Source organism: Paenibacillus sp. SJS-P3, from assembly GCF_056711585.1.
The window spans coordinates 1,555,023-1,670,365 of sequence record NZ_CM160043.1; the positions used below are offsets into that span (position 1 = coordinate 1,555,023).

A 115,343-nucleotide genomic window follows, 5' to 3' on the forward strand; every position below is an offset into this window, starting at 1 on the left:
CGGCCATGAACGGCAACGGGTACTTGCGCATCCGGCGAGGACGCCATCCTTTGATCGAGCGGGACAAGGCTGTGCCTCTCGATCTGGAGATGGGAGGAAGCCATACCGGCATCATCGTAACGGGTCCTAATACCGGAGGCAAGACGGTCGCGCTCAAGACGGTCGGCCTGCTCAGCCTGATGGCGATGTCGGGATTGTTCGTTCCGGCTGACGACAGTACGGAGCTTTGCGTCTTCGATGCCATCTATGCCGATATCGGCGACGAGCAGAGCATCGAGCAAAGCCTCAGCACGTTCTCCAGCCACATGACCAACATCATTCGCATTCTCGGACGCATGACATCGAGCAGCCTGGTGCTGCTCGACGAGCTTGGCGCCGGAACGGATCCGGCGGAAGGCTCCGCGCTCGCCATCGCCATTCTCGACCATATCCACCGGTCCGGCGCCCGGATGCTGGCCACGACCCATTACAGCGAGCTGAAGGCCTATGCGTACAACCGCGAAGGACTCATCAATGCGAGCATGGAATTCGATATCGCGACCTTGAGTCCGACCTATCGCCTTCTGGTCGGCGTGCCGGGCCGAAGCAATGCGTTCGCCATTGCCGAGAGGCTTGGTCTCGACAAAGGCATTATCCAGCAGGCCCGGGGTGAAGTCAGCGAGGACGATCTCCGCGTAGAAAGCATGATCGCTTCGCTCGAGCGGGACCGCCAAAGCGCTGAAGCGGAGCGCGGACTGGCCGAAGCGCTTCGCAGAGAGCTGGAAGAGGAGCGCACCCTGTACGATCAGGAGCTTAGGCGCTTCGAGGAGCAGCGGGAACGGATGCTGGCCAAAGCGCAGGAAGAAGCCCGACTTGCCGTGGCCAAGGCGAGGCGCGAAGCGGAAGAGATCATCTCGGAGCTGCGCCAGCTTGCCAAGGAAGAAGGAGCGGCGGTCAAAGACCATAAGCTGACCGAAGCCCGCAAGCGGCTCGAGGAGGCTTCTCCGGAGCTTGTCCGGAAGCAGTCCGCCCGCAAGAAAGCGGAAGCCGGCCGCAGCATCGGTCCTGGGGACGAGGTTATCGTGCACAGCCTGAATCAGAAGGGCTACGTCGTAGACATGTCCGGGGGCGAGGCTACCGTGCAGCTAGGCATCCTCAAGATGAAGGTCAAGGAAGACGATCTGGAGCTCGTGAAGCAGGCTCCGGCTCCGAAGACACAGCCGCCCAAAGCTTCGGCCACGCTCAAGCGCACCCGTGACGACAGCGTGAAGATGGAGCTCGATCTCAGAGGCAGCAATCTGGATGAATCCATCATCGAGGTCGACCGGTTCCTGGACGAGTCGTTCTTGTCGGGGATGGGGCAGGTGTACATTATCCATGGCAAGGGAACGGGAGTGCTCCGGACGGGCATTCAGGACTTCCTGCGCCGCCACAAGCTTGTGAAGAGCTATCGTCTGGGCAACTATGGCGAAGGCGGATCGGGAGTGACCGTCGCGGAGCTGAAGTAAGCCTCGCGGCTGCGGCGGGCCATGGAGAAGCGCCTTATTGAAGCAAAGGCAAGCAGGGAGGAGGTGCAGGAATGGACAAAATTGTGGATGGTCTGCTTCGCAACGAGTACTTTTCCTCCCTGATTTATGTATCCATAGCCATCATGGCTTTGATCCTGTTCTTATCCTTGTTCGAATGGGTCGCGAAGTATAAATGCTGGGATGAAATCAGCAAAGGCAACATGGCGGTCGCGTTCGCGACCGGCGGCAAAATATTCGGCATCTGCAACATTTTCCGTTTTTCCGCCAATGCCGGGGATTCCATCTATGCGGGCTTGCTTTGGGGCGCATACGGGTTTATCATATTGCTTCTCGCCTACTTTCTGTTCGAGTTTCTGACTCCGGTATTCCGGATCGACGAGGAAATCAGGAAGGATAACCGTGCGGTTGGATTCATCGCAATGGTCATATCCGTCTCCATTTCCTTCGTGATTGGAGGAACGATATAGAAGCCGGACTTGCGAGGCATAAGCAGCGGAGGGCTTGGGATGAAATACTTATGGGGTACGCTGGCCGTGCTTGCGGTATTGTTTTTTGTTTTGGGAATCATCTATTTGAATTGACGGAAGGAGACGGAGCCGATGAGCAAGGAAATGCAGGAAACAGGCTTGATCTGCCCCTGGTGCTCGACCGAGATCGTATGGGATGAGGAGATCGGTCCGGAAGAGTACTGCCCTCATTGCGAGAACGAGCTGACCGGATACCGGACGTTGAAGCTTGGCGAGAACGATGCGGACGCACCTGAAGCGGCAGAGGCAGAGGAAGGCGAAGCTGCGGACTGGGATGAAGACGATCAGGCCGGCGACGACACGGGCTGGGCCGGAGGAGGCAGGCCTCGTTCCTGGCTGCAGGCCGACGAGAAAATCCAGCGGATCATGGACGATCAGGAGGAAATGCCGGAATGTCCATCCTGCAGAGAGTACATGCTGTTCGGCGGCACCCAGCAGCTGGCTCCATTCGAGCCGGCCGCGCCTCCGGCGCTGAAGAAGCCGCTCCTCCCGCCGTCGCCGAGCCTGCAGGTCTACGTCTGCCCGGCTTGCCATGAAGTGTCGCTCAAGCTTGACCGCGATGCGAGGGGGTTCTTGACTTCCGCGCTCGGCGCGGAAAGCTGATTCTGCTGTTTTTGCGAATCGACGGCTGAACAAAAGCCGGGGCTGTCCTGCAAGTCATGAAAATGACCAGGGGCAGCCCTTTTCGTTTTTTTTAGCTTTATGTTCCAAAGGAAAAGAAACGAATGTCTTCCCGCTGAACCAAATAAAGGCATGCAGACGAACTGGGCGGCCGGGGAATGCTGTCATGATGGAGGTGGCTGCAGACATGAGCAAACGCAAATATCGCAGGCGGCGGCTGTCTGCTCCGGCAGACTTGCCTGTTCCCGGACAGGGCACGGAACCAGGAAGAGGGGACGTGGAGGCAGCTGCAATGGCGGGAGAAATGCCGATCGGAAGGGGCGGCAGGCAGCAGGTTGCAAGCCGGGGCTCGGCGGCCATCGACGGCCAAGCCGCGATGCTGCTCGTCGTGCTGACCTTGTTCAATGCGGCGAATGCCTTTTCGGGGACGTTCGTACCGGTCTACCTGTTCAAGGCAGGCCATAACTACAGCCTGGTCGGCGTGTATTCCCTGCTCCAATACTTATGCGGAGGAATATGCGTATGGCTCGCCGGGGCATGGGTGAAGCAGAAGGGACTGGTGCTATCGCTGAGAACCGGCGTCGCTTTATCCGGCATCTTTTATTTGAGCGTGCTGCTGCTGGGGGGAGCGGCCCGAAGTTATGCCGCGCCGCTCGGCATGCTGCATGGCATCGCTGGCGGATTTTTTTGGCTCGCTTACAATGTCCTCTATTTTGAAATTACCGAAAGGGACAACCGGGACCGGTTCAACGGCTGGGCCGGCTTGCTCGGTTCGGGGGTCGGCATGTTCGCGCCATGGCTGTCCGGAATCATCATCGCTGCCCGTGGAGGCGATGCCGGATATGCGGTTATTTTCGGCTTGTCGCTTGCTCTGTTCGTATTGGCCGCTGTCTTCAGCGCCAAGCTGAAAAAAAGACCGCCTCAAGGACGATACGAATGGTTCATGGCCATACGGGAGCTGAGGAATCCGTCAAGCCCGTGGCGCCGCTTCGTGCCGGCCATTCTTTTTCAAGGGCTGAGGGACGGCGTCTTCATGTTCCTGATCGGCTTGACGGTATACGCGGCGACCCAGCAGGAAAAGCAGCTCGGCACCTTTTATCTCGTCACCTCGCTTGTCGCCCTGGTGAGCTTCTGGATCTGCGGCAAGCTGCTGACGCCGTCCAGACGGAACGCGGCTATGCTGGCGGGTACGCTGGCCATGACGGCGGTCATCGCTCCTCTTCTGGCCGGAGTGGAATATTCCACGCTGCTTCTGCTTGGGATCGGGACGTCTTTGTTCGCTCCGCTCTATATGATTCCCATGACTTCCGCCGTGTTTGATCTGATCGGAAGAAGCGAGGATTCGGCAAGGAGAAGGGTGGAATATACGGCGCTTAGAGAAGCCTCGCTCACAGTCGGACGCGTGGCGGGAGTGTCGGCGTTCCTCGTCGTGGCTGCCGGAGGAACCCCGAGTCCGGAGCGGCTGGCTTGGCTTCTGCTTATTCTGGGATCTGCTCCGATCGCCGGCTGGTGGTTCATCAGGCGTTCCCTGAGGCCGCAGGAGCAGCAGGCGTCGGCCGCAGCGGGGAGACAGCCATGAATTTGCCGGCCCAGTCTGCGGGTGCCCCGCCAACTGTCGGCTCCAGTCTGCGGAACCGCCCGCCAACTGCCGGCCCAGTCAAAGGAACCGTCAACAGCAGGCTCAGTCCGAGGAACCGCCAGCTGCCGGATCAGTCTGCGGAACCGCCCGCCAACTGCCGGCGAGGCAAGCTTGCGCCATCACCAAGCCAGCGTCTCAGCTCAGCCCTGACAAATCGGCGGCGTTTGCCGATGTAGGCGAGGATGAAGGCTTTCTCTCCGCCGAACGCCTTCAGCGTCGCTGCACGCGCTGGATCGAGCTTGACGGCCGCAGCGATCCTCTCCAGCATGCCGCCCGCGGCGGGACCGATCCTCTCTTCCGTGAACTCCGTCTCCATGACGCGCTCCAGCTCTTCGGCATATCGCCTTCTCCATTCCGGGAACTGGAAGATCCGGCGCGTCAAGCCGTTGTAGCCCTGGATTCGTACGAGATCAGCCGAGCAGGGCTTGCCGTAGCAATTGCGGCCCCATGTGCCTTCATAGTCCCAAGGAAGGATCCCGTAGCGGCCGGAAGCGTCATCCTCGTACAAGGCGTAGTTCTGCTCGAAGCCGTCGTAGTTGCCGGTGAGCACGGCTCCGGCCAGCCATTTGAAATACAGGTCCAAATCAAGCCGCTCCTCGATCGCCTCCTGCAGGCTCGAGTCTTTTAGCCGATGGAGCCGGCCGATGAAGTCGGATAACCGGACAAGCGTGCCCCCGTCTCCCTCGACGAACTCGTATCCGTCAGAGAGAGAGCGCTTGCGGCGCCGGGACTCGGGATCCTTGAGCTCGAAGTTGGCGCTGTCGTTGGCCGCATACAGAAGAGACCGGTAGCGGATTCCGCGCATGGAAAAGAAGCGGGAGTTGACAGCTTCGATTTCCAGATAGATGCCGTCCGGCTTGCCGCTGACCGACAGCCATACCGGGCGCGTTCGCGGGGAAGGGACCCCGATCCGCTCCATGAAATGAAAGCTGAGCGCATTGCGGATCATGGAAGGGTCATCCGATTCCGCATTCCAATGAAGGACCAGCCCGCTGTCCAATTGGATCTCATAGGATTTCTTCGCGTATTCCCGCGTATGTCCGCCTCTGTAGCGGATTCTTGCGCCTGATATCCGTCCGCCGATGCCGAGCTTCGCAGGCACATATCTGCGGCTCCATATATCCCGGTCAAGCTCCGACCTCTGATCCGGTCCCATCAACACCGCCCGCTCCGGAATTCCTGTCCGCATATGCCCATCCTCCTCTTTCCGCCTTCGGCATGCGGCGTATCCGCCCATGCGTTACCCTATTCGGAATACGGCAGGATGGTTCGGCAGCCGGCAGCTTTCCCGCTCCGCCAACCTCCCTGTCGCCGTGAAGACAGGCTGCATATACTGGGGACAGGAAGAGCGGTTATGCGTCCGAGAGCTTCTTCCTTCAAGAGGAGGCGATCCAACAGCATCCATGAAATCCGAACATCCCTGGCAGAGCCGCTTCGTAACCGTCATTCTGGAAGGAGGCGGCAGGCTGGAGGGAATTTTATGCGAGATGGGCGAAGACGTGCTCTCCATGTTCATCCTCCCGTCGCAGCGCCACGGCTACATTCCTCTGGTGCAAGTCAAGGAGCTGTCCGTCTCCACCGTTCCCGTCCCCGAAGGCTCCCCGATCGTCGATGACCATCCTTACCGCACCCCGTCCGAGCGCATGAGCTACCGCAAGATCCTGCTGGCGTCCAAAGGCTCGTTCTCCGAAATCAAGCTTTCCTCCCATCGGCAGCTTCACGGCTACCTGGCGGGAGTCATGAACGATTTCCTGATCTTCTGCGTGCCGATGAACGGGGTCGTGCTTGTCCCGCTCGGCAGACTGCGCTGCCTCTCGCCCTACCCACCAGGCCTGGCGCCGTACCATCTGACGTTGGAACAGTTTCCGCTGCGCCCGCTGTCGCTTGGCCTGGCGCGCAGCTTCTCCCAGCAGCTGGCCAAGCTGCAGGGGGAATTCATTCTTGCCGGAAGAGGCGAATTGCCGGATCTGTCCGGCGTTCTTGCCGCGATCGACGGTCAGCTCGTCACGCTGACGGACGCGTCCGGCAGCAGCGTCTGCCTGCATTTCTCCGCAATCGAAGCGCTGCATCTCTAACCTCGGAATCCCGCCCGCCGCACTTATGCCGCAGTTGGCGCCGAGGGTACATATTGACAGTCCGACGGGGCACCCTACAGCTTGGAAGCAATTCAAAACCAAGGGAGTGGGCACCATGCTGCAACCGATGACCAGCAAGGAAATTCAATACATCTCCGATTCCATGACCAATGAGGACCTGCTGATGAAGCAATGCGCCTGCATGGCTACAAGCGTGGGCAATCCCGGCGTCAGCCAGCTCGCCTCGAGAATGGTCATGAACCACCAGCAAAATTACGCAGCGCTCTTGAACAGCTTGTACCAGCATCAGACGATGGCTCCGTCCTCGCCGCAAAGCTGACAACCATTCCAGCAAGGAGGCCAATATATGTATCAGCAGCAAAATCAAAACGCCATGCAGACTCCGTTCCCGGAAGACGCGTGGGCCAATACGGTCCTGTGCGACCTGAAGCGGGTCGTGCGCGAATACGCGACGGCCGCGACGGAGAGCTCCTGTCCCGAAGTGCGCAAGATGTTCACGTCTCTGACGAACAGCACCCTACAGCTGCAAGGAGAGCTGTTCAACGCCATGCAGCAGGCGAATATGTACACGGTGCCTTCGCCTGCGCTGCGCCAGGACATCCAGAAGAATATCGCTTCGTTCCAGCAGCAGCAGCAGCAAACCCAGCAATTTCTCCACCAGCGGATGAGCGGCCAGGCGGCGCAGCCTTACATGCAGTCTCAGGCGCAATCGCAGCAGCCTTACATGCAGCCGCAGATGCACTCTCCGCAGCAGTATGTGCAGCCGCAGATTCCGCAGCCCGTGCAGGATCATCAGCACCAGCATTTCTATAGTTGAGCAGCCGGAAGAAGGCGGGCGGGGACATGTTCCCTGCCTGTCTTTTTTTGTGCCGGAACTTGCTTCGCGATCAGCCTCCGGCGTACGGCTCTGTCTTCGGCAGGAAGTTTGTCGCGATGGCGGAGTCCGCGGAATCGGGAGTGGGGACGAGGCTGGAGCGCCGGACGAGCGGCATGGGGATGATCTGCATCTGGCGGACAAGCTTGCGATTTCACTTTCCAAATAGCTTGTTAACGGTGTAAAATGTTCTTTATAACGCTTCAGGAAGGGAGTCAAAGACGATGAACGAAATGAAATTCAAGGTGCTCGAGCTGCTCAAGGAAGACGCTCGCAGGAGCCCCGAACTGATCGCCACGATGCTTGGAAAGCCTCAGGAAGAGGTGGAGCAGGCGATCGCGGAAATGGAGCAGGATCACGTCATCGTCAAATATGCGCCCGTAATCAACTGGAGCAAGGTGGACGACCAGAAAGTGACGGCTCTGATCGAGGTTCAGATTACGCCCGAGCGCGGCCGCGGCTTCGAAGGAATCGCGGAGCGGATCTACCTGTACCCGGAAGTGAAGACGGTCTACCTGATGTCTGGAGCGTACGATCTGCTCGTCGAGGTGGAGGGCCGCACGCTGAACGAAGTGGCCTCGTTCGTCTCCAGCAAGCTGTCGACGATCGACTCGGTGCTTTCGACCAAGACTTTCTTCATCTTGAAGAAATACAAGCAGGACGGCATCATTTTCGAAGAAAAAGAAGGGGATCAGCGGCTGCTGGTCACTCCGTGAGGTTGACGGATCATGACCATCTCTAGCAAGACTCCAACTCCGTCCGAACCTTCTGTCCGCCGTTCCATGTCCGACTACCTGTCTCCGAGCGCAAGGGCGATCAAGCCATCCGGAATCCGCCGGTTCTTCGATCTGGCGAACAGCCGCAAGGATGTGATCACGCTTGGCGTAGGCGAACCGGACTTCGTCACCCCGTGGCATGTCCGCGACGCCTGCGTGGCCTCGCTGGAAGCGGGCAAGACGCAGTATACGTCCAACGCCGGCACGCCTGAGCTCAGAGGAGCGATCGGCCAATACCTGAACGACTCGTTCAGTGTCGCGTACGACCCGGCCAAGGAAATTCTCGTAACGGTCGGAGGAAGCGAAGCGATCGACCTCGCTCTGCGGGCTCTGATCAGTCCCGGGGACGAGATTCTCGTGCCGGAGCCGAGCTACATCTCGTATTCGCCGATTACGACGCTCTCCGGCGGGGTGGCCGTCGGCGTGGAGACATTCGCGGAGCATGCCTTCAAGCTGCAGGCCGACACGCTGCGGGCTGCCATCACGCCCCGCTCCAAGATTCTGATCCTCAGCTATCCGAGCAATCCGACCGGCGGCATCATGACCTACGAGGACTGGCTCCCCATCGCCAAGGTAGTGGAGGAGCATGATCTGGTCGTCATATCCGACGAGATCTATGCCGAGCTGACCTATGGAAGCAAGCATGTCAGCTTCGCCGCCATGCCGGGAATGAAGGACCGCACGATTCTGGTCAGCGGCTTCTCCAAGGCGTTCGCCATGACGGGCTGGAGGATCGGCTACGCTTGCGGCCATCCCGAGCTGATCGGCACGATGCTCAAGATCCACCAGTACACGGTCATGTGCGCCTCCAATATGGCGCAGGTCGCCGCGCTGGAGGCGCTGACGAACGGCATGGAAGAGATGTACCGCATGATGGAGTCGTACAACCAGCGCCGCCGCCTCGTCGTCAAAGGGCTGCGCGACATCGGCCTGCACTGCCACGAGCCGCAGGGAGCTTTCTATGCCTTCCCGTCGATCGCATCGACAGGGCTGAGCTCGGAGGAATTCGCGGAACGGCTCGTTCAGGAGCATGGCGTAGCGGCTGTTCCGGGCAGCGTATTCGGACTTGGCGGAGAGGGACATCTGAGATGCTCCTACGCGACTTCCGTATCGCAGCTGAATGAAGCGTTGGATCGAATGGGAGCGTTCGTCCACAAAATCAGGTAGGCATCAGGAAGATGTTTTGCTATAATCAGGACTGATAAAAATTCAATTTTTTTACATCCTGTCGAGCGAACGGCATTCCGGATTGAAAAAGATTGCAATTGCAAGCGGGGAGGGATGTCAGAATGGCGGCAGGCATGGATTGTCTATCAGCGGCAGAAGCGAAGCCAAGATTACGAAATGTTCCCGACTGGTCCCCGCTTTTGAGAAGTCTCTCGGAAGAAATCGACGCGCTTCGCAAAGAGATGGAAACCATCTATGAGGATAGATCGGGCTTTCAGTCCGAGGAGCTTTTGGCGGCAAGCCAGAGGCTGGATTTGAAGATCAACGAGTTTCTCCATTTCCAGCTGAGCTGATCCCATCGATCCACCCGCTCCGGCGCTGCCGGAGCGGGTTTTTTGCATGCATCCGTCTCTTCTTTTGTCGATGAGAGCTTCAAGGGAGACTCGGATTGAAGATTCAAGGCCGCCGTTCGACCTTAAGCTGGAAGCAGCCGGAGAATGAGAGGAAGCTGCCCGGTATGGTATAATGGAACCTAACCTATTGAGTGCAGGAGGCTGGCGATGAAGCTCTATACAAGAACCGGCGATTCCGGTCAGACCTCGTTAATCGGGGGCAGGGCCGACAAGCATGACGCCCGGGTAGAAGCGTACGGGACGATTGACGAGCTTAATGCCTTCACGGGGGCAGCCCGGGCGGAAACGGCTCGCGATCCGCGGCTGGACGACCTGACGGAGCAGCTCGAGGAGATCCAGCACGAGCTGTTCGACTGCGGCTCCGATCTCAGCTATGCCGCCCCCAAGCCGGAGCAGCTCAAGGTGTCGGAGACGATGTCGCTGAAGCTGGAGGGCTGGATCGACGCGCTTAGCTCCGAGACGCCTCCGCTGAGAAGGTTCATCCTGCCGGGCGGGACAGCAGCTGCATCTGCGCTTCATGTATGCCGGACTGTAAGCCGCAGGGCGGAGAGGCGGACGGCGGCGCTGGCTGCGGCAAAGGAAATCAATCCGGGCGTCCTGCAGTACTTGAACAGGCTTTCGGATTACTTCTTCGCGGCTTCGCGGGCGGCGAACTTCCGGACGGGAACGGCCGATGCCGAATATGTGCGGGGAGCGGATGTATTTCGTGGTGACCGCTAGAACTTCGGAACGGTATTCGCAAGGAATCGCCCCCCCATTCGGTTATTATGAGCCGATCCGGATCGAGGCCGGAGAGCAGGAGGACGGCTGGAGGCTGAGCAAGCTGCTTGAGCGGCGGCTCGGCGTCTCCCGCAAGCTGCTCTCCCGGCTCAAGCTGACCGAGCAGGGGCTTATGATCAACGGCGTCCGCGCCTATTCCGGCGACCCGGTGCGATCCGGGGACATCGCGGAAATCCGCATGGAGCAGGAGCGTTCGGAGGATATCCTCCCGCAGGATCTGCCCCTGGAGATCGTGTTCGAGGACAAATGGGTGCTGCTCGTCAGCAAGCCGGCAGGCATGGTCGTGCATCCGACCCACGGCCATTATACGAATACGCTGGCCAACGCGGCCGTGCACCACTGGCAGCAAGCGGGCGAGAACGTAAGGTTCAGGCCGGTGCATCGCCTCGACGAGGATACGTCGGGTCTCGTGCTGCTCGCCAAAAACCCTTATGTGCATCAGCAGCTGTCCGAGCAGCACGGGGACGGGCGCATCCGCAAGCAATATGCGGCCTATACGTACGGAGTGCCGGAGATTCCGGCCGCCCGCATCGACGCGCCGATCGACCGGGATCCGGACTCTCCTCACCATCGGATCGTGACCCCGTCCGGTTATGCTTCCGCTACCCGTTACGAGACGCTGGCCGGCTACGGCGGACGAGCGGCCAAAGTCCGGCTGCGGCTGGAGACGGGAAGGACGCATCAGATCCGGGTCCATATGGGCTGGATCGGCTGTCCGCTGATCGGAGACCTCATGTACGGCCCGGCCGCGGCAGGAGCGGGCATCGGCAGCTGGGAGGAAGCAGCCGGACGGCAGGCGCTGCATGCGGAGATGCTCTCCTTCGAGCATCCCATGACAGGGGAAGAGATGACATTCACGGCGCCGCTGCCGCCTGATCTGGAGCGGCTGGAGCGGCTGCTGCGGCAGGACGGCGGGCAAAGACATGATGAAGGAGAAGGACGGACAAGATGAGCGACAAAAAGGAAATGATCCTGTACGAATACAGCAAATGCGGCACCTGCCGCTCTGCCTTCAAGGACTTGGAGGCTGCCGGCCGCAGCGTGAGGCGGATTCCCGTCTTCGAGACGCCGCCCTCGAAGGAGGAGCTTCGCTCCCTGGTCAAGAAGAGCGGGCTTGAGTTGAAGAAGTTTTTCAACACCTCCGGCGAAGTCTACAAGGAGCTTGGGCTCAAGGACAAGCTTGGGGCCATGAGCGAGGAGGAGCAGCTGGAGCTGCTGTCCTCGAACGGAAGGCTGATCAAGCGGCCGATCGCCACGGACGGAGAGAAGGTCACCGTAGGCTACAAGCCGGAGTCGTACAAGGCTGCCTGGCATGAGTAGCGGCTGGCGCTCGGACAAGCTGGACCGGCTCGGCTCGTCGATCTTCAGCGAAGTGGCCCGGTGGAGGCAGGAAGCCTCCGAAGCCGGGCTGGACGTGATCGACCTCAGCATCGGCAGCCCGGATCTGCCTCCGAGCGCTGCGGTCCGCCAAGCTCTCAGCGAAGCGGCACTGCGGCCGGGGGCGTACCGGTATCCGTCGTCCGAGGGGAGCATCGAATTCCGCCGGACGGCGGCTGAGTGGCTGCGCCATCGGTTCGGGACGGAGGTGGATCCGGAGACGGAGATCGTGACGCTGATGGGTTCCCAGGACGGGCTGGCGCATCTGGCGACGGCGATCTGCAATCCCGGCGACACGGCGATCGTGCCGGATCCCGGCTATCCTATCTACGCCGCTTCGCTTGCGGTGGCGGGAGTGGAGGCTGCCTTCCTGCCGCTGAGAGCAGAGGGAGGGTTCTTGCCTGATCCCGATCTGCTCTCTGACGAGATTTGGGACCAGGCGCGCTTCGTGCTTGTCGGCCTGCCAGGCAACCCGATCGGGACCGCGGCGGGGCTGGACGTGCTGGAGCGGCTCGTGGACAAGGCGCGCAGGCATCGGACGCTGCTCGTCCTCGATCTGGCCTATTCGGAAATGGGATACGGCGATTACCGTCCCTTCAGCGTTCTGACGATTCCAGGCGCGAAGGAAATCGCCGTCGAATTCCACTCGATGTCCAAGAGCTTCCATATGGCAGGCTGCCGCATCGGCTTCATGGCGGGCAACGCCGCTGCCGTGGGAGCTCTCAAGGAGCTCAAGGCGAACATCGACTACGGCGTATTTCCCGCCGTTCAGGAGGCGGCTTCGGCAGCTCTGCGCGAGGCGATGGACGACCCCGGTTATGCCGGATTCCGCGACGTCTACGAGGAGCGCCGCGACCGGTTCGCCGAGGCGCTGTCAAGGGCGGGCTGGAGCGTCCCGAAGCCGGATGCGACGATGTTCCTGTGGGCGGCCGTGCCTCAGCCGGCAGCAGGCGCTGCGGCTTGGAGCAGCCGCCGGTTTGCCCGGCAGCTGCTGCAGGATGCGGGCGTAGCCGTCGTGCCCGGCGACGCGTTCGGCCGCGAGGGAGAGGGTTATGTCCGGATCGCGCTCGTCGAGAGCGCAGACCGTCTGGGAGAGGCGGCGGAGAGAATCGGAGCCTGGCTGAAAAAGCAGGGCTTGGGAGAGGGGAGATAAGGAATGGATTTATTCACATGGAATGAGGAACCGCCCGTTATGCAGGAGGAGGCGGGTTCGCGGCTGCTGCTCGTCGACGGGATGGCGATTTTATTCCGGGCTTACTTTGCCACCGCTTACGGCGGCAGCGTCCGGCGCACGAGCTCCGGCCTGCCGGTCAACGCGGTGCATGGCTTCGTCCGATATTTCATGGATGCCGTGCGCAAGTTCCAGCCCACCCATGTCGCTTGCTGCTGGGATCTTGGGAGCACCACGTTCCGCACGGGTGAGTTCGCGCTGTACAAGGCCAACCGGCCGGATGCGCCGGATGACCTGATTCCGCAGTTCGATCTCGTCAAGGAGGTCGTGGCGAGCTTCGGCGTGCCGAACATCGGCGCTCCCGGCTTCGAGGCGGATGATTGCATCGGCACGCTGGCCAAGCTGCACGGCCGGGAGCACGAGGTGTTCGTGCTGACCGGGGACCACGACATGCTGCAGCTGGTGGACGAGAAGGTGTCGGTCGTCATCATGAAGAAGGGCCACGGCAATTATATGGTCTATACGCCTCAGACGCTGCTGGAGGAGCGCGGGCTGACGCCGGCGCAAATCATCGACGTGAAGGGCCTCATGGGCGATGCAAGCGACAATTATCCCGGGGTGAAGGGCATCGGCGAGAAGACCGCCCACAAGCTCGTTCAGGAGCATGGTTCGGTAGACGGCATTCTGGCGAGCCTGGAGCTGCTGTCCAAGACGGTCCGGGCCAAGATCGAGGCCGACCTGGACATGCTTCATCTATCCCGGCGGCTCGCGACGATCCACTGCGAGGCTCCCGTCGCCCTGGCGATGGACGACTGCTGCTGGTCCGTCAATCGCGCGCTCGTGGAGAAGAAGTTCGAAGAGCTGGAATTCAGAAGCCTGATCAGCCTGATCAGTTGATCGATCGCTAGCGGACGCCTGAGGGCGTCCTTTTTTATTTTTACGCAAAGAAGATAACGGAATCATATTGACATATTATTCCAATCTTTATATTCTTATACGATAGAATCGACCTCATCAGATGAAAGGATGGTCAAATGAAGACGGCAGCCTCACTATTCGCAGAACTCGAAACCCCAAGGCTTGCACTTCGCCGGCTGCGTTCGTCGGATGCAGAGGATATGTACGCTTATTTCTCGCTGGATGAAGTGACGAAGTTTTACAATCTGGAATCGTTCACGGAGCTGAGCCAGGCGGAGGCGCTGATCAGCCGCTTCAATGAGCGGATCGACAGCGGCGCCGCCCTCCGCTGGGCTGTCACCCTCAAAGGCGAAGACCGGCTCATGGGAACATGCGGATACCATAACTGGAGGCGGGATCACTGCCGCGCCGAGATCGGCTATGAGCTGCATCCCCGCTGCTGGCAGCAGGGTTATATGACAGAGGCTGTGTCCGCCATTCTGGAGTTCGGCTTCGGCGCGATGGGCTTGAACCGCGCGGAGGCGTTCATTGATCCGGATAATGCCGGCTCCCGCAGGCTGCTGGAGAAATGCGGCCTCAAGGAAGAAGGCTTGCTCAGGGATTATTTCTTCGAAAAAGGAATGTTCGTCGACGCGGCCGTCTTCTCCATTCTGAAGCGGGAACGCGCTTGAACGGCGCCTGGCGGCATGCATGAGCTGAGCCGGCAAGGAGAAGTCTGAACAGGACAGGAACTAACCGGCAGATCGGACAAGATCGGATAGGAATATGGAGGGAGGTGTCTCTAAGCGGGAGGACAGTCCGGTCCCAATCCGACTTTCTCTTTTATGGACTCGTTCGGCCTGTATTTATCGTCATCGTTTTGTCATCTTAATCGGAAGCCTTCGAATTCGTAGACGGCGGCCGTGTGGAGCTGAGAATGCCTGCGGACGAGTTCGGATTGGCCGTCGTCGGAGACGTCGGAGAGCTGACTTACCAAGGAACGAGGTACAAAGGCTGTGAACGGCATGTCCAGGCTCCCGGCACGGGAACTGATTTGCGGACCCAGGCTGGAAGGGAGCATCCGGTCGACACGCACGCAGCCTGAAGAGAGCCGCCGGAAGTCCGGCGGCTCTCTTTTCTCTGACCTGGGCTGCGCTTGTTCTCTTAACGACTGCCGTCCCACTCCCCGTAGAACTGCTCCAGGTAATCCAGCATGAAGGCATGGCGCTCCGCGGCCAAACGGCGGCCTGCCGCCGTGTTCATGCCGTCCTTCAGCTTCAGCAGCTTCTCATAAAAATGCGCGATCGCCGTTCCGTCGCGGCCGCGGTATTCCTCGGGCGTCAAGGCAGCCCGCGGAGAGAAGCTGGGATCATGGACGGGCCTGCCTACTGCGCCGGAATAGGCGAACACGCGGGCGATGCCGATGGCTCCGATCGCGTCCAGCCTGTCCGCATCCTGGACAACCTGCCCCTCGAGGGTCGCCATGGGCGGCCTTCCGCCCCCCTTGTAGGAAATCGTCGAAATGATTTCCAGCGTGGCGGCGATCGTGCCATCGTCGGCTTGAAGGCGTTCAAGCCATTCTCTGACCTCCCGAAGTCCGGCTTCCTCTCCATCCCGCAGCTTGTCGTCCGCCAGGTCATGCAGCAGCGCTGCCAGCCTGCAGACGAAGCGGTTGGCGTTCTCCTCCTCTCCGATGACATCGGCCGTCCTGGCGACCCGGCTGATATGGAACCAGTCGTGGCCGCTGAAGTCGTGCTTCAGCTGTTCCCGCACATACTCCTCGGTCTTCTCCACCATTTTCTGCTTCTCAAGGCTTCCTTCAAGACCCCAATCCATCCCTGCCTCGACAATCGCCTGCAGCTCCTCGTCGCCTGCATCCGCCAGCTCCAGCAGCCGGGCATAAGGATCGCCGCTGAGACGGAAGCGGCAAGCAAATGCCGGCTCTGTTTTCATGCCCTGCTCCTTCAGCCTCCGGATGGCCGAGCGGGCTTCGGCTCCGGACAGCTCCAGAAGCCTGCCTTCCGCAACCATATGGCGGAAAGCGTTTTGCCGGACAGCCTCGCGAGGCTGCGCGAACAGCTCGACCGCCCAATCCTTCCAGCGGAAGGAAACGGCGACGGACGGCAGCCCTTGAGAGAGATGCCTTTGTGAAGAGTATCCATCCAAATGAGCGAAATTCGCTTCCGTCTCTCGCAGAAACCGTTCCAGGTCGCCTGCTTCGCATATGACATCGAGATCGCTCGAGGGGATGTCCACGTCGATAGGAACCGTGCCGGCAAGCACGGGAGTATATTCCTCCAGAATGGCGAAGAGATCCAGCTCGCGCAGCGCGGCAGCCGCCGAGCGCTGTCTCGGCGTTCCTGACGCCAGCCTGTCCAGACTGTAATCGCTGATGTTCATTGTCGCTCCCCTCTCCTGGCCTGCTTTAGAAGATTGTTCGAATGACGAGACCATCTCATATAGCGGCAACATTCCATTCTATCACGGACACAGCGCTTCGGACAGGCTTGCAAGGCCGGCAGCCGGCATCTTATGCTATAATGCACAGTACAATCCCATTACCGGAGGTTTCACATGTTATCGTTCCAAGAAAAGCTAGACATCCTATCCTCGTTCCCCGAGCTGACGCGCAATGACGTGTCGATGGGACGGGTGAACTTCCATTTTGAAGGAAGCCAGCATGAGAAGAAAACCGTCGGATACCGGCTGCATCCGAACGGAAGCGGATATATCTACGCCGGTCTGCTGAAGGGATACGAAACCGATGACAAAGGGTATGCAAGCATCCGCGACCTGAACGAAGAGCAGCTGCGGGAGCTTGCGGCCGCGTCGATCGAATCCTTGTCCGCGCCGCCGTCCGGACCTGCGCGCGAGCCCGGCCAAAGCAGGGCCGCCCGCAAGCGCCGCATGGCGAGGACGGCCTGGGTAAGCCCTGACGGCGATGAGCTGGAGCTGAGGAGCGAGGACGATCTCTGGTATTTGTATGCCGGCATGAGCCTGGAGATGGCATTCGAGACGTTCGAGGAAGCGGAGGAATATTTGCAGGAAGAGGGCTTCCAGCCGAAGGCGTAAGGCAATCAAAAGTCCAAATTCTTGTCGCCTTCCTCCATGGGCTGTGCGTGCTCAGTCGCCTTATAGTAGGGAAAAGGCTTCTGGAGGCGGAACCAAGATGAATAGGAAAATGTATTCCATTATTGTCAGCCGATGCGATGCAGCCGAGGCCGACGCCATCGCTCCGTTGTTCGACCAGTACCGGATCTTTTACGGCCAGTCTTCCGATGAGGAAGGGGCGCGCCTGTTCCTGCAGGAAAGGCTCGTCCGCGGAGAATCGGTCCTGTTCGCCGCAGCGGCAGAAGGCGCTCCGATCGGGTTCGCTCAGCTGTATCCGGTGTTTTCTTCGGTATCCATGAGGAGAGCATGGATCCTGAACGACTTGTACGTGCGTGCCGAATGGCGCGGGCGAGGGGCGGCCAAGCTGCTGCTGCAGGCGGCCAGAGACTACGCGGCCGCGGGAGAGGCCAAGTCGGTCCAGCTCTCGACCGCTGCAAGCAATGCGGCGGCAAGGTCTCTTTACGAACAGGCAGGGTATGAGCTCGACACGGTTTTTTTGACGTACGAGCTGTCGCTGGACAAGGCTTAGCTTGATTCCAGATGCGAAATGAACACTCCGAGCGGCGGCTGGATTGCGGCAGCGCGGAGTCCAAAAAGGAATTCGGGAAACCCCGGATTCCTTTTTTTGTTCTTTATTGCAGGGCTAACCGCGAAAAGCTGGCTCCACCGGTTGGATCAGATGGGAAATGGACTCGATTCGCCTGCAGCCATCCGCATAAAGGCATGCTGATCCTCCTTTTCATGAGGAGCCGCAATGCTCGGGGAAGAGCCGGATAATTGCCGCAGCCTGCCTTTTTTTTGCGAACAGCTGTCCCATATGGAGTCAAAAGCCCAAGCATTCTGCATATAGTAGCGATAATGAAGCCGGGCAACAAGGAGTGGACAGAGGTTATGGCGAACAGCAGAAAAGGGAAAAGGCCGAAGGCCAGAAAAGTGTTCTTCGTTGAAGATTCCTCGATATCGGAAATCAACTGGCTCAATGAGGGGGAGGAAGGCAAGGGCGGGAAAACGGCGCAGGCCAGCGGGCATAGCGCGCTCATTCAGGAAGAAAAGGATCTGAATACAGAGCCTCTTCACTCGAATGGGCTGGAGAAGTCGGAGACGGATCTGCCGGAGAAGAGCGAGCTGTCGGGGAAGGCAGCCATGCCGGTGATCCCGGAGAAGGCCGAACAATCGGAGAGCGTGCGCAAGCCCGGTGACTCGGAGGAGACGGAACAGCCGGAGGCTCGGGCACAGTCGAAGGAAGCAGCGCCTGCTCCTGCCACCAGCGAGGAAACGGCCGCCCCTGCGGACCAGCGGCTGGCCGAGCGGCGGAGAAGCGGAAGCTCAGCCCCGATCGTTTATGCCTCCGATTTGGCCGACGGTTCCGTGAACGAAGCCAAGCTGGCGCCGGCGTCGGTGTCCCGCAGCAAGCTGCAGCGGGGATCGGTAAGCTCGGAGGCTATCGCGGATGCCGCCGTAGACAACGCCAAGCTCCGGGACGGAGCCGTCACATCGGACAAAATCGCCAATAAAACGGTGCTGCGCGAGCATCTGGCTGATGGAGCCGTCTCCGGAGCGATCATAGCGGACGGAGGCATCTCGGGAGCCAAGCTCCGCTCCGGCAGCATCGGTTCCGACAAGCTGGCGAACCGCTCCATCGTCGGCGACAAGATCGCCGAAGGAAGCCTGGAGGCGCGGCATTTAAAGGCGGGAGCCTTCTCCGGAGAGCTGCTGGCGGAATCATCGATCCAATCGATCCATTTTGCCGTGGAGTCCGTCGATACGCCTGCGCTGGCGAATGAAGCCGTGGACAACGCCAAGCTTGCGGCCGAATCCGTCACGGAATCGAAGCTTCGAGACGGCGCGGTTACTTCATCCAAGCTGGCAGAGGAAGCGGTGAACGCCTCCCATGTCGCCCCTTCTTCCATCGGGGGCAGCCATCTGGCTCCACAGAGCGTGGAGGGTACTCATGTCGCCGATGCATCCCTGGAAGGAAGGCATCTGGCTGCGGGAGCCGTCGGTTCCAGGGAATTGGCGGATCAAGCGGTCGGCTCCGACGCGCTGGAGCCGAATGCGGTCGGTCCCGAGCATATCCAGCCCTTCGCCGTTGCCGGAGACCATATCTCGCCGGGAGCGGTGTCGTCCGTCCATTTGGCGGATGCTGGCGTCGGCTCCGTGAACTTGCAGCCGGACTCGGTCACGACGATCAAGCTTGCCGATCATGCCGTCACGTCGTCCAAACTGGCTGACCAAAGCGTAAGCAAGTCCAAGATCGCGGATCAGGCGGTATCCAGGAAGCATCTGGCATCCGATGCGGTGGACGGCTCCAAGCTGGCTTCCGGAAGCGTGTCGGAACGCCATCTGACCGCTGAATCAATCGCTTCTTTCCATGTGAAAGACGGCTCGATCCTCGGAGAGCATCTGGCTGACGATGCGGTGACGGAAGAGAAGATCGCCGGAAACAGCGTCGGAACCGGGCATCTGAAGGACGACTCCGTGACGGCGAAGCAGCTCGGGAATGCTTCCGTCATCCGGTCCAAGCTGGCCGAGGATTCCGTCGGACCGGAGCATCTGACCGCCGAAAGCGTGCGAAGCCGCCATGTCTCCGACGACAGCATCGGATTCAGCCATCTTGCGCCCGGTTCCGTCCGCGCCCGCCAGATCGGGCCGTCCGCGGTGACGTCGGAGGCGGTTGGCGAAGCCCAGATCGCGGGAAGACATCTGGCGGACCGAAGCATCGACGCCAGGCACATTGCCGAAGGCTCGATCCGGACAGCGTCCCTTGCGGACGGCTCCGTGAGCCAGGAGAAGCTGGCCGACAGCTCGGTGAGTGGCCGGGCGCTGGCCGAAGGAGCCGTGACCGCAAGGCATTTGGCCGATTATATGGTGAACTCGCTCAAGCTGTCTCCGGAGTCGGTAACATCCGATAAGCTGACGGAGTTTTCCGTAACCGAATCCAAACTCGCGCCGGGAAGCGTGACCGAGTCGAAGCTGGCCGACAGCTCCGTTGGAAGCAGCCATTTGAAGACATCCTCCGTCGGAGCCGATCATATCCAGGATGCATCCGTCGGCAGCTCGCAGCTTCGTGCCGGGGCGGTAACATCCATTCATCTCGCAGGCGGCCTTATCGATTCGGATGCCCTGGCCGACCAGGCCGTGAAGGAAAGGCATTTGGAAGCGAACAGCATCAACGCCGCAGCGATCGCCCCGGAAGCGGTGCAGAGCGTCCACATCGCTCAGGAAAGCATCCTTGGGCTGCACTTGACGCCGCAGCTCATCCGTTCTATCCATCTGGCGCCGGAATCCATCCGTCAGGAGCATCTGGCTGCAGGAACGGTAGGGCAGGAGCAGCTTCAGGCAGGAGCTGTCAGCTCCAGGGAACTCAGGGAGCTGGCGGTCGAGTCGGCCCATATCTCCCCTGGCGCTGTCGCCTCCGAGCATTTGGAGCTGAGCAGCGTCAGACAGGAGCATCTTGCCCGACATTCGGTAGGAGAGGAGCAGATCGCTCCGGCAAGCATCGATGCTTCTCATGTGAAGGAGGGCGCAATTCAGTCCGAACATATCGAAGGCGGCGCCGTGAGCGGCTTCCATGTCGGGCTGGAGACGCTGGCGGGCAAACATTTCAAGCCGGCTTCGCTGCTCGGCTACCATATTTCGGCGGGAGCGATCGGAGCGGAGCAGCTGCATGAAGGCAGCGTGGAAGCCCGGCATGTTCGAGCCCGTTCCATCGGCTCCGCGCATTTGGCGGCAAGCAGCGTCGGCGGCGAGCATATCGCGCCTTCGAGCATCGGCAGCGGCCATCTGGCCATCGGCAGCGTGGGAAGCGGGCATATCGCGCCTTCGAGCATCGGCAGCGGCCAGCTGGCCGAAGACAGCGTGGGAAGCGAGCATATCGCGCCTTCAAGCGTAGGCAGCGGGCAGTTGGCAGCAGGCAGCGTGAATGGCGGGCATATCGCGGCTTCGGCCGTCGGGAGCAGGCATTTGGTCGCGGGCAGCGTGGAGAGCAGGCATATCGCCCGAGCCAGCGTAGACGGCGAGCATGTGGTCCAGGAGAGCATTACGGGGAACCTGATTGCGCGGCAAAGCATCACCGGCCTCAACTTGGCGCCGGGCAGCGTGGATTCGCTGCAGCTGGCGGAAGACAGCGTGACCGGCTTGCATTTGGCTTCCGGGAGCGTAAGCAGCGAGCATATCGCGCTGTCAAGCGTCGGAAGCGGGCAGCTCGCTGCCGGCAGCGTGGCAGGAGAGCATATCGCGCCGTCAAGCATTGGAAGCGAGCATATCGCGCCACTCAGCATTACAGGCAGCCAGCTTGCACATCATAGCGTCGCCGGCCGCCATTTGCTGCCGGGCAGCGTGAGCTCGGTTCAGCTGGCGCAGGAAAGCGTGAAGAGCCCGCACTTGGCAGCCAGCAGTGTCGGCAGCGAGCAGCTGGCCGCAGAGAGCGTGAAAGGCGAGCATATTGCAGCGGCGAGCGTGGGGAGCGGGCAGCTGGCCACTGGAAGCGTGACGTCGGAGCATATCGCGGCGGCGAGCGTGGGGAGCGGGCAGCTGGCCACTGGAAGCGTGACGTCGGAACATATCGCGCCGTCGAGCGTGGGGAGCGGGCAGCTGGCCACTGGAAGCGTGACGTCGGAGCATATCGCGGCGGCGAGCGTGGGGAGCGGGCAGCTGGCCACTGGAAGCGTGACGTCGGAGCATATCGCGCCGTCGAGCGTGGGGAGCGGGCAGCTGGCAGCAGGCAGCGTGACGTCGGAGCATATCGCGGCGGCGAGCGTGGGGAGCGGGCAGCTGGCCACTGGAAGCGTGACGTCGGAGCATATCGCGCCGTCGAGCGTGGGGAGTGGGCAGCTGGCCACTGGAAGCGTGACGTCGGAGCATATCGCGCCGGCGAGCGTGGGAAGCGGCCAACTGGCCACTGGAAGCGTGACGTCGGAGCATATCGCGCCGTCGAGCGTGGGAAGCGGGCAGCTGGCCACTGGAAGCGTGACGTCGGAGCATATCGCGGCGTCGAGCGTGGGAAGCGGGCAACTGGCCACTGGAAGCGTGACGTCCGAGCATATCGCGCCTGCGAGCGTGGGGAGCGGGCAGCTGGCCACTGGAAGCGTGACGTCGGAGCATATCGCGCCGACCAGTGTGGGAAGTCAGCAGCTGGCCGCAGGCAGCGTGACGTCGGAGCATATCGCGGCGTCGAGCGTGGGAAGCGGGCAGCTGGCAGCAGGCAGCGTGACGTCGGAGCATATCGCGCCGACCAGTGTGGGAAGTCAGCAGCTTGCCGCAGGCAGCGTGAAAGGCGAGCATATTGCGGCGTCGAGCATAACGGGCAGCATGCTCTTGGAACAAAGCGTTACCGGCCGCCACTTGGCTCCGAGCAGCGTGAACTCGGTCCAGCTTGCGGAAGAGAGCGTGACCAGCGCGCATTTGGCTGCCGGCAGCGTGAGTGGAGATCATATTTTGCCGTCGAGCGTAGGAAGCGAGCATTTGGCGTCAGGAAGTGTGGGCGGCGAGCACTTGGCGGCAGGAAGTGTGTCCAGCAAGCATTTTGCCTTTTCGAGCATAAATGGAAATCTAGTCCAGGAGCAAAGCATAACCGGCCGTCAATTGGCGCCTGGCAGCGTGAATTCCGTCCAATTGGCTGAGGAGAGCGTGACCAGCTTGCATTTGGCCGCCTGCAGCGTAAGCGGCGAGCATATCGCGCCGTCGAGCGTAGGCGGCGAGCAATTGGCCGCAAGCAGCGTGACGTCAGAGCATATCGCGCCGTCGAGCATAGGCGGCGAGCAATTGGCCGCAAGCAGCGTGACGTCAGAGCATATCGCGCCGTCGAGCATAGGAAGCGGGCAGCTGGCCGAAGGCAGCGTGACGATAGCGCATCTTGCCGCAGAAGTGCTCCGTCAGCTGACGCATCCGGCTGTACCGATTCCGGAGCCGACTCAATCACGTAAAAGCAGCAATCTCAACCAGCAGTTCGGGCTGACGGTATTCGCTTTCGACGACCGGGACGATCAGCTTGAACTTGAAGTGGCCTTCAGCGAGCCGTTCGAGGATGCCTCCTATGCCCTTACCGCGAATGCGGACCATCCGTATTGCTATGCGGCAATCAAGGCCAAGGAGAGGGAACGTGCCGTCCTTACGATCGTCCGTACCCGCATAGGTCCGGTGCCGGCCGGCAGCATCAACTGGATCGCGATCGGAAAAGGCCGAGAAAGCAACGAGTAACCTGCAAATGAAGAGGCTGCCGCCAGGCGGCCTTTTCTTTTGCCCTGAAATAGGCAAGATTTTGATTACAGCCCGAATTGTTTATAATCAAGGAGAACGTTTATTGTCGATCGGAGGAACAGGCATGAAAACGAAGTATGCCGCCGGCACGTCCCTCGCCGTCATGGCGGGCGGCTTTATATTGACGACGATCTTCACCAGCGAGCAGCACAACGCGCTGTCGCTGCTTCAAGGCGGCTTTGAAGCGGGGCTTGTCGGGGGAATCGCGGACTGGTTCGCAGTGACGGCGCTGTTCCGACATCCTCTCGGGCTGCGGATTCCGCATACGAACCTCATCATCCGCAACAAGGACAAAATGGTCAACGCTCTCGTGTCGGCGCTGGAAAACGAGCTGCTCAACAAGGAAAGCATCAGCGCGCGGCTTCGCCGGCTCAATCTCATCGGGGGAGCGGGCCGGTTCATCGTGAAGCAGCTGGCCAAGCGGTCCAACCGGGAAGCGGTGATCGGCGCCGCGATGGCGGTTGTGGAGCGGCTGCCGCTTGAACGGCTGTCAGCGTCTGTGCGCAGCGGGCTCGCCGGTTATGCGAGAGGCGTGGACCTTCGCCCGGCGGTGGAAGGAGCGGCATCGGCGATCATCCGCGACGGTCTTGACGAGAAGGCGCTGGACTATGCGCTCGATCAGGCCGTCGACTGGGTAGCCAAGCCGTCTACCGGCAAAATGCTGGGGGAGATCGCTCAGAAGAAGCTGCAGGAGCTGCAGGTGGGCGGTTTCATGGGCTTTGCCGTCCAAGCGTTCGCCGGCTTCATGAACGAGGAGAAAATGGGTGCGATGCTTCAGCACATGCTGCTGTCCGGCATCAAGGATCTCGGCACCCCGGGAAGCAGGCAGCGCGACAACCTGCTGCTGGAATTCCGCTCGCGAGTGATCGGAATTGCCGAGGATGAAGAGAAGCTCGCCGCAGTCAAGGGCTGGCTCGAGGGCAAGGTCGATTCGGAAGAAGCGGAGGCGTTTTTTGTCGCCCGCCTGTCAGAGCTGAAGGCTTTCGTGCTGCAATGGCTGCAAAGGGACAAGGAAGAAGGCGGACGAAGCCTCGTCCGCATCGCCCATGCAGCCAACGAGCGGCTGAAACGCGAGGAGGAGCTGGTCCGCAACTGGGAGGAGCGCTTGTCGGCCGTCCTGGTGAGCACGATCGAGGCCAACCATTACCGGCTCGGATTGCTTGTCCGCGAAAACCTGAACAGCTTGGACAACAAGGCTCTGGTCGAGCTTCTGGAATCCAAGGTGGGAAGCGACTTGCAGTGGATTCGGGTAAACGGGGCGGTCTGCGGTTTCCTGGTGGGCATTCTGCTGACTTTGCTCGGCTGGGCAGTCTAGGCGCGCGAACAAGCGGAAGCTTGCGGGCACTGCTGTTGCATGGAGTACGCTTGATCTGATCAAGGAAAGCAAGAAGTCACGAAAAAAAGAAGCCGCCTTCCTTGAACAGGGGGCGGCTTCTTGCGCGCTCTATCACCGAAGCCGCGCTGCGATTCGGAAGATGCTTCCAAGCTTCCACAGTCTTCCGGCAGCCGCCTGCAAGGCTTCGCCTAGCGGAGAAAGATCGAGCGGATATGGAACATGCAGACAGGCGAGGATCACCGACCTTCATCAATAAGTTCGGCTATCGGCTACTTGTCCTCTTGGACAGCCCGGCTGTCGGCTCCGCTGCGGTCGTCGCCGGGATATTCACGTTCCTTGCTGCCGTGCAAGGCGTGATTCTCATAGCCGAAACGGTTCGGCTGCCTCTGCTCCGGCCGCCAAGGGGTGCTTTTAACCGGCTCCTCTTCATGGAGGACAGCTCCGTAAGGGCCTTCCGGAAATTCCTCGAACGTAAGATCGTTGCGCTGCGACTCGACCGTGGACAGATCGGTGTATTTCTCCTGACGCGATTCTTCTGTCGCGAAGTCGGTGTCGCCGCGCCGAATGTCGTTGTCCATCCTTCGTACAGCCCCTCTCTGCTGCCGGGGGGTCATGCTCCCCTGCGTGAAGGCAGCTGTACTAGCTTTTCCCAATCAGTCGGTGAAATTCACTTCGCCGACGACAAGCGACAGGAAGCCGCCAAGTTCGGACGCTTCTTCCTCGTCCAGCTTGAACGTATGCTCCAGGTAGCCTTCCTCCTCCAGGTCGTCCTGGCCGATGATGGCTGTCTTGCCGCTCTGCAGATCGGTGACGAGCTTTTTGCCGTAGAAGCGGTTGGTCGTCGTGACGGCCAGATCGAAGCGCTTGAGGCCCGGCGTGATGAAGGTGACGAAACGAGTCGAGGTCTGCTCGGTCGAATCGGACATGAAATCATAATCTTTCAGCTGCAAGTGGATCCGTACCTCCTTCTCATCCGATGTAAGACGGGTCCGATCCAGTATAGCATGGATGTTATGCGGCCGCCGCTTCAAGGAGGATAAATAAGGCATTGCATATGTGCCGAGCCGTATGATAGGATGAATTTACCAGAACAAGAACCGAACGACCGGGAGGAAGCACCTCTCTTGCCTGCATTTGCAGGCGGGAGAGGTGCTTTTTGCGTTTCCAGCCTGATAATCGTCTTGATCTGGACCACAATCGGAGGTGCGCGAAAAATGCAGATCGTCTTTTTGAATTCATTCGAGAAACCGCTTGGTGACGGGAGAATCGACAACGCCCAGCTGTCCATCTGCGAGCAGCAGGGAACATGGTCCGTCGTATGGAACGGAGCCCGGCACGGCAGTGCGGAGCCCTCTTCCATATGGTATGAGGGAAGCTCCTGGGAGGAGATGATCACCGCTTTCCGGCATGGGGTCGCGGTACGGATGGGCGAAGGATTCACGCCGCTCATCGACGGCATGCTGGACGAGCGGCCGGCCGGCAAGGGAGGGATCATTTCCATGCAGCAATGCTACGGAGAGCTTCATGCGGATCACGAGCTGTTCGAAGCGCTTCGAGACTGGAGGCGGATCAAGGCTTCCTCCGAGAAGAAATCGGCCTATCTGGTGGCGACGAACCGCACCTTGCTCATGATCAGCTCCTATGTCCCGCATACCCTCGAAGAGCTTGCCCAGATTCCGGGGTGGGGACCGGGCAAAAGCCGCGAGTATGGAAAGGAGGTGCTGGAGCTTACGGGAGCGCGCACTCAAGCAAGGGCGTTCCCTCTAAGCTGGGTGAGCGAGGCTCTTGAGCCCAAAGCCTATATCCAGTGGCTCTACAAGCAGAAGGAGACCAAATTCAAGAACAAGATGGACAGGCAGCAGTGCAGCCGCCTCATTCTGGAAGGGATCAATCAGGAACGGACATTGGAGCAGCTGCTGGCGGATACCGGCCTGCAGAGAAGGGAGCTCATGGAAAGGATCGAGCAGCTGGAGCAGGAAGGCTATGATTTGGAGCCCTTGATCGCCAAGGAGCTGGAAGGAATATCGCAGGAGGAGCAGCAGCGCATTTGGGAGGCGTTGAAGGAGGAAGGGGACAAGTATCTGAAGCCGATCCTTCAAAGGGTTTACGGCACGGAGCCTGCACCCTCTGCCAAGGTCGACCTGATCTATGACCGGCTTCGCCTGGTACGGATGCGGTTTCGCCGCAGCGCCGCCGGCGGAAGCAGCAGCCTCGAAGCGATGTAGCACGAGCACATGAAACCTGAAACCGGGCGGATTCTTGCAAGGCAAGAAAAGGAGGCCAGTAGCCGACAAGGGCCGATTCATCGAGGGCCAGGCGGGTCCCGGAACCATTCCTCCATGCGGCGCACGAGCGCGGCGCGCAACTCCGCCTCGTGCCGGCCGAAATCCTCCGCGGCGGCGGCCGATTGTTTGGCCGCAAGGGACAGTGTCGCCTCGTTGCGGATGACGGAAGCTTTCAGCCAGCGGACGATGATTGCAAGCAGGCTTGCGGCTGGATCCACAAGGTCATGATAAGCTTCCCATGCATGTTCCGGCTCTACGACGGAATGCAGAGTCGATGAACCGACTGAATGCAAGGAGTCCAGCCCGTCTCTCCGGACTCGAGAATAGGCTTCCGGGGCGATGAAGCGCGAGGCGATCATGCTTTTGAGACCCCGGGGATCCTGCACATGCCTCAAGACAGCCAGCATGCCGCGCATGCTCTTGTTCCAGTCTTCCTTTTTGACGTAAGGAGCAAGATCCGCATGATGGACGGCGATCATGCATTCATAATTTTCGATCACGGTTTCCGGCAGAGGATCGGCGGCGGCCTGAAGCATCCATGCGTCGGGCCTGGTATCGGCCTCTAGGCGTGCATGCATAGCCAGTGCCTGGTCAAGGTTCATGCTGCGGCTGATGGCAATATCCCCGTCAGGAGAGACGCTGCCGTCCAGCTCCATGCCGGCATCAAGCAGCAGATGGATGATGAAACCGAGCGTGTAGACGACAGCTTCGTCAGACTCCGAATCATCGAGATGACGTCCGGAGACTCCGTCGAGCAGATCCAGCAGCACGGGCAGGGGATCCTGCCGGTGAAGCCGGTCGGCCAGCACGTTCATGAGAGATCGTTTCGGCCATGGCACCAGCCGATGGCAATAAAGAAAATCCGGGCCCAGGCACCCAAGGAGGAAGCATCTTTCCAGCTCCGGCGAAGACAGCAGGCGCCGCTCCCCTGAGTGCTCGAGCACCAGCCGGCCGAATCGGATATGGGTCCATATACCAGGCATGAGCGATCCTCCCCCTCTCCAAAATTAGAACCATGCTCACCTTGACCTTATAGGTCTTTAGTAGCGTTAATGGTTATATTGGTATACTTGCACTAGTTATTTTAGTATAATTGCTACCAATATAAGGTTGACGTGAAACTTGGTCTAAAAGGAGCATAAGTGCCGATGAGAGCTGAATTTATCAATCCGTTCCTGGAGTCCGCAGTCATGGTATTGGAACAGGTCGTCCAGATCAAACCCATGCCTGGGCCCATTGGCCTGAAGGTGCTGAGCGGCGCCAACGATTTTATATGGATTAGAATTCAATTGATCGGTCAAGTGAGCGGAGATATCATGTTCGGCATGAGCGAGGTGGATGCCTTGAATATCGTTTCGGCGATGATGGGCGGATTCCAGGTCGACGCGCTGGACGAGATCGGCCGCAGCGCCATATCGGAACTGAGCAATATGATCAGCGGCAATGCCAGCACGAGGCTGTCCAGCCAGGGAGTGCATGTAGATATTACGCCTCCGGCGCTGCTGCAGGGAGCGGAGCTTGATTTCCTGGAAACGCGCCAGGCGCTGTCCGTGCCTCTGATGCTGGAAGGAATCGGCCAAATGGACATCCAGGTATTACTTGCATCGTAACATAAGCCTGCCGGTTATGGCGTCTTTTTTTGGATGCCGGCACGGACAGAGAAATTAAGGCCGGTAGTGCAGCAACAGCATTTTTCCATGACGAAATGAAGCTAAGCTCCCCAGGGAGCTTTTTTTTGTGGCTTCGGCGGTGAGGGATGAGGCTGGCTTTCCCGAGCGGCCTGATGCCTTCTTCGAGATGGGGAGCATGCCGGCCAGCTTTGCTATCATATCGCTTATAAAGTACACTTGTAGCAGGTGATAACAATGATTCGCGACAAAGTAATCGTGGTTACAGGAGCGACCAGCGGCATCGGGGAGCTGATCGCCCGCAGGCTTGCCGACAAAGGCGCCATTCCGGTGCTTTGCGGTCGCAACGAACAAAGGCTTGCTGTGGCGGCTGCATCCATTGCGGGCCGATGCGGGAGCAGGCGGCTTGATGTGACGGACAACGAGGCGGTCCAGGCCGCGATGGACAGCGTGCTCAGAGAGTTCGGACGAATCGACGTGCTGATCAACAATGCCGGCTTCGGTCTTTTCAAGACTTTTGCCGACAGTTCCGTTCAGGAATTTGAATCCATGATGGATACGAATTATATGGGCATCGTGAGATGCACCAAGGCCGTTCTGCCCTCCATGCTGGACAATCGAAGCGGACATATCATCAATATCGCTTCGCTGGCCGGCAAGCTCGCTACGCCGAAATCAAGCGGTTATTCGGCCAGCAAGCACGCGGTCGTCGGCTTGACGGATGCTTTGCGGCAGGAGGTAAGAGGTCAAGGCATTGCCGTATCCGCCGTCAATCCGGGTCCCATCGATACGCCTTTCTTCGATCAGGCCGATCCTGACGGTTCCTACGTCAAGAACGTAGGCTGGCTCATGCTGAAGCCGGAGAAGGTTGCGGATCGCATCGTGCATCTGGTCGAAAAGCCTCGTGCAGAGCTTGATCTGCCTTGGATTGCTGCCGCCGGAGCGAGGCTGTACCGGTTGTTCCCAAGACTGGCTGACCGTATCGCCGGACCGATGCTGAACAAGAAATAAAGAATCCGCCTTCGCCCGAGCGAGGGGAGGCGGAGCGAACAAGGAGAACTAGACAAGATGTCATTAGATACTTGGAAGCAGCTTGGAATTGAAGAAGCCGCAGCAGGCAAGCTGGCGGAGAACGGCATCGGGGAGCCTACCCCTATACAGGCGCAGGCCATCCCTCTCCTGCTGGAAGGCAGGGATGTGTCAGCTGGATCGCAGACGGGAACGGGCAAAACTCTCGCCTACATGCTGCCGCTGCTGCAGCGGATCGATTCGACGAGCAAGTCGGTGCAGGCCGTCATCCTTTCCCCTACCCAGGAGCTTGCGATGCAGATCGTGCGTGTGGCGGAGCTGTACGGCGAGGCCTATGGAGTCCGTGTGCAGCAGCTGATCGGGGGAGCCGCGGTCAAAAGGCAGATCGAGAAGCTGAAGCTGAATCCGCAGCTTGTCATCGGAACGCCTGGGCGCATCCACGAGCTGCTGAAGCTGAGAAAGCTCAAGATGTCCGAAACCCGGACGATCATCGTCGACGAGGCGGACCAGGTTTTCGGGCTCGGTTCGACGAGCGAGGTGGAGACCATTTTGTGGGCGGCGCCCAAAGACAAGCAAGTCGCTTTCTTCTCCGCCACCTATCCGCAGGTTCTGAAGACGCTGGAGAAACGTTGGATGAAAAATCCGGAGCGCGTCGACATCGAGCCTGCCCAGCGCGTATCCGGCACGATCGAGCATGCGTTCATCGGCTGCGAATGGCGCGACCGCCTGGATACGGCACGCAAGCTCATCCGCCTGCTCAACCCCGCCTCGGCGCTGTTGTTCATCAACGATACGGACCAGATCGCCAACTATGAGGCCAAGCTGTCCTATGAAGGCTTCAATGTCGAGACGCTGTACGGGGATGCCAACAAGCAGCGCCGTGCCGCTACGCTGGCGAGATTCCGCGAAGGGCGCTGCCAGCTGCTGCTTGCCACGGATGTGGCGGCGAGGGGGCTTGATATTCCCGGACTTCCGCTCGTCATCAACCTCGAGCCTCCGGCAGACGCGGACCAGTATGTCCATCGCTCCGGCCGTACGGGCCGGATGGGCCGGGAAGGCCAGGTGTTCACCATCGCAGCGCCGGGCGAGCGTTATCTGATCGACAAGTACAAGCGCAAGCTGGATGTCGACATTCCGGAGCTGGCCATGTACAAAGGCAAGCTGGTCGATCCGGCGGATGTCCACCGCAAGCCGTCCCCTGCGAGAGGAGCTGCGGCTCCATCGCAGAAGGCCCGCACGACGCCGTCGCGGACGCCGCTGCTGGATCAGCTGTCGGGATCCGGTTCCGGCCAGAAGCCGCGTACTCCGCTTGAGTCCCGTCCCGCTCAGGAGCGGCATTCCCCGCTGGAGTCCCGTCCCGTACAAGAGCCGAGATCACAACGAGGCCTCGCGGCAGGGCAAAAACCAGCCGCCAAGGCTGATGTCTCCGGATTCCGGACATCAGCAGCGGGCAGCCGAAGCAAGGCGGCGGATTCTGCCGGCGGACGGCCGGAAGAAGCGGACCGCAGGCTCGAAGCGCAGCCTGCGGCGGGAATCGCCAAGCCGAAGGCTGCGGCAACGGCATCTTCCGGGCAAGGAGCCAAGGCGCGGAAAGCCAAGGCAGACAAGAACAAAGGGGCCCCGAAATGGCTGAAAGCCAAGCGGGATCAGCCCGATCAATAACCGCTCCGGCGCAGCAAGCCGGAATTTCTTGCCTTCAGGCAGACAGGCTTCCGCAGTGAATGAAGCGGAAGCCTGTTCCTGTACATTCTGCAGGCACGGGAGGGAACGATAGTGGCAGAAGCATTCGCAGAGGAAGATGTGCTGCAGGTCAGTCATCTTGTAGGAGGATACAGTCCGCGCAGGCCGGTATTGCATGATCTGGATTTTACGGTCAGGCGCGGGGAGATGATGGGGCTGATCGGCCTCAACGGAGCCGGCAAAAGCACGGCAGTCAAGCATATTCTGGGCTTGATGACGCCGCAGCGGGGAGAGGTCCGGATCCGCGGCGTCAAGCTGGAGGAGCAGCCGGAACGCTATCGGGGAGCATTCGCCTATGTACCGGAATCGCCGGTGCTGTTCGAAGAGCTCACTGTCGAAGAGCATCTGAGGATGACGGCGATGGCTTACGGCTTGCCGGAGGAGGATTTCCGGGAAAGATCGGAGAAGCTGATCGCGGAATTCCGAATGGGTCCCAAGCGCGGCTCGCGTGCGGCGCATCTGTCGAAAGGGATGAAGCAGAAGGTCATGCTCATGAACGCTCTGCTGGCCCGGCCGGATCTGTACATCATCGACGAGCCGTTTCTCGGCCTCGATCCGCTCGGGATCCGCTCGCTGCTGGACCGGCTTGTGGAAGAGAGGGAACGCGGGGCGGCCATCCTCATGAGCACGCATATCCTCTCGACGGTCGAGGCTTACTGCGACCGCTTCATGATTCTGCACCAAGGGCGGGTCAAGGAGCTCGGGACGCTGGCTCAGGTCAGAAGCTCGCGCGGAGCCGAAGGGCAATCGCTGGAGAGCATCTTCTACGGCATCGTGGAGGAGAGTGACGCCGATGGGCGAGACGCTTGAAGCGATCTGGAAAAAGAGGGCTTCGGCCTTTTACCGCGACTCCATGCCCTATGTCGGCTATATGCTCCGGAGCGGCGTTCCGCTTGTCCTTTTTCTTGTCATCATCGTAAGCGCCGTTTACTATACGGAATTCATTAAGCAGGTGCCGGCCGACTTTCCCGTCATCTCCGCAGGCGCTGTCCTGCTGACGCCGGTTGTTTCCTGGAGCCCTTTGCGGACTTGGCTGCAGCCTGCCGACCTCGTCTTTCTCATGCCGAGGGAAGCGCATATGGGCGCTTACATCCGGAGATCCTTCCGCCATAATCTTCCGGGAGGGCTTGCGCTTGCCGGCATTGTCCTGCTGCTGTTCTGGCCGATACTCGCTGGCGCGGCCGAATCGGCTGACGCCTGGAAGCCCGATCTCTGGATCACGCTTGCTGCCGTTCTGATCATGAAGGCAGCCAACAGCCTGGCTGCTTGGCGGGAAAGGCAGGCGGCTTGGCCGTCGGCCCGCTGGACGCTGCGGCTGCTGCGCTGGTTCCTGACCGCTTGGGCGGCCGCGGCCTGGCTGGCCTTCCTTCCTTGGAAGGCCGCTGCCTTCACCGCTCTTTCCGGAGCTCTCTGGTGGGCGGCTTCACGGCCGGCAGCCCGCCAGAGCCTCCCATGGGAAACGTTGATCCGCGAGGAAGGCCGGACGCAGATCCGCTATTACCGGTTTTTCGGCTGGTTCACGGATGTGCCCGGGCTCGGCTCGGCAGTCAGCTCCCGTCCTTATCTGAGCTGGCTGTCCAAGCTCGTGCCGCTGCGCAGACAGAGCACCTATACGTACTTGTACAGTCTCAGCATGGCCCGCACGGAGCTTGGGGGCATGCTGCTGCGCCTGACGCTGCTCGGCATGCTGTCCTGCTACTGGCTTGGCGAAGCCGCCTGGCTCGGAGGCTGGGGAACGGCCGCCGCGCAGCTGCTGTTCCTGCTGATCGCCGGCCTCCAGACTTCTTCTCTCGGTTCCTGGCATCAATACACGGTATGGCGACATGTGTATCCTCTGCCGGAGAAGGAGCGGCTGCACTCGCTTATCCAAGTGGACAGGCTCGCGCTGCTGATCATCCTGCTGCTGCTCTGGCTCGCCGGCAGCCTGCCTCTGCTGCTGCAGGGCAAGCCGCTGGCCGCTGCAGCGGCCGCCGCTGCCGGAGCGGGATACATCCTGCTCCTGCGTCCCCGCCGGCTGACGAAGCGGGTGCTCGCGGACGAAGACGAGGATTGAGCTCCAGCCGCATTCCGTTGTTCGGAATGCGGCTTTTTCGTTTCGCGGACCGTTTGCCGTCAATTGCTCCCCAGACAAAAAAACAGGCAGGCCGGACCATCCTGCGATGGCCCGGCCTGCCTGTTCCTTATCGGGATCCGTTCGTCTTCAAGTCTCGTACCGCCTGATGCACCAGGTTGAACAGCTCCTCGAGGTTGGACTCCTCGGTGCAGCTGAACGCGACCCGGAGATCACTTTCGCCGAGAGCGATCGTGCCGACTCCGTATTCGTTCAGCAGCCGCTGGCGCACATCCTCCGCGCTGACGCCGATGAGGCGCAGGCACATGAAGTAACCGGAGTTGAACGGGTAGTACGTCCAATCGCCGTCGTAGCGGCTGCTGTCCAGCAGCTGCTTGACCCGGTTGGCGCGTCCCTTCATGATGGCGTATTTCTCGGCTCTCTGGGCTTCGAAATCAGGCGAGCGCAAAGCGCGGAGCACGAAGGTCTGGGATGGATGCGGACCGCTGGAGATCGTCGCGCGGATGATGCCCATCGTCTTCTGCTCCAGAGCGGCCAGAACCTCGGGTGAATCCGAGGCGTAGGTGATGAAGCCGACCCGGAACCCCCATACATATTCTTCTTTGGTGGCGCCGTCCACCTTGATGGGGAGGATGCGCTCATGGATTCCGGCGAGGCTGCCGAACAGCGATTCATGGACGGAATCCTCGAAGAACAGGCCGAAGTAGGCGTCGTCCGTGACGGCAACGACGAGAATGCCTTCATCGGCGGCCGCCTTGAGGGCGGCGACGATTTCCCGGCATTCATCCGGGCCGGGGGTGTAGCCGGTCGGATTGTTCGGGAAGTTCAGGATGACGATAGCTTTGCCTTTGTCCCGCTGGGCGAGCAGCGCCTCGCGCAGGCCGTCGGCATTGAAGCGGCCTTCGGCGGTGTAGAGAGGGTATTCCACGATTTCGGCCCCGCGGCGGATGCCGAAGGTGAGCTCGTAGTTCTCCCAGTTTTTATCCGGTATGATGACCGCGTCCCCGGCATCGGCGAACAGATCGGCTACGATGCTCAGGCCATGCGTGAGAGCGTTGGTCGCGACGGGATTGCCGAACGACTTGGCGGCAAGGGACGGATTGTCCTTGATCATCTTCTCGCGCCATGCGGCCCGCAGCTCCGGCTTGCCGGCAGGAGGAGCGTATTCGTACAGATCCTTCGGCTCATAGGCCGACAGCGTTTCCTGGATAGCCTTCAAGTGCATCGGGGCTCCGCCTTCAGTGGCGATTCCGATCGTAGCGTTGAACTTCGTGGCTTTGGCCTTGGCCTCGGCGGACTGGCTGAGAATGCCTTCCTTCGGAAAATAAAGCTTGCGTCCCAGGCCTGACAACATGGCGTACACATGGGCATTGCCTTTTTCCAGCGCGGTATTCAACTGCTGGGCAAGTGGGTTCATGATTCCGATTCCGTCCTTCCGGGGGTCGATGTGTCCGGGCCGCTTGAGGGTCCCGGCGGGCTGATGCATCAACTGCTCGCTGCCTGCATGACCGTCCCCGTTGCCGTCCTGAAGGGCCGCGAGTGGAATGCCGGTCATGCGCATGCTTTCTTCGGGTGCTATTATATCATTATTTGCGCATCGGAGGGAGGGTTCGGACATTTTTTATGAAGCTTGCGCGTCCCCTCGATGCTGGGGTATGATGGCGAAAAACAAGGCTGATTAGGTTGATCTTCGCCATGGCGGCTGTCTTTCCTTCAATCTAATCTCGCCCAAGAGGAGCATCGGAGGCCGAATGCTGCAAGTACCGCCCTCATCGTTCAAGCTGTTGCCGTCATTCGCCAAGATCGTCTGCGAGCCGGGCTGGAAGTGGCCGCGCCGGGAGAAGCCGATGGCTAATTTCGACCTTTTTTATGTCTGGAGCGGAGAAGGGGAGCTTACGCTTAACGGAGAGCCTTATCCCGTCGGACCGGGAAGCTGCTTTCTGTTCCGCCCCGGAGACTATACGAGCGCCGTCCACAATCCGCAGCGTCCGCTTGTGCTGTCTTATATCCATTTTGCCATAGAAGGAGAACCGCTCGATATACCGGAACGCTACCGCGTGCTGGAGGAGACGGTGGAATTCGAGAATATGCTCTCCCGCTATGTCCGCCTCTTCCTGGTGAGGACCTTTGCCGCCGAGGAGGAAGCGCAGCTCATCCTGAAGCAGATGATGATCCACCTGCTTCGTGCGGACAGGCAGCCGGTCCTGGAGCGCAAGGCGAGCAACCAGCTGACGGAAGCGATCCAGGAAATCGCCAACTTCATCCGCCAGAATCCGGGCATCTCCCATCGGGTGGAGGATCTGGCCGGCCGAGCCGGCTTGTCTCCGCGGTATTTTTCGATCAAGTTCAAGGAGATCATCGGAACCCCGGTCCAGACGTACATGATCCGGACGCGCATCGAGCGGGCCCAGCATCTGCTCATGCACGGAGGGCTCAATGTGACGGAGGTCGCAGACGCGCTCGGTTACCGGGACATCTTTTTCTTCAGCAGGCAGTTCAAGCAGTATACGGGCAGGAGCCCGTCCGAGATCCGGTAGCCGCCGGATCTTTTTTTATTGGGCTGCAGCGGCTCGGGAAGAAGGCAGCGCAGGGGAATCGGAGGAGAAGGTCATAAAATACGGACCCTTTGGGAATATTTAGTTGAGGTGGATAAGCGCATAGCGGAGCGTGCTCCGGCGCGGACAGACTAAGCTAAGCGACCCAGGGGGACTCATGACGACTATGGAATCCTATATACAGGCAGCTAGACAGCTCGCCCTGACTCACGATACGGCTAGAGGAAGAAAGGCGTCCCGGCAGAGGAGGGCGCTTGCTGCCCAGCTCAGGCAGCTGCAGGAATTCGCCGAGGAGCTGCGCTCGGACGAATGCGGCTGCTCGCAGCCTGCCGCCGAATGGCTGCTGGACCATTCGGAATTCATCGAGGAGCAGGGCTATCATGCTTCGATGGAGCTGAGGCACGGAGGGCTTGGCGGCCTTCCTTATTTGAGGCGCTCGGGCCATGCCCGGGTGGAAGCCGTCTGCGACGGGTATTTGGATGTCTCGGGCGGAAGCTACGACCGCAATACGTTTGTCGCCTTCATCCAGGCTTACCAGGAGGTTGCCGTGCTTACGATCGCGGAGACGTGGTCGCTGCCGCTCGCTCTGAAGACATGCCTTTTCAGGCGTCTTGCGGAAGTGTTCAGGGAGGTGCGCCAGCGGCATGATGCCTGCATGGCCGCGGAGCGCATCCTGAAGCAGGCGCTGGCCGGCGGCAGAGGGCCGCAAGCGTCGCCTCTGGCGGAGGCGCTCGACAGAGCCGGAAGGGACATCATGCTCTCGGGGGCGGTCGTGGCCCATCTGACATCGCGCCTGCGGGAATGGGCGGACGATTCCGAGGATGTGCGGCGCTGGCTGCTGCTGCGCCTGGACAACGGAACGGAAAGCCTGTCCAGGCTGAACGCTTATGAAGCGAGGCTTCAAGCCCGGTATCAAAGCGAGGCAGGCCGTCTGATCGGCAGCCTGAGGGCTGCCGAGCGGACTTCCTGGGAGAAAGAGCTGGAAGATCTCAGCATAGCCGATGTGATGCTCAAGAGCGAAGCGGCAGGAACTTATCCTCTTATGGATGCGCAGAGCAGAGCGACGCTGCGGACAAGCACGGCGCGGCTGGCAGCGAGGCTGGGGCTGCCGGAGAGCCTGGTCGCGTCCTGCGCGGTCCGGCTCGCGAACGCGGAGGCCGGGAAAGCCGGATGGCTTGCGGCGGATGGCGATGGACTGCCTGGAAAAGGCGGCCTGGAAGGCAGCTTTGCTCCTTTATCGGGGAAGGATGCTCCGGGTCCCCGCAGTCTTGAGAAACTCCACAAGAAGGCTGAGGAGCATGCACATCAGGAGCTTCCATTGCTCCCCCGGAGCGCGTATGCGGCTTACTATCTGCTCGAGCCTCAAGGAAGGCAGCTGCTGCGCCGGGAGGCGCTGCGGACAGCGAAAGCCCGGAGATTGCCTGAAAGCGGCTTGCTCCGGCATCGGACAAGCACATACCTCTCGCTGCTGGCGGTCCTGTTCGCGGCTGCTGCCGCCGTCCTCACGATCTGGGCGGGGGCGGCCGGCGGACTTCGAGCCGGCGGCTGGGTTCTGGCCGCCTTGCTGCTTGCGATTCCGGCATCGGAATGGGCTGTCGCCCTGCTGCATGGGCTGATCGGGAAAGTCATGCCGACCAGGCCGCTGCTCCGATACGATTTCTCGACTGGAATTCCCCCTGGAGCGGACACGATGATTGTCGTTCCGGTCATCTGGTCGAGCATTGCCGAGGTGAAGGAGCTCGTCCATCGGCTGGAGCTTCATTATCTGGCCAACCGGGATGCGCGCTTTCACTTTGCCTTGCTAGGCGACTATCCCGATGCGGGGACTCAGCATACAGAGCGGGACGAGGAGCTTGCGGAAGCCGGAGCGGAAGGAATCCGAAGGCTCAACCGGCAATATGGCGCGGACGGAAGCACGTTTCACATGCTCCAGCGGAAGCGGACCTGGAACGAGCGGGAAGGCGTCTGGATGGGCTGGGAACGCAAGCGCGGCAAGGTCGTCGAGTTCGCGAGGCTGCTGGAGGGCGAAGAGCAGACCGGTTTCTCGCTGAGCGAATCCGATGCTTCCGTGTTTCCGCGGATCGCTTATGTCATTACGCTGGATGCCGACACGCAGCTTCCCATCGGAAGCGCGCAGCGGATGGTCGGCACGATGCATCTTCCGTACAATCGGCCGCGCCTCAACGAGAAAGGCACGAGGGTGGCGGAAGGCTACGCGGTGCTGCAGCCGCGAATCGCGGTCAGCAGGGAATCCGCCGCCAGCTCCCGCCTGGCCGCGCTCTGGGCAGGCAACCCAGGCATCGATCCGTATGCGTTCGCGGTGTCGGATCCATACCAGGACGGTGTCGGCCAAGGTATTTTTACGGGAAAAGGGATATTCGATGCGCGTCTGTTCCGCCGGCTGCTGGCGGACCGGATTCCGGACAATGCCGTTCTCAGCCATGATCTGCTGGAGGGAGGATTCCTGCGGAGCGGCCTGCTTTCCGACATCGAGCTTGTCGACGGGCATCCGAAGACGTTCCGCTCCTGGCAGCTGCGGCTGCACCGCTGGGTCCGGGGAGACTGGCAGCTGCTGTGCTGGCTGAAGCCCAAGGTGCGCGACTGCTCCGGCACGCCGCAGCCAGTCGATCTCAGCGCGATCACCCGCTGGCAGATCGTGGACAACCTCAGGCGGAGCCTGCTTCCCCCTGTGCTCTACCTGCTGCTCGTCATCGGGCTGCTGCTGCCTCCCGGAGCCAGATGGACGCTGCTGGCAGTAGCTTTTCTAACGGCCTGCCTGCCGCTGCTTCAAGCTCTCGCAGCTCCACGCTACCTGGCGCGCCATCCTGGACAGCTGAAAGCCGCCGTCCTGCAAGCCTGCCTGTCGGTGCTGCTGCTGCCCTATCAGGCCGCCATGATGGCCGATGCCGTCTTGCGGACTCTTTATCGGCTGAACGTATCCCGCAAGAGGCTTCTGGAATGGACCAGCGCGGCAGAGACGGACAGGAACAGCGGCGGGAAGCTGATCGCGTTCCGGGTTGCGGGAACGGTGCTGGCCTTGCTGTTGCCCGTTGCCGGCTGGCTGTCCGGCGTTGCGGCCGGGTGGCAGGCTGCCGCCATTCTAGCCGCAGCGGCCTGGCTGGCTGCTCCGCTGCTCGTCATCTGGCTGAACGGCGCTCCGACGGTACGGGGGGAGAGGCTGTCGGATGCGGACCGAGGCAAGCTGCGCAATCTGGCCGCGAACATCTGGGCTTACTACGCCGATCATGTCAAGGCGGAAGACAACTGGCTGCCGCCCGACAACGTTCAGCTCGATCCGGACAAAGGAGCGGCAAGGCGGACCTCGCCGACGAACATCGGCCTGCTGCTCGCCTGCACCGTCACAGCCCGGGATTTCGGATTCATTTCCTTCGATCAGATGGTGGAGCGAATCTCGCTTACGGTCGACACGCTGGAGAAGATGGACCGGTGGCATGGGCATTTCTTCAACTGGTACGACACCGGCACGCTGCAGCCGCTCTATCCCCGGTATGTATCGACGGTCGATTCCGGCAATCTCGTCGCCTACCTGATCGCTGTCAGGCAAGGAGTGCTGGAATGGGCGCAGAGGGAGAGCGGAGCTTGGCCGGACGAACGGGCTAGGTTCAATTCGAATATTCCGGCTGCGTCCGAGACTGATCCTCCCTCTGACTCGACCACTAAGTCTATGCTGGAGCTGGAGTCTGAGTCGGGGACTGGATCGGAATCGGGAGCCGAGCCCGAATCGGGGTCCGAGTCCGGAACATCCTCCTCGGTCGAGAAGGCTGTCCGGCTGGCTGAACGGCTCGAGAAAATGGCTGCCGAGACTGATTTCCGGCCGCTCTACGACAGCGAGGCCCAGCTGCTGTCGCTCGGCTACAACGCCGACCAGGACAGACGGGACGACATCCTCTACGATCTGCTGGCATCGGAAGCGAGACAGGCCAGCTTCCTCGCGATCGCGAGCGGCCAGCTTCCCGTATCGCATTGGTTCAGGCTGGGCCGCGGGCTGACCCGGATCGGACGGAATCCGGCTCTGCTGAGCTGGTCCGGCACGATGTTCGAATATTTGATGCCGGCCTTGCTGATGAAAACCTATCGCGGGTCGATATGGGACAGCACGTTCAGGGCTGTAGTCGCCAGGCAGAAGGAATATGCGCGGGAGCGCGGAGTGCCTTACGGCATTTCGGAATCGGGCTACTACGCCTTCGATTACGACATGAACTATCAATACAAAGCATTCGGAGTGCCGGGGCTCGGATTCCAGAGAGGACTTGAAAAGGAACTCGTTCTGGCGCCGTATGCGGCTGTGATGGCGCTGCCTTGGGACATCAAGGACGGAATGGACAATCTTCGGCATTATGAGGAGATCGGAGCTGTCGGTCCATACGGATTCTGCGAAGCGGTGGACATGACTCCGTCCCGATTGCCGGAAGGCGACAAGTACCGCGTCGTCCGCAGCTTCATGGCCCATCATCAGGGGATGAGCCTGCTCACGCTCGGCAATCTGCTGCTGGAGCGTCCCATGACCGAACGATTCCATGCCGATCCGCGCGTAGAGGCGGCTGAGCTTATCCTGCAGGAACGCATCCCGGAAAAGGCGGCTGTCATCGCGCCTCAGGCGCTCAGGCCGGGATCGGCGCGCAGCGCGCCGGCTGAAGACGGCCGTTACATCCGCGAATTCCGCCATCCGGTCACGGACGTGCCGGAGGTGAACGTGCTGTCCAACGGCTCCTTCACGACGATCGTGACGGCGGCAGGCAGCGGCGTCATCCGCAGCGGCGGCGTGAACATGACCCGATGGCGGGAAGATGCCCTCACGGAATCGTACGGACCGGCCGTGTATATCCGGGATCTTACAGGCGGTCTGTTCTGGTCGCCCAGTTTCTATCCCGTCGGTTCGGAAGGGGAGGGAGCCTCCGCCAGCTTCGGCTTGGAGAAGGCGGAGTTTTCCCGCAAGGAAGGCGGTGTCGCCGCCGTCATGGAGGTGTTCGCCGCTCCCGAGCACCCGGCTGAGATCCGGCTGCTGCGGCTGGTGAATGAAAGCCGGGAGCCGCGCCTGCTTGAAATCACGACCTACCTGGAGCTGGCGCTTGCTCCTCCAGCCGTCGACGACGCTCATCCGGCATTCAGCAAGCTGTTCGTCCAGACATCTTATGACGCGGATACCGGCGCGCTGCTCGCCTGCCGGCGGCCTCGCTCGCCCGAAGAGAAGCAGGTATGGGGAGTCCATGCCTTGATCGCCGATGGAGAACAGTCGGCTCCGCTTGAATATGAAACGGACCGGGCGAAGTTCATCGGCCGCGGCCATTCTCTCGCCGCTCCGCAAAGCGCCGGAGAACGGCTGAGCGGAACGACAGGAGCTGTGCTCGATCCCGCCTTCGTGCTGCGCCGCAAGCTGACGCTCCAGCCTGGAGAGCAGGCTGTGCTTCAGGCTGTGAGCGGCATGTCCGGCTCGCGCGGCGAGGCGCTGCAGATGGTGCGCGAGCTGCGCGGCATCCAGCGCATGGACAAGGCGGCCGATCTGGCCTGGACGCTCGCGGGAATCTCGCTGCGGCAGCACAGGCTGCAGCCTGCGGATGCCGCGGCGATGCAGACTGTGGCGGCCAGGCTGCTCTATGTTCCGCCTCTTGGACGCGAGCGGGCGGAAGCCATCCGACGCAACAAGTCCGGCCAGCCGGGATTATGGAGCATGGGCATATCCGGCGATCTCCCGATCATGCTGCTCCGCATCGGCGATCCATCGCAGCTTGGATTCGCGAATCGCATCATTGACGGTCACGGATACTTGCGGCGTCTGGGCATCGCATTCGATCTGGTGCTGCTGAACGAGAGCAGCGAAGGCTATCAGCAGGAGCTTCACCATGCCCTCTCGGCATCCGTGCAGTCCGCGGTGTCCTATCCTCCTTATTCCGTAGGGGGCGGCTTGTATCCGCTGGATGCGGCCAAGCTCTCGGAGGACAGCCTCGACCTGCTGGTCGCGTCCGCTCGGGTCGCCCTTGATGCGGCGGGACCGAGCATCGGAGCCCAGCTTCGCAGCCGTCCGCTGCGGACCGCCGGCGATGATGCGGAGCAAGCTGCCGAGGCAGGGAATGAGGTGAAGGCGGCTGGAACGGGAGGCTGGGACGAGGCTTCGCTGCAGACGCGTAGAAAGGCCTGCGTCGCGGCGATTCCGCTGGCTCCGGAACCCGGAGAGCTTCAGTTTTTCAACGGATGGGGCGGTTTTTCCGCGGATGGCAGCGAGTACGTGATCCGGCTCAAGCCGGGCGAGCCGCTGGCCGTGCCGTGGAGCAACGTCATCGCAGGCCCTTGTTTCGGAACGCTCGTGACCGAACGGGGAACGGGCTATACCTGGTGGAGCAACAGCCGCGAATTCAAGCTTTCCCCCTGGTCGAACGATCCTGTTCTTGATCCTCCGGGCGAGCTTGCCTACGTCCGCGACGAGGAGTCGGGCTGTTTTTGGACGGCATTTCCCTCCCCGTCGGATACGCGGGAATTCCGCGTCGCTCACGGACGCGGATACAGCCGTTTCGAGACGGCGATGGAGGGACTGAAACAGTCCATATCCGTCTCGGTCCATCCTTCCGACTCCGTCAAGCTGACCGCAGTCAGCTTGACCAATGAGAGTGATCGGAGCCGCCGGCTGTCCGTGACCGGCATGTGCAGCTGGGTGCTTGGAGTGAGCCGGGATTCTTCGGCCTCCTATATCGTTACGGAATGGGACGAGGAATCCGAATCGCTGCTTGCGCGAAATGCGTATCAGGATACGTTCCGGGAGGCTTCGGCTTTCCTGAGGATCAGCTCCGACCGGACGGGGAACCGCGATGAAGACATCAGCTTCACGGCCAACCGCAAGGAGTTCGTCGGAAGCGGCCATACGGTATACTGCCCGGCAGGAATGGGAACCGCGGCCCTGAGCCGGGAAACCGGCGTTTTCGCCGACAGCTGCGGAGCCGTCCGGCTTGCTTTGACGCTGGCGCCGGGAGAGACGAGGACCGTCTATCTCTCCTTGGGGGCAGGCGCAAGCAGGCAGGAAGCGCTGGAGCTGGCGCAGCGCTACCGCAGCCCGGACAGCTGCACGGCCGTGGAGCCGGCTTCAGCCGCCTTCTGGAAGGAGAAGCTGGAGCAGACGGTCGTGGAGACGCCGGACAAGGAGATGAACCTGCTGATGAACGGCTGGCTGCTGTACCAGGCGCTCAGCTGCCGCGTCTGGGCGCGGACGGCGTTCTTCCAGGCGGGAGGCGCATACGGCTTCCGCGACCAGCTCCAGGATTCGATGTCGCTGCTCCATGCCATGCCGGAATTGACGCGCCGGCAGCTGCTGCTGAACGCCTCCCACCAGTATGAGGAGGGCGATGTCCAGCATTGGTGGCATGAAGAAACGCACAAGGGAATCCGGACGCGCTATACCGACGACCTGCTCTGGCTCCCATATGCATCGGCGCGTTATGCCGTTCATACGGGGGACTGGGATGTTTTCGACGACAAAGCTCCTTTCATCGCAAGCGCCCCGCTCGGTCCCGAGGAGCATGAGCGGTACGAAGCGACCGTTCTCTCCGGCCAGGAGGGAACGCTGTACGAGCACTGCGTCCGGGCCATCGACAAAGGCCTCACTTCAGGCCGTCACGGCATTCCGCTGATGGGAATCGGCGACTGGAACGACGGCATGAACTCGGTCGGCGACGAGGGCCGCGGCGAAAGCGTATGGCTCGGCTGGTTCCTATGCGTCGTGCTGGAGAAATTCGGCGCCGTCTGCGAGCGCCGCGGGGACGAGCTGCGGGCCGCCCACTACCGCAAGGAACGGATTCGGATCGCCGCTGCCATCAATGAGCATGCCTGGGACGGCGAGTGGTTCCGGAGGGCATGCACCGACGAGGGCGCCTGGCTGGGCTCCAGCCGCAGCGCCGAATGCCGCATCGACGCGATCGCGCAGTCCTGGTCGGTCATTTCCGGCGGAGCTCCGCGCGAGCGGGCCTCCATGGCTATGCGGTCGTTCGACCGCGAGCTTGTCGACCGCCATCTGATGCTTGCGCGCCTGCTCGCTCCCGCGTTCGACAAGACGCATCCAAGCCCCGGCTATATTCAAGGCTATCCGCCGGGGCTCAGGGAGAACGGCGCCCAGTATACGCATGGCGTCATCTGGAGCATCGTGGCATGGGCCAAGCTGGGGGAAGGCGACAAAGCGGCGGACTTGTTCCGGCTCTTGAATCCGGTCAACCATGCCAAGTCGCCGGGCGATGTCAGGAGATATGGAGGAGAGCCCTACGTCATGGCCGCGGATGTCTATACGACGGACATTTACGGAGGCAAGGCGGGATGGACCTGGTACACAGGCGCCTCCGGCTGGATGTATCAGGCTGGCCTGGAATGGATTCTCGGTCTGAAGCGCGAGGGAGATGAGCTGATCATCGAGCCATGCCTTCCGGCGGATTGGCCTTCCGTAAGCCTCATATACCGCCATGGCGGATCGTGGACGGAGATCACCGTGCTGAACCCGCATCGCCTGCCCGCCTCGAAGAGCCGGGCGAGAGTCAACGGAGCGTCTCCCGGACCGGATGACGGTCGCGGAGCGCGTATCCAACTGCTCGAGAATTCGGGGGTGCAAAGCGTTACCATTATAATGGAACAAAGCGAGAGCGGAGAGGGGGCCGTTTCGGGTCTGAAATGATCTTCAGCTCGCCATAAGCGCGACGGCAGTACGTCGCGCGGCTGCAGCTTTTTGTCGTTTCGAGCGGCTCTCTGCCGCATGAAGCTCTCTATGCGCGCCAGCGACTTCGTGGAGATCGCGCGATTTTGCGCATTCCGACGTCCCGAGGACGGCAGCACCGCATTGAACCTTGCAACGTCCTTTGGACGCTGCAAGGTTTTTTGCGCATAGCCGGCACTTGTTTTTCGACCAGTGATAACGGAATTGTTCCGTTTGAATTTACAAACTGGTTCATGCATGTTTATGCGCTTTCACCTTTCCAAGTGCCCTCATGATATTTTTTCTTTACATAACCTTTAGGAATAATTTATGCTTTTTATGATTTTCGTTTTTCTTCGACTGCTATAATGTCGAAGTACGAAACAATAAGGGAGGACTCATATTTCTATGAATTGGAAGCCGAAATGGAACAAGCCGGCCGCTTCCGTGCTGGCAGCCGCCGTGCTGTCCGCGCAGGTACTCGGTGCAGGCGTCCTGACGACGGGCAAGGCTCATGCCGCAGAGGCAGCTGCAGCTCCAGCCGCAGCCGCACCGGTCGATCTCACACTGCTGAGCACGACGGATGTACACACCAACGTGTACGGCTACGACTACTTCAAAAACGCGCCTTCCCTCACGGTAGGTCTTGACCGTACAGCAACACTCGTCAAGAATGCCCGTGCCGAATTCCCTAACAATCTGCTGCTCGACAACGGAGACCTGATTCAAGGAACTCCACTGGGCACCTACGTAGCGCAGCATTCCGATTTCAAGCCTGAAAATACGACTGATATTCATCCGATGATGGCCGCCCTGAACGCCATGGGTTATGATGCCGCTACCTTCGGCAACCATGAGTTCAACTATGGCCTTGATTTCCTCGAGCGTACGATCGGCCAGTACAACCCAAGCTACGACACCCTCCCGGGTGCAGACTTCCCATACGTAAACGCCAATATCTATATCGACGATCACGACAGCGACGACAGCAACGACCAGAACGCGTTCAAGCCATATGTCGTGCTGGACAAGCAAGTCAAGGACGCGAACGGTCAGGACCAGACGATCCGCGTCGCTCTGATCGGCCTCGTGACTCCACAGATCATGGAGTGGGACAAGGTCAGTCTGGAAGGAAAAGTAAAAACGAAGGATATTTCCCAAACGGCTGCGAAGTTCGCCAAGGAAATCCGGGACAACAACGAGGCTGACGTTGTCGTCGCCATGGCCCATACGGGCTTCGATGCGACTTCGACCGAAGGCCAAATGGAGGAGAATGCGGTCAACGCCCTGACGAAAGTCGCGGGCATCGATGCAGTCACGTTCTCCCACACCCATAAGGTCTTCCCGACGACAGGCGCGCTGGATGCGAGCTTCATCGATCCCGATACGAAGCTGCCTTACAACAACTCCAAAGCCGTCGTCGACAACGTCAACGGCCGCATCAACGGCACTCCGGCCGTGGAAGCCGGCTACGGCGGCGCGTACCTTGGCCTGATCAACCTCAAGGTCCTGCCTGCGGGCGACGGCAAATGGGCGGTCGACAAAGCGGCTTCCAAAGCCCAGACCCGCTCCATCTACAAAACCGAGAAGGATGCCGCCGGCAAAACGGTGAACGTTCCTATGGTCGAGCCAGACAAAGCGGTTCAGGACGCCGTCGGAGTCGCTCACCAAGCGACGATCGAATACACCGGCAAGAAGCTCGGAACGACTTCCGCTCCGATGAACAGCTTCTTCGCCATGGTGCAGGATGATCCGACCGTCCAAATCGTGACGAACGCCCAGAAGTGGTTCGTCGAAAATGAGCTGGCCAGCAACGCCGACATTTCGGCGGATGTGAAGAATCTGCCGATTCTGAGCGTTGGAGCGCCGTTCAAAGCCGGCCGCAACGGCCCATCCGAATATACGGATATCAGCCAGGGAGACCTGACGATCCGCAGCGCGAGCGACCTGTACCTGTACGACAACACGCTCAAGGCGATCAAGGTCAAAGGCTCCGTCATCAAGGACTGGCTGGACATGAGCGCAGGCGCGTTCAACACGATCAGCCCTCGCAAATCGGCTGCCCAGCCGATCTTGAACTCCAAATTCGCCGTCTACAACTTCGATGTGATCGATGGCGTCAACTACAAATACGACGTGACGAAGCCGGCGAAATACAACCCGGACGGCTCGATCGCCAACGCGAACTCCAGCCGCGTCGTCGACCTGACGTTCGAAGGCAAGCCGGTTGACCCGAACCAGGAATTCATCGTCGTGACGAACAACTACCGCGCAAGCGGCGGCGGCAACTTCCCAGGCGTCAAGGCAGCCGACATGATTCTCGACACCCAAAAAGAGAACCGCGAAGTTCTGATGGAATACATCGAGAAGCAAGGCACGGTGAATCCTTCCGCCGACGGCAACTGGTCCATCCTGCCGATCAAAGGCAACGTGAAGGTTACGTTCACGTCGGCTCCTAAAGCATCCGATGTGCTTCCGCAAGGCGTTTCTTACACGAACACGATGGACGCTTCCAGCTTCGGCATCTTCACGCTGGATCGTCTGAAAGCGGCAGTACCGGCTCCGACAAAAGATGTTGAAGTCCATCTTCTCGGCATCAACGACCTGCACGGACAGCTGGACACCGTCTCCACCGTGAGCAACAAAGCGGCAGGTACGGCGCCGATCCTGGCCACCTACCTGAAGAATGCCCGCGCTAAGTACGAGAACTCCATCCTCTTCCACAACGGCGACTCCGTGGGCGCATCCGCTCCGGTATCCGCTCTCGAGCGCGACAAGCCGACCCTGGAATGGCTCAACATGATGCAGTTCGACGTCGGTTCCCTCGGCAACCACGAGTTCGACCAAGGCATCGATGCGCTGAAAGCCCAGCTGTACGGCGGCAAAGATCCTAAAAACGACAAAATCGTGCACAGCGGCGTCGACTTCGACTACGTGAACGCGAACGTCATCGACAACACGACCAAAAAACCGCTGATCACTCCTTATGTAATCAAAGAAGTAGGCGGCGTGAAAATCGGCTTCATCGGTACGGTAACGAAGGCAACGCCTAGCAAGGTATCCCCATCGGGTACGGCTGGAGTATCCTTCCTTTCCGCTTCCGAAGAAGTTGAAGCTTTGAACAAATATGCTGATGAGCTCAAGACTCAAGGCGTAGAAACCATCATCGTCCTGGCTCATGACCCGGCCAAAACGACGACGACGGCAGGCACGACGACTACAGTCGGCGAAGCCGTGGATCTGGCGAACGCGCTTCCTGCGAACTCCCCGATCGACGTCATCGTAGCCGGCGACGATCACGCTTATGCCAACCAAGTCATCAACGGCAAGCTGGTCGTACAAGCCTACTCGTATGGTTCCGCATACGAAGACATCAAGCTCGTTATCGACTACAAAACGGGCGACGTCAAAGAAAAATCCGCTGTCGTAACGACAACCTTCCAAGAAGGCGTTACTCCGGATGCCGAGTCGGCCGCTCTGATCAAGAAGTATGTCGACTTGCATCCTGAACTGACGGAATCCGTAGGCACGACGGACGGTACCATCACGAGAACGGATGCCTACAACAGCGAATCCTCGCTGGGCAACCTGATTGCAGACGCTATGCGTAACGCTAAATTCGAAGGATCCAATGGTCCTGCGGACTTCGCGTTCATGAACCCAGGCGGCATCCGCGCCGACCTTCCGAAAGGCTCGATCACTTACGGCGACCTGGCGAAGGTACAGCCTTTCGGAAACATGCTCGTGAAGCTGTCTCTGACTGGAGCCCAAGTCAAAACCCTGCTTCAACAACAATGGGCTTTGAACGCTGATGGAACACCGAACACGAAGACGCTGCAGATTTCCGGCCTGAAATATATCGCCGACTTCGGCCAGCCTGTCGAAAACCGTGTAACCAGCCTGCTTCTGGCAGATGGAACGCAGCTGGATCCGAACAAAACGTATACTGCTGTAGTCAACGACTTCATGGCTGCCGGCGGGGACAACTACAAAGTCCTGACGCAGGCATCGAACAAAGTTGTAGGCGACAGCGACTTGAAAGGCTTCTACGATTACATTCTCAATAAGTTCAAAAAAGGATCGGTAACGGCTTCCATCGAAGGTCGGATTACGAACATCAAGAGTTCGGGAACAACGACCCCTCCGGTAGTTGTACCAACGCCGGCACCATCCGCAACGCCAGCACCATCCGCAACACCTGCACCATCCGCAACGCCGGCACCATCCGCAACGCCAGCACCGAGCGCGACTCCGATTCCGGTTCCTGCATTCACCGACCTCGGCAACGTCGCTTGGGCTAAATCCGCCATCGAAGAACTCGTGGCTAAAGGCATTCTGAAGGGCGTAGACGCAAATAAATTCGCTCCTCTGAAAAACCTGACCCGCGCTGAGTTCATCACGATGCTCGTTCGCGCTTACGGCCTGAACGATGCGGGAACGGTAACGTTCACCGACGTCAAGAAAGACGCTTGGTATACCGAAGCGATCGCAGCGGCTGTCAAAGCCGGCATCGTGAAGGGAACCGGCAACAACAAGTTCGAGCCAAGCCGCGTCATTACGCGTGAAGAAATGGCGATCATGGCTGCAAATGCTCTGAAGCTTCAGCATGAGCTTGCCAAGGTCGACAAAAACGCCGCTCTGTCCAAATTCAAGGACAAAGGAAAAATCGCTTCCTACGCTCAGGAATCGGTTGCCCAGCTTACCGATGCGGGCATTCTGACCGGCGTTGACGCCAGCCAGTTCGCGCCGAAAGGCATCGCCAACCGTGCGCAAGCGGCTGTCATCATCTCCCGCCTGCTGCAAGCTTCCTAAGCTCCATCATTAAAAAAAGTGCGCCTCTGTCATCTCGCGATGGCAGAGGCGCATTTTTTTGTTCTTGGACAAGAACTCTAGTCCTGAAGCTCGTCATTATTTCCCGGGGCATAATGCCGCATCAGCGACGCCGTTTCATGATCGAACGGACAGCCGCGCCGCTCCAGCTGGCCGGCAATATCCTCCCGTTCCTCATTGGCAAGGTTTTGTCCGAATTTGAATTTGGCGGACAGGGAAGAGACGGTCAGCTTGACGACGGCAACTCCCTTGAGGCGAGGGATGTAATCAGGATCTTCGGCTGCGATCGTTTTGTAGCCGCCTTCCGGCTGCAGCTTGGCCATCATCGCTTCAAGCGCCTCGGCTTTCTCCTCCAGATCATCCAGCGGAGCCGCCGTCCCGCGTATGAGGACCGATTTGAAATAAGCGGTAGCCGGACAAGCGAGGAGCGGATCCGAGAAATAGGAAGGGATCAGAGCGTACTCCCTGGCCACGCAGAAGCTGACTTCCCCGGAAGCCGCGATGCTCTTCATTTTTTCCCCTGCCCTGCTACCGTGGAAGTACAGATTTCCTTTGTGGTACACGAAATTAAGCGGCGTTATTCCCGGAGTTCCGTCCGGACGGATGCTGGCCATGAAGCCGAATGTCATCTCTTTCAAGAAAGCCTCCAGCTCGATCACATCGCGGCTTTGATCGAATTCTTTCCTTCTCATTCTCTATTCCCCCTCGTTAAGTCTGTCCCTACCGTTTTGTCGCAGCCATGGACCACCGGCTCCAATTCCAAGTGCTTTCGGAAGCAGGGGGCAAAAAAGCCTTTGTGCTTGCTCTAGCTGAACATTACAACTAAAGTGGATACAAGATAAGATCCAATTAGAGGACATTCTAATAGACCACTTGGCAAGGAGAAGGAAGAGGCATGGAGATTCGATTGGCTTTTGAACGCTATTTCCTTCAATCCGGAAGCAAAAGAGCGGCTCTCTACGATTCGCTGCGCGATGCCGTCCGGAGCGGGCAGCTGACGGAAGGGGAGCGCCTTCCGTCCTCCCGCTCTCTTGCCGATCTGTACGGAATATCGAGAGGGACGGTTACTCAGGTCTATGACATGCTGTACGCGGAAGGCTACATTCAGGGAGAGCGGGGCAGCGGCACGTATGTCGCGCAGCGGATCCCTTATCATTCGGCAAAGCTGGAGCGCGTGGAGCAGCCCTCCGAGCAGATGTCGGCATGGTTCAACAGGCTGGAAGAACTGAAAGCGGACAAAGAAGGCTACCCTCCTGCTGCTCCTGAATCGCGGCAAGCAGTCCGTTCGTTCGGGCAGCAGCTGTTCCAGTCCGGACAGACGGATTTCCGCTTGTTTCCCGTAAAGGAATGGAAGATCGCGCTTCATGCCGCCGTTCGGGAATGCATGCAGGAGAATCTCCCTGACGGTTATAGGGAAATACCCGGCTCCGGTCTATTCCGGCTCAGGGAAGCGGTGTCCGCCATGCTCTATATGGAGAGGGGAATCGCCGCTTCTCCGGAGGAGATTGTCATGACGAGCGGCTCCAAGCAGGGGCTGGCCCTGCTGTTTCAAATTCTGGCCGAGCCGGGTCGGCGCATCGTGCTGGAATATCCATGTTATGGCGGCATCCGGGAAGCGGTCTCCGTGACAGGGGCGGAGCTGATCCAGGCGGCAGTGGATGAATACGGAGCGATTCCAGGCGATTGGGATGCCGCGATAGCGGCTTTGACGCCGAACCGCCAGTTCCCGACCGGGACGGTTCTGTCCGCCGAGAGAAGGAAGCAATGGCTGGCTTGGGCGGAGCGCCGCGGCGCGATCATCATTGAGGACGATTACGACAGCGAGTTCCGCTATTCGGGAAGGCTGGGCGAGCCTCTCAAGGCGATGGATCGCAACGGACGGGTCATCTATCTGGGAAGCTTCTCCCGCACGATGTACAGCGGGCTGAGGATCGGCTACGCTGTCGTTCCGTCTTGGATGGCTCCTCGGCTCGCCCAGGCCAAAGCGTTTTATGAACCCTACGCTTCCGGGCAGCTGGAGCAGATGGCGCTGGCCAATTTCATCGCGGAAGGCTCCTACGCCAAGCATCTGAGGAGGATGAAACGCCAGTACAAACGCAGGCTGGCAGCTCTCCACCGGGGACTCGACGAGCTTGAAGGGAATCCATTCCGCTTCCGTCCGTCCGATGCAGGCCTGCATCAATATGCGGAATGGACGGGCAGCAGAGACGATTACGACCGGCTGCTGCAGGGCTGCCGAAAAAGGGGAGTCGCCTGGCATGACGGGAGCGGCTATTTTGCGGGCGAGCCCGGAGGAAACAAGGACGAACGCTTCGCTCTTTTCGGGTTTGCGCACCTGGAGGAGGAAGAGATCGGCCGCGGCATGCAGGCCATCGCCGAACAGTGGAGCGAGCTTGGCGGGAATGCGGGAGGCAGCCGTCAAGCCTGACCTCGCTTCCGTCCGTACTTGTGTTGATCGGAAGGAAGAAGAGATTGTAACCGACCTCTATCTTTGGTAAAGTATTGAGTAAACATTTACTAAAAATTTTACTAAAAGCGATGTGCGTTTATGGCCACTCTAAAAGAAATTGCCGACGAAGCAAAGGTATCCGCCGCCACCGTATCCCGAGTGCTGAACTACGACGCTAAGCTTTCCGTAAGCGAAGAGACACGGCAGCGCATCTTTGCCGCCGCCGAAAAGCTGCGCTACAAGCCGCGCCAGATGAAGAAGATCCGGGAGGAGTCGACAGCGTCCAAGAAGCGGCTGGGACTGCTGCTGACATTATCTGCGGATGACGAGCAGCAGGATTCCTATTTCTCGCTCATCCGCAAAGGAATGGAGCTGCGCACGGAGGAGCTGGGCTTGCCGCAGCCTGTCGTCCAGCGTTATACCGGCGGAGAAGAGCCGGATCTATCCGGAGTCGACGGCTGGATCGCGGCAGGCAGCTTCATGCCGGAGGATCTGGAACGCCTCCTTCCTCCAGGAGTTCCGCTGGTCCTCGTCAACAATCACTTCGACGACGGCAGGCATGACAGCGTCCGGCTGAATTTTGAAGGAGCCGTCAATGGCGTGCTGGAGCATCTTCTGGGGCTTGGCCGCGACAGGATCGGCCTGCTGGCGGGAGAAGAGTACCCGGTCCGCATGAGCGCATGCCCGGAGCCGCGTGTTCTCCATGACTTCCGGAGAGTCCAGTTCGAACGGACGATGAAGGAAAAGGGGCTGCTGCGCCAGGAGTGGATTCGGACGGCAGCATGGAGCCCGGCCGGCGGTTATGCGGCGATGCAAAGCCTGCTGGATTCGGGGGAGCGGCCCACAGCCTGCTTTGCGAGCAGCGATCCGATCGCAGTGGGAGCACTGAAGGCTCTGCAGGAACGCGGAATCCGGGTGCCGGAGGAGATGGCGCTCGTCGGCTTCAACGACATGGACATATCGGGGTATCTCCAGCCCCCTCTGACGACCGTCCAGGCCTTCCCGGAAGAGATCGGCCGCTCCGCTGTCCATCTGCTTCTCGATCGTCTCGGAGGCAGGGAGGCTTCCTTGCAGCTTATGGTCAATACCCGCCTCATCATCCGCGAAAGCTGCGGAGCAGCGGCCAAATCAATTCAATAGGGGATGTTCTCATGCCGGCAATCTACCATGAAAAGGAACAAGTCTTTCATTTATACTCCAGCAAAATGAGCTATGTCATTCAAATAGTGAACGGCTATCCTCTCCATCTGTATTGGGGCCGCCGTCTGCGGGACGAAGCGGGATTCGAGAGCATGCTGAGCAGGGTCGAGAGAGCTTCCTTCTCCCCGACTCCGTTCCCGGAGGACCGGACGATTTCCCTGGACGCGCTGCCTCAGGAATATCCCCAGTACGGAACGGGCGACTTCCGCGCTCCGGCCTACCAGGTGCAGCTAGAAGACGGGACCCGGATCACGGAGCTGCGCTACGATTCGTACACGATCTCCAAGGGCAAGCCTGGTTTGGAGGGGCTGCCTGCCGTCTATGCCGAATCGGACGATGAAGCCGATACGCTGGAGCTGGTCTTGCGCGATGACTATTCCGGGCTCAGCGTCATTCTCTCCTACACCGTATTCAAGGATGCCGGCATTCTGGCCCGCTCATCCCGGCTCCAGCTGGATCCGTCCGCCCGTCCCCTCAAGATTCTCCGGGCGCTCAGCGCCAGCGTCGATTTCCATGAGCAGGACTATGAGCTGGTTTACTTGTCCGGCGCGTGGACAAGGGAGCGGCATGTCGTCCGCAGGCCCGTCGCGGCCGGGGCTACGTCCCTGGAAAGCCGCCGCGGGTCGAGCTCCCATCAGCAGAACCCGTTCGCCGCTCTTGTCCGGGCGGATACGGGGGAAGAGCAGGGAGAAGCCTATGGCTTCAGCCTCGTCTACAGCGGCAGCTTCCTGGCGGGAGCGGAAGTGGATCAATTCGGCATGACCCGGGTAAGCATCGGCATCAATCCGTTTGATTTCTCCTGGCGGCTGGAGCCCGGCGAGAGCTTCCAGACGCCTGAGGCGATCATGGTCTATTCCTCCGAAGGACTCGGCGGGATGTCCCGGGCCTACCACCGCCTGTACCGCACCCGTCTCTGCCGCGGCAAGTTCCGCGATCAGCCGCGCCCGATTCTCGTCAACAATTGGGAGGCGACCTACTTCAACTTCAATGCGGAAAAGATCGAGGCGATCGCGAAAGCGGGGAGCGAGCTTGGCATCGAGCTGTTCGTGCTCGACGACGGCTGGTTCGGCAAGCGGGACAGCGACAACAGCTCGCTGGGCGATTGGGTCGTGGACCGCGCCAAGCTCCCGGACGGCCTGGAGGATCTCGTCCGCCGCGTCAACGGCAACGGCATGCAGTTCGGCCTTTGGTTCGAGCCGGAGATGGTATCCCCGGCCAGCGAGCTGTATAAGGCTCATCCGGACTGGTGCCTTCATGCCGAGGGCCGCAGACGCACGGAAGGTCGCTCTCAGCTCATTCTCGACCTGTCCCGCCAGGATGTGAGGGATTACCTGTTCGATGCCATCAGCGGCATTCTGGGAAGCTGTCCGATCACCTATGTCAAATGGGACATGAACCGCAACATGACGGAGATCGGCTCCGCGCTCATGGAAGCGGAAGGGCAGATGGAAGTCGCCCACCGCTATATGCTCGGCTTGTATGAGCTGCTGGAGCGGATCGTAGCCGCCTTCCCGGACGTTCTGTTCGAGAGCTGCTCCGGAGGAGGAGGCCGCTTCGACCCCGGCATGCTCTATTACATGCCGCAGACGTGGACGAGCGACGATACGGATGCGGTCGAGCGCCTCAAAATCCAGTACGGCACGAGCATTGTCTATCCGGTCAGCTCGATCGGCGCGCATGTATCGGATGTGCCCAACCATCAGGTCGGAAGGATGGCTTCGCTGGAAATGCGCGGCGACGTGGCGATGTCGGGCAACTTCGGCTATGAGCTCGATCTGACCAAATTCGGCGAGCAGGAAAAAGAGATCGTGAAGAGACAGGTTGCCGCTTACAAGGAGCTGCGGAGCCTGATTCAGTCTGGCGACCTTTACCGGCTGAAGAGTCCGTTCCAAGGCAACGAGACGGCCTGGATGATGGTGTCGGAGGACCGGCGCGAAGCGGCCGTATTCTGGTTCCGGACGCTGGCGGAGCCGAATGCTCCGCTGCGCAGGCTGCGGCTGGCCGGACTCGATCCGGAGGCCTCCTACCGGATGGAGGAGCTGAAGACGGCGGGCGCCGAGCCGCCCGCTGCCAAGCTGCCGGGCACGGAGAAGGCATGGGCCGGAGACCGGCTCATGCATTACGGCATTCCGCTTCCCCAGCTGCATGGCGATTTCAAGAGCATGGTCGTGAAGCTCAAGGCCGAATAGAGTCAAAGCAAAACAAGCCCTGAGCCGGTTTTCCGGATCAGGGCTTGTTTTGGCGATCAGGCCGTATGACTCCAGACAAGAGCCGTCTGCTTCGAGATCGGTTCGTCATTTCTCCGGCTAAAAAAGCCGCCCCCACGGATAAATTCCGTCTCGGGGCGGCTTGGTGCCGTTCGTTCAGGTTGAAACCAGCTTGCCGAGCTGTTCGCCCATCTTGACCTTGAGGCCGACGGCCAGGTCTGTACGGGGCTCGAACGTGCCGTCCTCGAACAACAGGACGACGGTGGAGCCGAACTCGAAGTAGGCCAGCTCGTCGCCGCGCCGGACATCGGCTGTCTGGGGCTCGGTGTACCGGATGCTGCTGACGTTGAGCGCGCCGACCTTGACGATGGCGATCTCGCCGCCATTGTGGGTCATGTACGTCACGAGCCGCTCGTTGCGGCTCAGCACGCGGCGCATCCTCGTTAGGCCGAATTCGTTCACCGGATACACGCGTCCAGGCAGATGCTCCCGCTCCACGATGACGCCGTCGGCCGGCACATGGATGCGGTGATAATCGGTCGGGCTCAAATAAAGAACCGTATAATAGCCGTTGCGATAATTCTGGATGCGGGGCGAGCCGTTGAGCAGCTCCTCGACCGTATAGTCCTGCCCCTTGATGCCCAGCATCGTGCCGTCCTGGATCGGACCGGCTCCCGTCACGAGGGCGTCGACCGGGCTTACCGCCATGTCGGCGGTATCGTTCACAGGGCGCATGCCGGGCTTCAGCCTGCGGGTGAAAAACTCATTCAATGTCGCATAGTCTTGGATTGCTCGCTCCGCTTCTTCGGTACGGATGCCGTACGTGCGGGCAAAACGGGGGATAAATCCCCGGCTGGCTCTGGATTTCGCAAAGCTTCCCGTCAGGCGGGAAATCCATTTGCGGGATCCGAGCTCCGTCATATGGCGGAATAACCAGGTCCACATGCCTCCGCTCTTCACGTCCTTTCGCTGTCAGCCATGCGGCGGTCTCAGTCCGCTGCTCTTGCGGACCTATGCCGGCATAGGCCGTCCCGACTAGTGTGCCACATCCGCATGGACAAAGCAATGAAATCGGGCGTATGAGGGAGTTATTTCAACGAATGGAAGCGATATCGGCGGACGGCTTGAAGGACGGCCCACGCCGCGAGGAGAGCGGCAAGAGCCCAGGCCGCCGACGAGACCGCGGCAGGCTGGACGTCCTTCCCGGCGATGCCGATGAAGGCCCATACGAGCACAAGCTCATAATAGGGATCCCGGAAAATCCAGCCGACGGCCAAGCCGAGCGAGGCGGCTGCCCCAAGTCCGATCAGAGCCCAAGCCGCATCTCCCCAGCCGAAGCCGTTCCAATCCAGGCTGTACAGCCAGGTAGAGACGTTGACGATCGTCGCGACGCTGATCCACCCCATGTAGATGCTGAACGGAAGCTGGACCAGCAGCTGTTCGCCTGCCGTCGCACTCGAAGAAGGGCGCTGTGTTTTGGCATAGAGGACGATCAAGGACGCGAGCAGAATCAGCATGATGAGGACGCTGAGCCCGACATGCTCGAAATGCCAGGCGACGATCCAGGCCGAGTTGGCCAGCCCGTTCAGCACGAACCAGAAGCCGATGGACCGGACACTGCTGCGCGAGCTGCCCTGCGGAGTCCATTGGTAGACGATGAACCCGGCCAAGAGCAGGTAGATCAGGCTCCAGATGCTGAACACATATCCCGGCGGCGTGAGCAGAAGCGGGTATTGGTCGGACAGCTCCTTGGTCGTTTTTCCTCCCAGAGGGAGCAGGACGGCGAGAGCGTTCATGACGATCACTAGGGCGAAGGAGAATGTGTTGAGAGCCTTCCATGCTCTGCCCGTTCGGGGCAAGGATGTAGGGGATGCGCTCATGGACTTTCCTCCTTGGCTCAGTTTGATAAACTACAATCTGAATCTGGATTAGGATGACAATATTATACCCGCGGGTATATATTCACCGCATTGAGAACTGCCCAACCATCCCTTGAAAACGATATCAGTCATCCGGTACAGCAGGAAAGCGTTCGGTCTAGGCATTGTAGAGATTTCGTGATGAAGCCTAAAACGGCACGGCTTCTGCCATTGCAGGACGCGTGACCCTTTCGGGTTCGCCATTCGGAGAATATGCTGGAGCAGCAAGCTTTCATGCAGGAAGGGGAGAAGCAAGTTGCAGAAGCTGAAGGTCGCTTTCGTCACTCCGGGTTCCTTCCCCATTCCTTCAGCCGGCAGCAGCTCCGTGGAACGCGTCATCGAGAAGATGGCGCCTCTAGTGGCGGAGCAAGCTGAAGCCCGGATATACGGCCGCTCGGGGGCTGGGCTCGGTGCTGTCGGACAGATCGACGGGGTCCGCTGCGAACGGTTTCCCGCAGGCGACAAATCCGCTTATCTTCGCAGTGTAAGCGGGGCCATCCATAACTTCCGTCCGGATCTCATCGAAGTGGCGAATCGTCCCGGCTATGCGCTCAAGATGAAGCGGAGCCATCCCGATGCGAGAATATGGATCAACCTGCATTCCTCCTCCTTCATTGCACCGAAAGTCATCAGCAGGGATAGGCTGAAGAGGAGCTTTGCGGCTGCGGAAAAAATTATCGTCAACAGCGAATTCCTGCGGGATACGGTGGCAGGCCGGGTTCCCGAGGCCGCGCACAAGCTGAGAGTCGTTCATCTCGGCGTGGACACGGAGCGTTTTCCTTCCCGCTGGGAGCCGGAGGGAGCCGCGCGCAGGGAAGCGCTAAGGCATGAGAGGGGCTGGCAGGACAGGGACGTGCTTCTATTCGTGGGGAGAATTATTCCGCTCAAGGGCGTCCATCATCTGCTGCGCGTCATGCCGAATATCATCGCTCTCCACCCGAATGTGCTGCTCGCTGTCGTCGGAAGCCCTTACTACGGCTCGCATCGGACGACCCGGTACAGCCGTGCGCTGAAGGCGCTCGGCAAGAGGTATCCTCGCCACATCCGGTTCATTCCTTATGTCCCTTATCCGGAAGTGCCGAACTGGTTCCTGGCGGCGGATGCCGCTGTCGTGCCCTCGGGAGCGAGGGAATCGTTCGGACTGGTGAACGTCGAGGCGATGTCCTGCGGCCTGCCGGTCGTGGCGACGAAAGCAGGCGGGATGAAGGAAATCATCGTCGACGGCTGCACCGGATTTCTCGTGGAGCCGGACCGGCTAGAGACGGAGCTGAAGGCCCGGCTGCTTCAGCTGCTGCTGGATCCGGGGCTTCGCGAGGAGATGGGACGCCGGGGGCGCGAGCGGGTCATGGCCGAGTTCACCTGGGAGGCTACGGCTGCCCGGTGGGGAGGGTTGCTGGAGGAATAGATTCACAGCCTTGAACGTTAGTTGGCCAAGGCTGTTTTTTGCTGATTAATTAATCTACCAGATTGGAAAGAAAGTTGATATAATGGTTATTATTGGGAATTTAAATAAGGATGACCGGAGAAAGCAGGAACAGAATGAATTCGTTGTCTTTAAATGGCTTGGACAGACAAGCTACGATATCGTGTCCGCGATGTGGTAAAAATGTGCCCTGCGATCAGCAATTCCAGTCGTGGTGCGAATGCGGCTGGAATATAGAACCGCGCACGCCTGATATGAGAGATCGATTTTCACGGTTATACCGCAAGCTGGGCGTGAGGCAAGGCGAACAGATGCTTGAAGAGGTCAAATACTCGATCAGCAACGGAGACTGGCGGGACAAGCTTAAAGCGAATCTGCTGTTATATTTGGTTGCGACAATAATTCATCTGGTCTCGCTCTCCATGTTCATAAGCGGAGTTTGGCTTATCGTTGCATACCATTCCAATCATTGGTTTCCTACGGCAATAGGCATGTTGATGGTAGCCATACAGATCATTACCGTTCCTCGCTTGGGTAGCGTCGATAAGAAAGGCCTGATCTCCCGCGAAGACTATCCGACTCTATATAGAGTCGTTGATGCAGTCTCGGATTCATTAGGCACTTCGCGCGTATATGGCGTGCAGATCAATGAAGAATTCAATGCATCCTTTACACAGCTCGGCTGGAGAGGTCGTAAAGTCATTACGCTGGGTCTCCCGTTATTCGCTATCTGCAGCCCTCAAGAAAAAATAGCACTAATTGCGCATGAAACGGCTCATGGAGCCAATCATGATGTCACGCGCAATCGGTATGTTTGGAGTGCCTATATCGCTGCGGAGCAATGGTACTACTTTTTCACTCCGGCTCGGGGAGCGACTCAAGAAGGCTATATGGCCATTTTATATCTTTTATCGGATATTCTGATGAAAGCATTGTCGTTCATACCATGGACGATTGCACGTCTGGTGCTCGTATTGCTGCATCTCAACAAGCAGCGCAGCGAATATTATGCCGACTATCTTGGCGTGAAAGTCAGCGGCGAGCAAGCCATGATTGGGCTGCTGGAAAAATTGCATTACGACAGTCCGTTCGAGAGCTGCTTGCATCGTTTTATTTTCTCTCGGCAGGCCGAAGACTTCATCACGGAGTGGAAAGCTTATGCGGAACAAATTCCTGTACGAGAGCTTGAACGCATCCGCCATGTCGTAAGGGCTGAAGGTTCAAGACTTGATTTTACGCATCCGCCAACCCCGTACCGAATTGACTTTTTGCAGCATTTGAAAGGTTCGTATCCGCTGCTAACATTGTCGAAGTCGGAGCATGAACAATTAGTTCGAGAATTAGAGCAGATGCATGGCTCGGTCTATCGGAATCTGGAGGAGAATTTCAACTCGAGGCTTTACTATTAATGAAATATTTGAGTTATCGAGATAAATCGGGATCCTACCTTCTTGTTCTCAGAATCGACGAGGTTGACAACTTCCACCACCCCGGCTTATAGTCATACCAAGATATCCACTAGGGGCGCCCGCACGGGCTGAGATAAAGCGCAAGCTTTGGTCCCTTCGAACCTGATCTGGGTCATGCCAGCGTAGGAAAGTGGTCGAACATGCCTTTTATTTGGCTTGTGCCTCTTTTCGCCGCTTCCAGACCGGAGGCGGCTTTTTGCCGTCCTCCGGCGGGAGGCGGCGGAGGAATAGGCGCACCCAATCTGCTTGCCGCAATCTGCCGATGAAGGCGGAAGCGGCCAGTAGAGTGTCCCGGACAGCCTGCGTTTTTTGGCGCAGACCATCGGGAACTAAAGGCATGACCGGCATTTCCAAGCGTGCAGCCCCCTGGCGGATATCATAATCCGTTAAGGGGGCTTTTGATTTTCCATGGCCATACATACCGAGCCGCTGCCGGGCAGCCGCAAAGTCTACATGCAGGGAAGCCGGGAGGATATCCGGGTTCCGATGAGGGAAATCTCGCTCTCGGACAGCGAGGTGGGCGGAGAGTCCATTCCCAATGCGCCTCTGAGAATCTATGACGCAAGCGGTCCTTACACGGACACCGATTACGAGGCGGATGTCTCGAGAGGCTTGCCGCCCATGCGAAGAGGCTGGATCGCAGAGAGGGCAGACACGGAGGCCTATCAGGGCCGGATCGTCCAGCCCGAGGACAACGGATTCTCCGACGCCGGCAATGCCGCCGAGAGGGGAGCGGATATTTTCCCGCCATCCGGCAGGCTGCCGCTGAGAGCTCTCGCAGGGGGCAACATCACCCAGCTGCATTACGCAAGGCAGGGCATCGTAACCCCCGAGATGGAGTTCATCGCCCTGAGGGAGGGGATGGAAGCGGAATTCGTACGCTCCGAAGTCGCGGCGGGAAGAGCGGTCATTCCGGCCAACGTCAACCATCCCGAGAGCGAGCCGATGATCATCGGGCGGCATTTCCACGTGAAGATCAACGCCAACATCGGCAACTCCGCCGTGACCTCCTCGATCGAGGAGGAGGTGGAGAAGATGACGTGGGCGACCCGCTGGGGAGCCGATACGATCATGGATCTGTCCACCGGCAAGAACATCCATACGACGAGAGAATGGATCATCCGCAACTCTCCGGTTCCGGTCGGGACCGTGCCGATCTATCAGGCGCTGGAAAAGGTGAACGGCAAAGTGGAGGACCTCAGCTGGGAGGTGTTCCGCGATACGCTGATCGAGCAGGCCGAGCAGGGGGTCGATTATTTCACCATCCATGCCGGCGTGCTGCTCCGATATGTGCCGCTGACAGCGAAGCGCGTTACGGGCATCGTCAGCCGGGGAGGGTCCATCATGGCGGCCTGGTGCCTCGCCCATCATAGGGAGAACTTCCTGTATACGCATTTCGAGGATATATGCGAAATCATGAAAGCCTACGACGTGACCTTCTCGCTCGGCGACGGGCTGAGGCCGGGGTCGATCGCGGACGCCAACGACGAGGCGCAGTTCGCGGAGCTGGACACGCTCGGCGAGCTGACGAAAATCGCCTGGAAGCATGACGTGCAGGTCATGATCGAAGGTCCCGGCCATGTTCCGATGCATCTGATCAAGGAAAATATGGACCGCCAGCTCGCCGTCTGCGACGAGGCTCCCTTCTACACGCTCGGTCCGCTCACGACGGACATCGCGCCGGGCTATGACCATATTACGAGCGCGATCGGGGCGGCGATGATCGGCTGGTTCGGCACGGCGATGCTCTGTTATGTGACACCCAAGGAGCATCTGGGACTGCCGAACCGGGAGGACGTGAAGGAAGGCGTCATCACGTACAAGATCGCCGCGCACGCCGCCGATCTCGCCAAGGGCCATCCGCAGGCCCGAAAGCGCGACGACGCTCTGTCCAAGGCCAGATTCGAATTCCGCTGGCGCGATCAGTTCCATCTGTCGCTGGATCCCGAGCGGGCGATGGGCTACCACGACGAGACGCTACCTGCGGAAGGCGCCAAGAGCGCGCATTTCTGCTCCATGTGCGGGCCGAAGTTCTGCAGCATGAGGATCACGCAGGACATTCGGGATTACGCGGAGAGGGAAGGGCTGGATACGGCGGAGGCGATCGAGGCGGGCATGAAGGAGCAGGCGGAGGCGTTCAAGGCCGGAGGCGGCAGCATCTATGCTTGATCCGGCGGCAACAAGCCGATTCGAGGCGCAAGACGCCATTCAGGAACGGTATTCCCGGCAAATCCGCTTCGCTCCCATCGGCTGGAAAGGGCAGCGGCGGATCGGCCAGGCCGTCGTGCTTGTCGCCGGCACCGGCTCGCTCGGAGCTTCGCTGGCGCAGCATATGGCTCGGGCAGGGGTAGGCGAGCTGCGGCTTGCCGACCGCGACTACGTGGAATTCAGCAATCTGCAGCGGCAGATGCTGTTCGACGAAGAGGATGCGCGGCTGGCGCTTCCCAAGGCGGAGGCCGCCGCACGGAAGCTGAGGCGGATCAACGGCATGGTTGAGCTCAAGGCGTTTGCCGCCGATTTCATGGCTCCCGGTCTGCTGGAGAAGATCGCGGGCGGGTGCGATCTGGTGCTTGACGGTACGGACAATGCCGCGGCCAGGCTTGTACTGAGCGATTACTGCTTCCGTGCCGGCATTCCGTTCCTGTACGGCGGCGTCGCCGGGGCGGCCGGGATGAGCGCTCCGCTCATTCCCGGCGCGACCTGCTGCCTGCGCTGCCTCATCGGCGGCGAGGAGGAGCAGGAGAGCGGACAGACCTGCGAGACGGCGGGCATGATCTCGCCGGCCGTGGAGATGGTCGCCGCGCTGCAGGCGGCTGAAGCGCTCAAGTGGCTGGCAGGCGATAGGGAAGGAATGCGCCGCACGCTCGTCTCTGCCTCTGTGTGGCCATACGCGATGCGCGAGACGAAGCTGCCCGGACCGTCAAGGCTCTGCACGATTTGCGGCTGCGCAAGAGCGGTGCAGGAACGGAGCGGGGAAGGGACACGTCCGGGAACGCAGGATGCTTGGCGGGAGGGTGATGAAGCGGATTCTCTATGGGGAACAGGGCGAGAGTTCCTTCCGAAAGCAGCCTCGGAAGCAGCCGGAAGCAGCCGCCGCCAGCACACAGCCGTTCTGTGCGGCCGGGATACGTTCCAGCTGCAGCTGGAGCCTGCCGAACCCGGAAGGTATGAGAAGAGGCTGGAGAGGCTGGGCTGCCGGCTGACGCTCAATCCTTATCTGCTGCGGGCAGTGCTCCCGGACAACGGGAAGCTCGTTGTGTTCCCGGACGGCAGAGTGCTTGCGCAAGGCGCAGCGGACGCTGACACGGCTTGGGAATGGTGTCGTCATTATTTGGGCGCGGAAGCGCCGGAGAGAGAGGCCAAGGATGAAGAAGCTTGAGTTCAGCCTGTACGTCATTACGGGCGAGAGCTGCCATCCCGGAAGAAGGCTGGAGGATGTAATGCGGGAGACGCTTGAAGGAGGAGCGGATATCCTGCAGCTGCGGGACAAAAAAGCTTCGCTGCGGGAGCTGGGAGAAAAAGCGGGGATGCTGCGCAGGCTTACGAGGGAGTACGGAGTGCCGTTCATCGTGAACGACCATCCTCTGCTCGCGCTTGAAGCCGAGGCCGACGGCGTTCATCTCGGGCAGGACGATATGTCCATCGCCGATGCGAGGGAGCTGCTCGGTGCGGAACGGATCGTCGGCATCAGCACCCACAGCCTGGAGCAGGCCATGAAGGCCGAGACGGCTGGCGCCGACTATATCGGAGTCGGGCCGGTGTACCCGACGGCGACCAAGCCGGGCCGGGCGGCGGTCACGCTGGATTACGTCCGCCAGGCGGCCCGTCATGTGCGCATCCCATGGACAGCCATCGGCGGCATCCATCCCGGCAATGCGGGCGAGGTGCTCGCCGCGGGGGCGAGGAGGCTGTGCGCCGTCTCCGCGGTTGTCGGCAGCTCCGATCCCGCAGCTGTCTGCCGCGAGCTGCGGAGCCTGATCGCTGCCGCAAGCGAAGCTGCAGCCGGTCTGACCGACTCATCTGGAGCTGCTTCCCTTCCGGGCAATCCGCTTCGGCTCACATTGAACGGCAAGGAAATCCTAACGCACTCATCGACGCTTCAGGAGCTGGTCGAGTCCCACGGCCTATCCGGCCAGAGGATTGTCGCCGAAGCGGATGGAATCATCCTGGCGCGTGGGGATTGGAGCCGCCATCGGCTGGCGGATGGAATGAAGATCGAGCTGGTCCACTTTGTAGGGGGAGGCTGAATGATGGAAGATGAAATGAGGGCTCAAGCAGCGGCTCAAGCAGGGTCTCGAACAGGGTCTCAAACAGAGGCTCAAACAGAGTCCCGAACCGAGTATCGAACCGAAGCTCAAACCGATTATCCAGCCGCTGTCCAAACAGCTGGCCATGCGAAGCTTCAGCCGGAGCGGGAGCTGGACATGGATACCTGGACAGTGGGAGAGACACAGCTCTCTTCGCGATTTTTCCTCGGAACGGGCCGCTTCCCGAGCCCGGCCGTCATGCAGCAGGCGCTGCGGGCAAGCGGTGCGGAGGTCATTACGTTCGCCGTCCGCCGCGTCAATCTGGAGCAGCCTGAGGACGATTCGATCCTGCAGCATCTGCCCGAAGAAAAGTTGATCTACCTTCCCAATACGTCGGGCGCAGGCAATGCGGACGAGGCGGTGAGGATCGCGCGCCTGGCCAGAGCGGCCGGGCTTGGCAGCTGGATCAAGGTGGAGATCAGCGCGGATCCGCGCACGCTGCTGCCCGATCCTCTGGAGACGCTGAGAGCGACGGATAGGCTTGCGGCCGAAGGCTTCACGGTGCTGCCTTACATTTCGGACGATCCCGTCCTTTGCCGTCGGCTGGCCGAAGCCGGAGCGGCGGCCGTCATGCCGGGGGGAGCCCCGATCGGGACCGGACTCGGCATCCTGAACCCGTACAACCTCGGGCTGATCGCGGAGGAATCGCCGGTCCCCGTCATCGTGGACGCCGGACTCGGCTCGGCGAAGGACGCCGCTCTGGCGATGGAGCTCGGGGCATCCGCCGTGCTGGCCAATACGCCGGTGGCGCGGGCGGCAGATCCCGTGGCGATGGCCGAAGCGATGGCGCTCGCGATCCGCGCCGGCCGGTTGGCCAGGCTCGCCGGCCGCATCCCCGCGCTTCCCTATGCCTCCGCGAGCAGCACAGAAGCCGGCGCCCTGTACCCGCGCCAAGCCGATCGCTCGGGAGCGTGGAGGCAGTGAGGGAAAGGGTGCTCATCCTCGGAGGCGGCATCATCGGGCTGAGCTGCGCTTACGAGGCGGCAAGAGACGGAAACCGCGAGGTGACGATCATCGACAAGGGCGGCTTCGGCGGGCAGGCAACGGGAGCGGCGGCGGGCATGCTGGCACCGTACTCGGAAAATGCCGAGCAGCCGGATGCTTTCTTCCATCTGTGCGCCGACAGCCTGCTCCGTTATCCGGATTGGGCGGCAGACATCGAGGAAGCCAGCGGCATGAAGGTCGGGCTCAAGCGCACCGGCAGCGTCGGCGTCGCTTACCATGAAGCGGATCTGCTCCCGCTGCGCTCGAGGCTGGACTGGCAGCGGGCGGCCGGCAGCGGAGCCGAGCTGCTGAGCGCCGCCGAGCTGGCCCGTCTGGAGCCGCTGCTCGCGCGGGGAGCGGCGGGCGGCATCTACACGCCGTCCGAAGCCCACGTCGAGGCGCCCCGCCTCGCTGCGGCGCTGACGGAGGCTTGCAGGCTGGCCGGAATCAGGATGATAAGCGGAGCCGGCAGCCTGCGGGAGCTTGCCTTGAGGACAACCGGTTCCGGGGAGCGGTCCGTCGCTCTCGCGACAGATTATTCCGGAGAACACGAGGCTGACAAGCTGCTGATCTGCACGGGCGCCTGGTCCGGGGAATTCGAGCGGATGTTGGGCTTGCCGGAGTCCATCCATCCGATTCGCGGTCAGATCTGTGCCTTCGATGTGCCTGACGGAGCGGTCAGGCATATGGTGTTTTCGAGTCAGGCCTACTGGGTCGGCAAGTCGGGGAACGCCCTCGTATGCGGCGCTTCTGAGGATGTCGCCGGATTCGACGCTTCGGTCACGGAGAAGGGAATCGGGCGGCTGGAGCGGTGGAGCAGCCGGATCTTCCCTTTCCTTGAAGGCGCCCGTCCCAAGCTGCGCTGGGCCGGGCTGAGGCCGGCCACCCGCGACGGGCGTCCGCTGATCGGCGCCTTGAGCGGCCATCCTCAGGTCATCGTGGCGACCGGCCATTACCGCAACGGCATTCTGCTTGCTCCTGCGACCGCTGCGGCCGTAACGGAGCTGCTGGATGGAACGAAGCCGGAGCGGATCGCCTCCTTCTCCCCGGAACGGTTCGCCGCTGCGACCAGGGGCGGTGCGGAGGCGGGCCGAAGCATTTCTGTCAGGGAGGAATTCCTTTGCTAGAGACTGCTATCGGGCAAGGCAGCGGGCTGCGGGGAGGCCGAATCCGCAAAGTGCTGACGATAGCAGGCTCGGATTCCGGAGGAGGCGCTGGCATTCAAGCGGATCTGAAGACGTTCCAGGAGCTCGGCACATTCGGCATGAGCGTCATCACCGCGGTGACGGCGCAGAATACGGTCGGCGTGCACGGAGTCTACCCCCTTTCGGTTGAAGCGGTAGAGGCTCAGCTCGACGCCGTCATGGGCGATATCGGAGCCGACGCCGTCAAGACGGGCATGCTGTTCTCGTCGGACATCATCCATGCGGCAGCTTCCAGGCTGGAGAAGGTCGAGGCCCTCAAGCTCGTGGTGGATCCCGTCATGATCTCCAAGCATGGCTCCCGGCTGCTGCGGGAGGATGCGGCTGAGGCGCTTCGTCTGCGGCTGCTGCCTCTGGCGGAGGTCGTTACGCCCAATATTCCGGAAGCCTGCGCCTTGCTCGGTCTGAAGGAGAGGGAGATAGGAAGCCTCGAGGCGATGAAGGACGCTTCCAAGGAAATGCTGAGATTCGGGTGCAGGCATGTCTTTCTAAAAGGAGGCCATCTGGCCGGGGCGGAAGCGGCCGCCGACGTTCTCCTGTCAGCCTCTCTTCCGAATCACCCGGTCGTGCTGACAGCTTCGCGCATTCCGACTATGCATACGCATGGCACCGGCTGCACGATCGCCTCCGCGCTTGCCGCTCTGCTCGCAAGAGGCCTGGACATGGAGGCGGCGGCGAGGGAGGCCAAGGCATTCACGCTTGCGGCGATTGCATCGGGCGGACCGCTCGGAGCGGGCACGGGCGCGCTCTGGCATGCAGCTTGGCGCAGCGGGGACAGCTGAGTTTGCGGACTGCTTGCAACGTCATGGTATCCGCCTGCCGGGCAGCCGCATAGGATAACAGTACTATGCTTTGGTGGAGGAGCTTGACGATGAAGACGAACGGTAGGCCCGCAAAGGGCAGCAAACCTTATGTACCCGGCGGGGCGCCGCTCGCGCCGAAAGCCAGGAGTCAGCAGGGAGGCAAAGGCAAGCAATCTTCGAGGCCTTTATACCACTATGACAATCCGAACATATCGGAAATCGACTGGCTGGACAACATTCCCGCCCCTGTCCGCGTCCCGTTGGAGGCCAAGGAAGGCGGCGTCCCCAAAGTCAAGCTTCACACCGTTGCTCCGGAGAGCGTCTCGAACACTCTGCTCTGGGACGGAAAGGAACCGGAAGCTGAATTCCCATCAGAGGCAGACGCCGCACTGTCGAGTTGCGGGGATCAGCCGGAGGAGCTTGCCGGATATGACGTGAGCGAGATCCGATACAGCTCGGCGCTGTCCGTCCGCGCTCCGGGCACAGCGCGGCTGCTGCCGCGGCAGGCGTTAACCGCAGACGTCGGGCCAGCCTCCCGCGATGACGGAGCAGGGGAGTCCATGAAGGGAGCTGGCGTGCAGCATGGAACGATCCCGTTCGCTTTCCGGGACCGCGCCAGGATCGACCTGATCATTCCGCTGCAGACTCCGTTCATGGACAGCGGGTATTCGTTCGTCTGCTCCCTCGACGTTCCCCATTGCCACGCTGTCGTGCGCGCCAAGCTGACGGCAGAGGCGGTAGTCACCCTCATCCGTACCCAGGAAGAGGGCAATGCCCGGGGCCGAATCGATTGGATCGCCGCCGGCAGGCTGCCGGAAGGGACCTGAACGCGGTCGGACGGAGCCGTCCCAGCTGCCCGCTAATCGGATAGAGAGGCAGAGGCAATCGAGATGGGGCCGGGAACCGTAGGATAGAATGAAGGATAAAATGAAGGATAGAACGAAGGATTAAACCCAAGGAATGGAACGAAGGATTAAACCGAAGGATTAGAACGAAGGATAGAACAAAGAAATTGAAACAAGAGGAATGGATCGAATCGATAGATTTCAAAGGAATATATTGCATGAATCAATGAATCAATGAATCAATGAATCCATGAATCAATGAATCCATGAATCAATGAATCCATGAATCATTGGAACGATGGATTTATGGATCTATGAATGGATAAATGGATAGATGGACGAACTGACGGATGGATAAATGGATGGATCAATCGAACCATAAATCAATAAAAGAATAAGATGGGCTGCTGGCAGAGCTGCGCGGGTGTCATCTCGGGATGACACGGCGCAGCTCTTTTTTTCCATTCCTCCCCGGTGATCCCGCCTGTACAAATGCCGTGCCATCGTTCCTGCTCTCTCATAAGCTGGCAAGTAGTGAGGTGAAAAGATGAGATACGCACGCTCGAGAAGCAAAGGCGGACGTCGGGAGGGGGCAGGAGCCCCGCGAGGGAATGAAGGTGCCGGGAGATCTGGCAGCTTCGTGGCTAAGGTCCGGGCTGCCGGTACGGGCAAGGGCAGAAATGGACGCCGATCGGCAGGCAAGCTTCCAGCTTCCGGCCCGACTTCCGCATTCGAAGCGGAAGCCCGCGATTCAGACGGCGCACCGCCGTTCCTGTCGGTCATTATTCCGGTCATGAATGAACGGCGCACGATCGTCGCCGTGTTGAAGCAGGCTGCGAGAATCCATCCGCACACCGAGTTGATCGTCGTCGCCAACGGTTCCACAGACGGATCCGCGGAAGCAGCCGAACGCTGCGGAGCCAAGGTTATCCGATACCTAAGTCCTCTCGGACATGATGTCGGACGCGCCATAGGCGCCCGTGCCGCCCAAGGGGAGGTCCTCCTTTTCTTGGATGGGGATATGGTATTGTCCGCCGCCAGGCTGCGGCCGTTCGTCGATGTCATTGCCCGCGGCGGAGCGGATGTCGCCTTGAACGATTACTCCGGTCCTGTCGATACATCCCAGGTTCATCCCGTCGTGCTTGCGAAGCATGCCCTCAACGAGATGCTTGGCCGGCCGGATCTTAAAGGAACCTCGCTCACCGCCGTTCCCCACGCGATGTCGAGGCGCGCATTGTCGGTTATCGGATCGAAATCGCTGCTCGTTCCGCCTCTTGCCCACGCCAAGGCGGCAGCGGGGGGACTGAGGATCGTCCTGCCGATCCGGGTCGATGTCGGCCGCCGCAACCGGCGGCGCCGCGAGCGCGAGCGGCTGAGGCCGCTTCACCGTCTTATAATCGGGGATCATCTCGAAGCGATCGCCTGGCTGTCGAGGCAGGCTGCGTCCGAAGAAGCAGCTCCTGTCCTTCCTGAGCCCGACGGTGCGGAGAATACCGAACATGGAGGAGGGACGGAATGATGCAGGGCGGCAGGACCGTCCGCTCAGGGGCGGGAGAACAGGACGGCAGAGGGACCGGACAAGGAAGGACCGGCAGGGCAAAGACAGCCGGCAACGGCAGGAGCAGAAGCCCGAAGGGAAAAGGCTATCGCAGCAGCAGCAAAGCCAATCGAACCAGCTATCGCAGCAGCAGCAAAAGCGCGGTCTTTCCCGGCTGGAAGCCGTTCTCCGCCGCTGCGGTCGTGGCCGGGAGCGACGCCGGGCAGCTGGCTGAAGCTGCGGAGATCATGCGGCAGAGAGGGTTCAGCCCGGTCATCGAGATGCTCTACGGAGCAGGCAGCCGAGTTGGCGGATCCATGGCGGCTGAAGCTTCGGACCGATCCGACGATGCCGTACGCCATCTCCATCCCGATGCCCGTCATGTCCACGAAGCGCTGGCGGCAGGTTCCGTCCATGCTGCCGCCTCGGAGACGGATGCCGTCCTGTATGCGGATGCCGGGCTCGGAGCCGACACGCTTGCCCGGCTTCCGGTGCACGCTCTGGTTGCGAAAGCCGCTTCCTCCCTCCGGCCTTGCGCTGCGGTTCCGTCAAGCACAAGCGGCGCTATCCCGTTCTCGCGCTGGAGCCGGTCCATGGTTCTGAGCGCCTTCATGCACTGGTCGCTCGGAGGAGAGTCGCGCAGCTTCGCGTCGATGGAGCGGGCCGTATTCGCCCTGAACCGCAAAGCCTTGGCGCTGCTTGAAGGAGATGCTCTTGCCGATCCGGCCGAAGCTTTGGCGACGCTGCTGGCGGCCGGGGGGACGGCTGCCTCGGTAACGGCGCCAGCAGCCGCAGCGGGAGGCACGCGCGAATGGACGCCGCTTCCGGACGAGGGCGCCCGCTACGCCCAAGCCGTTCTACGGATTCTGGAAGCGAAAGGCGAGCCAAGATCAGCCTTCCCGGATTACGACCGCCGCCGCGATGTCGCGGAGAGAGAATCTGATTAGCTCATTTGCTTGAAAGAAGAGAAGGAGTGAACGTCTGTTGAAAGCCATTCTGCTTGCAGGGGGAAACGGCACCCGGCTGATGCCGCTGACGGGACTGATGAACAAACACTTGCTCCCGGTATACAACTATCCCATGATCCACTACGCGGTGCAGACGCTCGCGGCGGCGGGAGCGGATGAAATTCTCCTCGTTACGGGACGCAGCTCGGCGGGAATGTTCATCGAGTATTTCGGCAGCGGCCGCGGTCACGGGGCATCGATAACCTATCTCATCCAGGAGGAGGCCGGGGGCATTGCCCAGGCTCTTGAACTGGCGAAGCCTTATGTCGGCAAGGAAGAGAAGTTCCTGATGCTGCTTGGCGACAATCTGGCCGACGACTCCCTCGAGCCTTACGTGGAGGCTTACAGGAATGAGCCTGCCGGAAGCGCGATGGTTCTGCTCAAGGAAGTTCCCGATCCGGAAAGGTACGGGGTGCCGGTATTCGATGAAGGCGGAAAGATACTCCGGATCGAGGAGAAGCCGGCTGCTCCCGCTTGCAGCTACGGCGTGACCGGCATTTATTTCTACGACGGGAGCGTCTTTGATGTCGTCTCCGCGATCGCTCCTTCTGGAAGAGGGGAGCTTGAAATCACCGACGTCAACAATGTCTATGCGGCCGCGGGCAAGCTGACGCATGCGATGCTGCAGGGCTGGTGGGCGGATGCCGGAACGTTCGACTCTCTCCTGGAGGCAGCCCTGCACAAGAAGGATGGAGAGGGACAGGAATGAGGGCCATTTCCCGGAGCGTCTTCCCGAACGGGGCCAAGGAGGCCGCAGCTCCATGAGCGTGCGGCGCCGCGCTTCGAGAGCCGCTCCTTCAGCCGCATCGGATGCGATGAAAATGGTCCCGGCAATAGCGGCAAATGCGGCGGATGCGCCAGAGGCGCCAGAGGCGGCGCCGCAGCCGCGCGCTCCCGGATGGCAGGAAGGCTACGAGCGCGGCTTCGAGGCCGGGAAGGCAGCCTTGGGACAGCCATGGCCGGGCACGAGCATCATCATTCCGACCTACAACAAGCGGGACTACCTGGTCCGCTGCCTGAACAGCATCCTGAGGCATACGCCGGAGTCATACGAAATCATTGTCGTGGACAATGCCTCGGCGGACGGGACGGCTGCCATGCTGGAGAAATATTCGCTGATGCTAGGCGCGGGCAAGCTCCGCTTCCGGGTCATGGACCGCAATCTCGGCTTTGCGGGAGCGGTCAACCGCGGCCTCATGATGGCCAGAGGCGACAGGCTGCTGCTGCTCAACAACGACACGCTTGTGACGGAGCGCTGGCTGGATAACCTGACGGCCTGCCTGGAACGAAGTCCCTCCGCCGGCATCGTCGGTCCCGTCACCAACTTCATCAGCGGCAGCCAGCTCGTGAAGGTTCCCTATCGTTCGATCAGGGGGATGGATGCCTGGGCGCGAGGCCGCAACAAGCCGAATCCGCGGCGCTGGAAAGAGACGGAGAGACTGACCGGATTCTGCATGCTGATGCGCCGCTCATTATTGGAGGCGGTCGGGTACTTCGACGAGGGCTATCAGATCGGGAACTACGAGGACGATGATCTCTGCCTTCGCGCGAGGCTGCTGAACCTGCGGCTGTACATTGCGGGAGACTGCTTCATCCATCATTTCGGCAGTATAACGGTGCGCGAGGAAGCCCGCATGACGGCCCTGACCGACCGCAACCGGCTCTTTTACAAAACCAAATGGGAGGATCCGGCGGGCGTTCTTCCGGCGTCGTCGGCGAAGGACATGGAGCAGGCGAAGCCGGCGGGAGAGGCGTCCTTCTATCCCGGCGGAGTCGCTGCGGAAGGAGCCGACGGAACGGTCTGGTGGCTGGAAAGGGGAGCTCGCTGGAAGATCGAGGGTGGCTGGGAGCTGCCTTCCGTCCGCTTGGGAAGGCCGGTGCTGAGCCGATACCGCCTGGCTGCGGCATCGATCGCTTCCAGCATCGCGGCTTCACGCTGGAGAAACGAGAAGTCTGCTCCGTCTCTGCCGCTGGACGAGGAGGCTGCAAGCAGCGATTTTCCACCCCCTTATGCGGCATTGCTGAATGGCTCGCTTGCTTATGTGGAAGAGGGGCGGTGCAGGACCGTTCTCAACCCGGCGGCCGCGGAGCGCTGGGGGCTTCATCTTAAGCCCCGGCTGCCTGATGCGGACGCCGCTGCGGCGCTGCTTCCTGCCGGGCGGCCTATTATTGCTCCCCCTCTGCTGTACCAACGTCTATGAAATGAGCCAGCCCGGCAAGGACTCGCAAGGATTCAAAGGAGGATATTCCATGAAGTCAAAAAGCAGCGCCGTGAGAAAACGGCTTCCGTCCGCAACACTCGGGCTGCGAAAAAAAGCAGCCGGAGCGAAAAAAGGAAAGTCCGGACCAAGGAAGAAGGCTCGTCCCGTCAGTCGCTCGGCGGCAAAACGGCCTCGCCGCCGGAAGGCGGCAGCGCGGCGCCGAGCCGTCCATTCGTTCGCGGATCCGACGATTATGGAGGGAAGCCCCGCTTTCAAGGCCGGATTCCAGCAGACGTACACAGAGGGGTATCAGGCTGGCTTCGGCATGGGCTATGAAGAGGGATTGCAATTCGCCTATGAAACCCAGCCCAGCTGACCCGAAAGCTTCAAAGCCGCCGTCCGGCGGCTTTTTTTTTCGGCCATCGACTCGCTTCAAGCGGCTCCCGTCCGACAATTCGGGCATTCATCCGTTGAGGCAGCCGATTGAAGGGGATGCAGCCCGCTTTGACTCCGCCGGCATTCATTCTGCTAATCTTAGTCATCCGCCATTTTTGGCGGCGCGAGGACAAGAGACCAAGTAGACAGCGGCCTCCGGACATATAGTAGGAACAGAGCAAGGTCAAGAAGGGGGCATTCGGCATGCCAAGCCATGTACCGCAGACGGTTGAAGCGGGAAGGCAGGAGGGACATCGGATCGGATTGGAAGAAGGCCGCCGGGACGGCGCCTGCCAGGCTGCAGCATCCGCCGCGCGGGTATGGACGCCCGGGGCGAGGAGAACCATGAGCGTCATGTACGTCCCGCAAGGGTTTCCGGCGATCGACCAAGGGGTGCAGGAAGCGCTGGCGATGCACGCCGGCTCGGTTGCTGTAAGCAGTCCCGGCACCATGTTCGTAGACGCCGAGAGGCTCAGGCCGGATCTGGTGCTCGTCATGAACGGCTTGCACGTGTTTCCGGCCGACCAGCCTTCGCAGATCGCCGCGATCCGGAATCTAGGCATACCGGCCGCCATCTGGTTCGCGGACGATCCCTATTTTACGAGGGAAACGAGCAGCCTGGCGTTCTGCTACGACCACGTCTTCACTCACGACCTCGAGGCGGTCGATTTCTATCGCCGTCTGGGACATCCGCAAGTTCATTACGCGCCTCTCGGCGTGAATACGGGAGTGTATCATGCCAAGCCGGTCCCGCGGAATTACCGCAGCGACGTATGCTTCATCGGCCAAGGCTTCTGGAACCGCATCAGGCTGCTGGATCGGGTGCTGCCGCAGCTGCAAGGGCTTAGAGTCGTCATCGCAGGCGGAGAGTGGGAGCGTCTGAGCACAAGAGCGCGCAGAAGCTGCCAGCTGATTCCCGGCTGGATGCCGATCGAGGAGACGGTGAACTACTACAACGGCGCCCGGATCGTCCTGAACATCCACCGGACGACGGAACCGGGGGTCGACAACCACAATGACCACGGTCTGCGCGGCGCCTCCATCAATCCAAGGACGTATGAAATTTCCGCCTGCGGAACGCTGCAGATGACCGATATCCGCGACGACCTCGGCCGTTATTACGTGCCGGGACAGGAGCTGGACACCTTTGGCGACGGAGGCGAGCTGGTCGGCAAAATACGGCATTATCTTCTTCATGAAGACCTGCGCAGAGCCGTCTCCGTGAAAGGGATGCTGCGCACGCTTCAGGAACACACTTTCGCCCGCCGCGTCGGAGATCTTCTGGATCTGCTCCCCCTGGGCTGACGGCCGGAGAGCTGCTATCAAAAGAGGAGGACTAAAGTTGGCAGTTAAATCCCTGCGCAAGGGCAGGCGCGCAGCCAAACATGCGCCTTCCCGCGCAAGCAAGAAGCGCGTCCTGCAACCTATTGCCCCGTTGCTCCCGAATCCGGAGCTGGAAAGGGGCAGGGCAGCAGGCTTCGCGACGGGACAGAAGCATGGCCGCTGGTTCGGCAAATGCGAGGCCGGCCTATCCCTGGTGAGCTACTCACCCCCCATATTCCCGGTTCATATCATGTTCATCGCTACCGCAAAAGGATATCCGTATTCTCCCCTGGACGCCTCCATTGCCAAATCGCTCCGTTCGATGACGTCCAGGCTCAGCATGAGCGATGCGCTTCAAAATTACGTTCAGCAGGCCGAATCGCTGAGGCCCGACGCGGTCATCTTCCTTGACGGCCTGCACGTTCCGGTCGAGAAGGTCGACGCCGTCCGGGCACTTGGCATCCGGACGGCCGTCTGGTTCACGGATGACCCCTATTACTCCGACATCACCCGCAATCTCGCCCTGCATTACGACTTCGTCTTCACGCTGGAGAAAAACTGCGTCGAGTTCTATCGCAGGCTTGGATGCCCCAACGTCCATTACCTTCCTCTGGGCGTCAATCCCGACGAATTCCGTCCCCGCAATCCCGATCTGTCCCTGCGCAGGGAAATCAGCTTCGTCGGTTCCGCTTATCACAATCGCGTCGATTTCTTCGATCAGATCACTCCTTACCTCGCCACTCGCGATACCACCATCTCTGGTCTCTGGTGGGAGCGGCTGCGCGATTATCCGCTTCTCTCCTCCCGCATTCGGGCGGGCCACTGGATGGGGCCGCTGAAGACAGCGGCGACGTACAACGGAGCCAAGATCGTCATCAACATGCACCGTGCCCATGACGACGAAACGTTCAACAGCAACAGCGAGATGATCACCGCGGTTTCCCCCAATCCCCGCACGTTCGAAATATCCGCCTGCGGCACCCTGCAGCTGACGGACGTCCGGGAAGACCTGCCCAGCTTCTATACGCCGGGAGTGGATATCGCCACCTATTCCTCGCCGCAGGAAATGATCGAGAAGATCGATTATTACCTCCAGCATGAGCAAGAGAGGCAGGACATCGCGCTGCGCTCCATGCACCGGACGATGAAGGAGCATACCTACTCGCACCGGCTGAATTACATGCTGTCGACGATGTTTCCATCCTGATGCGCCGGCTTCCGACCGAAGGGGGTGAAGGAATTGATTTCGAACCCGGCCATCCTGGAGGAAGTCTCCGGAGGCGTCCATAGCTCCGGCATGGAGGGCGGCTCTCGGCTGGAGCGCGGACATCTTTTTGGAGCAGTCCTGCGCGGATACGCTGGAGGAGGCGCGCCGCGGGCTGAGGAGATGAAGATCCGACCAGCGAGATTCTCCTTCGCCTGCTGGGAAGCCGAACGAATCAAACGGGATGAAGCCTAGCAGAAATCGGCTTCATCCCGTTTTTTTTTGTTTTTTTCGTCCCGTCGGATCCTGAAATAAAAAAATCGGAATCAGTCGGAGACCAGCTACCGAAAGGAGGGTTGATCCTATATAATCGGAGTTATATGTCCTGTCTTGTCGAAATGTAGATCCGTTATGCCTTATGTCGGAAAGCGAGGGGCCCCATGGATTTTCCCATCAATATCCTGCTCGTAGACGATCACCCGGAAAACCTGATGGCCATCGAGGCGGTTCTCGGCGGAGAGCCCTATCGTCTGGTTCGGGCCTATTCCGGCACGGAAGCTTTGCGATGTCTGCTGGAAGAGGAGTTTGCCGTCATCGTGATGGATGTGCAGATGCCGGGAATGGACGGAGTCGAGACGGCCAGCCTCATCCGGATGCGGGAGAAGACCAAATACGTGCCGATCATCTTCATGACGGCTGCGAGCAACAGGATGGAGCATGTCTTCGCCGGTCATTCCGTAGGTGCGATGGATTTTATGACGAAGCCTTTCATTCCGCAGATCTTCAAGTCCAAAATCGAGGGCTACGTGAGCATGTATGAAGCGAACAAGACCCTGCAGATCCAGAGCGAAACGCTGAAAAATCAGGCTAGGGAGCTGGAGAAAGCCAATCTGGCGCTCAGCCAGGCCAAGGAGACGGCGGAGCTCGCCTCACGCGTGAAATCGGAATTCCTGGCCATGATGAGCCATGAGATCCGGACTCCGCTCAACGGGATCATCGGCATGTCCGATCTGCTTCTCGCCTCCGATTTGCCGGAGGAATACTCCGAGATGGCGGGCATCATCCACACGAGCGGACATGCCTTGCTCTCGGTAATCAACCATATTCTCGAATTCTCAAAAATCGAGTCCGGTAAGATGGAACTGGAGGAAGAGCCGTTTTCCCTCCAGCACTGCTTGATGGAGACGATGGATCTGTTCACGGCCAAGACCAGGGAGCGGAATCTGGAAGTAACGGTCTTCATCGATCCGTCCCTGCCTCCTTATCTGAAGGGGGATGCGAACCGTCTCCGGCAGGTGTTGAACAATCTGGTCGGCAATGCCGTCAAGTTCACGCATGAAGGCAGCGTATGCATACGGGTCGGCAAGCTGGAGGCGACGGTGGATTCCCTCATGCTTGAATTCAGGATCAAGGATACCGGAATCGGAATCCCTCCGGACAAGGTCGACGAGCTGTTTCAACCGTTCTCCCAGCTGGATGCCTCGACGACCCGGAAGTTCGGCGGCACGGGCCTCGGGTTGTCGATCAGCAAATCCCTTGTCGAGCTCATGGGCGGCACGATCCGGGTGGAACCGTCGCACGGACCCGGCGCGACGTTCATTTTTACGATAGCCGCCAAACCGCTCCTGCATGGCGACGATCATCCTCCGGAGAATGCATCCGACGAAATGATGCCACGCAGCAGGTTGGCGGGCATGGATGATCTCATCGTCGAGCCGGACCGATTGGACGTTAGGAAACCGATCATTCAAAACTATGACAGTCAAAAGGGGCTGGGTTGAGGACATGAGCGAGCAAAACTTGAGCAACGGATCCAGTGACGACCGAATTGACGGCGGCGAACTGCTCAATGCCTTGATGGCGATGAAGAAGGGCGACTTCTCCTACCGGATGCCATATGACCGCACCGGCGTAGCCGGCAAGGTGGCGGATACGTTCAATGAGATCATGGATATCCATGAAGGCCTGGTGTCTGAAGTCCAGACTGTAGCCAAGGTGGTCGGAAAGGAAGGAAACCTCTCGAAAAGGTTCGTGCAGAAAAATCTGGGCGGATCCTGGGAAACGATTACCGATTCGCTGAACGGTCTCGTCATCGACTTGATCCAGCCGACGAGCGAGATGGTCCGGGTCATCAACGCCGTTGCCAAAGGCGACCTGTCCCAGAAGGTGGAGCTGGAAATCGAGGGACGGCCGCTTACCGGCGAATTCCAGAGAACGGCGAGCAACATCAATATGATGGTGAATCAGCTCAGCACCTTCGCCTCCGAGGTGACCCGCGTGGCGCGCGAGGTAGGCACGGAAGGAATCCTGGGCGGCCAGGCGGATGTCAAAGGCGTGTCGGGCACCTGGAAAGATCTGACCGACAGCGTGAATTACATGGCGACCAACCTGACGGATCAAGTGCGCAATATCGCGGCGGTCACCACTGCCGTCGCGAACGGGGATCTGTCGAAGCAGATCACGGTCAGCGCGCGGGGAGAGATCCTGGAGCTCAAGAATACGATCAATACGATGGTGGACCAACTCTCCATGTTCTCCTCCGAGGTGACCCGCGTGGCGCGCGAGGTCGGCACGGAGGGCAAGCTCGGAGGGCAGGCGGACGTCAAGGGAGTATCCGGAACCTGGCGGGATCTGACCGAAAGCGTCAACTACATGGCCTCCAACCTGACCAACCAGGTGCGCAATATCGCGGTCGTCACTACGGCGGTAGCAAACGGCGACCTGTCGAAGAAGATCACTGCGGATGTGCAGGGCGAAATCCTGGAATTGAAGAACACGATCAACACGATGGTGGATCAGCTGTCGACGTTCGCTTCCGAGGTGACCCGGATGGCGCGTGAGGTCGGCACGGAAGGGATTCTCGGCGGGCAGGCGGATGTCAAAGGCGTATCCGGAACCTGGCGGGATCTGACCGAAAGCGTCAACTACATGGCTTCGAACTTGACCAACCAGGTGCGCAATATCGCGGAGGTGACGACCGCAGTCGCGAAGGGCGACTTGTCGAAGACGATCACCGTCGATGCGAAAGGCGAGATCCTCCAGCTGAAGAGCACGATCAACATCATGGTGGATCAGCTCAGCAACTTCGCCTCCGAGGTGACGCGCGTGGCGCGAGAGGTATCGACGGAAGGAATCCTCGGCGGGCAGGCGGACGTCAAAGGGGTTTCCGGCACCTGGAAGGATCTGACCGACAGCGTCAACTTCATGGCCGGAACGCTGACCGATCAGGTGCGCAATATCGCCGAGGTGACGACGGCGGTCGCGAAGGGCGATCTATCGAAGCAGATCACAGTCAATGCGAAAGGCGAGATCCTGGAGCTCAAGAATACAATCAACACGATGGTGGAGCAGCTCTCCACCTTCGCTTCCGAAGTGACGCGGGTGGCGCGGGAGGTCGGTACCGAGGGCATGCTGGGCGGACAAGCCCAGGTCAAGGGCGTCGCCGGCACCTGGCGCGATCTGACCGAGAGCGTCAACTATATGGCTTCGAACCTGACCAACCAGGTGCGCAATATCGCAGTCGTGACGACGGCGGTCGCGAACGGCGATCTGTCCAAGAAAATCACGGCGGATGTGCAAGGAGAGATTCTGGAGCTCAAGATCACAATCAACACGATGGTGGACCAGCTCTCGATGTTCTCCTCCGAGGTGACGCGGGTGGCGCGAGAGGTCGGCACGGACGGCAAGCTGGGCGGACAAGCTCAGGTCAAAGGGGTGGGCGGCACCTGGAAGGATCTGACCGAAAGCGTCAACAACATGGCCCGGAATCTGACGGATCAGGTGCGGAACATCGCCGATGTCACGACAGCGGTCGCGAAGGGCGATCTGTCCAAGAAGATCACCGTCGACGTCAAAGGCGAGATTCTGGAGCTGAAGAACACGATCAATACGATGGTGGACCAGCTCTCGACCTTCGCCTCCGAGGTAACGCGCGTCGCGCGCGAGGTCGGCACGGACGGCAAGCTCGGCGCGCAGGCGGAAGTGAAGGATGTGTCCGGCACGTGGAAGGATCTGACCGATACGGTCAACTACATGGCCAGCAACCTGACGGTCCAGATGCGCAATATCGCCGGCGTCACGACAGCCGTCGCGAACGGCGATCTGTCCAAGAAAATCACCGTCGACGTCAAAGGCGAGCTGCTGGAGCTGAAGAACACGATCAACACGATGGTGGACCAGCTCAATTCGTTCGCCTCCGAGGTTACGCGGGTGGCCCGGGAGGTCGGCACGGACGGCAAGCTGGGCGGACAAGCCCAGGTGCGCGGCGTTGGCGGAATCTGGAAGGACCTCACCGACAACGTCAATATCATGGCGACGAACCTGACGGATCAGGTGCGCGGAATCGCCAAGGTCGTGACCGCGGTGGCGAACGGCAACCTGAAGCAGAAGCTGACCGTGGAGGCCAAAGGCGAAATCGCCGAGCTGACGGATACGATCAACAACATGATCGAGACGCTCGCCACCTTCGCCGACCAGGTGACCACCGTGGCGCGTGAAGTAGGCGCCGAAGGAAAGCTGGGCGGCCAGGCGAGCGTGCCGGGCGCTGCAGGAACATGGCGCGATCTCACCGACAACGTCAACTACATGGCGAGCACGCTGACCACTCAGGTGCGCGCCATCACCAACGTCGCGACCGCGGTAACCAACGGCGATCTGTCGCGCGCCATCGACGTGTCCGCATCCGGGGAAGTCGCGACGCTGAAGGACAACATCAATGAAATGATCCGGAACCTGAAGGAGACGACCCGGATCAATACGGAGCAGGACTGGCTCAAGACCAACCTCGCCAAGTTCTCGCGGCTGCTGCAGGGGCAGAGGGATCTGTATGCCGTCAGCCGCATGATCCTATCGGAGCTGGCTCCGCTCGTGTCGATGCAGCATGGAGTCTTCTACATCAACGAACCGATCGGCGGCGAGCCGGTGCTGAAGCTGTTCGCGAGCTACGCTTACCAGACCCGCAAGCATCTGGCGAACGAATTCCGGGAAGGGCAGGGGCTGGTCGGCCAGTGCCTGATCGAGAAGCAGCGGATCCTGCTGACCAATGTGCCTGGAGACTATGTCGTGATCTCGTCCGCTCTGGGAGAGGCTACGCCTCTCAATATCGTCCTGCTGCCGATTATCTTCGAGGATCAGGTGCTCGCGATTCTGGAGCTTGCCTCCTTCCGTCTCTATAGCGATATCGATATCGCCTTCCTGGACCAGCTGACGGAATCCATCGGCATCGTGATCAACACGATGCAGGCGAACCAGCGTACGGAGGAGCTGCTCATCCAGTCGCAGTCCCTCACCGAAGAGCTCCAGAAGCAGCAGATGGAGCTGCGCAATACGAACGACGAGCTCGAGGACAAAGCGAAGCTGCTCGTGCTGCAAAAGGCGGAAGTGGAGAGCAAGAACCATGAGGTTGAAGTGGCCAAGCGGTACCTGGAGGAGAAGGCGGAGCAGCTGGCCCTCACATCCAAGTACAAATCCGAGTTCCTGGCCAACATGTCGCATGAGCTCCGCACCCCTCTGAACTCCCTGCTGCTGCTGGCCGAGCAGCTGGCTGAGAATCCGGATGAGAATCTTCACGATATGCAGGTGAAGTTCGCGAAGACGATCCAGGACTCCGGACTCGAGCTGCTCAATCTCATCAACGACATCCTGGATCTGTCCAAGATCGAATCCGGCACCATTACGCCGGATTACAGCGAAGTGTCCCTGGCGGAGCTGACAGACGGGCTTGACCGCACCTTCCGCCACATGGCGGACGCCAAGAAGCTGGACTACCGGATCAAGATCGATTCCGGCGTGCCGGCGAGCGTCATCACGGACTTCAAGCGGCTTCAGCAGATTTTGAAGAATCTGCTTTCCAACGCGTTTAAATTCACGGAGCAAGGACAGATCATGCTCCAGATCAAGAAAGCGAGCGGGGGCTGGAACCTGGAAAACGACTCGCTGAACCATGCCAAGACGGTCATCTGCTTCTGCGTCAGCGATACCGGAATCGGCATTCCTCCCGAGAAGCAGCAGATCATTTTCGAAGCCTTCCAGCAGGCTGACGGAAGCACGAACCGGGAGTATGGGGGGACGGGACTGGGTCTTGCCATTTCCCGCGAGATTGCCGAGATGCTGGGGGGGGAAATCACCCTGTTCAGCGAAGTGAACCAGGGAAGCGTATTTAATCTGTACCTCCCTACGGAAGCGGAATTCACGGAGCCGGAGCCACGGAAGCTGCATGCTCCCGAGGTGATTGACATCACTCCGCCCAAACGCAGGAGCAGCCTGAACCGGCCGGCGGATGATTCCTTGATGGACGACCGGAACCGCATCGAGCCTGGAGACCGCGTGTTCCTGATTGTCGAGGATGACCAGAAGTTCAACGAGATCATTCTCGATCTCCTCCGCAAGAAAGGAATCAAGGCGGTCATTTCGTCCGGCGGCCTGGACGCCCTGGAGCTCGTTCATAAGTACAAGCCGATCGCGATCACGCTGGACCTGCATCTGAGGGACACAGACGGCTGGCTGGTGCTTGAGCAGCTGAAGAACGATATCCAGGTGCGGCATATTCCGATCTGCGTCATGACCGTCGACGAGGACGAAGTGCTCCTCCTGCAGAGGGGAGTGTTCGATTATCTCCGCAAGCCGGTGACGAACGAAGAGCTGGAGAATGCGCTGGATCGCTTGAGCCAGTTTGCAGACAAGAAGGCCCGCAGCCTGCTGGTGGTCGTTCAAGACGAGCAGGAGCGCAAGGGGATCGTCGAGCTGCTGGCCGGCCACGATATCAAGATCACGGCCGTGGATACGGGACGTAAAGGATTGAACCAGCTGGGCGCCAAAGCTTTTGACGGCGTGGTGCTGGAGAACGGCTTGAAAGATATGAATCTCATCCGGTTCGTCCGCGAGATGCACAAGAACGCCAAGAACAAAAGGGTTCCCATCCTGGCCCGCCTGAGCAAGAAGCTGGAGCCGGCGGAAGAAAGCGAATGGGATGAGCTGGTCAAGCTGGCGGTTCTCAAAGAGGTCAAATCGAATGCCCAGCTGATCGATGAGACGACCCTCTTCCTGCACCGCAAGGAAGTGAACCTGCCGGCCGGCTCCCGGGACAAGCTGGTCAAGCTGCATCATTCGAATGAAATGATCGAGTACAAGAAAGTGCTCGTGGTCGATGACGATATCCGGAACATTTTTGCGCTCACCTCCATTCTGGAGCGTCATCATATGAAAGTCATTCCGGCTGAGACAGGCCAGACGGCCCTCCACATCCTGGAACATACGCCGGATATCGAGATCGTGCTGATGGATATCATGATGCCGGGAATGGACGGATACGAGACCACCCGCGCGATCCGGCAGAAGGCCGAGTTCAAGGATCTTCCCATTCTTGCGCTCACGGCGAAGGCGATGAAGGGAGATCGGGAGCTGTGCCTCGAGGCCGGATGCTCGGATTACATCACGAAACCGGTCAACAGCGCGCATTTGCTGTCCATGATGCGTACATGGCTGGACAAATGATTCCTGTTTTCCATGAGAAAGGGGCTGTCCCAAAAGCCATTCGGCTTTTAGGGGGCAGCCCCTTCATGGTTTCATAAGGCGGCTGCCGCATTCGCAGCCGCGCCGTTCATCTGTGCTTCGAATCGTGGCCCAGGATCTAAGCCGGCTGCCGGGCTTTGCCCCGGCTTCCGCCGCTGTCGCCGCCGCTGCCCGCCTTCGGCTTGGACGCGAACCAGCCAACGACGGCGATCAGGATGAGCACCGTCCAGAAGATGCCCTTCCACAAGCCGCTTTTCGGGAAGCTCGAGCTGATGAGGGCGACATCCGAGTGGCCGACCGTATAGATCGCGAGCTTGATGCCGACCCAGCCGACGATGGCGAAGGCGGCCGTCTCCAATCCGGGCCGATCCACCAGCAGCTTGCCGAAATAAGCAGCCGCGAACCTCATGATGACCAGCCCTACGATGCCTCCCGTCAGGATGAGGATGAATTGGGCGCCGTCGAGGCCGCCGATCCGGGGCAGAGTTGTCGCCGGCAGCGTGATCGCCAGCGCGACAGCCGCGAGAATGGCGTCGACCGCGAAGGCGATGTCGGCCAGCTCGACCTTGAGCACCGTCACCCAGAAGTTTTCGGGCTTTTTCTCCGCTTCCTTCTTGAGCTTGTCCTGCTTGACGAACAGCCGCTTGACCATATGGCTGATCGCAATGTACAGCAGATAAGCGGCCCCGAGCGCCTGCACGTACCAGACATGGGCGAGGAAGGAGATGATGAACAGGGAAGCGAACCGGAAGACGAAAGCTCCTCCGAGCCCGTAGAACAGAGCTTTTTTCCGCTCCTTTTCCGGGAGATGCTTGACCATGATGGATATGACCAGCGCGTTGTCCGCAGCCAGTATTCCTTCCAGGCCGATCAGCACCAGAAGCACCCAAGCGTATTCCAAAAGGACCGAGGTTGTCAGGCTTCATCACTCCTTTGAACTCTTTCGTTGAGGCGTCATGGATAACAGGAGTAGTATGCTCTGCTTTTATTTTCCTTAGTCCAGGCCAAAAAAACATTGAATTCCCATGCCGTTCGTCCCATAATCGGGAATACCGACTTACTCCGGAGGCATGGACGATGAACAATCCCCTTACCAGGCTCAGCGTGAAAATGCAGATGATCCTGCTGTTTTTGATGATGGCCATTCCGATTCTCGGTCTGTTCGTCTACGGCAATATGAAAGCGGAAAGCATTTTGAAGCGGAACATTACGAACGCCTATGCCGAGCTGAACAAGCAGAATCTGGTCATCATCGACAAGGATATGGACAATATCAACCGGATTACGACGACGATCATCCAGAATCCCGCGACGCAGGCCATCGTGCCCGGCAGCCTGGAGCCTGTGCTGGACCGGGTCAAGAAATACGCGGCGATGGACAAGCTGCTGCGGGTTTATTCGACCGGCACGGATGGAGAAAATCCGATCTACTATTCCCTTTATGTGTACGATCCCTCCAGCGAGTTCTATTTCGCCCCCTCCATCCAGATGACGCAGAACGGTGTCTACTTCCTCGATTCCGACAACAAGCCGGCCTGGTACGACAAGGCGGTCGAGAACAAAGGACTCGGCTTCATGCAGGTCATCGACAACAACACCGCCTTCAGCAAGGAGAAGACGCTCGCCTACATCCGCGCGGTCAACAACATCGGCGAAGGAAACGTCATCGGCGTCCTGGTCGCGTACAAGATGGACAGCAAGATCGTCGATTCGCTGCGCTCGGTCAATCTGCCCGACGGCGAGATGTTCCTGACGGACAGCCAGGGCACGATCATGTCCTCCACCGTCCAGGGCAAGCTCGGCACTAAGGTTGAGCTGCCGGAAGAGGTCGTCCGAGCGGCCAGATCCGCCAGAAGCGACATGCCGTACCATGCGGTGAACAGCGACGACATCTATGTCGTCAGCGCAGCCAATGCGCTGAACCTGCGCCTCGTCTACGAGATCCCGGTCCAATCGCTGCTCCAGCAGCAAAAGGAGCTCAAGAATGTCATCCTCTTCATCTCGATCGCTTATACGCTGCTCGGCTGCATCGTCATGATCTACTTCTGGCGCTCGCTCATGACGCCGCTGCAGCGGCTCTCGACGTTCGTACGCCGCTACGAGCCCGGCAAGCGGGTGCCGGAAACGCCCGGTCAATCGCGCAGCGACGAGGTCGGCGTCCTCATCTCCGCCGTATACGGGATGGCGAGAAGGCTCAACAGCCTCATCCATGACCGCTATCAGATGGAGATCCGGCAGAAGGAGGCGCAGCTTCAGATCCTGTACCATCAGATCAATCCGCATCTGCTCTACAACACGCTGGAGAGCATCTATTGGAAAAGCTCGCTCGAGGGCAATTCCGAATCGGCCGAGATGATCAAGGATCTGTCGAAGCTGATGAAGATCAGCCTCAGCCGGGGCCGCGAGATCATCTCGCTGGCGGAGGAGCGCGAGCATGCCGCCGCCTATGTCGCCCTTCAGCGGCGGAGATATGAAGCCGATTTCAAGATGGAATGGGACGTTCCGGAGGAGTTCGGGGGCATCGGCATCCCCAAGATCACTTTGCAGCCGCTGATCGAGAATGCCATCATCCACGGAATCAAGCATATGGGAGAGGACGGGCTCATCCGGGTCGCAGCCGTCCGGGACGAAGAGGGAAGGATCCGCGTGACGGTAGAGGACAACGGCTACAAGGCCGTTGATTACGCCGCGATCGAGCGCTGGCTCGGGGAGCTGGACAGCTCTCCGGCGATCGGATACGGAATTCGCAACATCGACCAGAGGATCCGTCTGCGGTACGGCTATCCGTATGGACTGGCGATCGGGCCGAGGCCTGGCGGAGGCACGACGGTAAGCATCCTGCTGCCGGATCAGCCGGAACAATCAAGCGAGGCAGGCATCGAATCAGACGGGGAGGACAATTGACATGCACCGAATATTGATCGTGGACGACGAGCCGCTTATCTGCAAAGGGCTGGCCAGCCTTCTGGCGGGAGCAGGACTAGGCATCACCGACATCCATACGGCGAGCAACGGCTATGAGGCGCTTGATTATCTGCGCATGGAGGAAGTCGATCTCATGATCACCGACATCCAGATGCCGGGAATGAACGGAATCGACCTCATGCATCAGGCGAAGCTGCTCAAGCCTTGGGTGCAGACGATCGTCGTCTCCGCCCATGAGACGTTCCAGTATGCGCAGATGGCGATCCGGCTGGGAGCGAGGGATTATCTGATCAAGCCGCTGAACAGCAGCCAGCTGCTGGATTCGGTCCGCAACGCGCTGCTCAATACCGAGAAGCCCGTATCCGGGGATCAGGATTATCTGGCGAAGGCCAGCTCGCAGTTCCGCCTGCGCGCGCCCGACAGCGGCCAGAGCGCCGCCCTGCTGAAGCTGCTCGTCGCGCCGCCGGCTGGACCCGCGCAAGGGCTTGCGCTGATGGAGCAGGCCGGCATCGCTTCATCGGGACCTTACTTCGCCATGATCCGGATCCGCGCGGATTTCAGCGGAGGCGATTATACCGCAAGGGACAAGGACCTGCTGACATACGCGATGATGAATATTTCCTGCGAGCTGCTGGAGCAGGAATGGGAGCCGATCCCATGCCTGCTCCCCGGCTGGGAGGTCGGGGCCTTGATCGGCTGGAGCGAGGCCAAGTACGACGACACGACGGTAAGCAAGGTGAACCAGCTCGACATGATCGGCCGCAGCCTGCACCATAATCTCGACAGCTGCCTCCATCTGCCGGTCACGCTCGGCATCAGCCAGATCGCCCGGGGGGCCGAATTCCTGTCGATGCTGAGCGCCCAGGCGGCGCGCGCGCTGGAATGGAGCGGCAAGCATCCGGACCAGAAGGTGTTCTATTACGGCGACTTCAGCTGGAGCGACCCGCAGCAGGAGGCCAGTGACGAGGAGCTGTCCGCGCAGAGCAATCTGATCGTAGAGCGTTCCAAGCGCTATATCGAGGAGCACTACGCGCAGAAAGGCCTGACCTTGCACGAGGTTTCGCAGCGCAACCACGTCAGTCCCAATTACCTCAGCTACCTGTTCAAGAAAATAACCGGGAACAACCTGTGGGAATACGTCATCAAGCTGCGCATGGAAGAGGGGCGCCGGCTGCTGATGACGACCGACCTGAGGCGCTACGAGGTCGCGGAGCGCGTCGGGTACGAATCTCCCGAGCATTTCAGCAAAATATTCAAAAAGTACTATGGGCACAGCCCGAGCGAGTTGAAAAAATAGAAGTAAGATTCGCTACGATATGCATAGATACGCACATGTTCTCCCTTTCTCCTGGAATCTAAAATGAATAGATAAAGATAAGAACAGGAGAAAGCGGGGAAAATCATGAGTCAAGACATCGTTGCGGCCACCGGGCCGCAGGCGCAGGCGGGCAGGGGCAAAGCCCGGACCCTGCTTCGCAAATACGGGTGGGGACTGGCATTCCTATTTCCGGCAGCCGTCATCTTCATCCTCTTTTTGTGGCTGCCGATCATCAAGGGATTCTTCTACAGCTTCTACCATATCGACTTCGTCAAGGGCGACGAATTCATCGGATTGGACAATTATCGGACGGTCTTCAGCGATCCCGACGTCTGGACCGCCGTCAAAAATACGCTCTATTATATGGCGCTATGCCTCGTCATGGGCTTCTGGGTGCCGATCGTGTTCGCCATCGGAATCTCCGAGATCAAGCGGCTCCAGGGAGTGTTCCGCGTCGCGGCCTACCTGCCGAACGTCATCCCGGTCGTCGTCCTGTACGGGCTCTGGAGATGGATGTACGATCCTGTCGGTCCGATCAACGCCGGCATCACGAGCCTGTTCGGAGGAGAGGGCGTCAGCTTCCTGACCGATACGAAGTGGTCGATGATCTCCCTCGTCTTCATGGAGACATGGCAGCAATTCGGCTCCGCCATGCTCCTGTATCTGGCCGCCGTGCTCAGCATACCGCGCGACTGGTACGAAGCGGCGGAGATCGACGGAGCGGGCATCTGGCAGAGGATCTGGCATATTACGCTGCCTTCCCTGCGCAGCCTGATCCTGCTCATGCTCGTGCTGCAGATCATCGGCACTTCCCAGGCTTACCAGTCGCAGCTGGCGCTTCTGGACGGCGGTCCGGTCAAGGCTACGCTGACCTATGCGCTGCTTATCGTCAAGTATGCGACCACGCGTCTCGATATGGGCGTCGCTTCCGCGATGGGCGTACTCATGTTCATCGTCCTGGGCGCTCTGGCGATCGTTCAATACCGCCTGGACCGGAAAGGGGACCGATAGCATGAGCAGCATGGACAGAGGCATCCTCTCGGAATTCGATCTCAAGCGCAAAGGAACCCGCACAGGGTATATCATCATGCTCGTCGTCATATTCCTGATGGCGGCATCCATGGTGTATCCGGTTCTTACAACGGCATTCAACGGACTGAAGGACAACGCGGAGGTCAATTCGTTCCCGCCGCATTTCCTTCCGCAGACATGGGAATGGGGCAACTTCGACGAGGCGTGGAATTATGTCGCGCTTCCGACCTTCCTCCGCAATACGCTGCTCATATTCGGCGGCAACATGATCGTATCGGTGCTGGTGCTCGGAACGGCTTCCTTCAGCCTCTCGCGCCTCAATGTGCCCAAGCGCCGCAGCATCGAGATGTTCTTCATGATCACGCTATTCATTCCGCCGACGACCTATCTGATCCCGAACTTCCTCAACCTGAAGGATCTCGGGCTGCTGGATTCGTTCTTCGCCTTCTGGCTGCCGGCCGGAGCCAACGCGTTCTTCCTGCTGCTGCTCAAAAATTTCTTCGACGGCATCAGCATGGAAATCTTCGAGGCGGCAAGGATCGACGGAGCTTCCGAGCTCAGCTGCTTCATCCGCATCGCCGTGCCGCTGTCGCTGCCGATCTTCGCGACGCTGGCCATCTTCGTCTTCTCGACCGCATGGAACGACTGGTTCTGGCCGTCGCTCATCATGCACAAGGACAGCCATTATCCGCTGTCGACGGCGATCTACAAATACGTCATCCAGGCGAAGATGCTCAACCTCAACATCAAATTCGCCATTCTGACGCTCGTCATGCTGCCGCCGATCGCCGTCTTCCTCGTCTTCCAGCGGTTCATCATCCGCGGCCTGCATCTGGGCGGAGTGAAAGGCTAGCTTCATCGTAACGACACACATAATGACCATAGAATCGCACATCGTACAATGAATGCGCATCCATTATGATGGTTTTGCAAGCTGTTCCAGATGAACGACATTTTATCCATGTTCAAGAAAAGGGGAGTTACACGTGCGCAAATCGACAGCGATCCTGAGCTGCCTGGTGGCGACCAGCGTTCTGCTTGGAGCCTGCGGCAACGGCAACAACAGCAACAGCGGCAGCAGCAACACGAATACCGGGGGAGCATCGAGCCCGTCGCCCGCAGTCAGCGAGCCGGCCAACAACACCGCCTCCAATGACGGAGCTGCCGCGCCGGCCGAAGAAGACATCAAGGACAAGAAAATCACGATCAGCATCTATTATCCGCTTCCCGACCAGGCGGAGAAGCGCAAGTCCGAGGACGACAAGATCGCCCGCTTCCAGAAAGAATACCCGAACGTCACGATCGTCAAATCGGATTGGCATTACAATGTCGACGAGATCGGCGTGAAGATGGCGGCCAACGAAGCTCCGACGTTCTTCAACACGTTCGCGACGGAAGCAGGCTTCCTCGTCCAGCGCGGCTGGGCGGCAGACATTACGGATCTGTGGAACAAATATCAATTCAAGGACGACATCAATCCGACGCTGCAGAACCAGTTCGTCAAGGACGGCAAAGTATTCGGAATCGTCCAGAACGGCTACTCGACCTCTACCGTCGTCAACAAAAAGCTTCTTGAGGCTAAAAGCGTAGCGGCCCCGTCCTACGACTGGACTTGGGACGACATGCTGAACACGGCCAAAGCAGTCGCCGATCCGAAAAAAGGCGTCGCCGGCATCGCTCCGATGGGCAAAGGCAACGAATCGGGATGGAACTGGACCAACTTCCTGTTTGAAGCAGGCGGCCAGATCCAGACGACGGATGGCGGCAAGGTAACGGCTGCCTTCAACTCCGACGCAGCCGTCAAAGCGTTGCAGTTCTACCAGAAGCTGCGCTGGGAAGCCAACGCCATTCCGAAGGACTGGGCGCTCGGCTGGGGAGACGCGGTCGGCGCGTTCGCCCAAGGACGTACGGCCATGGTCATCGCCGGCGCGGAAGGCGTGCTGGATCAAGCGCTCAACCAAGGCGGCATGAAGCCTGAAGACGTGGCCACCTACCCGATGCCTGCGGCTGAAGCCGGCGGCAAGCATTCCGGGATTCTGGGCGGCGACTATCTCGTCATCAACCCGAACGCTTCGAAGGATGAGCAGGAGATGGCGTTCCGCTACATCACGTTCGACTACTTCTCCGACAGCTACCTGAGCGCGGTCGAAAAGGATATCCAATCCCGCCAAGCGGACAAAAAGTACTATATCCCGCCGCAAATGAGCTACTACAAAGAGGATTCGGAATACGGCAAAAAACTTCAAGCGATCTACGACAAGTACACCAACGTGTACAAATACGATGCCGAGTCCAACAAGCTGCTCGACGGCAACCCGGAAGCCCAGTACAACACGCAGGAATACTACGCCGAGATGACCAACATCATCCAGGAAGTATTCTCCAAGAAGGATGTCGACTTCAAAGCGAAGCTGGATGCGGCTGCCAAGACGATGCAATCCAAGTATTACGACGCGATCAAAGTCCAATAACGCGGTCCATTATAATGTAGGAAAAAGCCGGATCTGCCTCGCGCAGATCCGGCTTTTTCCTATCGGACCGGGACGGAGGAGCTGCCGGCCTCGCTCTTTGAAATCAAGGAGACATGCACATGAAATCTTCATTTGCGACTTTCTAAAGATAAACATATACTAAACACAAATCTTTAGAAAATAACGACAAAGGAAGAGGTTTTTGCCATGATTACTCATTATTCGAATGTGCAGCTTCATACGGTGTCTCTGGAGGGCGCCAGGCAATTCTACGGGGAGCTTCTGCAGTTTCCGGTTGTCTACCGGTCGGAGAGCGAGATCTCTTTCCAGATCGCCGATCGAAGCGTCCTTTCCTTTGTGGAGACGTTCGAGCCGATCTCTCCCGCCCATCTTGCTTTCGCGATTCCCTATTCCCGGTTCGAAGAGGTAATCGCTTGGGCAGAGTCCCGTCATCTGACCTTTTTGAAATGGGAGGATGGCCGCGCCATCGATGAATACGAGACGGGCAAGAACATCTACTTCCGTGACGGCGACGGCCATCTGCTGGAAATCATCACCGACAGGGACGGGGATGAAGGCTCTGCCGAGCCTCTTCCCGGGGAGTTTCCGGTTCTTTTCATCCGGGAGGTCGGGTTTCCGGTCGAGTCTGTCCCCGAGTTTCGGCAGAAGCTGGTGCATCTCATGGGTTTCGAGCTCCGGGGTCAGCCCTCCGACACGTTCACCTTTGCGGCAGGCGGTACGGCCTACGCCGTCGTCGTCTCGAAGAAGCGCCGCTGGGTTCCGATCGGCATGATCGCACTTCCTCCGCGTGTGAGCGTGACGCTCGGCTTCAACCGCGCCTCCGACTGGAGCGGGATCACTTCCAGGCTGTATGCCTCCGGCATTCCTTACAAGGAGAACGGAAAGGGCGGCGGAAGCTTCATGCTGGAGGGCTACCGATTCCATCTGGTTTACGAGGGAGCAAGCTAAGCCTGAGAGAGCCTGTCATGCGGGGAGGCTGAGCTGGAGATTGGATTCGTTTCTTTCATAGATTCAAGTCTAGTTGAGAAGAGGCCCTAGCCTCTTCTTTTTGTTTCGCCGATCCAGCAACCGAACGCTGCCGGATATCGTCAGGGATGCAGAGCTTATCCGCTGTCCGCGCGCCTGATCGCCCATATGGAGCAGGCAGGCTCGATTCCCCGCTTGCTGCCGCACCTTCTTCGCCTGCATACTGTGCGAAATATCCGCTATCATCTCGCCTTGCCGCGCTTGTCCATGCTCGCGCCTATCCGAAAAGGGGGCATTCCCTACCGCCTTGTCCTGCTCAACGCGCTTGTCACAGCCATATACACGATCGGCGTGCTCGCCGCGCTGCTGGCTTCCACTTACGCAGCCGTTTATTCGACCTCGGCCTCGCAGGCTTCGGGCCTGATCAACGGCATGGCAACGATTATGCTTGCTCTCCTGATCGATCCCAAGATCGGCTTGCTGACCGACCAAGTGCTTCGGGGAGACCGGCCGAATGGAGAGATGAGCCGGGTTTTCGGCGTGTTGATGCTCTCCCGCCTCGCAGGAACGGTACTGGCGCAGCTGCTTCTCGTTCCGGCTGCCTTGTGGATCGTATGGATCGTATCGGTCCTTTGACTGTGGATTGTCGGCCTCCATGGTTTGTTGGTTCAGGGAGTCAACCTGGATCCCAAGGAGCGGTTTCCCCCGCATGGCTGCCTTAGAAAGGAGCGCAGGACTCTCATGCAAAGCACTCGACTGACAACAAGGAAGATATGGATGTTGCTTTCCATCCTTCCGCTTTTGATCGGTTTGACGACATTGTCGCCGCAAACCGCGATACGGCGGGATCTGATGTTCAGGTTTCAGCCGGCAGCAGCTTTAACCGCGTCCATCTCTGTCATGCCGGCCGGGAATCTCGAAGGCGATCGTTATTTCGCTATAAGCAAAGGCGTCGATTTGGCCACAGGCAGCGCTTTGAACGGATACCGGCTGAGGAAATACGGACCGTTCTGGATCGTCCGCGGCGTCGGCGCTCCGTGAGACCCGGCGAGGCTGCAAGCAGGCGGCTTTAGCTGTCTTTTTTTGGCGTGCCAGCAGAGCCTTATCTATGCTACTCTAAAAACATACCTATGCAGAGCTTGAGAGAGGAAGGTTGGACGATTGAAGCCTACGTACATAAGGCCGATTCTTCTGCTGCTGGCGGCAGCAGTCATTCTGCTTGGAGGCCGCATGACCGCTTATGCGGCGGACGAGCTGCTTGCCAATCCCGGCTTCGAGGCGGGAGCGGACAACATGCCGCAAGGCTGGAGCAAGGATGGCTACAAGCTCGACGACTCGGTGACCTCCTGGTCTCTGCAGCAGGGAGCGGGCGGGGAGCCTGCCCGTTATTTGAGGGTGCAGAACCTTCAGCCGAACGACGCCCGCTGGCTGCAGCGCGTGACGGTGAAGCCGGATACGCTGTACCGGATTTCCGCCAGCGTTAGAGCTGCCGGCGCCGAAGCCGGCAAGACCGGGGCGAATCTATCCGTACTGGGTCCCGTGGATACATCGGTCTCCCTCTACGATACGGCGGGAGCCTGGCAGCCGCTGGAGGTGTACGGGCGCACGGGGCCATCCCAGGACACGATGGACGTGCTGCTCCGTCTCGGCGGCTACGGAAGCGAGAATGTCGGCACCGCCGATTTCTCGGCTGTCTCCGTCACGGAAGCGGCTGAAGCTCCCGCCGGCGCGGCGGTTATTTCCCTGGACCCTTCCTCGGCACCGGCTCCGGCACCCGCGGAACCGGCAGCTGCCGCGCATAAAGCTCCCGGCTATTTGATTCCTCTTGCGTTTCTTGGCGGAGCGGCGTTTCTGTACGCCTTTTCGATCGCTTATCGGGCTCTCTTTTCCCGGAAGGAAGCGACAGCGTCCATCAATTGGCTGCGCCAGGAAGGCCGTGATAGTGCAGGAAGCAGGGCGCTGTGGCTGCTGCTCGGAGGAGGACTGCTGCTGCGCCTGCTGCTCGCGCCGACGATGCAGGGACATCCGATCGACTTCCCCGACTTTTCGATCTGGGCAGACCGGGCTTATTCGGTCGGCCTGAACGGATTTTTCAGCGACGACGTGTTCGCCGACTACCCGCCGGGTTATATCTACGTCCTCTACGTGGTGGGCATGCTCAAGCATCTGTTCGGCTTGAGCGGAGCCAGCGGCGGCGTCATCCTGCTGGTCAAGCTGCCGGCCATCCTGGCGGATCTCGCCGCAGGCCGGCTGCTCTATGGAATTGCCCGCGAGCGGTTCGGCAAGCGCGTTAGCCTGATGGCGGCCGGACTATACATCTTCAATCCGGCCGTGTGGTTCGACTCTGCGCTGTGGGCGCAGGCCGATTCCGTCATGACGCTGCTTGTCCTTCTCGCAGTCCGGGCTCTGTTCCGCAGCCGCCATGCCGCAGGAGCGGCATGGCTCGCGGCGGCGGTTCTCGTCAAGCCGCAAGCGGTCATTTTCCTGCCGCTGCTGCTGTTCGCCTTGATTTCCAGCCGAAGCGGCAAGGAGTGGCTGAAGGCTGCCGGAGCCGGCATCGCCGCTGCCCTCTTGCTGCTGCTTCCGTTTGCCGTCGGCAGGGAGCCGCTCTGGATCGTGGAGCATTACAAAGCGATGTTCGCCTCCTATCCTTACGCGACGCTCAACGCCTTCAACATCTACGGGCTGCTCGGCTTGAACGGAATCGATGCGGCCAAGCATTGGCTCGGGCTGCAGCTGTCGGTCTGGGGCAACGTCGGAGCGGCGCTGGCGCTTGCCGTCATGGGGCTCATCACCTTCAAAAAAGGCCGCAGCGGCCTTTATCTGGCCGCCTTCGCGGGATCGCTCCTCGTGTTCCTGCTGAAGACCGGCATGCATGAGCGGTATCTCTATCCGGCGCTGGCATTCGGCTTGGCCGCATTTCTCGTCTCGGGAAGCCGCCGCCTGCTGCTGCTGTACGGCACGCTAACGGTTGCCGTCCTGGCGAACATCGCTTACGTGCTCCGGGACTCGCTGCAGGAGAACTATTATATCGCCAACGGCAACGGCGTCATGGTGCTCGTGTCGCTCGTCCAGACGGCAGCCGGGGCTTACTTCCTGTATTTGACGGTCCAGGTATGGCAGGGCAAGAGACTCGGTTCTCTCGTTGCGGCGTCCGGAAGCGGCTCCTTCGTCCTCCCGGAACCGGCGCATGACGGCACCGGCACCTCCAGCGTGGAGCGCAAGCCGCAGCCGTATGAGGACAGTACCTCTCTTCCATGGCGCAAGGAATGGTGGCCGGTGCTAGCCATCGTCGCCGTATACGCGGTCATGATGTTCTGGCAGCTGGGAGATGCCAAGGCTCCCAAAACGCCATGGCAGCCGGCATCCGACGTCACGGCGCAAGTGCAGGGCGGCCCGCGGGCCGTCGATCATCTCCTGCTCTATGCCGGCATCGGGGACGGCACCGTCCAGGTATCGGTATCCCCCGACGGCATGACCTGGAACGCTCCCGTGGAGCAGAAGCTAGACGGAGGCACCGTATTCCAGTGGAAGTCGGTGCCGCTGGCGGGGCAGACGGCACAGGCGGTGCGGATCACCGGAACCGGGACCGCCGTCGTATACGAGGCGGGGCTGTTCGGACCGGACGGCACCCGGCTGGCTCTGGCTGCGGATGGCGGCTCGCCGCTGTTCGACGAGCAGGCGCTCGTGCCGGACAAGCCTTCCTACCGCAACAGCATGTACTTCGATGAAATCTATCACTCGCGTACCGCCTATGAGCATCTGCACCGGATCGAGCCGTACGAGACGACTCATCCGCCGCTCGGCAAAGTCATCATCTCCGCCGGCATCGCGCTGTTCGGCATGAATCCCTTCGGCTGGAGGGTCATGGGCGGCATCGCCGGCCTGACCCTGATCCCGGCCATGTACGTCTTCGGACGCGCCTTGTTCCGCTCCCGCAAGGGCGGCCTGCTCGCGGCGGCGCTCATCTTCCTCGATTTCATGCCGCTCGTGCAGTCGAGGATCGGCACCGTCGATACGTATGCGGTCTTGTTCATCATCATGAGCTACCACTTCATGAACCGGTTCTTCCAGCGCAATGAGCCGGGAACGTCGCTCCGCCGCCTGCTCCTGCCGTTTGCCCTGGCCGGCATCTTCTTCGGGCTGGGAGCCTCGGTCAAATGGGTCGGCGTCTATTCGGGAGCAGGCCTTGCGGCCATCTTCTTCTATTCGCTGGTGAGACGGTACTTGGCGGCTTCCCGGGCCGCAGCCGTTCCCGACCGGGAGAGGAAAGCGAAGCAGGCAGGCGGCAAGGGCGATGACACCGCGTCGAGCCGCGCAAGAAGCGAGAAGAGCTTCATCGCCGGCATGATCGGAGCCGGGCTGCTGTTCTTCGTCCTCGTTCCCGGGGTCATCTACATCCTCACGTATATTCCGTTCATGAGGGTTCCAGGACAGGGCCATGGCCTGAAAAACGTCATTGAGTTCCAGAAGTTCATGTACGATTACCATTCCAAGCTGGTGGCGACCCATCCGTTCTCCTCGACCTGGTGGGAATGGCCGATCATCTCCCGGCCGATCTGGTATTATTCCGGATCCGGACTGGAGCCGGGGCAGATCGCGAGCATCGTGTCGCTGGGCAACCCGCTGCTCTGGTGGGCAGGCATTCCTTGTGCCGTCGCCGCCTTCATCGCCGCTTGGAAGAGAAAAGAACGGGCGATGCAGGTCGTCACGATCGGGCTCCTGTCCCAATATCTTCCATGGGTGGGCATTCCGCGCCTGACCTTCATCTATCACTATTACGCGACGGTGCCGTTCATGCTGCTCTGCATCGTCTACGTGCTGCTTCAGCTGCCGCAGCGAATCGGCGCCAAGCAAGCCAAGGCGGCGACGTGGATTTATCTTGGCGCTGCCGCCGTGCTGATGGCGATGTTCTATCCGGTGCTGAGGGGACAGACGATCAGCCGGGATTATGCCGTGCACTTCCTGAAGTGGTTCGGCAGCTGGACGTTCTTTTAAGCGGTCGAGCAGCCGGCAGCCGGCAACATCCTGGCGCGCTGAATCAGCGCTAAGGAGTGCGGCCATGCCTGCGAAGCTTCGCGAACACAAAGTCCCGCCTCAAGACGGCCGTTTTGAGGCGGGACTTTTTCGCAATCAAGCCGGGGCGCTATTTTTCCGACAGGAAATCCAGGATGCGCTGCTTGTATTTCTCTCTTCCTTCATAACCCTTGTAAAGACGGTTCGTCACCGTGGCGGCATTGCCGAAGAAAAACTTCTCATAGACGGCCTGCCTGCCCCCGAATGCGCTGACGCTCAGCTCCCAAGCCAGCCTGGACAGCTGCACATTATCCTTGGCATCCAATCCGACGCCCTTGAGGTAACGCTGCAATTGCTCACCCAGCTTGCCATCGAAGTCCTTTTCCGAGGGAATCATGATGACGCTGCTCGAGCCGATCAGGTGGATGATCTCGATCATGCGGGGGTAAACCTTGGGAAAATAGGCGTTTGCAGCAAGAAGCGGCTTGCGGTCCGGCAGCATGCTTCCCCACTTGTCGCGCTTGGCTCCGATCTCGGCAGCGAGCTGAAGCGACTTGAGCGTCTCCAAAATCACGAGGAGCTCGCTCACCATCTCCACCACATGGACGTTTTGTTCGATGCCCGCCGTCTCCGCCATCGTTTCCGCCACTCCGAGGAAAAATTCTGTTTTGGCAATGTTCTTGCACATGACCTGGGTACCCGCATGGGTGTGAAATCGGCTTTCATCAGAAAGACGATTGGCCATGTTCACGTCGCCGCATAAAAAGACGCGGTCCCACGGTACGAGGACGTCCTCAAAAAGAACGAGGGTATCCATCTCCTCGTATCTAGAACTGAGAGGATAGTCGTAGGCGGATTCCCCTCCTACGAAGCTCTCCCTGCATACGAAGCGGATGCCAGGCAGGCTGCTTGGCACGGCAAAGAAAAAGGAGTAAGGACTTTCTCCTTCATGGAAGGTAGGGAAAGGGGCAGGGTAAACGAGGATTTCATCCGAGGTCGCTCCCTGGGTATCCAGCATGAAAGCTCCCCTGACGATGATGCCGTCCTTGTTTTTTTCCATGACTTTGGCTGCCGGAGCATCTTCCAGTATAGAGAGAAAATCGGACAGCCGGGCGGCTTTGGGCTGGATAAAGACATGCGAAAGGGTAATATCGTTTTCCCGGCAATAGACGTAGTAATTCCTTAGGTTGGCTGCGAACTGAGGATAATTCTTATCCAGAACTCCGGCAGCGGACGAGTAGGCCATCAGGGCGGTGTTCATATAGTCGGGGGCTCTGCCGAGGAAGCCGTTATGGGCATAAGCCCAAGCCTGCATCATTTCCCTGCGGGCGGCGAGATCCTTTTTTGTTTTGGGCTGAAGAAACGAAAGCCCGACACGATCTCCTGTAAGGGGCGAGGTGTAGGTCAATTTGTCTCTCCAGATGTCGTTTACCTGCATATCGTACATCGAGGCTTGGGTCGCAATCAATCCTTTGAAAGCAGCATGCTCGGATACTTTCCCGCTTACCTGCTGTCCACCGATCCGGATATCAGGCAGATTCCGATCCAGGCGTTCCTTATATTGAAGTCCATTTTTAATAGGCATGCAGGCGTGAGCCTCCTTAGCAGTAAATATCTCGTTTCCTTAGCGGATCAAGCTATTATATTCAGACAAGAGGGGCCTAGTTCTGGGGGAACGCTCTGTATCGCAGCTCGGACTGAAGCAGAATTTAAGCTGTTGAATAAAGGAATTTCATGCTGGAAGCGTTTGATAGGCACTCTTCTTCAACAAGTCGGGCCATGCCGTCTGGAACAGTGGACAGGGTGTTTACAATTCTCTCCTGTTTCTGGTAAGATGGCTCAAATGCGATGAAGAGAAGAGTAGGCAGACCCGTTATCTCCGCTAGAAAGCATGCTGCTTTCCATGCGGCCCGGGCGCAAGCGCAGCCGGAAGCGAGAGGCTGGGCAGCCCGGTCAGAGAGCTCCGGCAGCTGGGAAGGAGCAGAAAGCGATTTGCCGAATCAAGCCTCCGAGCATCACATCGGAACCTGCCTAGCGGCGGAGCGATGGTGTGACGGGAGCTCCTGTTACAGAGCTGGAGTATAAGCCTTCCCTAGCCGGATTGCCGTACTCGACGAGGCCTGCATGGCGACATGCAGGCAAAGCTGGGGTGGCACCGCGACGACAAGTCTCGCCCCCAAGACCTAGGTCTTGGGGGTGGGATTTTTTTGTTTGCTTTCGTACGGCGAGAAAAGGAATGAACGAATCAACAACGAGAGGAGAGGCAGCCTTGAAGCTGAAGAGACTTATGGAAACATGGAAGTATCCTTCCATTCTGCTGCTTGGCATCGGCGTCGCGAACATCAGCGGCTGGATTTATTTCATTGCCCTCAATCTGATCGTGCTGGATGCAACGAAGTCCGCCATGGCGGTGTCGATCCTGTACTTGCTTCGCCCTCTCGCCGCCGTGGCGGTCAGCTTCTGGTCCGGCAGCCTCATCGACCGGATGAACAAGCGAAGCCTGATGATCGGCCTTGATGCAGTCCGTGCCATCCTCATCTTCCTGCTGCCGTTGCTCGACTCCATCGCGTACATGTACGGACTCGTGTTCCTCATCCATATGGCGGGCTCTCTGTTCGGACCGGCCTCCGGGACTTACATCGCCAAGCTAATCCCGCCGGAGCAGAGGCCTCGCTTCAATTCGCTGAACGGATTGATCGGATCCGGAGCCTTCCTGATCGGGCCTGCTGTCGCCGGCCTGCTGTTCCTGGCCGGTTCTCCGATGACGGCCATCTACATCAACGCCGCCGCATTGCTGTTCTCCGCAGGGATCACGATGCTGATGCCCGATCTGGAGAAGGGGATGTTCGCGGATCTGCCTGCGCGCGTGGATCGGGACATGATCAGGCAGGATTGGTCGGCTGTCATCGCATTTTACCGAAGCCGCAGCGCCATCCTGATTGTCTGCCTGCTGTTCAGCGCCGTCACGGTTGTCATGGCGACGGCCGTCGATTCGCTGGAGGCCGCCTTCGCGCAGAAGGTGCTCGGGTTGTCTGCCAGCGGGTACGGCCTGCTCGTCAGCATTGCGGGAGCCGGAATCATCGCCGGGGCGTCCGTCAACGCCGTCATCGTCAAGAGGCTGCCGGCATCCGCGCAGATCAGCTTCGGCGCGATCGGCGTCAGCTTCGGCTACCTCGTCTACGCTTTTTCGTCGGGTTTTGCCGGCGCTGCTGCGGGCTTCTTCATCCTGGCTTTTTTCCTTGCATTCGCCAATACGGGCTTTGCGACGTTCTACCAAAACCATATTCCCGTCGGGATGATGGGGAGGATCGGGAGCGTGAACGGATTTCTGGAGGCGATCCTTGTCATGGTGGCGACGGCGGGGTTCGGCTTGGCTGCCGACTGGTATACCGTTCAGGCGGCGGTCATAGCCGGGGTGCTCGTCATGAGCATGCTTGGTTTGTCGCTTGGCTTGTATTTGCTGCGGCCTGCCAAAGCGAGGCTGCCGGCGTCGCAGCCGGATGGCATCATTCGGTTGCCGGAAGACGGATAGGATGAATGGCTTGGCTGCACATTCTTGTGTGTGAAAACGCGAAAACCACCTTCCTGGATACCAGGAGAGGTGGTTTTCTTGTCTTTTCAGTCCGCCTTCTTCAGCGGAACCCATATCTCGCTGACGGAATCTTTCCCCGGCGCGCCGTCTTCCAGGTAGATCTCCAGATCAGCCGTGCCCGCATGTTCATAACCGGAGGAAGGGAACCAGTCGGAGTAGATCCGCTTGGTGACCGACTGGATGGAATCCGGCAGCTGCCCGACGGCGGTAAAGACGGCCCAGGTGGAGGCGGGAACTTCTCTTTCCACGAAATCAACGCCGTCAACCGTCTTGTCGGCCTCAAGCGTTCCTGCGGGAACTTCGACCGCGATCATGTAACGGAAACGATCGGTGTCCGGACTGAGGTCGACGCATGCGCCCATAATAGGACGATCAGGCTGTAGGGAAGCGACCTTGCCGATCGTACCGTTCGAGCCGCTTTCCTGCCAGAACAGCGGAATGCGGCGGAAGTTCTCCCCGTCGACGCAGCCGACCTCGATGGAGGCCCCCGCAATATGGAACGCTTCTTTCTTTTCAATGCGATAATTCATTTCGACATCTCCCTTCAGCGATAGATGAAAGCTCAGCTTGGGAAAGGCGACGAGCGGCGAGCCTTGCCGCTTTGCCATGGAAGGGGTGACGCCATGCGTCTTGCGGAAAGCCTTGGCGAACGCTTCGGGCGTTCCGTAGCCGTATTTCAAGGCGGCATCGATGACCTTGATATCCGACAGGGCAAGCTCCTGCGCGGCAAGAGTCAGCCTGCGCCTGCGGATGTACTCCGCCAGCGGATAGCCCGTCAGAGCGCTGAACATTCTCTGGAAATGGAAGGGGGAGGAGCAAGCCTCCTTGGACAGCGCGCAGAGCTCCAGCTCCCCGCTCAGGTTGTTCTCGATCATGTCCAGCGCCCGGTTCATTCTCGTCAGCCAATCCAAGCCGATCTCTCCTTCATCTCTAGCATAACGAGTTATGGAGCCGGCAGCCTGTTCATTCCTGCTCCCGTTGGACCGGTTCTCAACTCAGGCCGAGAAGGGTCCGGTACGATTTGATGATGCTGAAATGCAAGCCTTCATGATACAACCCTAGCCGGATGAACTGCTCGGGGGTGGACAAGGTGAATCCGGTCGAGGTGGTGTATGGAGACACGCTTTCCTGCATTCGGCCGGAAAGGCCGGCACGGATGCGGTCTGGCTGATCCTGCAGAAGCATGATGAGCTCCTCCATCGTGGCGGCTTGCGCAGATGCGGGCAGAGACGCAGGCGAGGTCCCGTATTCGTATTGCTCCACGAACCCCTCCGGCAGCTGCAGCGGAAGGCCGATCGCCCGGAACGCGAATCGCTCCAGCACGACGTACAGATGGCCGGCATTCCAGCGGATCGAGTTGCGGAAGCCCGGAGGAATGGCGTCCGCGGATCGCTCATCGACACCATTCAGCCGTCCCAGCGTCTGATTCCGCACGAAGTCGAGCTGATCGAATAGGCTTGCATCCATTTCTAATCACTCCTTGGGTTGGTTTTTCTGGCTCCTTGCCCGCCCGTGGCGGAAAGGGTAAGCGTAGTCCTAGCCGGAATCAGATGCTCAACGTCCATTCCTTCACGAATACGGCTGTGCCTGTGATATGTACGGAACGGCTGCCGCCTTCCTCCCCGATCTCGACGTTGACGCGGCCATCGCAGCCGATCTCCTGTCCCTGCTCGACGACCAGCTGCAGCGGAAGCGGTCCGCCGGGTCGGATATAAGCGTCGTAATAAGCCCCCATGACTCCTGAGGCCGTGCCCGTGACGGGATCCTCGACCGTGCCGGAGAAAGGGGAGGAGAAATGGCGGGCATGCAGATCCGCCTCGGGATCGAATGCATGAAGGCAGATGGGATGCACGGATGCCCGGGGCATCTCCGTCAGGATGTCCGGGAACAATTGATTTCGCGGAACCATGCGGGTGAAGGAATCCAGCTGCTTGACCGGTACGATGAGCGTCCAGATTCCCGTGTTTCCGTATACGACGGGCAGCTCGTCGTCCAGATCGGATTGTGCAAGTCCGATGGATTCCGCAAGCGCAGCCCTGGATCCTGCGAAAGGCATGAAGCGGGGCTCCGCCTGCCTCATCGTCATGTCCAGGAATCCGTCGCTCCTTCGCTCGATCCGGATCGGGAGAATGCCTGCCTTCGTCTCCACGGCGAATGAACGGCCTGGCGCGATCATCCCCCGCTCCGTCAGCGCGCACAGCGTCGCCATCGTCGCATGCCCGCACAGATTCACCTCATGCCCTGGCGTGAAATACCGAATCCTCAGATCGGCGCTGTCCGACGGCAGCACAAACGCGGTCTCGTTGAAGCCGACCTTGGAGGCGATCGCCAGCATTTGCGGCTCGGACAAGCCCTCTCCTGCAAGCACGACACCAGCCGGATTGCCCTTGCCGGGAATCGTGCTGAATGCCTCGTGATGACAGACTGAAATCTCAACCATTGAAGCTTCCATCCCTTCCTTCAGCCGAATGAAAACGTTCGGATCGCGCAACCAGATAGAGTCCCCATTATACCATGCCGGTTATCTTCCTATGTCCGATATAGAAATTTATTCCTATTTCCGTAGAATCGCACCTTGTTCCCCTAATAACGCACATCGTCCATGAAAACGGTTCCATCATAAAATGAGAGAGAAAGCGAAAATACGGGGAGGTCTTCTGAAATGAAGCGATTCCGGGCTGCGGCCGCGGCGCTGATGGCACTGGTGCTGCTGCTGGCCAGCCTGCCGGCTTACGGGGCAGGAGCGGCGGCGCAAGGCGGCAATGGAGCGGGGGATATCCCTGCCGGCAAGATGCGGATCAAGAACATGTGGCAGAACAACTATCTGTACGAGGCATCCGACGGCACCGTACGGTACGGCATGACCAATCCGGGAGATGAATCCTCTCATTGGGAGGTGGAGGCGGCAGGAGGCTCCTACTTGATCCGGAACAGCAAGACAGGCCATTACATCACGTCTTCGGAGACGCCGCAGCGCAGGGATGCCTTGAAGGCCCGGCAAGTGGCGAGTCCCTCCGCATCCGAGCAGTGGCTCATCAACCCGACTGCGACGAGCGGATTCATGAACATCGTGAGCGCCGCCGACCCGAGCGGCAAGCGGGCGATCCATGAGGAGGACCAGCTGGGCTTCGCCGAGCTGAGCTCGGACATCAACCTGGAATTCGAAAGCCCTAAATGGATGCTCGTGCCTGTCGACGCGGTCCAGATCGAATCGCGCTTCCATCCGGGCATGGTGCTGTACGAGTATGAAGGGCAGATCGCCGGCCAAGACGCTTCCGTCGTCGGCTTCGGCGCCAAAAGCGACAAGGATTTCAATGCCCAGTGGTTCATCGAGCCCGGGAGCATGCCGGGCAAAGTCCAGATCCGCAACCGCGAGACCGGCCATCTGATCAAGCAGGGGCCTCTCGAATGGGCGGCGATGCCCGCCGGAGATCCCGATCCTGCCGAGCCCGGACTCACCGATTGGCTGCAGGAAAGCTCGGCGGACGGGCTCGGTTATGTTACCTTTGCCAACGGCAAGTTCGATTCCTACCTGCTCAATGCGCAGTTTCCTGACGACCGGGACGCGCGGTCCAACAGCTGGCCGGGAGCCAAGAGCAATCCATCCGCGCAGTGGCGCATCGCTTCCCCTTCGGCGCTGCAGCCGGTCCGGATCGCTTCGTATACCGACGCGAACTCGCCGACGGATTATATCTATGAGGAAGCGGGCGCATTGAAACACGGCGCGCTGGCGGCCGATCCGGCGCGGGCGGCGGACTATCTGTGGTTCGTCGAGGATTACGACGGAACGAAGCGGATCCGCAATTCGGGGACCGGCCACTATTTGACGAGGAGCGGCGGCATGCTGTCTGCTCTGGATGCCGGCTTCGGCACGCCGGAGAGCCAGTGGACGCTTACGCTGTCCGATGACTACGACGATTACCAGACGATCGGAGCAGCAGGCAGCCTGGACAGCTTCGTCACGGGCAACTCCGACGGCACGGTTCAAGCCGCTGCGGATGCTTCTTCTCTAGGCGCCCAGTGGCAGCTCGTCGATCCATCGTTGCCGGCAGACGGAGCCGATCATTATGTGCGTATCCAGAACGGCTGGCAGCCCTTCTACCTGTATGAGACGGCAGATGGCTTGCTCAAATACGGCAATGCCAAAAGCGGGGATGACACCAGCGACCAGTGGCTGATCCGCAAGCATGAGGGGCGCAAGCTGTTCCAGAACAGGCAGACAGGCCATTATATCAACATTTCGGACATGCCGGACGGCCATATTCAGGTCAGTCCTCTCGCGGATCTCAGCAGCGTGGACCGCAGCTTCGTGTGGACGGTGCGGGACACCGGAGGCAACTCCAATCTCATCAGCAGCGTGACGGATAAGGAGCCCGGCAAGCAGCCGGACAAGTTCGTTTCTCTCCAGAACCTGACCAAATACGCTGAATACGGCATCATCAATCCGAGCTGGGGAAGCCCGAAATGGAAGTTCTTGGCGGTGGCCGAGGATCAGCAGCGGCTGTTCAGGTACAAGGTCAACGGATCGGACAACTTGTATTTGAAGGAAACGCAGGAAAACGGCGCGACCGTCGGCATGGTGACGTACGGGGAGGCGGACGCCGGCGACTACTCGGCGGTCTGGTATTCGGAGGATTCCGGCGCACCCGGCAAAATGCTGCTCAAAAACCAGGCTAGCGGACGTTATGTCGCCCTGGAGAATATCGCCGGGCATGAATCGGAGGATGATCCGGCCGAATCACCGGAAACCATCGCGAACGTCAACGCATCGTGGGACAGCGTCAAATGGAGTCTGCAAGACGTGACGGTAGGAGATCAGGTCTATACGACGTTCAAGAGCGGCTGGGCCGGCCACTATCTGATTGCGGGGCAAAGCGCGGACGGCGGCGGCCCGGCTATCCGGCTGAGCAAGGCTGCTGGAGCCGGAGAGCGGCCGGAAGCGCTGTTCACGGCGGAGCCGGTCGTCCTGCCGCCGGCGGAAGCTCCAGCTGGACAATTGCTGCGCATCAAGTCGGCAGGCGGCAAAGGGTATTTGTATGAAAATGCCGGAGGCGTCGTGCTGTACGGCAGCCCGGAAGAAACAAACTCTTACTCCCAATGGGTCATCGTCAAGGAAGAAGACGGAGTGAAAATCCGGAATGCCGCATCCGGCCGCTTCCTCACGCTGAACGGCGACTACAGCTTCCTCGAGAGCAAGGCGGCGGGCAGCGCTGAAGCGCCCGAAGCGTCAAGCTGGGATGTTTCCCGGACGGCGGATGGAGGAGCCTGGCTCATCCGCAGCCTGTATGGAAGCTACAGCGACGAGCTCGTCCATGCGGGCGGCGGAGCCGGTTATGCCGAGCATGGGCTCGTGGCGGACAGCCTCGGCACTTCCCGCTGGATATTCGAATATCCCGAATCCGGCGAAATTCCGTCCATTGACGTTCCCGTGAACAAAAACACCTCGACGCCGGTCCAGGATAACGGCGGTCCGGTTGAAATCTCCCTCGCCGGCGATGCCTCCAAGCTGCTGGCCGACACCGAGGGGGCCGCAGCTTATGCCCCGGCCGGAGCCGGACAAGCGTCGGCCCGCTGGCTCGTCCAGGATTTCAACGGTCGCAAGCTCATCCGCAATACGGCTACGGGCAAGTATTTGGCGGCCGGAACGGACGGCAGCCTCGCTCTGGCGACGGATATGCGCCTTCCTGGCGCTCAGTGGAAGCTGGAAGAGAAGCTCGGTTACAAGCAGCTCCGGAACGCGGATTCGGGCATGTACCTGGAGCAGGGATTGAAGCTGGGCACGGAGGCCGGAGCCGGCTGGCGGCTGGATCCGGTGCGGAGCAGCGTCGAATACAAGGGAAGCGACGCTTTCCATGGCGATGGAGCTTACCGCTTCGCCGTCAATGCGCCGGTTGGCGGTACCTACGCGGTCACGGTCCGCTACCGCTATAACGGCAGCGAAGCGTCGGCAGCCGGCATCGACGCCAACGGACTGGATGTCCAGCCTTTCCAGCTGAAGAGTCAGGCGGGAAGCGCGGAAGCAGCCTTCGAGATTAAGCTGCGCGCAGGCATCAATACGGTGTCGGCGGAAGGGCTTCCAAGCGGCGCCTCGATCGACAGCCTGACGGTTGCAGACAGCGCGGCCCCCGCCTACCGGGGAGCAACGGTGAACTACATCAGCTACGAAGCCGAAGATGCGGAGACGAATGGACAGCATATCGGCCCTTCGCGCAAATACAAGGAGCTGGCATCGGAGGCTTCGGGACGCAAGGCCGTCATGCTGAACAAGCAAGGCGATTACATCGAATTCAAGGCTGCTGCCGAAGCCGACTCCCTCGTTGTCCGCTATTCGATTCCGGACAGCAAGGACGGCAGCGGGGACGAGCAGACGCTCTCGCTGTATGTCGACGGCGTCTTCCGCCAGAAGCTTGAGCTGACCAGCAAGTATGCGTGGGAATACGGCAGCTATCCGTGGTCCAACGATCCGAGGCAGGGCAGCGCGCACCGGTTCTACGACGACATCCATGTCCTGATCGGAGACGTGCCGGCCGGATCGACCGTGCGGCTGGAAAAAGCCGAAGGCGATGAAGCGGCCTCCTACACGATCGACCTGGTCGATCTGGAGAAAGCGGATGCGGCCTACTCCATGCCGGAAGGCTTCCTGGCCGTCACCGACTTCGGCGCGGCCGCGAACGACGGCTTGGACGACACGGCGGCATTGACGGCAGCCCTTGCGGAAGCAGGCAAGCAGGGCAAGGGCGTGTGGTTCCCGGCGGGAGTCTTCACGTTCTCGGATCATGTCATCGACCTTCAGGATGCCGTCATCCGCGGCGCCGGCAGCTGGCATACCGAGCTGGACGGGGCGCGCTTCTACGGCCACGGCGGCAAGGTCAAAGTCTATGACCTGCTCATCGACGGAGGCATCAACGTCCGGGATGACGAAGCGCTCGACAATGCCTTCCACGGCGCGTTCGGACCGGGCTCGGTGCTGCAGAACATCTGGATCGAGCATACGAAGGCCGGGCTGTGGCTGACGCAGCCGATCGGCGAGAAGAAGCGCACGGATGGCCTGTACATGGCCGGACTGCGCATCCGCAACCTGATGGCGGACGGCATCAACTTCGCCGTCGGAACGTCGGACAGCATGATGGAGCAGAGCGACATCCGATATCCCGGAGACGACGGCATCGCGATGTGGTCGTTCACCGACGCCAAGCTTGCGGACGTCAACGGAGCGGAGAGGACGCCGAGCGTGAACAACACGGCCCGCTTCAATACGGTCTCGCTGCCTTGGCTGGCCGACAACATCGTCGTGTTCGGCGGCCGGGACAACAAGATCCAGGACAACATCGCCAAGGATACGATCGCGAATGGAGCCGGCATCGCCGTCTCGACCCGCTTCTCGGCGGAGCCTTTCCAAGGCGCGACCGTCGTGGAGCGCAACACGCTGATCCGCACGGGCAGCGTCGACTCCGGCTATGGAGTCAATCTCGGCGCTCTATGGCTGTATGCGGGGGAGAGCGATATCGGCGGAGACAGCCGAATTCTCGTTCGCGGCAACAACGCTTACGACAGCACCTACTCCGGCCTGATCGTCCATGGGGGCAAGAGCGTGCAGGGAGTCGAGCTTGCGGACAACGTCCTGGACGGAGCCGGGACGAGCGGAGTCGAGATTGCTTCCGACATGAAAGGCTCGCTGAAGGTGGATAATCTCATCATCCGCGGCGAGAGAATACAACGGGTGTCCAATCCGGCCGCGCCGAATTTCACGTTCCTTGAAGTGAACGCCGGCTTCGCATCGGATCCGAAGCCGTTCGAAGTCCGGCTGTCGGACGGTCAGACCGGTCCGTTCCGATTGGAGCCGGGCTCGGCGATGACTGTTCAGGTGCTGGACAAGGACGGAGCGGATGTGACTGCACAAGCCAAGATCTCCGTCTCGCCGCAAGCCGTGGCTTCGTTCAAGGAAGGCAAGCTTGCTGCTGTCGCCGCAGGCGATGCCGATCTTGACGTCCAGATCGGTGAGATCCATCGGGCTTATACGGTGCAGGTCGTCGAACCCGTGACGGCTGAGCCGACGCCGACCCCGACGGGCAGTCCGACGCCGACCCCGACGGGAAGTCCGACGCCAACGCCAACGGGCAGTCCGACGTCGACGCCGACTGGAAGCCCGACACCGACCCCGGCGGGAACCCCGACGCCTACGCCGACACCACCGACATCCATTCCGTCTACAGGCCCGATTGCGACTCCATCGCCCTCGCCGTCACCAACCGCTGCGCCTTCCGCTTCTCCGGGCATGGGCAGCCAAGACGGAGCGTTGCAGAAGGCTTGGACGGAGAAGCTTTTCATCGTGGAAGTCCCTGCGGGAAGCGATGGAAAGGTCTCGTTCAGCGCCGGCGCGCTGGAGGAAGCGGCAAAGAGACAGCCGGAGCTTGTGCTGCAGCTCGTGAACGGACCTGTCTTAATCACGCTGAAGGCGAGGGAGGCTGTGGAATTCCTGCATGCTCAGCCTAGCTCGCTCAAGCCGGCAACCGCGCTTGAATTCCTGCTGCGCCAGCCGGATGAAGCCAAGGCGCGGCTGGCGACGCAAGCCGCGCTGTCGAAGGGCTGGAAGCCGCAAGGAACGCCGGTTGAATTCAGCATCTTCCTGACCACGCCGGATGGACGAAAGGAAGCGGAGCCGAGCGACTGGATCCGATTCGCGTATTCATTCTCTCAGGCAGGGATCGTGAATATAACCGATTCGGCCGTCATTCGCTACGACGAGCTTCTGAATTCCGCTGGTTATGTCCCTGCTAATCTAACGGCATCCCATCAACAAGAAACGCAGCTGACAGCAAGAACAAGCCGCAGCGGCATCTTCATGCTTGCCATCCGACCTTCCGGAATTTCCGGCCTTGACGGTCACTGGAGCGCGAGGGCGGTAAGGAGCCTGGCTTCCAAAGGAATCGTAAGCGGAATTCCGGGAGCCGGCTTCGCTCCGGACAAGCCGGTTACACGCGCGGAGCTCGCGGCCATGCTCGTCCGGGCGTTCGACTTAAACCTCCCGGAACAGGAGACGGACTTCAAGGATGTGTCCGCCGGAAGCTGGTACACCGATGCTGTTGCGGCTGCAGCTGAAGCTGGACTCATGAAGGGCTACGCCGATTCATCTTTCCATCCGGCAGCGCGGGTGACGAGGGAAGAGCTGGCCGTTGTGCTGGCTAGAGCGCTGTCTCATCTTCGGCAAGGGGATGCAGCTGTTCAGACCTCCGCATTTGCCGATGCCGGCTCCATTTCGGGATGGGCGTCCGATTACGTCCGGCAAGCGGCGGCGAGCGGAGTCATGAACGGCTTGCCGGACGGGCGCTTTGCTCCAGCCCAAGCGGCCAGCCGAGCCGAGACCGCGGCAGCCCTGTTCCGCCTGCTGGCGGGAACAGGATGGATGGGTCAATAACATCGCTTGATTGAAAACTTGATCACAACTTGATTCTGTCCTTGCGCCGAACCTCCCCTTTCTGATATACCAGCATAGAGGGTACACGGAAGGGGAGAGTGCAGGATGAAGAAAGAATCCGCTTTGGAGTTAAGCTATCAGGAGGCCGACTATCTGATTATCGGGCATGGTCCGCGCTCCATGCAGGTGCTGCTGGATGCTTTCGAGCAGGCAGATGGATCGCGGTTCAGCGATATGTACGGAAGAGGAGAAGTCATCGAAGCGTTCGAGGCGAAGATGGCGAAGCTGCTGGGCAAGGAAGCGGCCGTATTTTTCCCGAGCGGCACGATGGCTCAGCAGATCGCCCTTCGAATCTGGTGCGACCGCCGCGGCTTCCGCACGGCGGCCTATCACCCGCTATGCCACCTGGAAATCCATGAGGAGAGGGGACTGCATGAGCTGCATGGGATTCGGTCGATCCTTCTGGGCGATCCGGATCGATTGATCACGCTGGAGGATATCCAGGCGGTCCGGGAGGAGATCGGTTGCCTGCTTCTGGAACTGCCGCAGCGCGAGATCGGGGGCCAGCTGCCTTCCTATGAAGAGCTGCAGGCGATATCCGCCTGGTGCAGGGAGCAGGGCATTCCGATCCATCTGGATGGGGCGCGCCTGTTCGAGATCGTGCCTTATTACGGCCGTTCGGAAGCCGAGATCTGCAGCCTTTTCGACAGTGTCTATGTATCCTTCTACAAGGGAGTCGGCGGCATCGCAGGCGCCATTCTGGCAGGGGATGCCGATCTGGCGCAGCAATCGAAGGTGTGGAAAAGACGCCATGGAGGGGATTTGGTCAGCCTTTACCCGTACATCGTCAGCTCGGAGCATTATCTGAACCAGCGTCTGCCGCTGATGGAGACGTACCTGAACGGAGCCCGTGATCTCAGCTCCCGCTTCAACCGCTGCAGCCGCATGCGCACCGTGCCGGAGCAGCCGGTATCCAACATGTTCCATCTGCATCTGGACCTTCCCATGGAGCAAGCATCCGCTCTGCTGGAACAGACGGCGAAGGAGACCGGAGTCGCTTTCCTGCCTTATCTGAAGGAGACTTCCCCGGACTCCTGTGCCGGAGAGATTCATATCGGCGACCGTTACGCCCGCATCCCGGCGGAGAAGCTGGATCAGGCGTTCAAGCTTCTGGAGGAGCTGGCCGAACAAGCTTAATGCCGGTGATGCGTCTCTCTTTCAAAGGGCAGCTGCGCAAGCTTCCTTTTTAGAATCAGGGATCGATGACGCGAGAAAGAGCCGTTCTCTTCCAAAGAGAACGGCTCTTTTTTGTTAACGCAACAATAGGTGATGGCAGCATCAACGATAGTTCAATATCTGATTTACATTCCGATAAACATATTTCTGCTGAAGGGACCCCAGTTTGCTCCCCCGTAACCCGATCTTCCCTCCAAGTTAACAAAACAAGGAAGCACAACGTATAGGACCCCCGTCATTGCATTTACTCTAAAAGTCATGACAAATCTCGTTTTCGAATTGTCCACAGGCGAAATCATTCCCATATCAGGACGTATTAGATTAGCTGGCGAAATTGCTTCGCCCATCCCAACGCTTGCAATTCCAACGGGCCCCACATTGCTTCTAATCCAGTAGTTGGAGATATTTGTCGCCGATGCTAAATCAGTCCGCTGATCGTACATAAGCAATATTTGATTTGGAGCAATTTGTCTAGCCTCCAGAAGTGTGGGATGTGGCATCATCTGTCGGTCGTCCGTAACCGTCGGTAACCCCCAATAAGGTTCGCCAGCATAAGCATATTGGGGCATGAGTGAGTTAATCATTAATCATCCTCCATTTCAATTGAGATAGTCAATTGTCATGGATTAATATATGTAGCCCATGTGTACTTTGTTAAGAAATTCATCACGGTCATATCTCATATCCGACCAAATGTGCCTCATGTAAGTTCACCTTGAATGACTTGCTTTACCATGTGGTCGTCATTGATTCGGCGTTCATTCTGCGAGCCATAGATGAGGCTGTGCATCTTCAGTTTATCCCACAGCTCACTCTGACCCACCAAGGTTAACGCCATTGGGCCTTGGGCATCCATCTTGAAGTTATGCAGAAACCTAACTTCCTCTAGCATCTCCCGATCCAGCAGATTCGTCACGTCGACGATGCATACTGGCTGCACGTGATGGATACCACGCATGAACAGCCATGAATAAAAGTGTCACGGCTATCGTTTCCTCATGAGTGATCTCCTCTTAGATTTTACCAGCCCATCTACTCTTACAAATGTCTTTCTTCTGCTGAAAGAACTCCCATTTCTATAGATAAGAAGCCTTCCGCAACTCCCGGAATCGGGATGCGAAAGGTTCTTGTTAAAAGCAAACTCGAATTTCAGGCCAATCCTTATCCCGGCATGCCGGCAAGGCGCTGTCTCAGCATCGGAGCATAATACGCTCGCATGGATTCAAATTCGTTCGCGACCTGCTGGCCCTTCTGGATCGTTCCCATAGCCGCGTGGCGCCGGTACAGGGTAAGCGGTTCATTCAAGAAGTGCATGCCGACGCCGTTGAGCGCGATCCGGACCCAAAGGTCGTAATCATGGGTATAGGGCAGGCCGGTATTGAACCAGCCGACCGCTCCTGCCAGATGCTTGAGCATCATGACCGTGCAGCCGTTGATCGGGCAATAGTCGAACATGGAGGAGACAAACGCCTTTTTCGTCGGGAACTTCATCGTGGAGCAGTACTGCGTAATCTGGTTGGAAGCGTTGATGGTGTGATAGTCGGTGAAGCTGAACTGCGCTCTCTTCTCTTCCATGAAGGAAACCTGATTTACGATCTTGTCGCGTACGAATACGTCATCCGAGTTGAGCCATGCGATATAGCGTCCTGCCGCTTGCTGCATGCTGTAATTCAGCGCGCTGGCGGTTCCTCCGTTGCTCTTCTGCAAGTAAACAATCCGCGAACGGTAGGGGTCCAGCAGATGCTGATGCATCGTGGAGCCGTCATCGACGACGATCACCTCGATGTTGCTGTAGCTTTGTCCCAGCACGCTGGCTACGGCCTGGCCGATAAAGGGACAATTGTAAAACGGAATTACGACCGTAACGGACGGCAGCACGGGCCCTTCACTCCCTCATTTGGCTCTTTGAGGCAGTGTATGGCGAAGCGTAATGAGGGGGAAGGGCATGTACCCGGCGGCAGTTGCACAATCTGTCTTCTTTCTTGAGCCGTCGGTCGGATCGGCTCCTCCGTCGGGGTAGGGAAGCGAAGGTGTGTCTTGGCCGGACCTTGCAATCTACAGAGATTTCAGTAAAGTCTTTCTATAAACCGTCCCTTACTTATTTGTTACCGAGTTGTTCCGCCAAACCGATTAGAAGTCCTTCAATTCCACGAATGTAGCAGAGCCGATAAGAGTCCTCGTACTGAACCACTTCGCCAACGAGCTGAGCACCATACTTACTGAGTCTGGATACTATTTCGTCAATGTCCTGAACTGTAAACATGACGCGTAAATAACCGAGAGAGTTTACAGGAGCAGTCCGGTGATCTGATATAGTAGGTGGGGTGAGAAATCTCGAAAGTTCAAGTCGGCTGTGACCATCTGGGGTAACCATCATAGCAATCTCTACGCACTGAGAACCTAATCCGGTGACGCGACCAGCCCATTCACCTTCAACATTGGCTCGCCCTTCGAGGCTCAAGCCAATCTCCTCGAAAAAAGAGATTGCGTTGTCAAGGGATTCTACAACGATGCCGACATTGTCCATTCTTATTAATTTGTTTTTTGTCATCGTTTTATCTCCTCGCGTATAAATTTACTACCCGATCATCTTCTCAAGAATTATTATATTATTCTAAATACATATTTTGTAACAATTGTTTACAACAATAAGAAGTCATAGCATAGGAAGATGGATTTGCGGGTATGTCATTTAACGTTCTTGAATTCACGTACCCGATAGCCTTAAGTGACTATGGGAACAGGTCGAAGAATTAGGCTCGCAGTGGTTGAATGGCTGATCCCGCTTCCCTGCTTATCACTACGGTCGGGCCAAGGGTGCCAGCCCGCAGCGTGAACACGGTGTTATCTGATGCCGGTGCCTTCTTCGAATTGCTCACAAAATATGCTCCTCATTCTTTAGAATGGGGTTGTATCAATGTTAAAATGACTATAATTAGGGTTGAAAGGAGTTGTTAATCTTGGCTGTTAGTAAAGATCGGATTGACTATCTCATTAATCACTTGTCTGAAAGGGATCTTGAACTTGTTACTGATTTGATGGAGCGTTTGATCCAACAAAATAAACATTCGGAAACTCCTCTTGATGATGAGCCTACTACTTCAGACGACTTGACCACTATTACATCTGCTCACGATGCCATGGAAAAAGGCGAGCTAATCAATCTAAAGGATATTGAACATGAATTACGAAGTTAAGTTCTATAAAGAGGCAATTAAAAGTATCCAAAAACTAGATAAACCAACTCGAAATCGTATTCTTGATCATATCAACATTCTATCAGAGAATCCCAAACATCCAGAACTAGATATCAAAAGATTGTTTACTCTATTTTTAATGATCAGTTAATCATTGTAATAATCAAAGTTGGTTCACGTGATAATGTTTACAAAGCATAGAGGCGCTAATTAGTGTCTCTTTTTTAGGTTTTTAATATTGCACCGATTTCAGCTAACGTTGCGCATTCCTGACGTTCAAATAGCTTAAGTGACCGAAGGGAACGGGTCGTCAGCAGACTTAGCTGGTTGGATGTGTCGTCTGAATTCACCCCTCAGAAAATCCTCTTGGTGACCGAGGAGAGAAGCGACGCAGCAGGAATGCATTGTTATAAGATGTCCCCGACTGCGAAGCGATTTACTCATATAGATTTTCAGTATGAATATACCTTTAAATATAGCGTAGTTCTATAGAGAGATTATTTCAGAACATTATTAATCGCTTCAATTAATTTAATAAATTGCTTTCTTTATTCTTCGGTAAGATCGTTTGCATTGTTTTGTCTAGTCCAACTAACATATGCTTTAGCAAGCTTATATTTAGAAAAATTGCTTATCTCACGGGAAAAGACATCGATAATTGGCCGGTTTAGTTGTGTTTGAGCTGTTCCGGAAACGTCCACGCCAAACTCTTCTATTGCAACTTTTATTAAAGTTTCTCGAAGCAAATCTTCAATTTC

At 59.4% G+C, this 115,343-nt stretch carries 82 protein-coding genes and 1 riboswitch (2 of these 83 cut by a window edge); of the genes, 65 read left to right on the forward strand and 17 right to left on the reverse strand.

Annotation, left to right across the window (positions count from 1 at the left end; translation table 11 throughout):
* From AC06G8_RS07100 to AC06G8_RS07115, 4 genes are all read left to right on the forward strand, one after another.
* Nucleotides 1-1,487, forward strand: partial view of an endonuclease MutS2 gene (locus AC06G8_RS07100; protein WP_480284844.1) — the 3' portion only. It extends 877 nt beyond the left edge of the window; 1,487 of the gene's 2,364 nt are visible here — the last part of the coding sequence; the start codon falls outside the window, past its left edge; it ends in the stop codon at nucleotides 1,485-1,487.
* Nucleotides 1,488-1,558: 71 nt separating this feature from the next.
* Complete coding sequence (locus tag AC06G8_RS07105; protein ID WP_447662223.1) at nucleotides 1,559-1,975, forward strand: DUF350 domain-containing protein; 417 nt, start codon at nucleotides 1,559-1,561, stop codon at nucleotides 1,973-1,975.
* Between the two features lie 132 nt (nucleotides 1,976-2,107).
* Nucleotides 2,108-2,638, forward strand: a complete 531-nt coding sequence (locus AC06G8_RS07110) for a hypothetical protein (RefSeq protein WP_447662222.1) — start codon at nucleotides 2,108-2,110, stop codon at nucleotides 2,636-2,638.
* Nucleotides 2,639-2,843: 205 nt separating this feature from the next.
* Nucleotides 2,844-4,235 carry an MFS transporter gene (locus AC06G8_RS07115; protein WP_480284845.1) on the forward strand — a complete coding sequence of 464 codons (1,392 nt, stop codon included), beginning with the start codon at nucleotides 2,844-2,846 and terminating at the stop codon, nucleotides 4,233-4,235.
* A 130-nt stretch (nucleotides 4,236-4,365) separates the two neighbouring features.
* On the opposite strand, the gene AC06G8_RS07120 is transcribed toward AC06G8_RS07115, so the two are convergent.
* On the reverse strand, nucleotides 4,366-5,484 hold the full coding sequence (locus AC06G8_RS07120; RefSeq protein ID WP_480284846.1) for a CotH kinase family protein: 1,119 nt from the start codon (nucleotides 5,482-5,484) through the stop codon (nucleotides 4,366-4,368).
* A gap of 46 nt (nucleotides 5,485-5,530) precedes the next feature.
* On the opposite strand from AC06G8_RS07120, the gene AC06G8_RS07125 reads away from it, so the two are divergent.
* The 13 genes from AC06G8_RS07125 (at nucleotide 5,531) to AC06G8_RS07185 (ending at nucleotide 14,951) form a co-directional block, all read left to right on the forward strand.
* Entirely contained in the window at nucleotides 5,531-6,370 is an 840-nt protein-coding gene (locus AC06G8_RS07125; RefSeq protein ID WP_480284847.1) for a DUF2642 domain-containing protein, read from the forward strand.
* 115 nt (nucleotides 6,371-6,485) lie between these two features.
* The gene (locus AC06G8_RS07130) at nucleotides 6,486-6,710 is read left to right on the forward strand and encodes a hypothetical protein (RefSeq protein WP_447662218.1); all 225 of its coding nucleotides are present in this window, start codon (nucleotides 6,486-6,488) and stop codon (nucleotides 6,708-6,710) included.
* 27 nt (nucleotides 6,711-6,737) lie between these two features.
* Nucleotides 6,738-7,208, forward strand: coding sequence for a spore coat protein (locus AC06G8_RS07135; RefSeq protein ID WP_480284848.1), 471 nt, complete (start codon nucleotides 6,738-6,740; stop codon nucleotides 7,206-7,208).
* A 281-nt stretch (nucleotides 7,209-7,489) separates the two neighbouring features.
* On the forward strand, nucleotides 7,490-7,981 hold the full coding sequence (locus AC06G8_RS07140) for an Lrp/AsnC family transcriptional regulator (RefSeq protein ID WP_447662216.1): 492 nt from the start codon (nucleotides 7,490-7,492) through the stop codon (nucleotides 7,979-7,981).
* 12 nt (nucleotides 7,982-7,993) lie between these two features.
* Nucleotides 7,994-9,208, forward strand: coding sequence for an aminotransferase class I/II-fold pyridoxal phosphate-dependent enzyme (locus tag AC06G8_RS07145; RefSeq protein WP_447662215.1), 1,215 nt, complete (start codon nucleotides 7,994-7,996; stop codon nucleotides 9,206-9,208).
* A 122-nt stretch (nucleotides 9,209-9,330) separates the two neighbouring features.
* Nucleotides 9,331-9,561: a Spo0E family sporulation regulatory protein-aspartic acid phosphatase gene (locus tag AC06G8_RS07150; RefSeq protein ID WP_480284849.1), complete on the forward strand. Its 231-nt coding sequence runs from the start codon at nucleotides 9,331-9,333 to the stop codon at nucleotides 9,559-9,561.
* A gap of 207 nt (nucleotides 9,562-9,768) precedes the next feature.
* Nucleotides 9,769-10,341: a cob(I)yrinic acid a,c-diamide adenosyltransferase gene (locus AC06G8_RS07155; protein WP_447662213.1), complete on the forward strand. Its 573-nt coding sequence runs from the start codon at nucleotides 9,769-9,771 to the stop codon at nucleotides 10,339-10,341.
* Nucleotides 10,328-11,353: an RluA family pseudouridine synthase gene (locus AC06G8_RS07160; RefSeq protein ID WP_480284850.1), complete on the forward strand. Its 1,026-nt coding sequence runs from the start codon at nucleotides 10,328-10,330 to the stop codon at nucleotides 11,351-11,353. Before AC06G8_RS07155 ends, AC06G8_RS07160 begins: the two co-directional genes overlap by 14 nt.
* A complete protein-coding gene (locus tag AC06G8_RS07165; protein ID WP_447662211.1) occupies nucleotides 11,350-11,721 on the forward strand; it encodes an arsenate reductase family protein in 372 nt (123 codons plus the stop codon). The genes AC06G8_RS07160 and AC06G8_RS07165 overlap by 4 nt, the downstream gene beginning before the upstream one ends.
* Nucleotides 11,714-12,931, forward strand: a complete 1,218-nt coding sequence (locus tag AC06G8_RS07170) for an aminotransferase class I/II-fold pyridoxal phosphate-dependent enzyme (RefSeq protein WP_480284851.1) — start codon at nucleotides 11,714-11,716, stop codon at nucleotides 12,929-12,931. Before AC06G8_RS07165 ends, AC06G8_RS07170 begins: the two co-directional genes overlap by 8 nt.
* Before the next feature lie 39 nt (nucleotides 12,932-12,970).
* On the forward strand, nucleotides 12,971-13,846 hold the full coding sequence (locus tag AC06G8_RS07175; RefSeq protein WP_447662268.1) for a 5'-3' exonuclease: 876 nt from the start codon (nucleotides 12,971-12,973) through the stop codon (nucleotides 13,844-13,846).
* 137 nt (nucleotides 13,847-13,983) lie between these two features.
* Nucleotides 13,984-14,538, forward strand: a complete 555-nt coding sequence (locus AC06G8_RS07180) for a GNAT family N-acetyltransferase (RefSeq protein ID WP_480284852.1) — start codon at nucleotides 13,984-13,986, stop codon at nucleotides 14,536-14,538.
* 233 nt (nucleotides 14,539-14,771) lie between these two features.
* A complete protein-coding gene (locus AC06G8_RS07185) occupies nucleotides 14,772-14,951 on the forward strand; it encodes a hypothetical protein (protein WP_480284853.1) in 180 nt (59 codons plus the stop codon).
* Nucleotides 14,952-15,010: 59 nt separating this feature from the next.
* Here the strand turns inward: AC06G8_RS07185 and AC06G8_RS07190 are convergent, their stop codons facing one another.
* A complete protein-coding gene (locus AC06G8_RS07190; protein WP_480284854.1) occupies nucleotides 15,011-16,246 on the reverse strand; it encodes a DUF4269 domain-containing protein in 1,236 nt (411 codons plus the stop codon).
* Between the two features lie 174 nt (nucleotides 16,247-16,420).
* On the opposite strand from AC06G8_RS07190, the gene AC06G8_RS07195 reads away from it, so the two are divergent.
* From AC06G8_RS07195 to AC06G8_RS07210, 4 genes are all read left to right on the forward strand, one after another.
* Nucleotides 16,421-16,918, forward strand: coding sequence for a hypothetical protein (locus tag AC06G8_RS07195; RefSeq protein ID WP_447662207.1), 498 nt, complete (start codon nucleotides 16,421-16,423; stop codon nucleotides 16,916-16,918).
* A gap of 97 nt (nucleotides 16,919-17,015) precedes the next feature.
* Nucleotides 17,016-17,486: a GNAT family N-acetyltransferase gene (locus AC06G8_RS07200; RefSeq protein ID WP_447662206.1), complete on the forward strand. Its 471-nt coding sequence runs from the start codon at nucleotides 17,016-17,018 to the stop codon at nucleotides 17,484-17,486.
* Between the two features lie 362 nt (nucleotides 17,487-17,848).
* Nucleotides 17,849-23,155 carry a WIAG-tail domain gene (locus tag AC06G8_RS07205; protein ID WP_480284855.1) on the forward strand — a complete coding sequence of 1,769 codons (5,307 nt, stop codon included), beginning with the start codon at nucleotides 17,849-17,851 and terminating at the stop codon, nucleotides 23,153-23,155.
* 124 nt (nucleotides 23,156-23,279) lie between these two features.
* Nucleotides 23,280-24,530, forward strand: coding sequence for a DUF445 domain-containing protein (locus AC06G8_RS07210; RefSeq protein ID WP_480284856.1), 1,251 nt, complete (start codon nucleotides 23,280-23,282; stop codon nucleotides 24,528-24,530).
* Nucleotides 24,531-24,820: 290 nt separating this feature from the next.
* Here AC06G8_RS07210 and AC06G8_RS07215 read toward each other — a convergent pair whose 3' ends face one another.
* Both AC06G8_RS07215 and AC06G8_RS07220 read right to left on the reverse strand, forming a co-directional pair.
* The gene (locus AC06G8_RS07215) at nucleotides 24,821-25,129 is read right to left on the reverse strand and encodes a hypothetical protein (protein ID WP_447662203.1); all 309 of its coding nucleotides are present in this window, start codon (nucleotides 25,127-25,129) and stop codon (nucleotides 24,821-24,823) included.
* A gap of 75 nt (nucleotides 25,130-25,204) precedes the next feature.
* Nucleotides 25,205-25,477 carry a DUF3055 domain-containing protein gene (locus AC06G8_RS07220; RefSeq protein WP_174806355.1) on the reverse strand — a complete coding sequence of 91 codons (273 nt, stop codon included), beginning with the start codon at nucleotides 25,475-25,477 and terminating at the stop codon, nucleotides 25,205-25,207.
* Between the two features lie 288 nt (nucleotides 25,478-25,765).
* On the opposite strand from AC06G8_RS07220, the gene AC06G8_RS07225 reads away from it, so the two are divergent.
* Entirely contained in the window at nucleotides 25,766-26,776 is a 1,011-nt protein-coding gene (locus AC06G8_RS07225) for an HRDC domain-containing protein (RefSeq protein WP_480284857.1), read from the forward strand.
* Nucleotides 26,777-26,853: 77 nt separating this feature from the next.
* Here AC06G8_RS07225 and AC06G8_RS07230 read toward each other — a convergent pair whose 3' ends face one another.
* Nucleotides 26,854-27,819 carry a hypothetical protein gene (locus tag AC06G8_RS07230; protein WP_480284858.1) on the reverse strand — a complete coding sequence of 322 codons (966 nt, stop codon included), beginning with the start codon at nucleotides 27,817-27,819 and terminating at the stop codon, nucleotides 26,854-26,856.
* A 165-nt stretch (nucleotides 27,820-27,984) separates the two neighbouring features.
* On the opposite strand from AC06G8_RS07230, the gene AC06G8_RS07235 reads away from it, so the two are divergent.
* The 5 genes from AC06G8_RS07235 (at nucleotide 27,985) to AC06G8_RS07255 (ending at nucleotide 33,286) form a co-directional block, all read left to right on the forward strand.
* Entirely contained in the window at nucleotides 27,985-28,446 is a 462-nt protein-coding gene (locus AC06G8_RS07235) for a chemotaxis protein CheX (RefSeq protein WP_447662200.1), read from the forward strand.
* Between the two features lie 255 nt (nucleotides 28,447-28,701).
* Entirely contained in the window at nucleotides 28,702-29,475 is a 774-nt protein-coding gene (locus AC06G8_RS07240; protein ID WP_480284859.1) for an SDR family NAD(P)-dependent oxidoreductase, read from the forward strand.
* 57 nt (nucleotides 29,476-29,532) lie between these two features.
* Complete coding sequence (locus AC06G8_RS07245; RefSeq protein WP_480284860.1) at nucleotides 29,533-31,155, forward strand: DEAD/DEAH box helicase; 1,623 nt, start codon at nucleotides 29,533-29,535, stop codon at nucleotides 31,153-31,155.
* A 111-nt stretch (nucleotides 31,156-31,266) separates the two neighbouring features.
* Complete coding sequence (locus tag AC06G8_RS07250; RefSeq protein ID WP_447662197.1) at nucleotides 31,267-32,043, forward strand: ABC transporter ATP-binding protein; 777 nt, start codon at nucleotides 31,267-31,269, stop codon at nucleotides 32,041-32,043.
* Nucleotides 32,027-33,286, forward strand: coding sequence for an ABC transporter permease (locus AC06G8_RS07255; RefSeq protein WP_480284861.1), 1,260 nt, complete (start codon nucleotides 32,027-32,029; stop codon nucleotides 33,284-33,286). Before AC06G8_RS07250 ends, AC06G8_RS07255 begins: the two co-directional genes overlap by 17 nt.
* A 127-nt stretch (nucleotides 33,287-33,413) precedes the next feature.
* On the opposite strand, the gene AC06G8_RS07260 is transcribed toward AC06G8_RS07255, so the two are convergent.
* Nucleotides 33,414-34,721, reverse strand: a complete 1,308-nt coding sequence (locus tag AC06G8_RS07260; protein WP_447662267.1) for an aminotransferase class I/II-fold pyridoxal phosphate-dependent enzyme — start codon at nucleotides 34,719-34,721, stop codon at nucleotides 33,414-33,416.
* Between the two features lie 334 nt (nucleotides 34,722-35,055).
* Here AC06G8_RS07260 and AC06G8_RS07265 point away from each other — a divergent pair, with 334 nt between their 5' ends.
* The 3 genes from AC06G8_RS07265 (at nucleotide 35,056) to AC06G8_RS07275 (ending at nucleotide 49,354) form a co-directional block, all read left to right on the forward strand.
* Nucleotides 35,056-35,841, forward strand: coding sequence for a helix-turn-helix domain-containing protein (locus AC06G8_RS07265; RefSeq protein WP_447662195.1), 786 nt, complete (start codon nucleotides 35,056-35,058; stop codon nucleotides 35,839-35,841).
* A 175-nt stretch (nucleotides 35,842-36,016) separates the two neighbouring features.
* The gene (locus AC06G8_RS07270; protein WP_480284862.1) at nucleotides 36,017-44,524 is read left to right on the forward strand and encodes a glycoside hydrolase family 94 protein; all 8,508 of its coding nucleotides are present in this window, start codon (nucleotides 36,017-36,019) and stop codon (nucleotides 44,522-44,524) included.
* Nucleotides 44,525-44,950: 426 nt separating this feature from the next.
* The gene (locus AC06G8_RS07275; RefSeq protein WP_480284863.1) at nucleotides 44,951-49,354 is read left to right on the forward strand and encodes a bifunctional 2',3'-cyclic-nucleotide 2'-phosphodiesterase/3'-nucleotidase; all 4,404 of its coding nucleotides are present in this window, start codon (nucleotides 44,951-44,953) and stop codon (nucleotides 49,352-49,354) included.
* Nucleotides 49,355-49,431: 77 nt separating this feature from the next.
* Here the strand turns inward: AC06G8_RS07275 and AC06G8_RS07280 are convergent, their stop codons facing one another.
* Nucleotides 49,432-50,064, reverse strand: coding sequence for a pyridoxamine 5'-phosphate oxidase family protein (locus AC06G8_RS07280; RefSeq protein ID WP_480284864.1), 633 nt, complete (start codon nucleotides 50,062-50,064; stop codon nucleotides 49,432-49,434).
* A gap of 203 nt (nucleotides 50,065-50,267) precedes the next feature.
* Here AC06G8_RS07280 and pdxR point away from each other — a divergent pair, with 203 nt between their 5' ends.
* The 3 genes from pdxR to AC06G8_RS07295 all read left to right on the forward strand — a co-directional run bounded on the left by pdxR (nucleotide 50,268) and on the right by AC06G8_RS07295 (nucleotide 55,210).
* Nucleotides 50,268-51,800 (forward strand): MocR-like pyridoxine biosynthesis transcription factor PdxR, encoded by a 1,533-nt coding sequence (gene pdxR / locus AC06G8_RS07285; protein ID WP_480284865.1) that lies wholly within the window; start codon nucleotides 50,268-50,270, stop codon nucleotides 51,798-51,800.
* Between the two features lie 120 nt (nucleotides 51,801-51,920).
* Nucleotides 51,921-52,961: a LacI family DNA-binding transcriptional regulator gene (locus AC06G8_RS07290; protein ID WP_480284866.1), complete on the forward strand. Its 1,041-nt coding sequence runs from the start codon at nucleotides 51,921-51,923 to the stop codon at nucleotides 52,959-52,961.
* An 11-nt stretch (nucleotides 52,962-52,972) separates the two neighbouring features.
* Nucleotides 52,973-55,210 carry an alpha-galactosidase gene (locus AC06G8_RS07295; protein ID WP_480284867.1) on the forward strand — a complete coding sequence of 746 codons (2,238 nt, stop codon included), beginning with the start codon at nucleotides 52,973-52,975 and terminating at the stop codon, nucleotides 55,208-55,210.
* 174 nt (nucleotides 55,211-55,384) lie between these two features.
* Here the strand turns inward: AC06G8_RS07295 and asd are convergent, their stop codons facing one another.
* Nucleotides 55,385-56,173, reverse strand: a complete 789-nt coding sequence (gene asd, locus AC06G8_RS07300) for an archaetidylserine decarboxylase (protein WP_480284868.1) — start codon at nucleotides 56,171-56,173, stop codon at nucleotides 55,385-55,387.
* A gap of 143 nt (nucleotides 56,174-56,316) precedes the next feature.
* A complete protein-coding gene (locus AC06G8_RS07305) occupies nucleotides 56,317-57,108 on the reverse strand; it encodes a tryptophan-rich sensory protein (RefSeq protein WP_480284869.1) in 792 nt (263 codons plus the stop codon).
* 295 nt (nucleotides 57,109-57,403) lie between these two features.
* Between AC06G8_RS07305 and AC06G8_RS07310 the strand changes: the two genes are divergently transcribed.
* The 19 genes from AC06G8_RS07310 to AC06G8_RS07400 all read left to right on the forward strand — a co-directional run bounded on the left by AC06G8_RS07310 (nucleotide 57,404) and on the right by AC06G8_RS07400 (nucleotide 83,378).
* Nucleotides 57,404-58,552: a glycosyltransferase family 4 protein gene (locus AC06G8_RS07310; protein WP_480284870.1), complete on the forward strand. Its 1,149-nt coding sequence runs from the start codon at nucleotides 57,404-57,406 to the stop codon at nucleotides 58,550-58,552.
* Between the two features lie 134 nt (nucleotides 58,553-58,686).
* On the forward strand, nucleotides 58,687-59,979 hold the full coding sequence (locus AC06G8_RS07315; protein ID WP_480284871.1) for a M48 family metallopeptidase: 1,293 nt from the start codon (nucleotides 58,687-58,689) through the stop codon (nucleotides 59,977-59,979).
* A 101-nt stretch (nucleotides 59,980-60,080) separates the two neighbouring features.
* Nucleotides 60,081-60,185: riboswitch (TPP riboswitch) on the forward strand.
* 262 nt (nucleotides 60,186-60,447) lie between these two features.
* On the forward strand, nucleotides 60,448-62,208 hold the full coding sequence (gene thiC / locus AC06G8_RS07320) for a phosphomethylpyrimidine synthase ThiC (protein ID WP_480284872.1): 1,761 nt from the start codon (nucleotides 60,448-60,450) through the stop codon (nucleotides 62,206-62,208).
* On the forward strand, nucleotides 62,201-63,418 hold the full coding sequence (locus tag AC06G8_RS07325) for a ThiF family adenylyltransferase (protein WP_480284873.1): 1,218 nt from the start codon (nucleotides 62,201-62,203) through the stop codon (nucleotides 63,416-63,418). The genes thiC and AC06G8_RS07325 overlap by 8 nt, the downstream gene beginning before the upstream one ends.
* Nucleotides 63,405-64,286 (forward strand): thiamine phosphate synthase, encoded by an 882-nt coding sequence (thiE, locus tag AC06G8_RS07330; RefSeq protein WP_480284874.1) that lies wholly within the window; start codon nucleotides 63,405-63,407, stop codon nucleotides 64,284-64,286. Before AC06G8_RS07325 ends, thiE begins: the two co-directional genes overlap by 14 nt.
* 177 nt (nucleotides 64,287-64,463) lie before the next feature.
* The gene (locus tag AC06G8_RS07335) at nucleotides 64,464-65,270 is read left to right on the forward strand and encodes a thiazole synthase (protein ID WP_480284875.1); all 807 of its coding nucleotides are present in this window, start codon (nucleotides 64,464-64,466) and stop codon (nucleotides 65,268-65,270) included.
* Nucleotides 65,267-66,457 carry a glycine oxidase ThiO gene (gene thiO / locus AC06G8_RS07340; RefSeq protein ID WP_480284876.1) on the forward strand — a complete coding sequence of 397 codons (1,191 nt, stop codon included), beginning with the start codon at nucleotides 65,267-65,269 and terminating at the stop codon, nucleotides 66,455-66,457. Before AC06G8_RS07335 ends, thiO begins: the two co-directional genes overlap by 4 nt.
* Nucleotides 66,451-67,314 (forward strand): bifunctional hydroxymethylpyrimidine kinase/phosphomethylpyrimidine kinase, encoded by an 864-nt coding sequence (gene thiD, locus AC06G8_RS07345; RefSeq protein ID WP_480284877.1) that lies wholly within the window; start codon nucleotides 66,451-66,453, stop codon nucleotides 67,312-67,314. The genes thiO and thiD overlap by 7 nt, the downstream gene beginning before the upstream one ends.
* Before the next feature lie 89 nt (nucleotides 67,315-67,403).
* Nucleotides 67,404-68,162: a WIAG-tail domain gene (locus AC06G8_RS07350; protein WP_480284878.1), complete on the forward strand. Its 759-nt coding sequence runs from the start codon at nucleotides 67,404-67,406 to the stop codon at nucleotides 68,160-68,162.
* Between the two features lie 658 nt (nucleotides 68,163-68,820).
* Complete coding sequence (locus AC06G8_RS07355) at nucleotides 68,821-69,699, forward strand: glycosyltransferase family 2 protein (protein ID WP_480284879.1); 879 nt, start codon at nucleotides 68,821-68,823, stop codon at nucleotides 69,697-69,699.
* Nucleotides 69,696-70,664 carry a hypothetical protein gene (locus AC06G8_RS07360; RefSeq protein WP_480284880.1) on the forward strand — a complete coding sequence of 323 codons (969 nt, stop codon included), beginning with the start codon at nucleotides 69,696-69,698 and terminating at the stop codon, nucleotides 70,662-70,664. The genes AC06G8_RS07355 and AC06G8_RS07360 overlap by 4 nt, the downstream gene beginning before the upstream one ends.
* 37 nt (nucleotides 70,665-70,701) lie before the next feature.
* Nucleotides 70,702-71,433 (forward strand): sugar phosphate nucleotidyltransferase, encoded by a 732-nt coding sequence (locus AC06G8_RS07365; RefSeq protein ID WP_480284881.1) that lies wholly within the window; start codon nucleotides 70,702-70,704, stop codon nucleotides 71,431-71,433.
* A gap of 52 nt (nucleotides 71,434-71,485) precedes the next feature.
* Nucleotides 71,486-72,925, forward strand: a complete 1,440-nt coding sequence (locus AC06G8_RS07370) for a glycosyltransferase family 2 protein (protein ID WP_480284882.1) — start codon at nucleotides 71,486-71,488, stop codon at nucleotides 72,923-72,925.
* 49 nt (nucleotides 72,926-72,974) lie between these two features.
* Complete coding sequence (locus AC06G8_RS07375) at nucleotides 72,975-73,301, forward strand: hypothetical protein (protein ID WP_447662174.1); 327 nt, start codon at nucleotides 72,975-72,977, stop codon at nucleotides 73,299-73,301.
* 263 nt (nucleotides 73,302-73,564) lie between these two features.
* The gene (locus AC06G8_RS07380; protein WP_447662173.1) at nucleotides 73,565-74,665 is read left to right on the forward strand and encodes a CgeB family protein; all 1,101 of its coding nucleotides are present in this window, start codon (nucleotides 73,565-73,567) and stop codon (nucleotides 74,663-74,665) included.
* Between the two features lie 37 nt (nucleotides 74,666-74,702).
* Complete coding sequence (locus tag AC06G8_RS07385) at nucleotides 74,703-75,890, forward strand: CgeB family protein (RefSeq protein WP_480284883.1); 1,188 nt, start codon at nucleotides 74,703-74,705, stop codon at nucleotides 75,888-75,890.
* A gap of 33 nt (nucleotides 75,891-75,923) precedes the next feature.
* Nucleotides 75,924-76,142 carry a hypothetical protein gene (locus AC06G8_RS07390; protein WP_447662171.1) on the forward strand — a complete coding sequence of 73 codons (219 nt, stop codon included), beginning with the start codon at nucleotides 75,924-75,926 and terminating at the stop codon, nucleotides 76,140-76,142.
* Nucleotides 76,143-76,327: 185 nt separating this feature from the next.
* Nucleotides 76,328-77,668, forward strand: coding sequence for a response regulator (locus AC06G8_RS07395; protein WP_447662170.1), 1,341 nt, complete (start codon nucleotides 76,328-76,330; stop codon nucleotides 77,666-77,668).
* A gap of 4 nt (nucleotides 77,669-77,672) precedes the next feature.
* Complete coding sequence (locus tag AC06G8_RS07400) at nucleotides 77,673-83,378, forward strand: HAMP domain-containing protein (protein ID WP_480284884.1); 5,706 nt, start codon at nucleotides 77,673-77,675, stop codon at nucleotides 83,376-83,378.
* A 136-nt stretch (nucleotides 83,379-83,514) separates the two neighbouring features.
* Here AC06G8_RS07400 and AC06G8_RS07405 read toward each other — a convergent pair whose 3' ends face one another.
* Nucleotides 83,515-84,315 carry a TerC family protein gene (locus AC06G8_RS07405; RefSeq protein WP_480285399.1) on the reverse strand — a complete coding sequence of 267 codons (801 nt, stop codon included), beginning with the start codon at nucleotides 84,313-84,315 and terminating at the stop codon, nucleotides 83,515-83,517.
* Nucleotides 84,316-84,473: 158 nt separating this feature from the next.
* Between AC06G8_RS07405 and AC06G8_RS07410 the strand changes: the two genes are divergently transcribed.
* From AC06G8_RS07410 to AC06G8_RS07450, 9 genes are all read left to right on the forward strand, one after another.
* On the forward strand, nucleotides 84,474-86,300 hold the full coding sequence (locus AC06G8_RS07410; RefSeq protein ID WP_480284885.1) for a cache domain-containing sensor histidine kinase: 1,827 nt from the start codon (nucleotides 84,474-84,476) through the stop codon (nucleotides 86,298-86,300).
* A 1-nt stretch (nucleotide 86,301) separates the two neighbouring features.
* Nucleotides 86,302-87,618 carry a response regulator gene (locus tag AC06G8_RS07415; protein ID WP_447662167.1) on the forward strand — a complete coding sequence of 439 codons (1,317 nt, stop codon included), beginning with the start codon at nucleotides 86,302-86,304 and terminating at the stop codon, nucleotides 87,616-87,618.
* A gap of 105 nt (nucleotides 87,619-87,723) precedes the next feature.
* Nucleotides 87,724-88,650 carry a carbohydrate ABC transporter permease gene (locus AC06G8_RS07420; RefSeq protein ID WP_447662166.1) on the forward strand — a complete coding sequence of 309 codons (927 nt, stop codon included), beginning with the start codon at nucleotides 87,724-87,726 and terminating at the stop codon, nucleotides 88,648-88,650.
* Nucleotide 88,651: 1 nt separating this feature from the next.
* On the forward strand, nucleotides 88,652-89,524 hold the full coding sequence (locus AC06G8_RS07425) for a carbohydrate ABC transporter permease (protein WP_447662165.1): 873 nt from the start codon (nucleotides 88,652-88,654) through the stop codon (nucleotides 89,522-89,524).
* A 133-nt stretch (nucleotides 89,525-89,657) separates the two neighbouring features.
* The gene (locus AC06G8_RS07430; protein ID WP_480284886.1) at nucleotides 89,658-91,142 is read left to right on the forward strand and encodes an ABC transporter substrate-binding protein; all 1,485 of its coding nucleotides are present in this window, start codon (nucleotides 89,658-89,660) and stop codon (nucleotides 91,140-91,142) included.
* Nucleotides 91,143-91,349: 207 nt separating this feature from the next.
* Nucleotides 91,350-92,111 carry a VOC family protein gene (locus tag AC06G8_RS07435; RefSeq protein WP_480284887.1) on the forward strand — a complete coding sequence of 254 codons (762 nt, stop codon included), beginning with the start codon at nucleotides 91,350-91,352 and terminating at the stop codon, nucleotides 92,109-92,111.
* A 177-nt stretch (nucleotides 92,112-92,288) separates the two neighbouring features.
* On the forward strand, nucleotides 92,289-92,765 hold the full coding sequence (locus AC06G8_RS07440; protein WP_480285400.1) for a lipid II flippase family protein: 477 nt from the start codon (nucleotides 92,289-92,291) through the stop codon (nucleotides 92,763-92,765).
* Nucleotides 92,766-92,906: 141 nt separating this feature from the next.
* Nucleotides 92,907-93,170 carry a hypothetical protein gene (locus tag AC06G8_RS07445; RefSeq protein ID WP_447662162.1) on the forward strand — a complete coding sequence of 88 codons (264 nt, stop codon included), beginning with the start codon at nucleotides 92,907-92,909 and terminating at the stop codon, nucleotides 93,168-93,170.
* A 120-nt stretch (nucleotides 93,171-93,290) separates the two neighbouring features.
* Nucleotides 93,291-97,127 (forward strand): glycosyltransferase family 39 protein, encoded by a 3,837-nt coding sequence (locus AC06G8_RS07450; RefSeq protein WP_480284888.1) that lies wholly within the window; start codon nucleotides 93,291-93,293, stop codon nucleotides 97,125-97,127.
* Between the two features lie 148 nt (nucleotides 97,128-97,275).
* Here the strand turns inward: AC06G8_RS07450 and hpaB are convergent, their stop codons facing one another.
* Complete coding sequence (gene hpaB / locus AC06G8_RS07455) at nucleotides 97,276-98,730, reverse strand: 4-hydroxyphenylacetate 3-monooxygenase, oxygenase component (RefSeq protein ID WP_480284889.1); 1,455 nt, start codon at nucleotides 98,728-98,730, stop codon at nucleotides 97,276-97,278.
* Nucleotides 98,731-99,420: 690 nt separating this feature from the next.
* Between hpaB and AC06G8_RS07460 the strand changes: the two genes are divergently transcribed.
* On the forward strand, nucleotides 99,421-100,677 hold the full coding sequence (locus AC06G8_RS07460; RefSeq protein WP_480285401.1) for an MFS transporter: 1,257 nt from the start codon (nucleotides 99,421-99,423) through the stop codon (nucleotides 100,675-100,677).
* Nucleotides 100,678-100,763: 86 nt separating this feature from the next.
* Here the strand turns inward: AC06G8_RS07460 and AC06G8_RS07465 are convergent, their stop codons facing one another.
* The 3 genes from AC06G8_RS07465 to AC06G8_RS07475 form a co-directional block, all read right to left on the reverse strand.
* A complete protein-coding gene (locus tag AC06G8_RS07465; RefSeq protein ID WP_447662159.1) occupies nucleotides 100,764-101,648 on the reverse strand; it encodes an AraC family transcriptional regulator in 885 nt (294 codons plus the stop codon).
* Nucleotides 101,649-101,727: 79 nt separating this feature from the next.
* Nucleotides 101,728-102,204: a DinB family protein gene (locus AC06G8_RS07470; protein ID WP_447662158.1), complete on the reverse strand. Its 477-nt coding sequence runs from the start codon at nucleotides 102,202-102,204 to the stop codon at nucleotides 101,728-101,730.
* A 79-nt stretch (nucleotides 102,205-102,283) separates the two neighbouring features.
* Nucleotides 102,284-103,177, reverse strand: a complete 894-nt coding sequence (locus AC06G8_RS07475; protein ID WP_480284890.1) for a PhzF family phenazine biosynthesis isomerase — start codon at nucleotides 103,175-103,177, stop codon at nucleotides 102,284-102,286.
* A gap of 222 nt (nucleotides 103,178-103,399) precedes the next feature.
* Between AC06G8_RS07475 and AC06G8_RS07480 the strand changes: the two genes are divergently transcribed.
* Together AC06G8_RS07480 and AC06G8_RS07485 are read left to right on the forward strand one after the other, a co-directional pair.
* Nucleotides 103,400-110,152, forward strand: coding sequence for an S-layer homology domain-containing protein (locus tag AC06G8_RS07480; RefSeq protein ID WP_480284891.1), 6,753 nt, complete (start codon nucleotides 103,400-103,402; stop codon nucleotides 110,150-110,152).
* A gap of 105 nt (nucleotides 110,153-110,257) precedes the next feature.
* Nucleotides 110,258-111,349, forward strand: coding sequence for a threonine aldolase family protein (locus tag AC06G8_RS07485; protein WP_480284892.1), 1,092 nt, complete (start codon nucleotides 110,258-110,260; stop codon nucleotides 111,347-111,349).
* 1,200 nt (nucleotides 111,350-112,549) lie between these two features.
* Here the strand turns inward: AC06G8_RS07485 and AC06G8_RS07490 are convergent.
* Together AC06G8_RS07490 and AC06G8_RS07495 are read right to left on the reverse strand one after the other, a co-directional pair.
* The gene (locus tag AC06G8_RS07490; protein WP_480284893.1) at nucleotides 112,550-113,266 is read right to left on the reverse strand and encodes a glycosyltransferase family 2 protein; all 717 of its coding nucleotides are present in this window, start codon (nucleotides 113,264-113,266) and stop codon (nucleotides 112,550-112,552) included.
* Between the two features lie 220 nt (nucleotides 113,267-113,486).
* Complete coding sequence (locus AC06G8_RS07495; RefSeq protein WP_447662153.1) at nucleotides 113,487-113,939, reverse strand: VOC family protein; 453 nt, start codon at nucleotides 113,937-113,939, stop codon at nucleotides 113,487-113,489.
* Nucleotides 113,940-114,348: 409 nt separating this feature from the next.
* Here AC06G8_RS07495 and AC06G8_RS07500 point away from each other — a divergent pair, with 409 nt between their 5' ends.
* Nucleotides 114,349-114,585 carry a hypothetical protein gene (locus AC06G8_RS07500; protein ID WP_480284894.1) on the forward strand — a complete coding sequence of 79 codons (237 nt, stop codon included), beginning with the start codon at nucleotides 114,349-114,351 and terminating at the stop codon, nucleotides 114,583-114,585.
* Nucleotides 114,586-115,133: 548 nt separating this feature from the next.
* Here AC06G8_RS07500 and AC06G8_RS07505 read toward each other — a convergent pair.
* A protein-coding gene (locus AC06G8_RS07505; RefSeq protein WP_480284895.1) for an AAA family ATPase crosses the window boundary here: on the reverse strand, nucleotides 115,134-115,343 show its 3' portion. 1,746 nt of this gene lie beyond the right edge of the window; only the last 210 of its 1,956 coding nucleotides appear in the window; its start codon lies beyond the right edge, outside the window; it ends in the stop codon at nucleotides 115,134-115,136.

What these genes read in the sequence shown, in the direction of transcription:
- thiC (WP_480284872.1), top strand. Translation starts at nt 60,448, where the DNA reads ATGGCCATACATACCGAGCCGCTGCCGGGCAGCCGCAAAGTCTACATG.
- AC06G8_RS07240 (WP_480284859.1), top strand. Translation starts at nt 28,702, where the DNA reads ATGATTCGCGACAAAGTAATCGTGGTTACAGGAGCGACCAGCGGCATC.
- AC06G8_RS07190 (WP_480284854.1), bottom strand. Translation starts at nt 16,246, where the DNA reads ATGAACATCAGCGATTACAGTCTGGACAGGCTGGCGTCAGGAACGCCG.
- AC06G8_RS07245 (WP_480284860.1), top strand. Translation starts at nt 29,533, where the DNA reads ATGTCATTAGATACTTGGAAGCAGCTTGGAATTGAAGAAGCCGCAGCA.
- AC06G8_RS07400 (WP_480284884.1), top strand. Translation starts at nt 77,673, where the DNA reads ATGAGCGAGCAAAACTTGAGCAACGGATCCAGTGACGACCGAATTGAC.
- AC06G8_RS07315 (WP_480284871.1), top strand. Translation starts at nt 58,687, where the DNA reads ATGAATTCGTTGTCTTTAAATGGCTTGGACAGACAAGCTACGATATCG.
- AC06G8_RS07350 (WP_480284878.1), top strand. Translation starts at nt 67,404, where the DNA reads ATGAAGACGAACGGTAGGCCCGCAAAGGGCAGCAAACCTTATGTACCC.
- AC06G8_RS07295 (WP_480284867.1), top strand. Translation starts at nt 52,973, where the DNA reads ATGCCGGCAATCTACCATGAAAAGGAACAAGTCTTTCATTTATACTCC.
- AC06G8_RS07420 (WP_447662166.1), top strand. Translation starts at nt 87,724, where the DNA reads ATGAGTCAAGACATCGTTGCGGCCACCGGGCCGCAGGCGCAGGCGGGC.
- thiE (WP_480284874.1), top strand. Translation starts at nt 63,405, where the DNA reads ATGAAGAAGCTTGAGTTCAGCCTGTACGTCATTACGGGCGAGAGCTGC.
- AC06G8_RS07140 (WP_447662216.1), top strand. Translation starts at nt 7,490, where the DNA reads ATGAACGAAATGAAATTCAAGGTGCTCGAGCTGCTCAAGGAAGACGCT.
- AC06G8_RS07120 (WP_480284846.1), bottom strand. Translation starts at nt 5,484, where the DNA reads ATGCGGACAGGAATTCCGGAGCGGGCGGTGTTGATGGGACCGGATCAG.
- AC06G8_RS07485 (WP_480284892.1), top strand. Translation starts at nt 110,258, where the DNA reads ATGAAGAAAGAATCCGCTTTGGAGTTAAGCTATCAGGAGGCCGACTAT.
- AC06G8_RS07475 (WP_480284890.1), bottom strand. Translation starts at nt 103,177, where the DNA reads ATGGTTGAGATTTCAGTCTGTCATCACGAGGCATTCAGCACGATTCCC.
- AC06G8_RS07155 (WP_447662213.1), top strand. Translation starts at nt 9,769, where the DNA reads ATGAAGCTCTATACAAGAACCGGCGATTCCGGTCAGACCTCGTTAATC.
- AC06G8_RS07125 (WP_480284847.1), top strand. Translation starts at nt 5,531, where the DNA reads ATGCGTTACCCTATTCGGAATACGGCAGGATGGTTCGGCAGCCGGCAG.
- AC06G8_RS07415 (WP_447662167.1), top strand. Translation starts at nt 86,302, where the DNA reads ATGCACCGAATATTGATCGTGGACGACGAGCCGCTTATCTGCAAAGGG.
- hpaB (WP_480284889.1), bottom strand. Translation starts at nt 98,730, where the DNA reads ATGCCTATTAAAAATGGACTTCAATATAAGGAACGCCTGGATCGGAAT.
- AC06G8_RS07115 (WP_480284845.1), top strand. Translation starts at nt 2,844, where the DNA reads ATGAGCAAACGCAAATATCGCAGGCGGCGGCTGTCTGCTCCGGCAGAC.
- AC06G8_RS07270 (WP_480284862.1), top strand. Translation starts at nt 36,017, where the DNA reads ATGACGACTATGGAATCCTATATACAGGCAGCTAGACAGCTCGCCCTG.
- AC06G8_RS07305 (WP_480284869.1), bottom strand. Translation starts at nt 57,108, where the DNA reads ATGAGCGCATCCCCTACATCCTTGCCCCGAACGGGCAGAGCATGGAAG.
- AC06G8_RS07130 (WP_447662218.1), top strand. Translation starts at nt 6,486, where the DNA reads ATGCTGCAACCGATGACCAGCAAGGAAATTCAATACATCTCCGATTCC.
- AC06G8_RS07335 (WP_480284875.1), top strand. Translation starts at nt 64,464, where the DNA reads ATGGATACCTGGACAGTGGGAGAGACACAGCTCTCTTCGCGATTTTTC.
- AC06G8_RS07180 (WP_480284852.1), top strand. Translation starts at nt 13,984, where the DNA reads ATGAAGACGGCAGCCTCACTATTCGCAGAACTCGAAACCCCAAGGCTT.
- AC06G8_RS07360 (WP_480284880.1), top strand. Translation starts at nt 69,696, where the DNA reads ATGATGCAGGGCGGCAGGACCGTCCGCTCAGGGGCGGGAGAACAGGAC.
- asd (WP_480284868.1), bottom strand. Translation starts at nt 56,173, where the DNA reads ATGTGGACCTGGTTATTCCGCCATATGACGGAGCTCGGATCCCGCAAA.
- AC06G8_RS07175 (WP_447662268.1), top strand. Translation starts at nt 12,971, where the DNA reads ATGCAGGAGGAGGCGGGTTCGCGGCTGCTGCTCGTCGACGGGATGGCG.
- AC06G8_RS07145 (WP_447662215.1), top strand. Translation starts at nt 7,994, where the DNA reads ATGACCATCTCTAGCAAGACTCCAACTCCGTCCGAACCTTCTGTCCGC.
- AC06G8_RS07495 (WP_447662153.1), bottom strand. Translation starts at nt 113,939, where the DNA reads ATGACAAAAAACAAATTAATAAGAATGGACAATGTCGGCATCGTTGTA.
- AC06G8_RS07470 (WP_447662158.1), bottom strand. Translation starts at nt 102,204, where the DNA reads ATGGATGCAAGCCTATTCGATCAGCTCGACTTCGTGCGGAATCAGACG.
- AC06G8_RS07230 (WP_480284858.1), bottom strand. Translation starts at nt 27,819, where the DNA reads ATGCCTGGTATATGGACCCATATCCGATTCGGCCGGCTGGTGCTCGAG.
- AC06G8_RS07225 (WP_480284857.1), top strand. Translation starts at nt 25,766, where the DNA reads ATGCAGATCGTCTTTTTGAATTCATTCGAGAAACCGCTTGGTGACGGG.
- pdxR (WP_480284865.1), top strand. Translation starts at nt 50,268, where the DNA reads ATGGAGATTCGATTGGCTTTTGAACGCTATTTCCTTCAATCCGGAAGC.
- AC06G8_RS07325 (WP_480284873.1), top strand. Translation starts at nt 62,201, where the DNA reads ATGCTTGATCCGGCGGCAACAAGCCGATTCGAGGCGCAAGACGCCATT.
- AC06G8_RS07265 (WP_447662195.1), top strand. Translation starts at nt 35,056, where the DNA reads ATGCTGCAAGTACCGCCCTCATCGTTCAAGCTGTTGCCGTCATTCGCC.
- AC06G8_RS07210 (WP_480284856.1), top strand. Translation starts at nt 23,280, where the DNA reads ATGAAAACGAAGTATGCCGCCGGCACGTCCCTCGCCGTCATGGCGGGC.
- AC06G8_RS07435 (WP_480284887.1), top strand. Translation starts at nt 91,350, where the DNA reads ATGATTACTCATTATTCGAATGTGCAGCTTCATACGGTGTCTCTGGAG.
- AC06G8_RS07425 (WP_447662165.1), top strand. Translation starts at nt 88,652, where the DNA reads ATGAGCAGCATGGACAGAGGCATCCTCTCGGAATTCGATCTCAAGCGC.
- AC06G8_RS07195 (WP_447662207.1), top strand. Translation starts at nt 16,421, where the DNA reads ATGTTATCGTTCCAAGAAAAGCTAGACATCCTATCCTCGTTCCCCGAG.
- AC06G8_RS07205 (WP_480284855.1), top strand. Translation starts at nt 17,849, where the DNA reads ATGGCGAACAGCAGAAAAGGGAAAAGGCCGAAGGCCAGAAAAGTGTTC.
- AC06G8_RS07255 (WP_480284861.1), top strand. Translation starts at nt 32,027, where the DNA reads ATGGGCGAGACGCTTGAAGCGATCTGGAAAAAGAGGGCTTCGGCCTTT.
- AC06G8_RS07275 (WP_480284863.1), top strand. Translation starts at nt 44,951, where the DNA reads ATGAATTGGAAGCCGAAATGGAACAAGCCGGCCGCTTCCGTGCTGGCA.
- AC06G8_RS07200 (WP_447662206.1), top strand. Translation starts at nt 17,016, where the DNA reads ATGAATAGGAAAATGTATTCCATTATTGTCAGCCGATGCGATGCAGCC.
- AC06G8_RS07370 (WP_480284882.1), top strand. Translation starts at nt 71,486, where the DNA reads ATGAGCGTGCGGCGCCGCGCTTCGAGAGCCGCTCCTTCAGCCGCATCG.
- AC06G8_RS07480 (WP_480284891.1), top strand. Translation starts at nt 103,400, where the DNA reads ATGAAGCGATTCCGGGCTGCGGCCGCGGCGCTGATGGCACTGGTGCTG.
- AC06G8_RS07105 (WP_447662223.1), top strand. Translation starts at nt 1,559, where the DNA reads ATGGACAAAATTGTGGATGGTCTGCTTCGCAACGAGTACTTTTCCTCC.
- AC06G8_RS07150 (WP_480284849.1), top strand. Translation starts at nt 9,331, where the DNA reads ATGGCGGCAGGCATGGATTGTCTATCAGCGGCAGAAGCGAAGCCAAGA.
- AC06G8_RS07280 (WP_480284864.1), bottom strand. Translation starts at nt 50,064, where the DNA reads ATGAGAAGGAAAGAATTCGATCAAAGCCGCGATGTGATCGAGCTGGAG.
- AC06G8_RS07260 (WP_447662267.1), bottom strand. Translation starts at nt 34,721, where the DNA reads ATGAACCCACTTGCCCAGCAGTTGAATACCGCGCTGGAAAAAGGCAAT.
- AC06G8_RS07410 (WP_480284885.1), top strand. Translation starts at nt 84,474, where the DNA reads ATGAACAATCCCCTTACCAGGCTCAGCGTGAAAATGCAGATGATCCTG.
- AC06G8_RS07380 (WP_447662173.1), top strand. Translation starts at nt 73,565, where the DNA reads ATGCCAAGCCATGTACCGCAGACGGTTGAAGCGGGAAGGCAGGAGGGA.
- AC06G8_RS07375 (WP_447662174.1), top strand. Translation starts at nt 72,975, where the DNA reads ATGAAGTCAAAAAGCAGCGCCGTGAGAAAACGGCTTCCGTCCGCAACA.
- AC06G8_RS07220 (WP_174806355.1), bottom strand. Translation starts at nt 25,477, where the DNA reads ATGTCCGATTCGACCGAGCAGACCTCGACTCGTTTCGTCACCTTCATC.
- AC06G8_RS07135 (WP_480284848.1), top strand. Translation starts at nt 6,738, where the DNA reads ATGTATCAGCAGCAAAATCAAAACGCCATGCAGACTCCGTTCCCGGAA.
- AC06G8_RS07215 (WP_447662203.1), bottom strand. Translation starts at nt 25,129, where the DNA reads ATGGACAACGACATTCGGCGCGGCGACACCGACTTCGCGACAGAAGAA.
- AC06G8_RS07110 (WP_447662222.1), top strand. Translation starts at nt 2,108, where the DNA reads ATGAGCAAGGAAATGCAGGAAACAGGCTTGATCTGCCCCTGGTGCTCG.
- AC06G8_RS07170 (WP_480284851.1), top strand. Translation starts at nt 11,714, where the DNA reads ATGAGTAGCGGCTGGCGCTCGGACAAGCTGGACCGGCTCGGCTCGTCG.
- AC06G8_RS07235 (WP_447662200.1), top strand. Translation starts at nt 27,985, where the DNA reads ATGAGAGCTGAATTTATCAATCCGTTCCTGGAGTCCGCAGTCATGGTA.
- AC06G8_RS07445 (WP_447662162.1), top strand. Translation starts at nt 92,907, where the DNA reads ATGTTGCTTTCCATCCTTCCGCTTTTGATCGGTTTGACGACATTGTCG.
- AC06G8_RS07165 (WP_447662211.1), top strand. Translation starts at nt 11,350, where the DNA reads ATGAGCGACAAAAAGGAAATGATCCTGTACGAATACAGCAAATGCGGC.
- AC06G8_RS07290 (WP_480284866.1), top strand. Translation starts at nt 51,921, where the DNA reads ATGGCCACTCTAAAAGAAATTGCCGACGAAGCAAAGGTATCCGCCGCC.
- AC06G8_RS07395 (WP_447662170.1), top strand. Translation starts at nt 76,328, where the DNA reads ATGGATTTTCCCATCAATATCCTGCTCGTAGACGATCACCCGGAAAAC.